The 114,371-nt window shown below is 72.2% G+C and carries 101 protein-coding genes (1 of these 101 running past the window's edge); 61 read left to right on the top strand and 40 right to left on the bottom strand.

The features are described 5' to 3' along the window. The 8 genes from NP777_RS32620 to NP777_RS32585 all read left to right on the top strand — a co-directional run. Positions 1-606: the 3' portion of a 2Fe-2S iron-sulfur cluster-binding protein gene (locus NP777_RS32620; RefSeq protein ID WP_256653772.1), read on the top strand. Its footprint begins 267 nt before the window's first position; 606 of the gene's 873 nt are visible here — the last part of the coding sequence; its start codon lies off the left edge, out of view; its stop codon occupies positions 604-606. Positions 607-611: 5 nt separating this feature from the next. Then, a complete protein-coding gene (gene fdhD, locus NP777_RS32615; RefSeq protein WP_256653771.1) occupies positions 612-1,502 on the top strand; it encodes a formate dehydrogenase accessory sulfurtransferase FdhD in 891 nt (296 codons plus the stop codon). A 226-nt stretch (positions 1,503-1,728) separates the two neighbouring features. Then, positions 1,729-2,313 carry a TetR/AcrR family transcriptional regulator gene (locus tag NP777_RS32610; RefSeq protein WP_256653770.1) on the top strand — a complete coding sequence of 195 codons (585 nt, stop codon included), beginning with the start codon at positions 1,729-1,731 and terminating at the stop codon, positions 2,311-2,313. Between the two features lie 166 nt (positions 2,314-2,479). Next, complete coding sequence (locus NP777_RS32605; RefSeq protein ID WP_256653769.1) at positions 2,480-3,919, top strand: MFS transporter; 1,440 nt, start codon at positions 2,480-2,482, stop codon at positions 3,917-3,919. Further along, on the top strand, positions 3,916-4,674 hold the full coding sequence (locus tag NP777_RS32600) for an SDR family NAD(P)-dependent oxidoreductase (protein WP_256653768.1): 759 nt from the start codon (positions 3,916-3,918) through the stop codon (positions 4,672-4,674). The genes NP777_RS32605 and NP777_RS32600 overlap by 4 nt, the downstream gene beginning before the upstream one ends. Before the next feature lie 300 nt (positions 4,675-4,974). Continuing rightward, positions 4,975-6,303 carry a serine hydrolase domain-containing protein gene (locus NP777_RS32595; protein WP_256653767.1) on the top strand — a complete coding sequence of 443 codons (1,329 nt, stop codon included), beginning with the start codon at positions 4,975-4,977 and terminating at the stop codon, positions 6,301-6,303. A gap of 46 nt (positions 6,304-6,349) precedes the next feature. Continuing rightward, complete coding sequence (locus NP777_RS32590) at positions 6,350-6,712, top strand: MerR family transcriptional regulator (protein ID WP_256653766.1); 363 nt, start codon at positions 6,350-6,352, stop codon at positions 6,710-6,712. A 262-nt stretch (positions 6,713-6,974) separates the two neighbouring features. Beyond that, on the top strand, positions 6,975-8,948 hold the full coding sequence (locus tag NP777_RS32585; protein WP_256653765.1) for a sialidase family protein: 1,974 nt from the start codon (positions 6,975-6,977) through the stop codon (positions 8,946-8,948). Positions 8,949-8,970: 22 nt separating this feature from the next. Here NP777_RS32585 and NP777_RS32580 read toward each other — a convergent pair whose 3' ends face one another. Then, complete coding sequence (locus NP777_RS32580) at positions 8,971-9,429, bottom strand: VOC family protein (RefSeq protein WP_256653764.1); 459 nt, start codon at positions 9,427-9,429, stop codon at positions 8,971-8,973. Between the two features lie 169 nt (positions 9,430-9,598). Here NP777_RS32580 and NP777_RS32575 point away from each other — a divergent pair, with 169 nt between their 5' ends. Then, the gene (locus tag NP777_RS32575) at positions 9,599-10,291 is read left to right on the top strand and encodes a class I SAM-dependent DNA methyltransferase (protein ID WP_256653763.1); all 693 of its coding nucleotides are present in this window, start codon (positions 9,599-9,601) and stop codon (positions 10,289-10,291) included. Positions 10,292-10,383: 92 nt separating this feature from the next. On the opposite strand, the gene NP777_RS32570 is transcribed toward NP777_RS32575, so the two are convergent. Beyond that, positions 10,384-11,520, bottom strand: coding sequence for a bile acid:sodium symporter family protein (locus tag NP777_RS32570; RefSeq protein ID WP_256653762.1), 1,137 nt, complete (start codon positions 11,518-11,520; stop codon positions 10,384-10,386). Positions 11,521-11,655: 135 nt separating this feature from the next. Between NP777_RS32570 and NP777_RS32565 the strand changes: the two genes are divergently transcribed. The 9 genes from NP777_RS32565 to NP777_RS32525 all read left to right on the top strand — a co-directional run bounded on the left by NP777_RS32565 (position 11,656) and on the right by NP777_RS32525 (position 21,548). Then, a complete protein-coding gene (locus NP777_RS32565) occupies positions 11,656-12,549 on the top strand; it encodes a LysR substrate-binding domain-containing protein (RefSeq protein ID WP_256653761.1) in 894 nt (297 codons plus the stop codon). A 186-nt stretch (positions 12,550-12,735) separates the two neighbouring features. Then, positions 12,736-14,562, top strand: a complete 1,827-nt coding sequence (locus tag NP777_RS32560) for an AMP-dependent synthetase/ligase (protein WP_256653791.1) — start codon at positions 12,736-12,738, stop codon at positions 14,560-14,562. 19 nt (positions 14,563-14,581) lie between these two features. Further along, positions 14,582-15,256, top strand: coding sequence for a hypothetical protein (locus NP777_RS32555; protein ID WP_256653760.1), 675 nt, complete (start codon positions 14,582-14,584; stop codon positions 15,254-15,256). Positions 15,257-15,330: 74 nt separating this feature from the next. Beyond that, positions 15,331-16,146, top strand: a complete 816-nt coding sequence (locus tag NP777_RS32550) for an effector-associated domain EAD1-containing protein (protein ID WP_256653759.1) — start codon at positions 15,331-15,333, stop codon at positions 16,144-16,146. Positions 16,147-16,225: 79 nt separating this feature from the next. Further along, positions 16,226-17,056 carry an aldo/keto reductase gene (locus tag NP777_RS32545; protein ID WP_308405283.1) on the top strand — a complete coding sequence of 277 codons (831 nt, stop codon included), beginning with the start codon at positions 16,226-16,228 and terminating at the stop codon, positions 17,054-17,056. 224 nt (positions 17,057-17,280) lie between these two features. After that, positions 17,281-18,456, top strand: a complete 1,176-nt coding sequence (locus tag NP777_RS32540; protein WP_256653758.1) for a S1 family peptidase — start codon at positions 17,281-17,283, stop codon at positions 18,454-18,456. Between the two features lie 240 nt (positions 18,457-18,696). Further along, positions 18,697-19,281 (top strand): sigma-70 family RNA polymerase sigma factor, encoded by a 585-nt coding sequence (locus NP777_RS32535; RefSeq protein WP_044568962.1) that lies wholly within the window; start codon positions 18,697-18,699, stop codon positions 19,279-19,281. Next, positions 19,278-20,054 carry an anti-sigma factor gene (locus NP777_RS32530; protein WP_256653757.1) on the top strand — a complete coding sequence of 259 codons (777 nt, stop codon included), beginning with the start codon at positions 19,278-19,280 and terminating at the stop codon, positions 20,052-20,054. The genes NP777_RS32535 and NP777_RS32530 overlap by 4 nt, the downstream gene beginning before the upstream one ends. A 129-nt stretch (positions 20,055-20,183) precedes the next feature. Next, complete coding sequence (locus NP777_RS32525; RefSeq protein WP_256653756.1) at positions 20,184-21,548, top strand: cryptochrome/photolyase family protein; 1,365 nt, start codon at positions 20,184-20,186, stop codon at positions 21,546-21,548. A 96-nt stretch (positions 21,549-21,644) separates the two neighbouring features. Here the strand turns inward: NP777_RS32525 and NP777_RS32520 are convergent, their stop codons facing one another. Continuing rightward, complete coding sequence (locus NP777_RS32520) at positions 21,645-21,956, bottom strand: 4a-hydroxytetrahydrobiopterin dehydratase (protein ID WP_256653755.1); 312 nt, start codon at positions 21,954-21,956, stop codon at positions 21,645-21,647. Positions 21,957-22,036: 80 nt separating this feature from the next. On the opposite strand from NP777_RS32520, the gene NP777_RS32515 reads away from it, so the two are divergent. Continuing rightward, entirely contained in the window at positions 22,037-22,840 is an 804-nt protein-coding gene (locus NP777_RS32515; RefSeq protein WP_256653754.1) for a helix-turn-helix domain-containing protein, read from the top strand. Between the two features lie 32 nt (positions 22,841-22,872). Here the strand turns inward: NP777_RS32515 and NP777_RS32510 are convergent, their stop codons facing one another. Then, complete coding sequence (locus tag NP777_RS32510) at positions 22,873-23,244, bottom strand: nuclear transport factor 2 family protein (RefSeq protein WP_256653753.1); 372 nt, start codon at positions 23,242-23,244, stop codon at positions 22,873-22,875. 137 nt (positions 23,245-23,381) lie between these two features. Beyond that, entirely contained in the window at positions 23,382-24,845 is a 1,464-nt protein-coding gene (proP, locus tag NP777_RS32505; RefSeq protein ID WP_256653752.1) for a glycine betaine/L-proline transporter ProP, read from the bottom strand. A 252-nt stretch (positions 24,846-25,097) separates the two neighbouring features. Here proP and NP777_RS32500 point away from each other — a divergent pair, with 252 nt between their 5' ends. From NP777_RS32500 to NP777_RS32490, 3 genes are read left to right on the top strand one after another with little or no spacing between them, the layout of a single operon-like run. Then, positions 25,098-25,964, top strand: coding sequence for an isocitrate lyase/PEP mutase family protein (locus tag NP777_RS32500; protein ID WP_256653751.1), 867 nt, complete (start codon positions 25,098-25,100; stop codon positions 25,962-25,964). A 14-nt stretch (positions 25,965-25,978) separates the two neighbouring features. Continuing rightward, entirely contained in the window at positions 25,979-26,413 is a 435-nt protein-coding gene (locus NP777_RS32495) for a hypothetical protein (RefSeq protein WP_256653750.1), read from the top strand. Between the two features lies 1 nt (position 26,414). Beyond that, on the top strand, positions 26,415-27,449 hold the full coding sequence (locus NP777_RS32490) for a bile acid:sodium symporter family protein (protein ID WP_256653749.1): 1,035 nt from the start codon (positions 26,415-26,417) through the stop codon (positions 27,447-27,449). Positions 27,450-27,504: 55 nt separating this feature from the next. On the opposite strand, the gene NP777_RS32485 is transcribed toward NP777_RS32490, so the two are convergent. The 8 genes from NP777_RS32485 to NP777_RS32450 form a co-directional block, all read right to left on the bottom strand. Further along, positions 27,505-28,611 carry a PP2C family protein-serine/threonine phosphatase gene (locus tag NP777_RS32485; protein ID WP_256653748.1) on the bottom strand — a complete coding sequence of 369 codons (1,107 nt, stop codon included), beginning with the start codon at positions 28,609-28,611 and terminating at the stop codon, positions 27,505-27,507. Between the two features lie 35 nt (positions 28,612-28,646). Further along, the gene (locus NP777_RS32480) at positions 28,647-30,104 is read right to left on the bottom strand and encodes an amino acid permease (protein WP_256653747.1); all 1,458 of its coding nucleotides are present in this window, start codon (positions 30,102-30,104) and stop codon (positions 28,647-28,649) included. A gap of 37 nt (positions 30,105-30,141) precedes the next feature. Next, the gene (locus NP777_RS32475; protein ID WP_256653746.1) at positions 30,142-32,454 is read right to left on the bottom strand and encodes a phage holin family protein; all 2,313 of its coding nucleotides are present in this window, start codon (positions 32,452-32,454) and stop codon (positions 30,142-30,144) included. A gap of 323 nt (positions 32,455-32,777) precedes the next feature. Beyond that, positions 32,778-33,854: a hypothetical protein gene (locus tag NP777_RS32470; protein ID WP_256653745.1), complete on the bottom strand. Its 1,077-nt coding sequence runs from the start codon at positions 33,852-33,854 to the stop codon at positions 32,778-32,780. A gap of 282 nt (positions 33,855-34,136) precedes the next feature. After that, positions 34,137-35,348 (bottom strand): sugar ABC transporter permease, encoded by a 1,212-nt coding sequence (locus tag NP777_RS32465; protein WP_391858617.1) that lies wholly within the window; start codon positions 35,346-35,348, stop codon positions 34,137-34,139. After that, positions 35,345-36,127, bottom strand: coding sequence for an ATP-binding cassette domain-containing protein (locus NP777_RS32460; RefSeq protein WP_256653744.1), 783 nt, complete (start codon positions 36,125-36,127; stop codon positions 35,345-35,347). Before NP777_RS32460 ends, NP777_RS32465 begins: the two co-directional genes overlap by 4 nt. 12 nt (positions 36,128-36,139) lie before the next feature. Beyond that, on the bottom strand, positions 36,140-37,222 hold the full coding sequence (locus tag NP777_RS32455; protein ID WP_256653743.1) for a sugar ABC transporter substrate-binding protein: 1,083 nt from the start codon (positions 37,220-37,222) through the stop codon (positions 36,140-36,142). A gap of 179 nt (positions 37,223-37,401) precedes the next feature. Continuing rightward, a complete protein-coding gene (locus NP777_RS32450; protein WP_391858616.1) occupies positions 37,402-39,960 on the bottom strand; it encodes a SpoIIE family protein phosphatase in 2,559 nt (852 codons plus the stop codon). 235 nt (positions 39,961-40,195) lie between these two features. Here NP777_RS32450 and NP777_RS32445 point away from each other — a divergent pair, with 235 nt between their 5' ends. From NP777_RS32445 to NP777_RS32430, 4 genes are all read left to right on the top strand, one after another. Then, positions 40,196-40,690 carry a GNAT family N-acetyltransferase gene (locus NP777_RS32445; RefSeq protein ID WP_256653741.1) on the top strand — a complete coding sequence of 165 codons (495 nt, stop codon included), beginning with the start codon at positions 40,196-40,198 and terminating at the stop codon, positions 40,688-40,690. Between the two features lie 314 nt (positions 40,691-41,004). Next, entirely contained in the window at positions 41,005-41,541 is a 537-nt protein-coding gene (locus tag NP777_RS32440) for a polysaccharide lyase family 7 protein (RefSeq protein ID WP_308405282.1), read from the top strand. Between the two features lie 12 nt (positions 41,542-41,553). Then, positions 41,554-42,162, top strand: a complete 609-nt coding sequence (locus tag NP777_RS32435) for a hypothetical protein (RefSeq protein WP_256653740.1) — start codon at positions 41,554-41,556, stop codon at positions 42,160-42,162. Continuing rightward, entirely contained in the window at positions 42,159-42,917 is a 759-nt protein-coding gene (locus NP777_RS32430; protein ID WP_256653739.1) for a fibronectin type III domain-containing protein, read from the top strand. Before NP777_RS32435 ends, NP777_RS32430 begins: the two co-directional genes overlap by 4 nt. A gap of 11 nt (positions 42,918-42,928) precedes the next feature. Here NP777_RS32430 and NP777_RS32425 read toward each other — a convergent pair whose 3' ends face one another. After that, positions 42,929-43,684: a TetR/AcrR family transcriptional regulator gene (locus tag NP777_RS32425; RefSeq protein ID WP_256653738.1), complete on the bottom strand. Its 756-nt coding sequence runs from the start codon at positions 43,682-43,684 to the stop codon at positions 42,929-42,931. A gap of 135 nt (positions 43,685-43,819) precedes the next feature. Between NP777_RS32425 and NP777_RS32420 the strand changes: the two genes are divergently transcribed. Both NP777_RS32420 and NP777_RS32415 read left to right on the top strand, forming a co-directional pair. Beyond that, positions 43,820-44,992, top strand: coding sequence for an FAD-dependent oxidoreductase (locus NP777_RS32420; protein WP_256653737.1), 1,173 nt, complete (start codon positions 43,820-43,822; stop codon positions 44,990-44,992). Then, a complete protein-coding gene (locus NP777_RS32415; RefSeq protein ID WP_256653736.1) occupies positions 44,989-45,873 on the top strand; it encodes an alpha/beta fold hydrolase in 885 nt (294 codons plus the stop codon). Before NP777_RS32420 ends, NP777_RS32415 begins: the two co-directional genes overlap by 4 nt. Positions 45,874-45,883: 10 nt before the next feature. Here the strand turns inward: NP777_RS32415 and NP777_RS32410 are convergent, their stop codons facing one another. From NP777_RS32410 to NP777_RS32400, 3 genes are all read right to left on the bottom strand, one after another. Continuing rightward, positions 45,884-46,909 (bottom strand): dipeptidase, encoded by a 1,026-nt coding sequence (locus tag NP777_RS32410; RefSeq protein ID WP_256653735.1) that lies wholly within the window; start codon positions 46,907-46,909, stop codon positions 45,884-45,886. A gap of 375 nt (positions 46,910-47,284) precedes the next feature. After that, positions 47,285-48,190, bottom strand: a complete 906-nt coding sequence (locus NP777_RS32405) for an EamA family transporter (RefSeq protein ID WP_256653787.1) — start codon at positions 48,188-48,190, stop codon at positions 47,285-47,287. Continuing rightward, positions 48,183-48,746 carry a MarR family winged helix-turn-helix transcriptional regulator gene (locus NP777_RS32400; protein ID WP_256653734.1) on the bottom strand — a complete coding sequence of 188 codons (564 nt, stop codon included), beginning with the start codon at positions 48,744-48,746 and terminating at the stop codon, positions 48,183-48,185. Before NP777_RS32400 ends, NP777_RS32405 begins: the two co-directional genes overlap by 8 nt. Before the next feature lie 90 nt (positions 48,747-48,836). Here NP777_RS32400 and NP777_RS32395 point away from each other — a divergent pair, with 90 nt between their 5' ends. Together NP777_RS32395 and NP777_RS32390 are read left to right on the top strand one after the other, a co-directional pair. Continuing rightward, on the top strand, positions 48,837-49,619 hold the full coding sequence (locus NP777_RS32395; RefSeq protein ID WP_256653733.1) for an MBL fold metallo-hydrolase: 783 nt from the start codon (positions 48,837-48,839) through the stop codon (positions 49,617-49,619). Further along, a complete protein-coding gene (locus NP777_RS32390) occupies positions 49,619-50,272 on the top strand; it encodes a DedA family protein (protein ID WP_391858618.1) in 654 nt (217 codons plus the stop codon). Before NP777_RS32395 ends, NP777_RS32390 begins: the two co-directional genes overlap by 1 nt. A gap of 409 nt (positions 50,273-50,681) precedes the next feature. Here NP777_RS32390 and NP777_RS32385 read toward each other — a convergent pair whose 3' ends face one another. Then, positions 50,682-52,325, bottom strand: a complete 1,644-nt coding sequence (locus NP777_RS32385; RefSeq protein WP_256653731.1) for an FAD-dependent oxidoreductase — start codon at positions 52,323-52,325, stop codon at positions 50,682-50,684. Between the two features lie 165 nt (positions 52,326-52,490). Between NP777_RS32385 and NP777_RS32380 the strand changes: the two genes are divergently transcribed. The 9 genes from NP777_RS32380 (at position 52,491) to NP777_RS32340 (ending at position 59,531) form a co-directional block, all read left to right on the top strand. After that, positions 52,491-53,669, top strand: coding sequence for a SchA/CurD-like domain-containing protein (locus NP777_RS32380; RefSeq protein ID WP_256653730.1), 1,179 nt, complete (start codon positions 52,491-52,493; stop codon positions 53,667-53,669). A 71-nt stretch (positions 53,670-53,740) separates the two neighbouring features. Then, entirely contained in the window at positions 53,741-54,148 is a 408-nt protein-coding gene (locus NP777_RS32375) for a cupin domain-containing protein (protein WP_256653729.1), read from the top strand. Continuing rightward, entirely contained in the window at positions 54,145-55,413 is a 1,269-nt protein-coding gene (locus NP777_RS32370) for a beta-ketoacyl-[acyl-carrier-protein] synthase family protein (protein WP_256653728.1), read from the top strand. The genes NP777_RS32375 and NP777_RS32370 overlap by 4 nt, the downstream gene beginning before the upstream one ends. Beyond that, complete coding sequence (locus tag NP777_RS32365) at positions 55,410-56,660, top strand: ketosynthase chain-length factor (protein WP_256653727.1); 1,251 nt, start codon at positions 55,410-55,412, stop codon at positions 56,658-56,660. The genes NP777_RS32370 and NP777_RS32365 overlap by 4 nt, the downstream gene beginning before the upstream one ends. Further along, entirely contained in the window at positions 56,660-56,917 is a 258-nt protein-coding gene (locus NP777_RS32360; RefSeq protein ID WP_256653726.1) for an acyl carrier protein, read from the top strand. Before NP777_RS32365 ends, NP777_RS32360 begins: the two co-directional genes overlap by 1 nt. 2 nt (positions 56,918-56,919) lie before the next feature. Continuing rightward, positions 56,920-57,384, top strand: a complete 465-nt coding sequence (locus NP777_RS32355; protein WP_256653725.1) for an SRPBCC family protein — start codon at positions 56,920-56,922, stop codon at positions 57,382-57,384. A gap of 2 nt (positions 57,385-57,386) precedes the next feature. Then, positions 57,387-57,716 carry a TcmI family type II polyketide cyclase gene (locus tag NP777_RS32350; protein ID WP_256653786.1) on the top strand — a complete coding sequence of 110 codons (330 nt, stop codon included), beginning with the start codon at positions 57,387-57,389 and terminating at the stop codon, positions 57,714-57,716. A gap of 335 nt (positions 57,717-58,051) precedes the next feature. After that, on the top strand, positions 58,052-58,654 hold the full coding sequence (locus tag NP777_RS32345; RefSeq protein ID WP_256653724.1) for a hypothetical protein: 603 nt from the start codon (positions 58,052-58,054) through the stop codon (positions 58,652-58,654). A 154-nt stretch (positions 58,655-58,808) separates the two neighbouring features. Next, positions 58,809-59,531: a class F sortase gene (locus NP777_RS32340; protein WP_256653723.1), complete on the top strand. Its 723-nt coding sequence runs from the start codon at positions 58,809-58,811 to the stop codon at positions 59,529-59,531. A gap of 96 nt (positions 59,532-59,627) precedes the next feature. Here the strand turns inward: NP777_RS32340 and NP777_RS32335 are convergent, their stop codons facing one another. The 4 genes from NP777_RS32335 to NP777_RS32320 all read right to left on the bottom strand — a co-directional run bounded on the left by NP777_RS32335 (position 59,628) and on the right by NP777_RS32320 (position 65,208). Next, positions 59,628-60,695: a methyltransferase gene (locus NP777_RS32335; RefSeq protein ID WP_256653722.1), complete on the bottom strand. Its 1,068-nt coding sequence runs from the start codon at positions 60,693-60,695 to the stop codon at positions 59,628-59,630. Between the two features lie 11 nt (positions 60,696-60,706). After that, positions 60,707-61,783 carry a right-handed parallel beta-helix repeat-containing protein gene (locus NP777_RS32330; RefSeq protein ID WP_256653721.1) on the bottom strand — a complete coding sequence of 359 codons (1,077 nt, stop codon included), beginning with the start codon at positions 61,781-61,783 and terminating at the stop codon, positions 60,707-60,709. Between the two features lie 838 nt (positions 61,784-62,621). After that, positions 62,622-63,893: an MBL fold metallo-hydrolase gene (locus tag NP777_RS32325; RefSeq protein WP_256653720.1), complete on the bottom strand. Its 1,272-nt coding sequence runs from the start codon at positions 63,891-63,893 to the stop codon at positions 62,622-62,624. Between the two features lie 91 nt (positions 63,894-63,984). Further along, positions 63,985-65,208 carry an aminotransferase class I/II-fold pyridoxal phosphate-dependent enzyme gene (locus NP777_RS32320; protein WP_256653785.1) on the bottom strand — a complete coding sequence of 408 codons (1,224 nt, stop codon included), beginning with the start codon at positions 65,206-65,208 and terminating at the stop codon, positions 63,985-63,987. 127 nt (positions 65,209-65,335) lie between these two features. Between NP777_RS32320 and NP777_RS32315 the strand changes: the two genes are divergently transcribed. Continuing rightward, a complete protein-coding gene (locus NP777_RS32315; protein ID WP_256653718.1) occupies positions 65,336-65,878 on the top strand; it encodes a hemerythrin domain-containing protein in 543 nt (180 codons plus the stop codon). Here the strand turns inward: NP777_RS32315 and NP777_RS32310 are convergent. Further along, positions 65,802-66,590, bottom strand: coding sequence for an ANTAR domain-containing response regulator (locus NP777_RS32310; protein WP_256653717.1), 789 nt, complete (start codon positions 66,588-66,590; stop codon positions 65,802-65,804). The genes NP777_RS32315 and NP777_RS32310 overlap by 77 nt on opposite strands. Positions 66,591-66,730: 140 nt before the next feature. Between NP777_RS32310 and NP777_RS32305 the strand changes: the two genes are divergently transcribed. Then, entirely contained in the window at positions 66,731-67,927 is a 1,197-nt protein-coding gene (locus NP777_RS32305) for a PAS domain-containing protein (RefSeq protein WP_256653716.1), read from the top strand. Positions 67,928-68,026: 99 nt separating this feature from the next. Here the strand turns inward: NP777_RS32305 and NP777_RS32300 are convergent, their stop codons facing one another. Then, complete coding sequence (locus NP777_RS32300; protein ID WP_256653715.1) at positions 68,027-68,644, bottom strand: sigma-70 family RNA polymerase sigma factor; 618 nt, start codon at positions 68,642-68,644, stop codon at positions 68,027-68,029. 226 nt (positions 68,645-68,870) lie between these two features. Here NP777_RS32300 and NP777_RS32295 point away from each other — a divergent pair, with 226 nt between their 5' ends. The 4 genes from NP777_RS32295 (at position 68,871) to NP777_RS32280 (ending at position 74,504) form a co-directional block, all read left to right on the top strand. After that, complete coding sequence (locus NP777_RS32295; RefSeq protein WP_256653714.1) at positions 68,871-69,836, top strand: TIGR03557 family F420-dependent LLM class oxidoreductase; 966 nt, start codon at positions 68,871-68,873, stop codon at positions 69,834-69,836. An 81-nt stretch (positions 69,837-69,917) separates the two neighbouring features. Next, entirely contained in the window at positions 69,918-71,723 is a 1,806-nt protein-coding gene (locus NP777_RS32290) for a thiamine pyrophosphate-requiring protein (RefSeq protein ID WP_256653713.1), read from the top strand. Between the two features lie 130 nt (positions 71,724-71,853). After that, the gene (locus NP777_RS32285; protein ID WP_256653712.1) at positions 71,854-72,408 is read left to right on the top strand and encodes a type 1 glutamine amidotransferase domain-containing protein; all 555 of its coding nucleotides are present in this window, start codon (positions 71,854-71,856) and stop codon (positions 72,406-72,408) included. Continuing rightward, complete coding sequence (locus NP777_RS32280) at positions 72,405-74,504, top strand: catalase (protein WP_256653711.1); 2,100 nt, start codon at positions 72,405-72,407, stop codon at positions 74,502-74,504. Before NP777_RS32285 ends, NP777_RS32280 begins: the two co-directional genes overlap by 4 nt. Before the next feature lie 167 nt (positions 74,505-74,671). On the opposite strand, the gene NP777_RS32275 is transcribed toward NP777_RS32280, so the two are convergent. Next, positions 74,672-75,247 (bottom strand): TIGR03086 family metal-binding protein, encoded by a 576-nt coding sequence (locus tag NP777_RS32275; RefSeq protein ID WP_256653710.1) that lies wholly within the window; start codon positions 75,245-75,247, stop codon positions 74,672-74,674. Between the two features lie 6 nt (positions 75,248-75,253). Further along, a complete protein-coding gene (locus tag NP777_RS32270) occupies positions 75,254-75,760 on the bottom strand; it encodes a phage holin family protein (protein ID WP_256653709.1) in 507 nt (168 codons plus the stop codon). 301 nt (positions 75,761-76,061) lie between these two features. Here NP777_RS32270 and NP777_RS32265 point away from each other — a divergent pair, with 301 nt between their 5' ends. The 5 genes from NP777_RS32265 to NP777_RS32245 all read left to right on the top strand — a co-directional run bounded on the left by NP777_RS32265 (position 76,062) and on the right by NP777_RS32245 (position 79,665). Further along, the gene (locus NP777_RS32265) at positions 76,062-77,231 is read left to right on the top strand and encodes a baeRF2 domain-containing protein (RefSeq protein ID WP_256653705.1); all 1,170 of its coding nucleotides are present in this window, start codon (positions 76,062-76,064) and stop codon (positions 77,229-77,231) included. A 59-nt stretch (positions 77,232-77,290) separates the two neighbouring features. Then, on the top strand, positions 77,291-77,674 hold the full coding sequence (locus NP777_RS32260) for a DUF2795 domain-containing protein (RefSeq protein ID WP_256653704.1): 384 nt from the start codon (positions 77,291-77,293) through the stop codon (positions 77,672-77,674). A 181-nt stretch (positions 77,675-77,855) separates the two neighbouring features. After that, the gene (locus tag NP777_RS32255) at positions 77,856-78,203 is read left to right on the top strand and encodes a CBS domain-containing protein (RefSeq protein ID WP_256653784.1); all 348 of its coding nucleotides are present in this window, start codon (positions 77,856-77,858) and stop codon (positions 78,201-78,203) included. 278 nt (positions 78,204-78,481) lie between these two features. Continuing rightward, a complete protein-coding gene (locus NP777_RS32250) occupies positions 78,482-79,291 on the top strand; it encodes a class I SAM-dependent methyltransferase (protein ID WP_256653703.1) in 810 nt (269 codons plus the stop codon). Positions 79,292-79,314: 23 nt separating this feature from the next. Continuing rightward, positions 79,315-79,665 (top strand): VOC family protein, encoded by a 351-nt coding sequence (locus NP777_RS32245; protein ID WP_256653702.1) that lies wholly within the window; start codon positions 79,315-79,317, stop codon positions 79,663-79,665. Positions 79,666-79,697: 32 nt separating this feature from the next. Here the strand turns inward: NP777_RS32245 and NP777_RS32240 are convergent, their stop codons facing one another. The 12 genes from NP777_RS32240 to NP777_RS32185 all read right to left on the bottom strand — a co-directional run bounded on the left by NP777_RS32240 (position 79,698) and on the right by NP777_RS32185 (position 95,529). Continuing rightward, positions 79,698-80,141, bottom strand: coding sequence for a hypothetical protein (locus NP777_RS32240; RefSeq protein ID WP_256653701.1), 444 nt, complete (start codon positions 80,139-80,141; stop codon positions 79,698-79,700). 229 nt (positions 80,142-80,370) lie between these two features. After that, complete coding sequence (locus NP777_RS32235) at positions 80,371-82,539, bottom strand: DUF5107 domain-containing protein (RefSeq protein ID WP_256653700.1); 2,169 nt, start codon at positions 82,537-82,539, stop codon at positions 80,371-80,373. 304 nt (positions 82,540-82,843) lie between these two features. Further along, positions 82,844-83,401, bottom strand: coding sequence for a GNAT family N-acetyltransferase (locus tag NP777_RS32230; RefSeq protein ID WP_256653699.1), 558 nt, complete (start codon positions 83,399-83,401; stop codon positions 82,844-82,846). Continuing rightward, a complete protein-coding gene (locus NP777_RS32225; RefSeq protein ID WP_256653698.1) occupies positions 83,394-84,137 on the bottom strand; it encodes a 4'-phosphopantetheinyl transferase family protein in 744 nt (247 codons plus the stop codon). Before NP777_RS32225 ends, NP777_RS32230 begins: the two co-directional genes overlap by 8 nt. After that, the gene (locus tag NP777_RS32220; RefSeq protein WP_256653697.1) at positions 84,134-86,200 is read right to left on the bottom strand and encodes a S9 family peptidase; all 2,067 of its coding nucleotides are present in this window, start codon (positions 86,198-86,200) and stop codon (positions 84,134-84,136) included. The genes NP777_RS32225 and NP777_RS32220 overlap by 4 nt, the downstream gene beginning before the upstream one ends. 8 nt (positions 86,201-86,208) lie before the next feature. Then, positions 86,209-87,549 carry a M20/M25/M40 family metallo-hydrolase gene (locus NP777_RS32215; protein WP_256653696.1) on the bottom strand — a complete coding sequence of 447 codons (1,341 nt, stop codon included), beginning with the start codon at positions 87,547-87,549 and terminating at the stop codon, positions 86,209-86,211. Then, a complete protein-coding gene (locus tag NP777_RS32210; RefSeq protein WP_256653695.1) occupies positions 87,542-88,375 on the bottom strand; it encodes a M55 family metallopeptidase in 834 nt (277 codons plus the stop codon). Before NP777_RS32210 ends, NP777_RS32215 begins: the two co-directional genes overlap by 8 nt. A 107-nt stretch (positions 88,376-88,482) precedes the next feature. Beyond that, complete coding sequence (locus tag NP777_RS32205; RefSeq protein ID WP_256653694.1) at positions 88,483-89,202, bottom strand: class I SAM-dependent methyltransferase; 720 nt, start codon at positions 89,200-89,202, stop codon at positions 88,483-88,485. Continuing rightward, a complete protein-coding gene (locus NP777_RS32200; protein WP_256653693.1) occupies positions 89,199-91,757 on the bottom strand; it encodes a SpoIIE family protein phosphatase in 2,559 nt (852 codons plus the stop codon). The genes NP777_RS32205 and NP777_RS32200 overlap by 4 nt, the downstream gene beginning before the upstream one ends. A gap of 94 nt (positions 91,758-91,851) precedes the next feature. Beyond that, positions 91,852-92,172 carry a hypothetical protein gene (locus NP777_RS32195; RefSeq protein WP_256653692.1) on the bottom strand — a complete coding sequence of 107 codons (321 nt, stop codon included), beginning with the start codon at positions 92,170-92,172 and terminating at the stop codon, positions 91,852-91,854. A 99-nt stretch (positions 92,173-92,271) separates the two neighbouring features. After that, positions 92,272-94,833, bottom strand: a complete 2,562-nt coding sequence (locus NP777_RS32190) for an MFS transporter (RefSeq protein WP_256653691.1) — start codon at positions 94,831-94,833, stop codon at positions 92,272-92,274. Positions 94,834-95,085: 252 nt separating this feature from the next. Continuing rightward, positions 95,086-95,529, bottom strand: coding sequence for an SRPBCC family protein (locus NP777_RS32185; RefSeq protein WP_137980052.1), 444 nt, complete (start codon positions 95,527-95,529; stop codon positions 95,086-95,088). 160 nt (positions 95,530-95,689) lie between these two features. Here NP777_RS32185 and NP777_RS32180 point away from each other — a divergent pair, with 160 nt between their 5' ends. Then, the gene (locus tag NP777_RS32180; protein ID WP_256653690.1) at positions 95,690-96,757 is read left to right on the top strand and encodes an Rv2578c family radical SAM protein; all 1,068 of its coding nucleotides are present in this window, start codon (positions 95,690-95,692) and stop codon (positions 96,755-96,757) included. A 39-nt stretch (positions 96,758-96,796) separates the two neighbouring features. Here NP777_RS32180 and NP777_RS32175 read toward each other — a convergent pair whose 3' ends face one another. Beyond that, on the bottom strand, positions 96,797-97,477 hold the full coding sequence (locus NP777_RS32175; protein WP_256653689.1) for a HEAT repeat domain-containing protein: 681 nt from the start codon (positions 97,475-97,477) through the stop codon (positions 96,797-96,799). Between the two features lie 394 nt (positions 97,478-97,871). On the opposite strand from NP777_RS32175, the gene NP777_RS32170 reads away from it, so the two are divergent. Then, positions 97,872-99,710, top strand: a complete 1,839-nt coding sequence (locus NP777_RS32170) for a 3-hydroxyacyl-CoA dehydrogenase family protein (protein WP_256653688.1) — start codon at positions 97,872-97,874, stop codon at positions 99,708-99,710. A 115-nt stretch (positions 99,711-99,825) separates the two neighbouring features. Then, positions 99,826-100,650: a TetR family transcriptional regulator gene (locus NP777_RS32165; protein ID WP_256653687.1), complete on the top strand. Its 825-nt coding sequence runs from the start codon at positions 99,826-99,828 to the stop codon at positions 100,648-100,650. Positions 100,651-100,954: 304 nt separating this feature from the next. Here NP777_RS32165 and NP777_RS32160 read toward each other — a convergent pair whose 3' ends face one another. Continuing rightward, a complete protein-coding gene (locus NP777_RS32160) occupies positions 100,955-102,802 on the bottom strand; it encodes a glycoside hydrolase family 97 protein (RefSeq protein WP_256653686.1) in 1,848 nt (615 codons plus the stop codon). Positions 102,803-102,951: 149 nt separating this feature from the next. Here NP777_RS32160 and NP777_RS32155 point away from each other — a divergent pair, with 149 nt between their 5' ends. The 8 genes from NP777_RS32155 to pssA all read left to right on the top strand — a co-directional run bounded on the left by NP777_RS32155 (position 102,952) and on the right by pssA (position 114,047). Further along, positions 102,952-105,819 (top strand): glycosyl hydrolase family 95 catalytic domain-containing protein, encoded by a 2,868-nt coding sequence (locus tag NP777_RS32155; protein ID WP_256653685.1) that lies wholly within the window; start codon positions 102,952-102,954, stop codon positions 105,817-105,819. Positions 105,820-106,185: 366 nt separating this feature from the next. Next, the gene (gene ccrA, locus NP777_RS32150) at positions 106,186-107,667 is read left to right on the top strand and encodes a crotonyl-CoA carboxylase/reductase (RefSeq protein ID WP_256653684.1); all 1,482 of its coding nucleotides are present in this window, start codon (positions 106,186-106,188) and stop codon (positions 107,665-107,667) included. Then, a complete protein-coding gene (locus NP777_RS32145) occupies positions 107,667-109,685 on the top strand; it encodes a protein meaA (protein WP_256653683.1) in 2,019 nt (672 codons plus the stop codon). The genes ccrA and NP777_RS32145 overlap by 1 nt, the downstream gene beginning before the upstream one ends. Beyond that, the gene (locus tag NP777_RS32140; protein WP_256653682.1) at positions 109,682-110,653 is read left to right on the top strand and encodes an HpcH/HpaI aldolase/citrate lyase family protein; all 972 of its coding nucleotides are present in this window, start codon (positions 109,682-109,684) and stop codon (positions 110,651-110,653) included. Before NP777_RS32145 ends, NP777_RS32140 begins: the two co-directional genes overlap by 4 nt. A gap of 3 nt (positions 110,654-110,656) precedes the next feature. Beyond that, positions 110,657-111,163, top strand: coding sequence for a MaoC family dehydratase (locus NP777_RS32135; protein ID WP_046089195.1), 507 nt, complete (start codon positions 110,657-110,659; stop codon positions 111,161-111,163). A 1-nt stretch (position 111,164) separates the two neighbouring features. Further along, positions 111,165-112,367, top strand: a complete 1,203-nt coding sequence (locus NP777_RS32130) for an acyl-CoA dehydrogenase family protein (RefSeq protein ID WP_256653681.1) — start codon at positions 111,165-111,167, stop codon at positions 112,365-112,367. Positions 112,368-112,546: 179 nt separating this feature from the next. Beyond that, positions 112,547-113,194, top strand: coding sequence for a phosphatidylserine decarboxylase (locus NP777_RS32125; protein ID WP_256653680.1), 648 nt, complete (start codon positions 112,547-112,549; stop codon positions 113,192-113,194). Continuing rightward, positions 113,181-114,047, top strand: a complete 867-nt coding sequence (pssA, locus tag NP777_RS32120; protein ID WP_037958797.1) for a CDP-diacylglycerol--serine O-phosphatidyltransferase — start codon at positions 113,181-113,183, stop codon at positions 114,045-114,047. The genes NP777_RS32125 and pssA overlap by 14 nt, the downstream gene beginning before the upstream one ends. Positions 114,048-114,371 lie beyond the last annotated feature (324 nt).

Below are 114,371 nucleotides of genomic sequence, written 5' to 3'. Positions count from 1 at the left end.
GCCCGGCACAGCCGTAAGGTCGTCCTGGAGCTGCTGGCCTCCTCCACCGATCTGTCGACGACCCCGCGCGCCGCCGGGTGGATCGAGGAGTACGGGGCCGAGCCGGACCGTTTCGGCGCGGACGCCGCCCGGGTGGACGAGGAGCCGAAGGTCGACAATGACCTGTACGTCCGCGACTACGACAAATGCATCCTCTGCTACAAGTGCGTGGACGCCTGTGGTGAGCAGTGGCAGAATACCTTCGCGATCGCGGTCGCGGGCCGCGGCTTCGACGCCAGGATCTCCACCGAGCACGACGCGCCCCTCACCGACTCCGCGTGTGTCTACTGCGGCAACTGCATCGAGGTGTGCCCGACCGGCGCGCTGAGCTTCAAGACGGAGTTCGACATGCGGACGGCCGGGACGTGGAACGAGGCGGCCCAGACGGAGACGACCACGGTGTGCGCCTACTGTGGTGTGGGCTGCAATCTCACCCTCCATGTGCAGGAGAATGAGATCGTGAAGGTCACCTCGCCGCACGACAATCCCGTCACGCACGGGAACCTGTGCATCAAGGGCCGCTTCGGCTACCAGCACGTACAGAACCACGCACAGAACCGGGACTGATCGACATGGGACGGGTCACCGAGCGACGCCGCGTCATCCGCATCCGGGACGGGGCGGTCAGCGCCCGGCCGGACACCCTCGTGGCGGAGGAGCCGCTGGAGATCCGGCTGAACGGGAAACCGCTGGCCATCACCATGCGCACGCCGGGCGACGACTTCGCCCTCGCCGCCGGATTCCTGGTGAGCGAGGGGGTCCTCGGGCGCGCGGACGAGCTGGCGAACATCGTCTACTGCGCGGGCGCCACCCCGGGGGCACCCCCAGCGGTAGCTGGGGGAGGGTCCAACACCTACAACGTGGTGGATGTGACCCTGGCCCCGGGCGTGCCGGTCCCGGACATCACCCTCGAGCGCAATGTCTACACGACCTCGTCCTGCGGTCTATGCGGCAAGGCCAGCCTGGACGCGGTGCGGACGACCGCGCGCTGGCCGCTGGCGGACGGTCTCGGAGACGCCGGGGGCTCCGCCGTCCGGATCGAGCCGGAGACGCTCGCCGTGCTCCCGGACCGGCTCCGCGCGGCACAGCGCGTCTTCGACCGGACCGGCGGTCTGCACGCGGCGGCGCTGTTCAGCCCGGACGGTGAGCTGCTGGACCTGCGGGAGGACGTGGGGCGGCACAACGCGGTGGACAAGCTGGTGGGGCGGGCGCTCCAGCAGGGCCTGCTGCCGCTGTCGGGGTCGGTGCTGATGGTCTCGGGGCGCGCCTCCTTCGAGCTGGCGCAGAAGGCCGTGATGGCGGGGATCCCGGTGCTGGCGGCGGTGTCGGCGCCCTCCTCGCTGGCGGTGGATCTGGCGGCGGAGACGGGGCTGACCCTGGTCGGCTTCCTGCGCGGCACCTCGATGAACGTGTACGCGGGCGAGCAGCGGCTCGCCCTGCGGACAGCGGTTGGCGGGGCCTGACGAGCGGCCCGCCCGCTGCACGGGTTGGCGGGCCGGCCGACGGGGAGCGCCCCCTGCGTCGGCCGGCCCCTACCGGGCCCGGCAACCCCGGCGACCCCGGCGACCCCGGCGACCCCGGCGACCCCGGCGACCCGCGACTCGTACATACGTTCCGCCGTTCCGTGTCCGGGCCTTCACTCGAAAGTGTTCTTGACCGCTCGTTCTGGTTAGGTGCTACGGTTGGGTCATGGCCAGAACGAAGGAATTCGATCCAGAGGCCGCCCTGCAGTCGGCTCTCGAGCTGTTCTGGCAGCGCGGCTATGAAGCGACCTCGATGGCGGACCTCGTCGACTATCTCGGCATCGGCCGCGCCAGTATCTACGCGACCTTCGGCAGCAAGCACGAGCTGTATCTGAAGGCCATGGACCGCTATGCGGAGACGCGCGATCCGCCCCTGCTGGCCGAGCTGTCCCAGCCCGGTCCGGCGCTGCCCGCGGTGCGGTCGGTGGTGCGCCGGTTCGCCGAGGAGGCAGCCTCTCCGGAGATGCGGCTGGCCGGCTGCCTGGTGACCAACACGGCGGCCGAGTTGGCGCCGCACGACCCGGCGGCGGCCCGCCGGGTGGAGCTCAGCTGGGACCGCGTGGAGACCCCGCTGTGCTCCGCGCTGATACGGGCCCAGGCCCAGGGGGAGCTCCCCGAGGACCGCGACCCCCGCGCGCTGGCGCGGATGCTGTTCGTGCTGCTGCAGGGGCTGCGGGTGGTGGGCAAGGCGTCGGACGACCCGGCCCGGGTGCGGGACGCGGCGGAGCAGGCGCTGACACTGCTGGACTGATCTCCCTGGCCTGACCTTCCGAGCCCACCTCTCACCTGCCACCTCTCACCTCCCGCCCCTCCATGACCCACCGGCCGGAGCCGCACCACACCACGATCACGGGAGTCACACAGAGCCCATTCTCACGCCCGCATATTAAAACGATCGGTCAAATATTGGGGGAGAGATGACCGTCACCGACACCCCGTGCGACACCGACAGCGACACGAACACAGACACAGACACCGCCACCGCCACCGCCACGACCCACCGTCGCCGGGCCTTCGCGCTGCTCGGCTCCGTCCAGATCACCCTGATCTTCACGCTCGCGGCGATCGCCGTGCCGCTGCCCGAGATCGGCCGGGCCTTCGGCCTGGAGCGGGCCGATCTGATTCTGCTCAGCGCCGCCTATGGGCTGACCTTCGCCGGGCTGCTGCTCTTCGGCGGGCGCCTCTCCGACCGCTACGGCGGGCGGCGGGCCCTCACCGCCGGGCTCATCGTCTTCGCCGCCGCCTCGGCCGCCGCACCGTTCTCCTCCGGCATCGGGACCCTGCTCGTGGCCCGGTTCGCCCAGGGCGCGGGGGCGGCCCTGATAGCGCCCGCCGCCATGGGCGTGCTGCGCGCCGTCTTCCCGGCTCCCGCGGCCTACGGCAAGGCGATGGCGACCTGGGGCGGGCTCTCGGTGCTCGGCGCGACCGCGGGCAATCTGCTCTCCGGGGTAATAGCCGAGCTGCTGTCCTGGCGCTGGAGCTTCGCCGTACCGCTGGCGGTGGCCGTGGCCGCCCTCGTCCTCGCGCCCCGGCTGCTGCCGAACACCCCGCCGAGCCGGGGCCGGGCGCTCGATCTGCCGGGCGCGCTGCTGGCCACGGCCGGGATCACGCTCGTCAGTTACGGGCTCGTGGTCACCGACGCGCTGCCCTGGTCGTCGGCCGGGGTGCTGGCGCCCCTGCTCATCGGGGCAGCGCTGCTCATCGCGTTCTGGTACGCCGAGCGCCGGGCGGGCGATCCGCTGCTGCCGCCCCGCTTCCTGCTGGACCGGCGGCGGGCGCTGGCCCTGGCGGCGATCGCGTTCAGTGCCTGCGCGACCGCCATGACCTTTGTGACCCTCTCGCTCCATCTCCAGCAGGACCGTGACTGGTCGCCGCTGCGGACCTCGGCCGCCTTCGTGCCGTTCGCCATCGCCCTGCTCACCTCGGGCCGGGCGGCCGGGCCGCTGATAGCCCGCTTCGGCCCCCGCGTCGTCACCGCCGCCGGGCTGGCCACGGCCGGGGCCGGGCTGGTGCTGCTCGCCCTCACCGGGCTCGACCCGCACACCCCGTACGCCTCCGCGCTGCTGCCGGGGCTGGTGCTGCTCCCGGCCGGGGCCGCCGCCTCCTTCGCCGGGGCCGCCGTGCTCACCACCCATGGGGTGCCGCATGAGCGGACCGGGCTCGCGGGCGGGGTGCTGAACACCGCGATGGAGCTCGGCCCGACCGTGGTCTTCGCCATCGTGCTCACCTTCGGCAGCGATGCCGTCTCCCTCGCCGCGACGGGGGCCGCGCTCGCCCTCGTCGCCGCCCTGAACCTCCGCGCCCAGCGGAGCCGCCCGTCCCGTCCCTCCTCTCTTCCTCAAGGAGCCACGCAGTGAACCGCTTCACCGGAAAGACCGCCCTCGTCACCGGAGCCGGCACCGGTCTCGGCCGTGCCATCGCGCTCGCCTTCGCCGCCGAAGGCGCCTCCGTGGTGGCCGCGGGCCGCACCGAATCCACCCTGGCCGAGACGGTCCGCCTCATCGAGGCCGCCGATGGCCGGGCCGCCGCCGTGACCGCCGATGTGACCGACTCCGGGCAGCTGCGGGCGCTGGTGCACAGCGCCGTCACCCGTTTCGGCGGACTGGACATCGCCGTCAACAACGCCGGGATACTGCGCGGCAAGGGGCCCGTCGGCGAGGTCAGCGAGGAGGACTGGGAGGCGGTGCTGCGCACCAATGTCACCGGGGTCTGGCTGGCCATGAAGCACCAGATCGCGCATATGAAGGAGCACGGCGGCGGGGCGATCGTCAATGTCTCCTCCAACCTCGGCGCCCATCTGCGGGTTTCGGGCCTCGGCGCCTACAGCACCTCCAAGGCGGCGGTCGCCACGCTGACCCGGATCGCCGCGCTCGACCACATCCACCAGGGCGTCCGGATCAACGCGGTCAGCCCCGGCGCCTCCGACGGCCCCATGTCGCTGCTGCCGGGTGAGACCGAGGCCGATCGCGCCGAGCGGGCGAAGAGCGAGACTCCGCTGGGCCGGGTGGCGGAGGCGGACGAGATCGCGGCGGCCGTGCTCTACCTCGCCTCACCGGCGGCGGGCGCCGTGGTCGGCACGGATCTCGTGGTGGACAGCGGCTCATCGGCCTGACCGGCCTCGAGCGCCCGGCCGAGGCCGGTCAGGGTTCGACGGAAGCGCGTCAGGGTTCGGCGGAAGCCCGGCCGAAGGCTGACCGAAACGGGCCGGAGCCCGACCGGAGCCCAGCCTGAGCCCGGCTGAAGCCGGACGAAGCCCGGCCGGAGCCCGACCGAAGCCCGGTCAGAGCCCGGCTGAAGCCGGCCGGAGCCCGGCCGGAGCCTGGTCAGAGCCCGGCCATGGGGCTGTCTTCACCCGAACCCCGGGGGCTTGCCGCATGGCCGGGGCACCACCGCCCCCGGAAGCTGGTGAGACATGAACACACCCACGAAGCGCCCTCGTTTACGCCTCGTCACGGCCGCCGCCGTCACCGCCGCCCTCCTCGGCGGTGCGGCCGCGGTTCCGGCGGCCGCCACCACGGCGCCGAAGGCCGGCCCCGCCTCGTCCGACACCTCCGTCACCTCGTCCGCCACCTCCGCCGCCGCCACCTCCGCCACCTCCGCCACCTCCGCCACCTCCGGTCAGCGGCTCAGCGAGGCCGAGTTGCGGCGCGCGGTGGCCCGGACGCTGGAGGACGCCGGTTACATCGGCATCACCGTGGAGGTGCGCGACGGCCACCGCCGGATCCACGCCCGCGCGGGCGAGGCGGAGCGCGGCACCGGCCGCCCCATGCCGTACGGGGCGCACTACCGGGCCGCGAGCGTCACCAAGTCCTTCGTGGCCACGGTCGTCCTCCAACTCGTCGCCGAGGGGCGGCTCTCGCTGAGCGACCCGGTGGACAAGTGGCTGCCGGGCGTGGTGAGCGGCAACGGCAACGACGGCCGCCGGATCACCGTCAGGAATCTGCTCCAGCACACCAGCGGCATCCACAACTACGACTACAGCGAGGACACCGGCGACACGGCGGCGGACTTCGAGCGGACCCGGTTCGACCATGTCTCCCCCGAGCAAGTGGTCGCCGGGGCGATGAAGCACCGGCCCGATTTCCCGCCCGCACCGGCCGATGACCCGAAGCCCGACTGGAACTACTCCAACCCCGGCTATGTCCTCGCCGGAATGATCATCCAGAAGGTCACCGGACGGGCATGGCCGGAGGAGGTCCGCGACCGCGTCATCCGCCCGCTGGGTCTGACCGGCACCTCCGAGCCCGGGGACGATCCGCGGATCAAGGCCCCGTACGCTCATACGTATCAGCGCTTCCCCGGCTCCGACGGCTGGACGGACACCACCCTGCGGAATGTCTCCTCGGGCGGTGCGGCCGGTTCCATCATCACCACCGACCGCGATCTGGACCGGTTCTACACCGCCCTGCTGAACGGCCGTCTGCTGCCCCCGGCGCAGCTGGCCGAGATGCGCCGGACGGTCCCCGTCGGACCGGACTTCGAGGTGGCCTTCCCGCATGCGCAATACGGGCTCGGGATGATACGCCAGCCGCTCAGCTGCGGCGGCTACCGCTGGGGCCACGGCGGCGACCTCGAAGGGGCCACGGTGCGCACCGGCTTCACCGAGGGCGGGCGGCGTTCGGTGACCATCAGCTCCAGCGGCAAGACCGCCGATGACGAGGAGATACTCCACGCCGAGAGCGTCCTGCAAGGCCTTATCGACCGCGTTCTGTGCGAGGGGATCGGAGGCCGTAAACTCTGACACCCATTGGAGGGTTCGGAGAGTTACCGCCGCGAGGAGGAGGCCCATGCGGATCGGCGAGCTGTCCCGCCGCACCGGGGTGAGCGAACGGCTGCTGCGCTACTACGAACAGCAGGGCCTCCTCCGGCCCGAGCGGCTGCCCAGCGGCTATCGCGCCTACCGCGCGTCCGATGTGGCGGTGGTGCGGCGCGTCCGCGCGCTGCTGGCGGCCGGGCTGTCGACGGCGACCATCTGCCAGGTCCTGCCCTGCCTCCGCGACGACGGTGAGCACCTCGTGCCCACCTGCCCGGACCTGCTGGGCGAACTGCGCGCCGAGCGGGATCGGATGACCTCGGCCATCGAGGAGCTCGAGGTGTCCCGGTCGCTGCTGGACCGGGTCATCACGGCGGGTCAGACGGCCATGGGCTGACCGAGGCGGGGCGCGTCCGGGGGCGGGCGCCGTCCCCCTCGCGCCCCGCCCTCACCTCAACTGGCGGAGTGTCACGAGGATATGACGCACGGTCCTTGTCCCGGGCGACCGCAGGACGAGACACTTTCAGCCGCAGTCATGTGTGAGACATGGGATGTCTTGATGTCCTGACGGCATGATGCCTCATGGCGTGATGCCCAGAGGGCCTCGACGTCCAGATGCCGATGCCTCGACGAGGCAGTCTGAAGGGCAGGCCGTGACCATGGCGTCAGTTCTCCGCACACGTCCCCGCACCAGACCACCCCGCTCCCGTACCAGACCGTGGCGGCGCCGCGCCTCCGTGCTCCTCACCGCCGCGGCGCTGGCCCTGGTCCCGCTTCCGGTTCGGGCCGCGGACACGGATTCCTCCGTGCCCGCGGCCCGCGCCGACTCCGGCTTCGAACAACAGGTCCTCTTCAAGTCCGCCCAGGAACAGGGCTACTCCTGCTTTCGGATCCCGGCGATCGTCAAGGCCGAGGACGGCGCCCTGCTGGCCTTCGCCGAGGGCCGGGTCGACAACTGCGGTGACGCCGGGGACATCGATCTGGTCCTCAAGCGCTCCACCGACGGCGGCCGCACCTGGGGCCCGCTCCAGGTGGTCAACCAGGGCGACGGCGACACCCACGGCAACCCCGCGCCCATCGTGGACCAGCGCACCGGCCGCATCGTGCTCGCCAGCACCTACAACACCGGCCGCGACGACTCCCAGAGCTGCGACGTCCCCTGTGACCGCTCCCCGCATCTGCAGTACAGCGACGACAACGGCGCCACCTGGTCGGCCCCGCGCGATCTGAGCTCCTCGCTGATGCCGGCCCAGTGGAACTCCTGGTACGCCACCGGCCCCGTCCACGGCATCCAGCTCCAGCGCGGCCGCCACAAGGGCCGGCTGGTCTTCACCCTCAACACCGAGAGCTTCGGCGGCGGCCGCATCACCGACAACCACGCCGCGCTCGCCTACAGCGACGACGGCGGCGACCGCTGGCGCATCGGCGCGGTGGACAGCTACCCGCTCGCCGAGGACGGCACCTTCCGCCAGAAGCCGTCCGAGATGACGCTGGTGGAGCGCGCCGACGGCTCGATCTACGTCAGCGGCCGGGAGCAGGACGGCACCGATCTCGGCCACCGCGACTACGCCATCAGCCGGGACGGCGGCCAGAGCTTCACCGCGCCCTTCCGCGCCATTCCCGATCTGCCCACCCCCCAGGTGCAGGGCTCGATCCTGCGGCTGCGCGACCCGGCCCGCGACGGCTACAGCCGACTGCTCTTCTCCGCCCCCGCCGACCCCGACCGCCGCCGCACCATGATGGTCCGCTCCTCCTGGGACGAGGCCCGCACCTGGGACGGTGTGGACCGCGGCAAGGTCGTCACCACCGACTGGTCCGGCTACTCCGACATGGTCGCGATCTCCCGTGACACGGTGGGGCTGCTGTACGAGGGCGGTGCGGTGGACGCCCGTGACGAGATCCGCTTCGCCCGCTTCACCGAGGACTGGCTGGGCTCCCGCCAGCCGCCCTCCCCCACCACCGACGACCGCGCGCCCGGCGCCCGGTCCGCGACCGTGCTCGGTGGCGCGGCCACGCGCGACGACGGCCGTTTCGGCGGCGCGCTGTCCTTCGACGGGACGGACGACGCCGTACGGGTCCCGTACCGGAACGCGCTGCCGCTGGGCACCCGCGACTTCACCGTGAGCCTGTGGTTCCGCTACTCGGCCGCCTCCGGGCAGCATCCGTTCCTGTGGATGGGCGGCATCGGCAACAAACAGCCGCAGGTCTGGCTGCGGGGTGAGCCGGGGAGCAACCGGATCCGGGCGCTGATGACCACGGTCAACGGCTTCGCCACCTTCACCAGCGCCTCGGTGTCCACCGACGCCGCGTACAACGACGGGCAGTGGCACCACATCGCCCTGGTCCGCAGCGGTGGACGGCTCTCCCTGACCGTGGACGGCGGCACCGCGGTCACCGCCCCCGACGCCCCGGGCACCGTGAGCCGCACCGCGCCCTTCGGCCTCCACCTCGGCCAGGCCGTGGACAGCCGCTCCCACATGACAGGCGATCTCGATGAGTTCCGCCTGTACGGCCGCGCCCTGTCCGACACCGAACTGCGCCGTGTCCGCGAGTTCAACGCCCCGCTCGACGACCCCCGCTCCGGCGCCCTCGTCCACCTCCCCCTCGACCGCGTGCGGTCATCCCACAACTAGTCGCCACAACTGGTCACCACAACTAGACGACACAGAACTCATTGCCCTCCGGGTCCTGGAGCACCACCGCGTAGTACTCCATCCCCGGCTCGTCCATGATCCGCAGGACCGTGGCTCCGGCTTCCTTCAGCCGGTCCACGGTCGCGGTGACGCGCTCGGTGCGGACCGCGACGGGCACATCCCGCCCACCGCCCACCTTCAGATCGAGATGCAGCCGGTTCTTGGTGGCCTTCGCCTCCGGAACCTGCTGGAACCACACCCGCGGACCCTGCCCCTCCGGATCCACGATGGACTCCGGGGTCTCCCCGACCCCGGGGAGCAGTTCCTCGGCGGGCACCCCCATGTCCGCCCAGTACTCCCGCCAGGTGGCGTGGCCGCCCGGCGGGGGCTCCGGCACATAGCCCAGGGCCTCGGACCAGAAGGCCACCATCCGGCGTGGCTCGGCACAGTCGATGGTCAGCTGCAGCGTGAGCGTCGTCATGCCCGAAGCCTCCCAGAGGGGTACGACAACGGACCCCGGAATCCAGAGGCGAAACCCCTCCCACGCGGCAGCCGCGCCCAGGGGCGGAGCCCTTGGCAGTGGGAAGGGGCGAGGAGGGAAGGGGCGAGGAGGGAAGGACCCGCGGTGTGTCCCGCTAGGGTGTGCGGCCGTGACCGAAGCCGACTTCTTGAACTCCACGCGGGCGTCCTACGACGCCATGGCCATCGACTACGACGAGCGATTCCGCGATGAACTGGCGGCCCAGACCCTGGAACGGGCGGTGTTCGCCGGGTTCGCCGAGCTGGTACGGAACGCCGGGGGCGGACCGGTGGCCGATGTGGGCAGCGGACCGGGCCGGGTGACCGCGCATCTCCACGGTCTGGGGCTGTCCGTGTACGGGATCGACCTGTCGCCGCGGATGGTGGAGCTGGCCCGGCGGGAGCATCCCGGGCTGCGGTTCGAGGAGGGGTCGATGCTGGCCCTGGACATCCCGGACGGCACCCTCGCCGCCGTGGTGGCGTGGTACTCCACGATCCACGTTCCGCAGGAGCGGCTGCCGGATGTGTTCGCCGAGTTCCACCGGGTGCTGGCGCCCGGTGGATACGCGCTGGTGGGCTTCCAGGTGGGCGATGAGCAGCGGGTCTATGCGGAGGCGTTCGGCCATGAGGTGTCGCTGACCTTCCGCCGCTGGCAGCCGGACCGGATCGCCGAGTTGCTGGCCGGGGCCGGACTGCCCGTCCACGCCCGGACCATCCGTGAACCGGAACGCTGGGAGCCCACCCCGCAGGCGTTCCTCATCGCCCGCAAGCCGCTGCCGCCTGCCGACGACCAGGCAGCCGGAGACGAGACCGCCGGTAACTAGGCAGCCGCAACCCCGGCCGCCGGTGACCAGGCAGCCGCGACCCCGGCCGCCGGTGACCAGGCCGCCGCAGCCCCGGCCGCCGGAAGCTGACGTCAGACGCGGGTCAGCGTGGCGCTGTCCGCGCTGTCCGCGCTGTCCGCGCTGTCCGCGCTGTCCGCGCTGTCCGCGCTGTCCGCGCTGTCCGCGGGAGCGTGAGGCCGCGACCGCGCTTCAGCCTCCGTCACCGCCGCTTCCGGCGCCCGCGCCGCGAAGCGGCGGGCCAGCACCGCGCAGACCATCAGCTGCATCTGGTGGAAGAGCATCAGCGGCAGCACCGCCAGACTCGCCTGGGCGCCGAAGAGCACACTCGCCATCGGCAGCCCGGCGGCCAGGCTCTTCTTCGACCCCGCGAACACGATCGTGATCCGGTCCTCACGGACGAAGCCCAGCTTCCGCGAGCCGTACGAGGTGAGGGTGAGCATCACCGTGAGCAGGACCGCCTCGACGCCGAGCAGGATCGCCAGCCGCGCCGGGGTCACCTGGTGCCAGATGCCCCGGACCATGCCCTCGCTGAACGCCGCGTAGACCACGAGCAGCACCGAGCCCCGGTCCACCAGCCGCAGCACCACCCGGTGGCGCGAGATGAAGCCGCCGATCCAGCGGCGCAGCAGTTGCCCGGCGAGGAAGGGGGCCAGCAGCTGAAGCCCGATCTTGATCATCGAGTCGGCCGAGAAGCCGCCTCCGCCGCCGCCCAGCAACAGCGCGACCAGCACCGGGGTGACCACCACGCCGAGCAGGCTGGAGAACGAGCCCGCGCAGATCGCGGCGGCCACATTGCCCCGGGCGATCGAGGTGAAGGCGATGGAGGACTGCACCGTGGAGGGCACCAGGCACAGGAAGAGCAGCCCGGTGTAGAGGGGATGCGTCAGCACGTACGGCACCAGACCGCGCGCGGCCAGGCCGAGGGCCGGGAAGACGACGAAGGTGCACACCAGCACGGTCAGATGGAGCCGCCAGTGGCGCACCCCGTCCAGCGCCTCCCGGGTGGAGAGCCGGGCGCCGTAGAGGAAGAAGAGGAAGGCGACCGCGACCGTGGTGGCCCCGTCGGTGGCGGTGGCGGCCCGGCCGCTGACCGGGAGCAGCGCGGCGAGCGCCACGGTGCCGATGAGTCCGAGGATGAAGCCGTCCAGGGGGAGCCAGGAGGGAAGGGCGGGAAGGGCGATCTTGCGGAAGTGCGGGCGGTGCGGCATTCGTTCTCTTTCTCGCCTGGCATGGACACGGACGGGGCCCGTTCCATGGTGCTCCCGATCAAGGTCATCGGGAATCCCGTATACCGCTCTGACTGTCATCGCCTTCCGTGATGGCCTCGGCGTACAGTGGCCGCCATGTACGACCCCGCCCAGCTCCGGACGTTTCTCGCGGTGTCCCAGACCCTCAGCTTCACCCAGGCCGCCGACCGCCTCGGGGTGCGCCAGTCCACCGTGAGCCAGCAGGTCCGCAAGCTGGAGACGGCCGTCGGGCGGCAGCTCTTCGCCCGCGACACCCATGGGGTGGAACTGACCGAGGACGGCGAGGCGATGCTGGGGTTCGCCCGCTCCATCCTGGAGGCGAACGAGCGGGCGGCGAGCTGGTTCCGGGGCACCCGGCTGCGCGGCCGGCTGCGCTTCGGCGCCTCGGAGGACTTCGTGGTGACCCGGCTGCCGGAGATCCTGGAGGGGTTCCGCCGCGACCACCCCGAGGTGGACCTGGAGCTCACCGTCGAGCTGTCGGGCACGCTGCACGAGCGGCTGGAGGCGGGCAAGCTGGATCTGGTGCTGGCCAAGCGGTCCGAGGACCGGCCGGGCGGGCAGCTGGTGTGGCGGGACCGGCTGGTGTGGATCGGCGCCGAGCGGCTACGGCTGGATCCGGACCGCCCGCTCCCCCTGATCGTCTTCCCGCCCCCCGGGCTCACCCGGGCCCGCGCGCTGGATGTGCTGGAGCGGCACGGCAGGTCATGGCGGATCGTATGCACCAGTGGCAGTCTCAACGGGTTGGTCGCGGCGGCCCGCGCCGGGCTCGGGGTGATGGCCCACACCCATGGCCTGATCCCGCCCGGCCTGGCGCCGGTCCCCGAACGGGCCGCGCTGCCGGACCTCGGCCCGGTGGATTTCGTACTGTTGTACGGAAAGCATCGGCAGGAGGGCGCCCCGCACGCCGCCGCGGAGCGGCTCGCCGCCGCGATCCTGGCGGGGCCTGTGCCACGATCGGAGAGATTTCGTGCAGAAGGCCGTTACATATGAGCCACACACGCGGCGCATAGGACCAGACTCCACGCAATCCGCCCTCGTCGACGCCTGATTGATACCCTTTCACCTCACTGTCCGCCCGGCATTCCGTACGTTCCGGGCACAAAACACCTCTCCCGCATCGGGGGCCGGATCGGGTACGGTCGCGGCGCTGTGCCCAGCGGCTTCAAGGAGCAGGTATTGCGCGAGTTCACCGTCCCCCCGTTGGCGACGCCGTCTCAGGCCGGAGGACTGGCGGACGCCGTCTTCGACCATGCGGACTCCGACCCCCTCCGGGTTGCACTGGCGCGCAAAACGGCGGACGGCGGCTGGCAGAACGTGACCGCGGGCCAGTTCCGGGACGAGGTGACGGCGCTCGCCAAGGGCCTGCTGGCCCGTGGTGTCCGATTCGGCGACCGCGTCGCCATCATGTGCCCCACCCGCTATGAGTGGACGCTCTTCGACTTCGCCCTGTGGACCATCGGCGCCCAGAGCGTCCCGCTGTACCCCACCTCCTCCGCCGAGCAGGTCTGCTGGATGCTGCATGACGCGGGGGTCTCCGCATGCGTCGTGGAGCATGAGGACCATGCGATGACGGTCGGCTCGGTGGTCGGCCGGCTGCCGCATCTGAGGCAGCTGTGGCAGCTGGACGCGGGGGCGCTGGGGGAGCTGATGGCGGCCGGGGAGTCGGTCGAGGACGATGTGGTGGAACAGCACCGGCTGGCCGTGACCCCCGAGCAGCCCGCGACCATCATCTACACCTCGGGCACCACCGGCCGCCCCAAGGGCTGTGTGATCTCGCACGCCAATCTGATGGCGGAGTGCGACAACATCGTCGAGCGGTACGAGGAGGCCTTCCACTCCAAGCGGGGTGACGAGGCCGCCACCCTGCTCTTCCTCCCGCTCGCCCATGTCTTCGGCCGGATGGTGGAGGTCGCCGCCATCCGCGGCAAGGTCAAGCTCGGGCACCAGCCCAGGCTCTCGGCCGCCGCGCTGCTGCCCGATCTGAAGACCTTCCGGCCGACCTTCATCCTCGCGGTGCCGTACATCTTCGAGAAGGTGTTCGCGGCGGCGCGCCGCAAGGCCGAGGCGGAGGGCAAGCTGGGAGTGTTCGAGAAGGCCGTGGACGTGGCGGTGCGGTACGCGGAGGCGCAGGAGGCCAAGGCGTTCGGCACCGGGCCGGGACCGGGCGCCGCGCTGCGGGTGCAGCACCAGTTCTTCGAGAAGGCCGTCTACGGCAAGGTACGCGCCGCGATGGGCGGCCGGGTGCGGCACGCGATGTCGGGCGGTTCGGGCATGGAGCGGCGGCTCGGCCTGTTCTTCGCGGGTGCGGGCGTCATCATCTACGAGGGCTACGGCCTCACCGAGTCCACCGCCGCCGCCACCGCCAACCCGCCCGAGCAGACCCGCTTCGGCACGGTCGGGGTGCCGATCCCCGGCACCACGGTGCACCTCGCCGACGACGGCGAGGTGTGGGTGCGCGGCGGCCAGGTCTTCGAGGGCTACCTCGGCGATCCCAAGGCGACCGACGCGGTGCTGCGCGACGGCTGGCTCGCCACCGGCGACCTGGGCACGCTGGACGACGACGGCTATCTCACCATCACCGGGCGGAAGAAGGAGATCCTGGTGACCTCCAGCGGCAAGTCGGTCTCCCCGGCGGGCCTGGAGGAGCGGGTGCGGGCGCATCCGCTGGTGGCCCAGTGCATCGTGGTGGGCAACGACCGCCCGTATGTCGCGGCGCTGGTCACCCTGGACTCGGAGGCCGTCGCGCACTGGCTGACCATGCGCGGCAAACCGGAGCTGCCGCCGGGCGATCTGGTCCGGGACCCCGATCTGGAGACCGAGATCCGGCGGGCGGTGGTCGCGGCGAACACCACCGTTTCCCAGGCGGAGTCGATTCGTACGTTCCGGATACTTGCCGCGCAGTTTTCCGAGGAGCATGGTCTGCTGACGCCTTCGCTGAAATTGAAGCGGAAGGCCATCGAACAGGCGTACGCCGTCGAGGTCGAGGCGCTGTACAACACCTGAGCCGCGAAGGGGGCACGAAATGATCGATGTCATTCTCCCCGAACTTCCCGAACGCGAACTGGCCCTGCTGTCCGAGGAGACACCCCAGCCCAGCGGCCCGAGGCTGGCCGGGCGGGTGGTCCTGGGCGGGCCGGTGGCCTTACCGGTCACGGCCGACCTCGTCGGGCCGGATCCGGAGCTGCTGGACTTCCTTCGTACCGAGGCGGACAACGCCGTCTATCACCTGGTGCATCTGTCGGTGACCTGCGCCCGGGACGCGCCGGACCCCGCCCTGCACTCGGTCAATCTCGATATCGGCCTCACGGCGGAACCGGCGCGGCGGGGCACCGCGGTCTTCCAGCCGGTGGCCTGGTCCATGACCCCGCGCCGGCTCACCGCCGTGGTGGCGGCATCGGCGCCGGCCGCCCACCTCGGCCCGCGGCTCGGTTTCCAGGACGGTGGCGACACGGCGTACGGCGAGCGGGTCTGTCTGGAGGCCCGGCGGGAGCTGCGCTCCGACCCGGGCTGGGAGATCCGGCATACCTCCGCGGTGCGCATCGGCGGGACGTACCGGCTGGCCATGGTGGTGCGGGCACCGCGCGGGGCGGTGAGCCGGGCGGCGGTCGCGGTGGGCGCCACGGTGCGCGAGGGGCACACCCTGCACCGCTTCCGGGAGGAGCTCGAGGAACCGCTGCGCCTGGCCGCGCTGCAGTAGGGACGGGACGTCGGCGGGGACGGAACCGGGGGGCACAGAACGGTACGAGCACAGGCGAGGAGCGGCGGAACACGGTGGACGGCCAGGACGGGGACGGACATCCGGCGCTGACGACCGCGGAGATCGGGGAGTTGACGCAAGTCTTCCCGCCCGGCCCGTCCGCCGTGGCGCTGCTGCGCAGAGCGGGCTTCCCCGCCGAGCACATACCCGCGGCCGCCGCGACCGCCGGGGAGTTCTGGTCCGCGGTGGCCGGGGCGGTCGCCGCGGGCCGGGTCGCGGACGGCAGGCTGCGCGTCCTGGCCGCCGCCCGCGTCTCCTATCCGCACAACGAGGTGTTCCGGGCCGCCTTACGGGAGCGGCCGGGCGGGGGCGGGGTCCGGCGGGTGCTGGTGACCGGCGCCGCCCCGGGCGGTCAGGGGTTAGCCGCGGTCCAGCGGGCGGCCCGGGGCGTCCTGACGGTGGACCGGTGCCCCGCCGCGGCCGCCACCGATCTGCGGTGGATCCTCACCGTACGCCCGGATGTGCTGCATCTGGTCTGCCGTCGCGAGGGGCGCACGCTGGTCTTCGAGGACGGCGGCGGGCGGGCCCACCACACACCGGCCGCACGGCTGGCCGAGCTGCTGGCCGTCTACCGCCGGCTGACCGGCGCCCCGCTGCCCGGTGTGGTGCTCGACTGCCCCGAGGGAGCGCCGCTGGCCGGGCTGTTCGCCGGGGCGGCCGAGGTGGTCGTCGCCCACCGCGGACCGCTGGACGGCGCGGCGTCGGCGGCCTTCGCGGGCGGGCTCTACGGCCTGCTGGGCGAGGCTCCCACACTGGAGCGGGCGGCGCGGCGGGCGGCGGACCGCCTCGGGCGGGACGGGGTGGTCATCCTGCGCGGGAGCCCCTGGTGAACGGGAATGACGGCAGACCGTTGATCGTTGCAGGCGTTGGAAGCACGTAATCCACATCCGACGTAAGGATCGACTGCTCGTGAGCAAGATCCCCTTCATCACGCTCAACAACGGCATACGGATGCCGCAGCTCGGCTTCGGCGTCTGGCAGATCCCGGACGACGAGGCGCAGATCGCGGTGCGCAACGCGCTGGACGCCGGGTACCGCAGCATCGACACCGCCGCGATCTACGGGAACGAGGAGGGCACGGGGAAGGGACTCGCCGCGTCGGGCATCGCGCGCGACGAGCTGTTCGTCACCACCAAGCTCTGGAACGGCGAGCAGGGGTACGACTCGACGCTGCGCGCCTTCGACACCTCGCTGACCAAGTTGGGCCTGGAGTATGTGGATCTCTACCTGATCCACTGGCCGATGCCCGGGGTCGACAAGTACGTGGACACCTGGAAGGCGTTCGAGAAGATCTACTCCGAGGGCCGCGCCAAGGCCATCGGCGTGTCCAACTTCCACCCCGCCCACCTCCAGCGGCTGCTCTCCGAGACCTCGATCGTCCCGGTGATCGACCAGATCGAGCTGCACCCGCGGCTGCCGCAGGCGGAGTTGCGCGCCTTCAACGCCCGCCACGACATCGCCACCGAGGCGTGGTCCCCGCTCGGCCAGGGCAAGGGCCTGCTGGAGGACCCCAAGCTGGCGGCGATCGCCGAGAAGCACGGGAAGACCCCGGCCCAGGTGGTGCTGCGCTGGCACCTGGACCTCGGCAATGTGGTGATTCCCAAGTCCGTGACCCCGTCGCGGATCAAGGAGAACATCGACGTCTTCGACTTCCAGCTGGACTCCGAGGACCTGGCGGCGATCGACTCCCTCGAGACCGGCGTCCGTCTGGGCCTGGACCCCGAGACCTTCAACGGCTGAGTCCAAGACCTTCGACAGCCGAGACCTTCCGCCCCGTCGCGTCCCCCGCGGCGGGGCGGACCCGTATCCACCGCCGCCGTCGCTCACCGTCCTGACATATCCCGGACGCATGACCCCCGTGCGGGACCGATGCGGCCCACCGAGCGAGGCACATCCCCGGCAATTACGCTTGGCGCCCAGAAGGACACACAGCGTGACCATATTCCTAGCCGAGGAGACCGAAGATGTCCCGCAGACGCCGTCACGGCCTTGAGCTGGCCGCCGGTTGCACCGTCGCGATAGCCGCCCTCTTCCTGGGGAGCGGCATACCCGCGGTGGCCGACCCCGGTGAACCCTCCCCCCGCCCCCGGAGGGAGGTGCCCCCCGAGATGCTGGCCTCGATGCAGCGCGATCTGGGCCTGACGGCCGATGAGGCGCGGGCACGGATATCCAATGAGTACCGGGCCGGAGAGGCCGAACCGGGGCTGCGCCAGAGCCTGGGCAGCTCCTACGGCGGCGCATGGGTGTCCGGCAACACCGCCGAACTCACCGTGGCCACCACCGACAAGGAGCAGAGCGCCACCATCACGGCCCGCGGCGCCAAGGCCGCCGTCGTCAAGCACAGCCTCAAGGCCCTCGTCGACGCCAAGCAGGCCCTGGACCGCACCGCCGCCGAGCGCCCCCCGGCCGCCGATGTCGCCTCCGCCTGGTACGTGGACGTGAAGACCAACAGCGTCGTGGTGCAGTCGGCCGAGCCCACCGAGGCGGCCGCCTTCGTCGCCGCGAGCGGCGCGGACCGCGAGGTGGTACGGATCGTGGAGTCGGCCGAGCGGCCGAGCCCGCTGTACGACCTGCGCGGCGGCGAGGCGTTCTACATCAACGACGCCGCCCGCTGCTCGATCGGCTTCTCGGTGACCAAGGCCGAGCAGAACGGCTTCGTCACCGCCGGCCACTGCGGCGGCCAGGGCGACACCACCGCCGGCTTCAACCGGGTGGCCCAGGGCACCTTCCAGGGCTCCAGCTTCCCCGGCAACGACTACGCGTGGGTGGCCACGAACGCCGACTGGGCCCCGCAGCCGTGGGTGATCGGCCCCCAGGGCACCAACGTCACCGTCACCGGCTCCCAGGAAGCGCCGGTGGGGTCGTCCGTCTGCCGCTCCGGCTCCACGACCGGCTGGCACTGCGGCACCATCCAGCAGCACGACACCAGCGTGCAGTACCCCCAGGGCACGGTCAGCGGGGTCACCCGCACCAACGTCTGCGCCGAGCCGGGCGACTCCGGCGGCTCGTTCATCTCGGGCAGCGAGGCGCAGGGCGTCACCTCCGGCGGCTCCGGCAACTGCACCGCCGGCGGCACGACGTACTACCAGCCGGTGAACCCGATCCTGACGACCTACGGGCTCACCCTCACCACCGGCTGACGCCGGGCGCCGGGGCCGCCGCGGTCGATCGGACCGCGGCGGCCTCACGCGTGCGAACGGCGCACCTCGACGATCACCGGGGCTCGACGTGTGCCGGGCACCTTGATGTGTTCGGAGCACCTTGATGTGTTCGGAGCACCTTGATGTGTTCGGAGCACCTTGACCAATCCGCACCCGTCCGGGCGACGAATGAGGTACGACACCTCCGTGTGCGCCGCATCGTTCCCGGAAGGACGGCCCGTGAGAGAACCCGTGTACATCGGCGGACCCGCCGCGCGCGGACCGGACCTCGAAGAGTTGCTCCAGATGGTGGCCCGGGGGGACCAGAACGCGTTCGGCGCCCTCTACGACGCCGTCAGCGGGCCGGTCCTGGGGCTGACGCGCAGTCTGCTGCGCGACCCGGCCCAGGCCGAGGAGGTCACCCAGGAGGTCCTGGTCGAGGTGTGGCGGTCCGCGGCACGGTTCGAACCGGGCCGGGGCAGCGCCATGTCCTGGATCATGACGGTGGCGCACCGGCGCGCCGTGGACCGGGTGCGCTCGGCGCAGGCCGCCTCCGACCGCGAGGAGCGTGCCGCGCTGCTGTCCCGTACCCCGGCGTTCGACGAGGTGACCGAGCAGGTGGAGGCCAGGCTCGAGCGCGAGCAGGTGCGCCGGTGCATGCGGACGCTGACCGAGCTGCAGCGGCAGTCGGTGACGCTCGCCTACTACCGGGGCCGCTCCTACCGCGAGGTGGCTGAGCTGCTGTCGCTGCCGCTCGGGACCGTAAAGACCAGACTCCGGGACGGGCTCATCCGGCTCCGGGACTGCATGGGGGTCGGCGCATGACCAGAGCGGATCTGCACACCTTGACCGGGGCGTACGCGGTGAACGCCCTGTCCGGGCGGGAGTTGGGCGAGTTCGAGCGGCATCTGGCGGTCTGTGACGCCTGCCGTCAGGAGGTACGGGAGCTGCGGGAGACCGCCGCCAAGCTGGCGGTGGCCACGTCCCTGACCCCGCCCCCGACGATGAAGGACGATGTGCTGCGGCGGATCGCCACGGTCCGCCAGGAGCCGCCCCGGGTGGCGGTGCGGGAGGCCCGGGAGTCCCACGCGGGCCCCCGGCGGCGCGCCGGGCGGCGGGCGATGAACTTCGCGCTGGCGGCCTGTGTGGCCGCGGCCGCCGTGTGCGGCGGGGTGGCGGTGTGGCAGTACCGGCAGGCGTCCGACGCCCGCGACACCGCCCGCCGCTCCGAACAGCGGGTGGCCCGTACGGAGGAGCTGACCCAGGTGCTGGCCGCGCCCGACGCGCACAGCCGCAGCGGCCGGATGGCGGACGGCTCGACCGGCACCGTGGTGGTCTCGCGCGGGCTGAACAAGGCGGTGTTCCTCGCCTCCGGGCTGCCCGAGCCGCCCGCCGGGCGGATCTACCAGCTGTGGTTCAGCGACGGCGGCACGATGCGCCCGGCCGGTCTGATGGACTCCTCCGGGCGGAGCACGGCGGCGGTCATGAGCGGCGCGGTCGGGAAGGCGTCGGCCATGGGGGTGACGGTCGAGCCCGCCGGAGGGTCGAAGGCCCCGACGAGCGATCCGCTGGTCCTGTTGACGTTCCCCTCGGCGTGAGCGGGCCACATCGAGTGCCGTCGGGCGTCATCGAGTGCTGTCGGGCGTCATCGAGTGCCGTCGGGCGTCATCGGGTGACACGGGGCGCGAAGCCGCCGATCCGCGGGCCGGGTGGGGTAAGGGAGAGGGATGAGCACGTCCCTCTCCGTCTTCACCTCCGATCTGCGGCTGTCCGACAACCCCGTGCTGCGCGGCGCGCTGCGCTCCGCCGAGCGGGTCGTGCCGCTGTTCGTCGTGGACCGTGGCCTGGCCGGGACGGGGTTCGCGGTCCCCAACCGGGTGGCGTTCCTCGCCGACGCCCTGGCCGATCTCGACGCGGGGCTGCGCAAGCGCGGCGGGCGGCTGGTGGTCCGCCGGGGGGAGGCGGTGGCGGAGATCCTGCGGGCGGCGCGGCAGGCGGACGCGGACGAGGTGCATATCGCGGGCGGGGTGAGCGGCTACGCCGCCCGCCGCGAGCGGCGGCTGCGTGAGGCGCTGGCGGCGGACGGACGGCGGCTGCGGGTGCACGGCGCGGTGGTGACGGCGGTGGAGCCGGGCGAGGTGACCCCGGCGGGCAAGGACCACTTCGCGGTCTTCACCCCGTACTTCCGCGCCTGGCAGCGGGCCGGGCAGCGGGCGCCGCTCGCCGCGCCGCGCACGGTGAGCGTGGCGTCCGGGCCGCGCTCGGAGCCGGTGGCGGCGGTGGCCTCGCTCGCCCCCGGCAGCCCCTCCCCCGGGCTGCCCGAGGGCGGGGAGACGGCGGGCCGCCGCCGCATGCGCTCCTGGTGGCGGTCGGGCTTGAGGAGCTACGCCGACCGGCAGGACGATCTGGCGGGCGACGCCACCTCCCGGCTCTCCCCGTATCTGCACTTCGGCTGTCTGTCCCCGGTGGAGCTGGTGCACCGGGCGCGGCAGGCGGGCGGTGCGGGCGCCGACGCCTTCGTACGGCAGCTGGCCTGGCGGGACTTCCACCACCAGGTGCTGGCCGCCCGGCCGGACGCCTCGTACGCCGACTACCGCACGCGGGGCGACCGGTGGCGCGAGGACGCGGCGGAGGTCGCGGCCTGGAAGGCGGGGCGCACCGGCTATCCGCTGGTCGACGCCGGGATGCGGCAGCTGCGCCACGAGGGCTGGATGCACAACCGGGCGCGGCTGCTGGTGGCGAGCTTCCTCACCAAGACGCTCTACCAGGACTGGCGGATCGGCGCCCGGCACTTCCAGGAGCTGCTGGTGGACGGGGATGTGGCCAACAACCAGCTGAACTGGCAGTGGGCGGCGGGCACCGGCACCGACACCCGCCCGAACCGGGTCCTCAATCCGCTGACGCAGGCCCGGCGGTTCGACCCGGACGGCGCGTATGTGCGGCGCTGGGTGCCGGAGCTGGCCGGGGTGACCGGCCCCGGCGTCCATACGCCTTGGCGGCTGCCGGAGGCCGAACGGGACCGGCTGGACTACCCGGACCCGATCGTGGACCTCCAGGAGGGGCTGGCCCGCTTCCGGCACGCGCGGGGATGACCCCGGCGCCCGGAGGGGGCGACCCCGCACGTCCGGGGATGACCCCCGGCGCCCGGGGGCGACCCCGCACGGCTGATCAGCCGGCGCGGGCGCCGTTCAGTCGGCGCGGGCGCCGTGCTGCGGGGCGATCTCCTCGATCCGCCCGGCGAGCTCGAAGTCGAGCGCGGTCACCTTGCCGCCGACGCTGTGGGTGTTCACCGTGACGCCCACCTTGTTGTAGCCGAGGGTGAGGTCGGAGTGGTGGTCGAGCTCCTCCTGGATGGTGGCGATCTCCGCCACCAGCCCGGCCGCCTGCGGATGGCCCTTGAAGACGTACGTCCGGAAAAGCCGGTCGTCCGCGAACGACCAGCCGGGGAGCTGCTCCAGACGTCGCTGGATCTCCTGGTCGGTGAGCGGCTCGACTGCCATGACACATCCCTTCGTCGCGGGTGACCGGTGGCCCCTCCACCCTGCCATGGCCCCCGCCCGGGGTCGGCTACCTTCAGGTCATGACGACTGCCGCGCCGCCCCGGGTGGGCACACTGCTGCGCGAGTGGCGGGACCGCCGCCGGATCAGCCAGCTGGAGCTCGCGCTGCGCGCCGACTCCTCGGCCCGCCACATCAGCTTCATCGAGACCGGCCGGTCGCGGCCCAGCCAGGAGATGGTGCTCCGGCTCGCCGACCACCTCGACGTGCCCGTCCGCGAGCGCAACGCCCTGCTGATCGCCGCCGGTTACGCCCCGCACTATCCGGAGCGGTCGGTGGACGACCCGTCGATGAGCGCCCTGCGCGACTCGCTGGAGCGGCTGCTGACCGGCTACGAACCGTATCCGGCGCTGGTGGTGGACGGCACCTATGAGGTGCTGGCGGCCAACCGGGGGATCGCCGCGCTCCTGGAGGGGGTGGCGGAGCATCTGCTGAGGCCCCCGCTGAACGCGATGCGCCTCACCCTCCACCCCGAGGGCCTCGCCCCGCGCATCCGCAACCTCCGCGAGTGGCGCGGCCATCTGCTGGACCAGATGGACCGGCAACTGGCGCTGATGCGCTCCTCGCCGCTGCGTGCGCTGTACGACGAGGTGGCGGCCTATCCGCTGCCCGAGAGCGGCGGCCGGGAGACGGCGGCCGCCGGGGACACCCCGCCCTTCGCGCTGCCGATGATGATCGAGCACGGCGGCCGGGTGCTGTCGTTCATCTCGACGATCGCGACCTTCAACACCCCCATGGACGTCACGGTCTCCGAGCTGGCCATCGAGACCTTCCTCCCGGCCGACCCGGAGACCGCCGCCGCCCTGGGCCGGTTCAGCCGACCGTAGGGACGCGCTTCCAGCCGCTCGCGGGGACGCGGTCAGCCGCCCGTGGGCACGCGGTCCAGGAAGCCGAGGACGGAGCGGATCCGGCCGTCCTCGGCCAGGGTGATCACATCGGTCGCGGCGACCGGGGCGGAACCGTCGGCCGTGGAGACCAGCTCCCAGGTGAAGCGGGCCATGTCGTGATGGCCGTCCACGGCGCCGGTGAGCCGGAACTCATGGCCGGGGAACTGCTCCTGGGCCCCGGCGATGACGGCGGCGAGCTGCTCATGGCCGCGCGCCTCCGCCAGCGGGTCGGTGTAGCCGCCGTCCTCGGTCCAGGCGGCGGCCACGGCCTTGGCGCGGGCCTCGGGGCCGGTGGCGTTCCATGCCTCGAAGTAGCGGGCGACGGCGGTGTCGTACTGCGTCATCTGGTCACTCCTCCATGAAATCCCCTGGTGGGAACGGATCCCGGACCGGAGGGCGCCGGCCCGGAACCCGATGCCTCAACCCTGCCGCCGCCGTGCGCGGGGGTCGATTACCGCCGAGGTAATGGAGGCGGGGTGACTCAGGACCGCTGGGACTCCACGAGCGCGATGGCCTCTTCCTTGGTGGCCACGGCGGGCGGCGAGCCCTCCAGCGGCTTACGGGCCGTCTCCTTCATCACGGCGGCGGCGATGATGCCGACGACCGCCGCGAGCATCGTGTAGTAGGCGGGCATCAGATCGTCCCCGGTGCTGCTGATCAGGCCCTCGGTCACCAGCGGCGTGGTGCCGCCGAAGAGCGAGACCGAGATGTTGAAGGCGATGGAGAGCGAGCCGTAGCGCACATTCGTCGGGAAGAGCGCGGGCAGCGAGGCGGACATCACGCTCACATACGGCAGCAGACACAGCCCCAGGAGCAGCAGCCCGGCGAAGACCGGGACGATCCCGCCCTGTTTGATGAGCAGGAAGCAGGGCACGGCGAGCACCAGGAAGCCGACGGAGCCGGCCATCAGCACGGGCTTGCGGCCGACGCGGTCGGAGAACCGGCCGACGAAGGTGATGACCGCCATCAGCACCAGCATCACGATGATGATCGAGACCAGCGCGCTGGTGCTGCTGTAGTGGAGGGTGTCCGACAGATACGTCGGCATGTAGGACAGCAGCATGTAGTCGGTGATGTTGTACGCGGCGACCAGCGCGATGCACAGCGCCATCGCACGCCACTGGGTGCGGAACACCTGCCAGAACGGCAGGCTTTCGCGGTCGGCCGCGTTGGTGGCGCCCTCGTCCTCGAGCTTCTGGAACGCGGGGGTGTCATCCAGCTTCAGCCGCAGATACAGACCGACAAGACCGATCGGCGCGGCGGCCAGGAACGGAATGCGCCAGCCCCAGGAGTCCATCGAGGAGTCGGCGAGCGTCACGGTCAGGATGGTCACCAGCCCGGCCGCCGAGGTGTAGCCGATCAGCGTGCCGAACTCCAGAAAGCTGCCGAAGTAGCCACGGCGCTTGTCGGGCGCGTATTCGGCGATGAAGGTCGAAGCGCCGCCGTATTCCCCGCCGGTGGAGAAACCCTGGAGCATACGGAACAGGATGAGCAGCGCGGGCGACCAGAAGCCGATGGCGGCATAGCCGGGGATGAGGCCGATGGCGAGTGTGCTGGACGCCATCATGATCATGGTGAAGGACAGGACCTTCTTACGGCCGATCCGGTCGCCCAGCGGCCCGAAGAACAAACCTCCCAGCGGACGGACCAGAAAGGCCACCGCGAAAGTCGCCAGGGAGGAGAGCACCTGGGCCGTGTCATTGCCGGACGGGAAGAACACTTTGCCGATGGTGACCGCGAGATAGCTGTAGATCCCGAAGTCGAACCATTCCATGGCGTTTCCCAGCGCGGCCGCCTTCACCGCTTTCCGGACGGTCCTCTCCTCGGTGACCGTGATGTCGCTCCGACGCAGTGGAGGGTTCTTGCGTCGCTGGACGGCGCGCCAGAGCAGGCGGTGCCGGGAGGGCGCGGACGCGGAGGCTTCGACATCGGTTTGGACAGGCACAAGCAACTCTTTTCAGTGGACAGGCTTGTTGCGCATACCCGGCGATCGCCACGGCATGCCCGGCGGGTCGCAGACCACCCACGGCGAGGGCCGCGGCGCTCAAGGCGCGTTCGACCCCGACCCGAGCCGGGGCAGGCATCTTCAGGGAAACCCGGCGGTTGCTTTACCGATTCTTGGCCTTCGCCAGACCTATCCACGCAATCGCACAACCCGTCACACAGCGCCGAAAGGCACCGAACTCAAGGGGACATCATGCTCTACGGCAGTGCCCTCCGAAAGTCCGTCAGCTCGCCTCCCACCACGCCTCTCATCGGCATCTACGACATGTACTCGGCGTCCATCGCCGCACAGCACTACAACGGCTTCTTCGTATCCGGATTCGGGTTCGCCGCATCGCATTACGGGCTTCCCGATATCGGCTTCATCGCCTGGCCCGACATGCTGGCCTTCGTGGAGCGGCTGCGGCTGGCCTTCCCCGGCCACCATCTGCTCGTGGACATCGACGACGGCTATGTGGACCCCGAGGTCGCCTGCCATGTGGTGCAGCGGCTGGAGCGCACCGGGGCCTCCGGGGTGATCCTGGAGGACCAGCGGCGCCCGCGCCGCTGCGGCCACGCCGACGGCAAGCTGATCCTGCCGCTCGAGGAGTACCTCGAGAAGCTCCAACTGGTGCTGAGCAGCAGGACGGACCTGGTGGTGGTGGCGCGTACGGACGCCACCGAGGAGTCCGAGATCCTGCGGCGGGCGGCCGCGCTGGCCGAGACCGACGCGGATGTCGTCCTCGTCGACGGGGTGCGCAGCGTGGAGTGGATCCGCAAGGTCCGTAAGGTCATCGGCGACAAGCCGCTGCTGTTCAATCAGATCGCGGGCGGGAAGTCGCCGAGGCTCTCCCTGTCCGAGCTGTCCGAACTCGGGGTGGACGTCGCCATCTACAGCACTCCGTGCCTGTTCGCCGCCCATGGCGCGATCGACGGGGCGCTGAGCGATCTCAAGACGGCGGACGGGCGGCTGCCGGACACCCGGGAGACCGGGGCCATCGGGGTCAAGGGCGCCACGGAGCTGCTGGAGAAGAACATCAGCAGGCACCACGGGGACCGTCAGCCCGCCCGGGTCGGATGACGAGGGTCGCGCGCATGTCCTCGACCTTCCTCGGGTCCGGCCCCGGCCGGCGCCGTAAGCCCCGCAGGGACATCCTCACGATCCGTCCGTCCGCGGCGGGGCTCCTCCTCGCGGCCACCGCGACCGTGCTGTGCTCGGGCCCCGCGGCCCCCGCCACGGCGGCCCCGCCGCCCGCGGGCGCCCCGCATGACGAGGACCGCGAACCGGAGGAGGCCGCACCGGCCTCCGACCAGCACAACGGCCTCGTGGTCATCGACAACTCCGCCGCCGACTCCTGGCTGGAGGTCGACCGCACCCTCAACACCCTGCTGCTGAGCCGTGGCACGGCGGGCAGCGACCACGACGGGGGCGGCGGCGCCATCGATGTCGTGGCAGGCGACATCCCCGGTGCGGATCGGATGCTGCCGCAGATCGGCCACCCGCCGTGGCAGACCGGAGGCGGTGATTGATATGAGATGGAGGTCCTGGCCGTCGTGGCCGGGCCGACTCGGGAGGGCGGTGGACCCCTATGTCGCCGCCCTCCTCGGGACGGTCGCGCTGGCGGCGCTGCTGCCCGCGAGCGGGGCGGCGGCCACGGCCGTCGGCGGTGCCGCGGACATCGCGATCGGGCTGCTCTTCTTTCTCTACGGTTCGCGGCTGTCCACCCGTGAGGCGCTGAACGGGCTGCGGCAGTGGCGGCTGCACCTGGTGGTGGGCTCGAGCACCTTCGCGCTCTTCCCGCTGCTGGGGCTGGCCGCGGGCGGCCTCGCCCCGTTCCTCCTCACCGACCAGCTCTACACCGGTCTGCTCTTCCTGTGTGTGGTGCCCTCGACCGTCCAGTCGTCGGTCGCCCTCACCTCCACCGCCCGGGGCAATGTCCCGGCCGCGATCTGCGCGGGGACGTACTCCAGCCTGCTGGGCATGATCGTCACCCCGCTGCTCGCGGCATGGCTGATCGGCTCGGACGTCCGCTTCTCGGCGAACGGGCTGCTGGCCATCGCCACCCAGTTGCTGCTCCCCTTCCTCGCCGGGCAGGCGCTGCGCCGCTGGACCGCGCCGTTCATCGGCCGTCACAAGAAGGTGCTCGCCCTGCTGGACCGGGGCTCGATCCTGCTCGTGGTCTACACGGCGTTCAGCCGGGGGATGACGGAGGGCATCTGGAACCAGATCACCCCGGCCCGGCTGCTGGCGCTGCTGGGGCTGGCCGCGGCCGTGCTGGGGCTGGCCCTCACCACGACGTCGTTCACCGCGCGGCGGCTGGGCTTCCGCCGGGAGGACCGCGTCACCATCGTCTTCTGCGGCTCCAACAAGTCCCTTGCCACGGGGCTGCCCATGGCCGCGGTGCTGTTCGGGGACGCGGCCGGGCCGGTGATCCTGCCGCTGATGCTCTTCCACCAGCTACAGCTGATGGTGTGCGCGATCATCGCGGGCCGCTGGTCGCGGCGGGCCCCGGAGGCCGCCTCCGCGCAGGGGGAGCGCGTCCGGATCACGGGGGTGAGGGGGTAGGAGAACGGAGCCAACGGGAGCCAACGGGAGAGGGCGGCGGCTCAGGCGCGGCGGCTCAGGCGCAACGGGCGATCACCACGATGGCCGCGTCGTCGTTGACGACCCCGCCGGTGTGCCGGAGCAGATCGGCGTGGAGAAAGTCCACCAGCGACTGCGGGCTGCCGCCCTTCCACCCCGCGAGCCGTTCGGGCAGCGGATAGAAGGCGCCGCTCTCGTCCCGGGCCTCGATGACCCCGTCGGTGTGCAGCACCAGAAGGTCGCCGTACTCGAAGCGGAACATCTCGACCTGGTAGTCCCGCTCCTTCGGCACCTCCAGCCCCAGCGGCACCGCGGGCTCGCCCACGTCCAGCGTCGAGATCTCGCCCCTGTGGAGCAGCAGTGGTGGGGGGTGGCCGCAGTTCACCATCCCGGCCACCGGGCCGTCGTCGTAGACGTCCAGCACCACGGCGGTCACGAAGGACTCCAGGACGTTCCCCTCCTCACCGGCGATGTGCTGCCAGTTCCAGCACATCGCGCTGCCCATATGGGTGGCGATGCCCGGCAGGGAGAGATTGCGGTAGGCGGACCCCCGGAAGGCCCCGATCAGCACGGCGGCGTCGCCGATCGCGGCCAGCCCTTTTCCCCGTACGTCCCCGATGACGAGCCGGATCGCCCCCTCGGCGCGGACGGCGGCGTACAGATCGCCGCCTATCTGCGCCTCCTCATCGGCCGCGAGATACAGCGAGGCGATCCGCAGTTCCCCGATCCGTTCGGGCAGCGGCCGCAGCAGGACCTCCTGCGCCGCCACGGCCACTGAGCGCACCTGGCCCAGCCTGCGCCGATGCCGGTCGGTGACGTAACGGAAGCTCGTCACCAGCCCAGAGATCACGATCAGGGCGACGAGCTGCGCCTGGTGGTTGGCGGTCATCGGACCGCCGTGGAGCTCACCGATGATGATCTGAGCCCCCACGGCGAGGGCTCCGATCACGGCGGTCCCGCCCGCGCCCGCGAAGGACGCGGTGATCGCGGGTGCCGCGATCAGAAAGGGACTGAGATGGACGGTGGGCGGCGTAGTGAGATCGGTCAGCGTGACCGCCAGGATGATCGCGAGCGGGACGGCGAACAGCGCCCTGCCCGACCGCGTTTCTCCACCGATGCGGATGAGGTCGGGCGAAACGCGCATACATCCTGCTTACACCCGATACGGGCGCGGTGCGTTCAGACCGTGGTGTCGACGGTGACCGCGAGGCCCGCCGCCGTGACCGCCGAAGTGATCTCCGGGCCCGCCGCCCTGACCGCCGGGGTGGTCCCCGGATCCGCCGCCGTGACGTCGGCGGCCTCCGTCGCCTCCGGGCCCTCCGCCCGGCTCGCGCGCCGCGCCGCCATCCACACATAGACCAGCACACCGGCGAACAGGAACAGCACGCCCTGGTACACCGCCGCGTATCCGGCGCCCGCGACCAGCCAGAACGAGAAGCCGAAGCCCGCCAGCGCGAGCACCACGTCCCGGACGAAGCGCCCCGTCCGCACCTCCTCGCGGCGCCCGGACAGCAGGAAGTACAGCTGCGCGCCCGACGCCAGCAGATACGGGACCGTCGCCGAGAAGGTGGTGATCAGCACGAGGATCTCGAAGAGCCCGCTCGAACCCGAGGTGTAGTTGACCACGGTGAGCAGGGACGCCAGGAGCACGCCGACGATGACGCCGAAGGTCGGCACCCCGCGCCGCTTGGTGGCGAACGCGGCCGGGAAGAGCCCGTCCCGCGCGGCCGCGTAGGGGGCCTGGGCACTCATCAACGTCCAGCCGTTGAGCGCGCCGACGATCGAGACCACGGCGGCCAGCGCGATCAGCGTGCCGCCCCAGCGCCCGCCGAACATCGCGTCGACCGCGTCCGAGAAGGGGGCGGTGGAGTTCACCAGGTCCTGGTGGGCCACGGTGCCGAAGACCGACACCGTGCCGAGCAGATAGACCACGGCCGCGCCGACCGTGCCCAGCACGCTCGCCCGCCCCACGTTGCGCTCCGGGTCCCGCACCTCGCCCGCGCTCATCGAGGCCGACTCCACGCCCACATAGCTGTAGAGCAGGATCGCGGCCGCCGCCGAGAGGCCGCCGAGCGCGCTGCCGCCGCCCTCGTTGAACGAGCCGAGGTTGTGCGGGTCGAAGAAGAAGAGGCCGACGACGGCGACGAAGAGCAGCGGGATGAACTTCAGCACCGTGGAGACCAGCTGCACCGCGCCCACCCAGCGCGTCCCCGCGAGGTTGGCGAGCGCGGGGAGCCAGAGTGCCAGCAGTGCCACGGCCAGGTTCGCGCCCTTCGAGTCATGGCCGGGGACCAGGACATGCACATAGCCGACCGCCGCCACCGCGAGCGCCGCGTTGCTGACCCAGGTCATCGTCCAGTACGACCAGGCCGACAGGAACCCGGCGAAGTCGCCGAACGCCGCGCGGGCGTGTACGTACGGCCCGCCCGTGCTCGGGTCGCGCTCGGCGAGCCGCCCGAAGACCAGCGCGAGCGCGATGGCGCCCAGCGTCAGGACGCCGAAGGCGAGCAGGCTGAGGGTGCCGAACGGGGCGACGGAGGCGGGCAGCAGAAAGATGCCGCCGCCGATGATGTTTCCCATGACGAGCGCGGTCGCCGTGGGCAGGCCGAAGCGGCGGGGGTGGGGCTGGTCGTGCATATGAACATGGTCACAGAAGGTGTAGGGGGCACCCAAATCACCGGGTTTTGTTCGGCACGACCCGGCTGACCACGGTAAATGGTGCGGCGGGGGCGCCGTCCCACCGGGGATCCTGCACCGTGCGAGCGGCGTCGGACGCCTTCGTCTGCCGTGGCTCGGCGGGCACCCCGGCCTCCGCCGGGGCCTCCGGGACGGCCGGGGCCGCTGCCGCCGCGACCTCCACAGGGGCGGTCGCCGCCTCCTCCTCCGGCACCTGGGGCCCGTCCGCCTCCTCCAGCCAGCGCCGCAGTACCTGGTGCACCCGCTCGGCCCCGACCAGCTCCTCCCCCGCCGCCACCGGCGGGGTCAGCTCGGCCGGCCACAGCAGAAAGGGGTGCCCCTGCTCGCCGCCGAGCCCGCCGTGCGAGCCGATCTGCTCCTCGAAGGCGTGCACTGTGCCGGACGCCGGGTCATAGGCGGAGTTGACCATGATGTCGGGGGTGTTCCGGAAGTGCGCGGTGCGCCGTACGGCGCTCTCCGCGCCGGGCCCGAAGACCGTGAGCGGGCTCGCCCCGAGGACCTCCCCGGTGTCCAGCCGGTGCTCGGCCCCGTGCGCGCCCAGCACCACCGCGCCGTGCGCCTCGGACCGTACGAGCACGAAGCCCACGCCGGGGTGGTCGGCGAGGGTGCGCAGCAGCGCGGGGTGGCGGGCGTCGAGCTGCTCGCGGCTCATCCGCCCCGGTACGTCGGGGAAGGAGATCAGGCCGAGATTCCCGGAGGCGAGCACGATGGGATCGGAAACGGCGGTGTCGACGGCGCCGACGGGGCTGACGGCATCGGCGGGGGCCTCCCGCCCCCCGCACCACCCGTCCCCGTCCACTCCGGGCTTCTCCGGACGGTGCAGCGCCGCCCGCCCCGCCTCGCGCGCCTCCGCCCCGCTCGGGGTCCGCCCGGCCCGCCGCGACACGGGCAGCCCGCAGCCGGCCCGCACCAGGTCCTCAAGCCGCAGCCCGTACGCCCCCGCGAAGGTCTCGCCGGGACTCTGCCCGTGGTCGGACAGCAGCACGATGCGGTAGTCGCGCGGGGCGTGCTCGGCGACCTTGGCGATCAGCGCGATGGACCGGTCGAGCCGGGCCAGCACCTGCCGGGCGTCCCGGCTGCGCGGCCCCGAGTGGTGGGCCACCTCGTCGTACGCCACCAGGTCGGCGTAGATCGCGGTACGGCCGGAGAGGATGTCCCCCATCACCGCCGTCACCACGACGTCCCGCTCCACGACGGTGGCGAACGCCCGGATGAACGGATACAGCCCGCCCCGCTTCACCCGGGGCGTCTCGCGGCGCAGCTTGGCGCGGGTGGACTGGCAGATCTCCCGGACCACCTCGGCGAGGAACGACACGGCGGTGCGGGTGGCGTTGGCGGGGTCGGCGAAGTACGCGAAGTAGCCGGAGCGGGAGCGGTTGTGCTTACCGCGCCGCGCCGCGACCGAGAGGACCAGCGCGAGTTGGTCGGCGCCGCCGGTGAAGAGGTTGCCCCGGCTGGCCCCGTCCACCGTGAGGAGTCCGTCGTGTCTCGCCCGGACGGCGGCGCGGCGCTGGAGCACCGCCGCGCTGGTCGGCCGGTTGCTCACCATCACCTCCCCGGTCTTCTTCTCGTACCAGCGGAAGGCGGGCACGTCCTCGTTGGAGCCGTGCAGGATGCCGAGTTGGCTGGCGCCGGTCTGGCTGGACCAGTCGGTGCGCCAGGGCGTGACCTTGTGGGTGCTCTGGAGCCAGCCCGCGACGGTGGGCATCACCGGGGGCCGGTTCTCGCGCTCCCGCAGCGCCTCCCGGAGCACCGCGTGCCCCACCCCGTCGAGCTGCAGGAACACCGTCCCCGGGGACTCGTCGCTCCCCCCGTCCTCACCGAGCCGCCGCCTGCGCCGCACGGCCAGCCGCGCCAGCCGCCGCCGGTAGGCGCCGTCGTCCCGCACGGTCAGGAAGGTGCTCGTGGCCGACGACGCGGCGGACATCACGGCCGCCACCACGACGGCGGTCTCCGGCTCGGCGGCACCGCGCCCGTCCGGGATCAGGCTGAGGGCGATCAGCAGCATCGAGCCGTTGAGCACGAACACCAGGAGTCCCAGCACCAACGCGGGCATCAGCAGCAACGCCCGTACGAGCAGCGGCCACACCAGCGCGCTGAGCACCCCGAAGGCCCCCGCGCCGCTGGCCGCCGTGATGGCGATCTGCGTCGCGCTGTCACCGTCACCTGACTTCAGGCGAAAGTCGGGGAGGATCCCGGCGAGCGCCAGCATCGTGAGCGTGGACACCGCCCACACCGCCGTCACCCGCAGCAGGGTTCCTCCCACGGTCTTCCATCGGGGCTTCTGCACGCCGCGCCCTCACTTCGCATCACCGGCCCGCACCATGCGCGCGAACCGGCTTCAAGCGTGGCACAGCGCCCCCGCGACCCGGCGGACAGTGGGTTACCGGGATGGATCGATTCCGCTTACGGCAGCCCATCAGTTCGCCAGGAGCGCGACGCGATGCGCGCGGCGCCACGGGGACCGGGACTTGGCCGGACACTACGGCGCCCAGGAATCGGCCGGGTCGTCCAGCCACACCCGCTGACCGGCGGGGCCCGGCCCGACCGCCCGGCGCCCCCGGGTGTTCCCGGGGGCGCCGGGGCCGGCCGGATCGGCCCCGCGTCAGCGGTTCAGGGTCGGCTCAGCAGGTTCAGCGTGTTGGTCGCGTCGTCGACGAAGTAGACCCGGTCGGGGTCCGTGGCGATCGCGAGGCCGAACAGCGCGCCCGCTCCCGGCGGGGTGCCGCTGGTGTCGAGCGTGCGCACGGCCACCTGGTCGCCGCGTGGGGTGGTCTCCACGATGTTGCCGTCGCCGCCGTTGACGGTGAGGATGTCGCCCTTCGGGGTGATCGCCATCCCGAGCGGGCCGTTGAGGTGCTGGTCGGTGCTGACCACACGGCCGATGCCGGCGCTGGTACGCCGGGTCAGCGCGTCCGGGATCGCGGTGATGCGGTTGTCGACGGTGTCCGCCACGTAGAGCGTCCCGTCCCGCAGGCCGACCCCCGTCGGTCCGATCACGAGAGCCGCCGGGTCGGTCTTCTCGGCGAAGCCCGAACCGATCACGGTCGTGGCGACCCGGGTCGGCGGCCGGTCTTCGTGGGTGCGCAGGGTGATCCTCAGCACGGTGCCCTGCCGCACGACATCGCCGCCGGCTGCGACCGTGCCGTTGAGCACGTTGGTGACGAACAGATCGGTTTCATCGCCGCTGCTTTTCGCGGTCATGTCCCAGGGACCGTTGATCCCCTGGCCGCTGAAGGTCTCCCGGACCTTTCCATGGCTGTCCAGCACGAGCAGACACCCGGCCTGCGCCGTGGCGGACGTGCCGTCGGCCGTGGGCAGACTGCCCACCACCACCCAGCCGCCCGGCAGGATGGACAGCGCGGTGGTCAGGCCCACGCCTCCCGGGCACGGTCCCGGCAGGTTCTCCGGGTCGATCTGGGCGAACAGCGTGGTCCTGCCCTGGGGACTGATCTGTACCAGAGTGGTCCCCCTGCCCTGCTCGTTCGCGGCGTTGTTGAAATTGCTGACCAGCACATTGCCGCGCCGTAGGTCACCGACGCTCTTCTTGACCAGGGCGGTGCCGTACGGGTTCAGGTCACCGTTGTCCGGAACCGTCGACGCGATGGTCGAGACGGTGTGCAGCGGCCCGAGGAACGGTTTCCCGTCCCCATCCGCCGGTACGGCGGATGCCGTCTGACTCACCGTCATGATCGCTGTCACCGCGGCCACAGCGGCCACCGCGAGACGCGAAGCGGAAACAAGCCTCATCGGGGTCATACCTCCTCAGCGCCGTGCGGCCATCCCGCGGCCCGACGGCGATCACAGAGAGTTGCCACCTATCACATAATCGGACCCAAAGGCGCGGCGCACGTCAGACAAGGCCAGATGCGCGACTCGGCCCGTCCCCGCGCCGGTCATTTCGGGCCCGGACCGTCAGCCGCCACCGCCTGGGCGGACTTCCCGGCCTTCGCCACCCGCTGAGCCGGGCCGCTAAACCCGGCCGTGCGCCCGCTGGGCTCGGCGCGACAGGGTGTCGATCACGACGGCCAGCAGCAGCACACCGCCGGTGATCATGAATTGCACGGCGGTCTGGATGTCCAGGAGGGCCACGCCCGAGGCGATCGACTGGATGACCAGCACGCCCAGCAGCGCGGACCACGTGCTGCCACGGCCGCCGAAGAGGCTCGTGCCGCCGATGACGGCCGCGGCGATGGCGTTCATCAGCAGGTCGGTGGAGACCGAGGTCTGGCTGACCGAGTTGATCCGGGAGGCCAGGAAGAGGCCGCCGATGGCGGCCATCGTGCTCGACATCATGAACGCGGAGGTGCGCACCCAGGCCACATTGATCCCGGCGCGGCGGGCCGCCTCGACACCGCCGCCCAGGGCGAAGATCATCCGGCCGTAGGCCGTGCGGCGCAGGACGTAGTCGAGGATGACGAGGACGATCACGAAGACCAGGAGGGCGAGCGGCAGGCCCTGGAACTGGTTGAGCACATACGCGGCGGCGAAGGCGAGCACCGCGAGCAGGCCCGTGCGGACGGCGATCGAGACCGGCGGGCGGGTGGGCACACCGGCCGCGCGGCGGCGCTTGACGTCGCGCCAGGCGATGAGGAAGTACCCGGCGGTGCCGACCGCCGCCAGGGCGTAGGCGGCGGCCACGTCGGAGAAGTAGTAGTTGGTCAACTGGGCGACCAGGCCCTGATCGTCGAGGTTGATGGTGCCGTACGCGCCCAAGATGGAGAGCATCAGGCCGTACCAGCCCAGCAGTCCGGCGAGGGTGACCACGAACGCGGGGACGCCGACCACGGCCGTGAAGAAGCCGTGGACGAAGCCGACCGCCGTACCGCAGAGGACGCCCAGGATGATGGCGGGTGGTTCGGGCATGCCGAAGTTGACGTTCAGCACGGCGTACAGGGCGGAGGCCAGACCGCTCACCGAGCCGACCGAGAGGTCGATCTCGCCGATCAGCAGCACGAAGATCACGCCGATCGCGATCATGCCGGTGCCGACGATGTCCACGCCGAGGTTGGAGAGGTTGCGCGGGGAGAGGAAGTGCGGGTTGAGGATCTGAAAGGTGATCCAGATCGCGAGCAGCCCGAGCACGACCGGGACGGCGCCGAACGTACCGCCGCCCACTCGGCGCCCGAACACGTCGGTGAAGCGTTCGGCGCCGTGGGCGCTGGATCCGCCGGGGATGCTCACAGCTCCCCCTCCCGCGCCGCGCGCCGCGTGACCGCGTTGTCGGACGCGCCGGTGATGGAGGAGACGATCTGCTCCTGGGAGGTGGTGGTGACGTCGAAGAACCCGTTGTTGCGGCCGAGGCGCAGCACCGCGACCCAGTCCGCGACGGCCTTGACGTCGCCCAGGTTGTGGCTGATCAGCAGCACTCCGAGCCCGCGGTCGCGGAGCCGTTCCACCAGGTCCAGGACCTGGGCGGTCTGCTCGATGCCGAGGGCGGCGGTGGGCTCGTCGAGCATCACCAGGCTCGGTTCGCCGAGCAGCGCCCGGGAGATGGCGACGGTCTGCCGCTGGCCCCCGGAGAGGGACGCGACGGGCCTGCGGACGTCGGGGATGCGGATGGAGAGGGTGGCCAGCAGATCGCGGGTGCGGCGCTCCATCTCCACCTCGTCCAGGACGCCGATCCGGGTGATCTCGCGGCCGAGGAAGAGATTGCCGACGACGTCGAGGTTGTCGCAGAGCGCGAGGTCCTGGTAGACGGTGGCGATCCCCAGGTGCTGGGCGTCGTGCGGGCGGCCGACATGGATGGGGCGGCCCCGCCATTCGAGGGTGCCGGTGTCGGCCGGTTCGACGCCCGCGATCACCTTGACCAGGGTGGACTTGCCCGCGCCGTTGTCGCCCACCAGGGCGATGACCTCACCGGCGTGGATCTCCAGCTCGACGTCCGTGAGCGCCTGGACCGCGCCGAAGCGCTTGAAGACGCCACTCAGCGCCAGCAGGGGCGCGGCCGACGGTCGGACCATCCGCTCCTCCCTTCATTCCGCGTCGTGCGGTGAGCCGCCCCGGTCGATGAGCCCGGCCTTGCGGCAGTCATCCGCGTACTCCTTGGTGCATATCTGATCGACGCGATACAGACCGTCCTTGATGACGGTGCTCTTGATGTTGCGCGCGGTCACGGCCACCGGCTCGAGCAGCACCGCGGGGATGCCACGGGTGGTGGAGTTGTTGACCCGCTGCTTGGTGATCTTGCTGAGCGAGTGGCCGCGGCCCAGCGCGACGGCCATCTCCGCGGCGGTGTACGCCTCGGGCTTGAACGGCTTGTAGACGGTCATGTACTGCTCGCCCGCGAGGATCCGCTGAAGGCCCGCGACCTCGGCGTCCTGGCCGGTGACCGGCGGTATCGGATGGATCCGGGCCGCCTTGAGGGCGGTGATGACGCCCGAGGCCAGGCCGTCGTTGGCGGCGAGGACGCCGTCGATGCCGTCGGGGCCCAGGGCGGCGATGGCGGCGGCCATGTTGCGGTTGGCGTTCTCCGGGCGCCAGCCGGCGGTCTCATAGGACTTGGCGATCTTGACCTTGCCCCGGAGGACGGACCGCGCTCCCCGTTCGAACCAGCCCGCGTTCGGGTCGGTCGACGAACCGTTCATCATGACGATCTGGCTGCTCCTGGCCTTCGGGCCCAGCGCCCTCAGCAGCGCCTCGCCCTGGAGCTTGCCGACCCTTCCGCCGTCGAAGGAGACATAGCCGGAGATGGGCCCCTCGGCGAGACGGTCGTAGGCGACGACCGGGACACCGGCGCGGCGGGCCTGGACCACGGAGTGGCGGACGGCCTTGGCGTCCACCGCGTCCAGGATGAGGACATCGACCCCGTTGGTGATCATGGCGTCGATCTGGTTGCGCTGGGAGGTCGGATCGTGCTGGGCGCTGGAGTAGCTCACCGTGCAGCTCCGGCAGAGCTGCTTGACCCGCTGCTGGATCAGGGGCGCGTCGAAGCGCTCGAAACGGACGATCTCGTTCTCCGGGAGCAACAGGCCGATCCGCAGCGGCCCGCGGTGGGTTCCGGCCGCGCCGACCGTCTCGCCGATCTGGGCCGCCTTGCCGCAGGCGGCGAGGGTCACGGCCAGGACGAGGCCCGCCGCGACGGCGACGGCCGCGCGGAGGCGGTCGCGCCGACGGGAACGCGCACGGGGACGCGCACGGGAACGCGTCGGGGGGTGAACCCGGGAACGCGTACGGGAACGGGTCATCGCCGAGCGCGTACGGGAACGGATCATCGCCGAGCGCGTATGGGAACGGCTCATCGCCTCGCCCTCCTCCTTCTCGGCCTCCTCCTCCCCGTGGCCCCCTCGTCCCCCGCCCTCCGCTTTTCGGCTCCCGCGTCGGCCGGGCCTTCCGGGGCTTCCTCCGGAGGCTGTTCCGGGGGCTGTTCCGGGGCCCCGCCCCGGGGCTCCGGATGCGGGGACGACAAGCTGATCTCGCCCCAGACCTGCTTGCCCCCGCTCAGCGGCACCGAGCCCCAGGTCTGCGACATCGCCTCGATGAGCAGCAGCCCCCGCCCGCCGGTGGCCTCCCAGTCCACGGTCGTCGGTTTGACGGGGGTACGCGGCGAGAGGTCGCTCACCGCGATCCGCAGCCGGTCCGCGGTCAGCGTCAGATTCAGCCGCACCTCGCCGCGGGTGTGCACCAGGGCGTTGGTGACCAGCTCGGAGGTGACCAGCAGGGCCACGTCCAGCTCGTCCTCCACCCCCCAGTTGCGCAGGGTGCGCGCGGTGAAGCGGCGGGCGTGCATCACCGCGTCGGGCAGCCGCCACACCGTCCAGCTCGCCCGGGTGGGCCGCACCCGCATCCCGTCGTAGCGCAGCAACAGCAGTGCCACGTCGTCGTCCCGGCGGCTGTCCCCGCCGAGCAGCGCGTCCGCGACCCCGCCGGGGTCGGACGGGTCGGCGCGGGCGAGGGCCTGGCAGGCCCGGCGCACCCCGTCGTCCAGGTCGAGCCGGGCGGACTCGACCAGGCCGTCGGTGAGCAGGGCGAGCAGGGTGCCGGCGGACAGCCCGGCCGCGGTCATCGGGAACTCGGCGTCCGCGACCACGCCCAGCGGCGGGCCGCCCTCGACGTCGAGCTCCGCGGTGGTGCCGTCCGGTTGGCGCAGCAGCGGCTGGATGTGCCCGGCCCGGACGAACCACGCCTCGCCCTCCTCCATGTCGAGGTCGGCGTAGCAGCAGGTCGCGAAGAGATCGGTCTCCATGCCGACGAGGAGGCGGTTGGCGTGCGCCACGACCACATCGGGCGGGTGGCCCTCCACCGCGTAGGCCCGGATGGCGGTGCGCATCTGGCCCATGATCGTGGCGGCCGCGGCGCTGTGGCCCTGCACATCGCCGATGACCAGCGCCACATGGCCGTCCGGCAGCGGGATGACGTCGTACCAGTCGCCGCCCACCTCCAGGCCCATCGTCGCGGGCAGATAGCGGGTGACGGCCACTCCGCCGGGCAGCTCCGGCAGCTTCCGGGGCAGCAGGCTGCGCTGGAGCATGGTGGCCAGCTCGTGCTCGGCGTCCAGGGCGTGGGCGCGTACGAGGGCCTGGCCCACCAGACCGGCGGTCGCGGTCAGCAGCGAGCGCTCCTCCGGGCCGAACTCATGCCGCTCCTCCCAGCCGATCAGGCATACGCCGACGATCCGGCCGTCCGCCGGGAGCGGGAGGACGGCGAGGCCGCCGGGGCCGATACCGGCGAGCCCGGGTTCCAGATCGGCGCCCTCGGGCCAGATGCTGACCTGTCCCTCCCGCAGCGCCTCCGCCAGCGTGGGCAGGGCGTGGCTGGGCGGCTCGGGCCATTCGGAGCGCCAGGCGGCCCGCCACACCTCGGGCCAGGCGGCGGGTTCGGCGGGGGCGAGGACGCCGACCACCAGTTGATCGGCCTGCAGCTCGGCGACCGCGAGCCGGCCCGCCCCGAGCGGATCGCGCAGCGCGCCGACCACGGCCCGGCCGACGTCGCGGACGGTGGTGGCTCCGGCCAGGGCGGCGGACAGCCGCTGCACCAGGGAGACCTCGTCGGCGCGCGGCCGCAGGTAGGAGGTCTCCGCGAGCACGCCGAGCATGCGCCAGGGCGTGCCGTCCGCCGCCGTCTCGACCCGGGCGCGCAGGCCCAGCCAGCGCAGCTCGCCGTTGGGCCGGCGGATCCGGAACTCCAGCTGTGCGGTGCCGGAGGTCAGCAGATCGGGTTCCAGGACCGACATCAGGGCGGGGATGTCGTCCGGGACGGCGACCGCCAGCAGGGTTTCCACCCGTCCGTCGAAGTCCTCCCCGGGGATGCCGAAGAGGTCCAGCACCTGGGTGTCGGCGGTCATCCGCCCGCTGTCGAGGTGCAGCACGAACGAGCCGACCCGCAGCCGGTCCAGGGTGAGGCCGGGCAGTTCGGCTCCCCGCTGGGTGAGCGCCTGCGGTCCAGCCGCCTCGACCCCGGCGGCCACATGGTGGGCGTAGAGCTCGATGAACCCGCGGCGGTCGGCGTCGATCCCGCCGGGCGCCTCGTCCACCACCACCAGACAGCCCAGCCCCTTGCCGTCCCCGCCGAGCGGCAGCGCGCCCAGCCAAACGCCGGGCGTGGTGCGGGATTCGGGTGTGGTGGGCCCGATGGGGCCGTAGGCGGCGAGTTCGGTGGGGGTCAGCCACAGGGGGCGCCCGGCGCGGAAGGCGTCGGCGACGGGCGAGCGCCCGGACAGGGGGTAACGGGCCGGCAGCGCGTACGACCGTCCGGCACCGCTCACCGTCTCGGCCAGCCGCAGCTCGGCACCCTCCGCGTCCAGCACATAGACAGCCACCAACGCGGTCCCCGTGAACGTCAGCACATGCCCGGTCACAGCGCGCCTGCACCGCCTCCGTGCGTGGACCGCCGGTCTCGTGGGCGTACCCGGGCCCTTGATCGGCCTCCGCGCGGCGGCCGGTCACGACCACCGACGGGGCCTTCGCTGCCGTGCCCCCTCGAAAGGGATGGCGCCTCTCCTCAAAGCATGGCACAGCGGGGTGAACACGACTATATCCCCTCGGAGGTGACGGCGCTCGGCCACGATCCGGCGGCGCGGGAGACTGAGCGGCATGGTGCGACTGCGAGTGGTCACGACGGACGACTGGCCGATGTGGCGGGACGCCCGCCTGGCCGCGCTGGCCGACGCGCCGCACGCCTTCAAGTCCCGGCTCGCCGACTGGCACCGCGGCGGCGAGGAGCGGTGGCGCGCCCGGCTGGCGATGCCGGACGCCTACCACGTCGTGGCCCTGCTGGCCGGCCGGCCGGTCGGGATGGCGGGCGGCATGCCCGGGGGCGGGGACGGGCGGCCGCCGGAGCTGAGGTCGGTCTGGGTCAGCCCCGAGGCGCGCGGCCACGGCGTCGGCGGCCGGCTGATCGCCGCGGTCGAGACCTGGGCCCTGCGGACGGGCGCCACCGCGCTGCGGCTGGCGGTGATCCCGGGCAACGCACCCGCGATCGCCCTCTACGAGCGGCACGGCTTCGCCGCCACCCAGGAGCCGGGAGATCCGCCGGCCGACGGCGTGACCAGGGAGCTGGTCATGGTGAAGGCGCTGCGGCGGAGTTGACCCGGCCCACCCCGCCCGCCACCACAGTCATGAATTCCGTTCATTGATATGGACACGCCATCAACTCTGCCCTACCTTGACTCTTGGTCTAGACCATGATCCAGCACGGGAACGGAACAGACCGGAGGTGGGCCCATATGCCCGCATTACACACCAGACACACCAGACGCTCCCCCCGCTTCAGGGCGGCCCTGGCGTTCGCAGCGCTCCTCGGGGCCCTGTCGGCGGGGGTCGCGTCCGGGGGGACGGCCACGGCGAAGGAGGCCGCGGCGTCGCCGACGGATGGATGGACGCAGACGTCGTTCACATACTCGATGCACAAGCCGTGGAATCTCGACCTGAGCGAGCGCTACAGCTACAACTCGGGCACGAAGACCCACACCATGTGGGTGAACTCCACCGATGAGCCGCTCGAAGAAGGCAGCGACACCGATCCGCGCACCGAAATGCGGTGGAAGCAGGAGTACTCCTCGGGGAAGCACATGTGGGACGCCGATGTGTATGTGCCTTCGGGTACGAACGGCGCGGACATCATGCAGATCCTGCGGGGCAAGCACCCCAGCGGAACACCGGCCACCGACATCATGCTGCGGGCGTCCAGCGCGAACGGCGGGACGCTCAAGCGCTATACGGACGCCGTCATCAAGACCGGCATCTACAACACCTGGTGGAACCTGAAGGTGGCCCATGACGCGGACACCGGAAAGATCCAGGTCTACGTCGACGACAAGCTGGTGCTGACGGTCGACGACCGGGGACCGGCGACGCGCTACTTCAAGAACGGCGTCTATCACCACGGCAGTGGCCGGGCCGAGGCCCGGTTCCGCGACATCCGCTATTGGGTCAAGTAGAGGAGTGGGACCGTGTCCAGGAAACACCGTGTGATCGCCGGCCTGTCCGCCGCCTGCGGACTGCTGCTCGCGGCGTCGGGCGTCGCGCACGCCGAGGTCGAACCGGGCGGCTGGTCGTCCGAGTCCCCGAGGTTCAAGGTGCAGGAGCGGGGGTGCGGGGAGGTCGACGACCTCACCTTCAAGCTCACCTGCTCCACCGCGAGCGGGGACCAGCGGGCCGAACGGCGCTATGACACCTACACCGGCGGGACCCATCAGTTCGAGGGCTACTTCCGGGTCACCAGCATGGGCGGCACCCGGATCAGCCTGAAGCAGACGTTCAACGACACCGACGGCGACGCCGGTCCGTACTTCATGCTCGCGGTCGAGCGCGGCGGGCGGCTGTACGCCGTGCACGGCGGGGACACCCTGTCCAACGCGGGGACGGTCGGGGCCACGGTGCGCGTCAACACGGTGCACCAGGTGGGCAAGGAGCACCGTACGTACATCAACGGCTCGCTCAAGCACACCGTGGACAGCCCCGGCGGCAGCTTCTACGACAAGTTCGGGGCGTACCGCACCGGCAGCGGCAACGGCCCGGCCACCGTGGTGTGGAACAACGTGAAGTTCTGGCGCAAGTGAGCGGCTCGGTACGCGCCCTGGCGGCGGCGGTTCTCGTCGCCGCCGGGCTTTCCGGAATCAGTGGGTGTGCGGCCTCCACGGAAGCACCGGAAGCCCCCGGGAAGGCCCCGGCCGGGACCGTGCTCACCGTCACCCGGGTCTCCCCCGTCGACGCCGAGCTGCGCTGGCGCGGGAAGGCGCCGGGCGCCGCGGGGCGGATCGTGGAGTTCGCGACCGAGCCCCGGGGCCCCTGGACGATCCTCACCTACGCCCCGCCCGGACAGACCACCTACCGGCACCCGGATCTGATCCCGAAGACCCACTTCTCCTACCGGGTGCGGCCGTACTACGGACCCGCGTCCCGGCCGGTGGACGTCACCCTGCCCAGGGGCGCGTTCACCAAGGCGGAGCAGCGCCAGGAGCACACCTGGGCGCCGCCGCGCACCATCCGGCGGGCGGGGGTGCGCACCAGCCCCGTCCGGCGGCCGTCGGCGACCCCGACCGATCTGCGCGCGACCGTCATGCACGCCAACGGCATCCGGTTCACCTGGACCGACCACGCCGAGGGCGAGCGGGGCTATCTGCTGGAGGACCGGCCCCGGGGCGGCGACTCCTTCCGCCCCGTCGCCCTGCTCGACCCGAATATCAACTCCTTCGGGCTGATCACCCTGCCGAACGAGAAGCGGGCCTCCTACCGGGTCCGGCCGTTCGTCTACGGCGAGCGGTCCAACATCGCCCGGATCACCACCGGCGAGCGGCCCGCCGGGCGCGGCTGAGCGCCACCGCCTCAGTCCCCGGTACTCCCGGTGCTCCCGGTGCCCCGGGTGTCCACCGGGGACGGGGCGAGCACCTCCGGCAGCGGGGCGTGCCGCGCCCCGGCGATGAGGACGTCGAAGCCCCAGGCCAGCCGGTCCTGGGGGGATCCGGAGAGCAGCCGCGTGCCGAGCGCGGCGATATGCGGATGGGTCCGCGGTGAGACGTCCCGCACCACCGTGGCGAGCGCCTGCCAGTCCGCCTCGCTCTGGGCGGTGTCGCCGGGGGCCCGGTGGGCGTGCTCGGCCGCGGTCGCGGTGGCGAACTGCAGCAGCAGATCGACCAGCCACGCGGCCCGGTCGGGCTCGAGGCCGCCCTCGTCCAGCAGCGCCAGCAGCGCCTCCACCAGCTTCAGATAGTGCTTGCCGAAGGGGCGGGCCACCAGGGCGGACTGAGCGAGGCCGGGGTACTCGAACAGCACCGAGGTGTACGAGGTGAGGATCCGCACCAGCCGGTCGCGCCACTCGCCGTCCGCCGTCGCCGGGCTCAGGTCGACCGCGCCGAGGAGTTCGTCCAGGACGGCCGCGTGCAACTCGGCCATGTTGCGGACGTAGACGTAGAGCGAGGCCGGCCCGGTGTCGAGCTCCTTGGCCAGGCGGCGCATCGTCACCCGCTCCAGGCCCTCGGCACGCATGAGGTCGACCGTAGTGGCGATGATGCCTTCCCGGGTCAGGGCCGGTTTCGCCGGACGTTCCCGGCGGCTCCGCGGGGCGGTGGGGTGCGCTGTCATGGCGCTATCGTACCTGTGGACGAACGCGTTCGTCACGAACACGTTTGCAACGAACGCGTTCGCCGTCCTACGCTCCTCCCATCCGCGGCGCACCCTCGCGCCGAACCGGGGAGGCCCAGGGAGGCATCCATCGTCATGTCCACACAACGCCGTCAACGCCGTATCGCCATCGTCGGAGCGGGGCCGGGAGGGCTGACGCTGGCGCGCGTCCTGCACGTCCACGGCATCCCCTCGACCGTCTACGAGCTGGACGCGTCGGCGACCGCACGCGACCAGGGCGGCACGCTGGACCTGGACGAGGAGTCCGGCCAGCGGGCGCTGTCGCACGCCGGGCTGCTCGAGGAGTTCCGGCCGCTGAGCCGCCCGGAGGGCGGGGAGCTGCGTCTGCTCGGCAAGCACGCCGACGTCGCTTTCCACGTCCCGCCGCCGCGGGACGGTGCCCGCAACGAGCGTCCCGAGATCGACCGCAGGGTGCTCAAGGAGCTGCTGCTGGGGTCGCTGCCGGAGGGCACGGTCCGCTGGGGCAGCAAGGTCAAGGCGGTCACCCCCGGCACGGCGGGGCGGCCCGCGCTCAGCCTGGCCGACGGCACGACCGTCACGGCGGATGTGCTGGTCGGCGCGGACGGGGCGTGGTCCCGGGTCCGGCCCCTGCTGTCCGACGCGGATCCGGTCCACACCGGGGTGTCGTTCGTCGACGGCCTCCTGAGCGACGTGGACACCCGGCACCCGGCGGTCGCCGAACTCGTGGGCCGGGGCTCGATGTTCGCCCTCGCGGACGAGAAGGGGCTGTTCGCCCAGCGCAACGGCGGCGGCCGGATCCGCGTCTACATCGCGATCAAGGCGCCGGAGGAGCGGAGCCTTTCCGACCTCATCGACCCGGCGGACCCGGCGGCGGCCAGGAAGCGGCTGCTGGACCTCTTCCCCGACTGGGACGAGGGGCTGCGTGCGCTGATCGCCGACGGCGACGGCCCGCTCGTCCCCCGGCCCATCCACGCCCTGCCCATCGGCCACCGCTGGGACCGGGTGCCCGGCGTCACGCTCCTGGGCGACGCCGCCCATCTGATGTCCCCCTTCGCCGGGGCGGGCGCCAACCTCGCCATGCTCGACGGCGCGGAACTCGCCCTCGCCCTGGCCGCCCACGACGACCTGGAGACGGCCCTGAACGCCTACGAGACAGCCATGTTCCCGCGCGCCGAGGAGGCGGCCAGGCAATCGGCCGGCCACCTCGTCGACTTCTTCCAGCCGGACGCCCTGCGGATCCTGCGGGACGCCTTCGCCACGCTGACCGCCGGAGGTGCGGACCGATGACCACGCCCGACTCCACTGAACTCACCGGGTTCACCGTCGAGCCCTACCCCGGTCTGCCCCTGACGGTGCGGGACGTGGGCGCGGGCCGCCCCGTGCTCGTCCTGCACGGCGGCGGCGGACCCGCCAGCGTGAGCGGCGTGGTGGACCACTTCGCCGCCACCTCCCGGGTGCTGGCGCCGACCCATCCGGGCTGGGAGGACACCCCGCGGCCCGAGTGGTTCGCGAGCGTGGGAGACCTCGTCGAGACGTATCTGGATCTGCTGGACGACCGCGATCTGCGCGATGTCCTGGTCCTCGGCAGCTCCTTCGGCGGCTGGATCGCCGCGGAGATGGCCGTACGCGACCGGGGCCGCCGCATCGGCGGGCTGATCGTCATGGGCGCGTTCGGGCCGCGGATCGAGGGGCACGAGGTGCGATTCCCCACGGGCCCGCCCGGCCCGCCGCCCGGTGCGGGGTCCGGTGCGGGGTCCGGGCCTGGTGAAGGGTCCGGCCCCGGGGATGGCTCCGGCCCCGGCCAGGGTCCCGGCCCCGGCCAGGGTCCCGGGCCCGGCCAGGGTCCCGGCCCCGGGGAGGGCTCGGGCGCACCCGCGCCGCGCCGGGGGCCCTCGCCCGCGGCGCTCCAGGCGCTGGCGGCCTACGCCGGGCCGACGAAGTCCGACCCGAAGCTGCTGCACCGGCTCGCCCGGGTGACCGTGCCCGCCCTCGCGGTGTGGGGCGGGAACGACACCGTCGTCCCGCCCGACTACGGCCGCGCGTACGCCGCCGCCATCCCCGGGGCGCGCTTCGCGCTGATCCCGGGCGCGGGCCACCTCCCCACCCGGGAGGACCCGGAGGCGACGTTCGCCGCGATCGACGCGTTCCTGGCCGCCGCCGGGCGGTAGCCGCCGAACCTCAGCCGCGGCGCCCCAGCTCCTTGCGGAACAGCTCCAGCACATTGCCGCCGAGGATCTTCTCGATGTCCCCCTCCGGAAGGCCCCTTCGGACCAGCGCCTCGGTCACCAGAGGCAGTCCGCGGGGGCCTTCGAGGCCGGGGACCACCAGCCGGGCGTACTCGACGTCCTCGCAGCAGGGCGGGGTGGTGTCCGCGCTGACCTCCTTGATGAAGTCCGGCCCCAGGCCCACCCGGTCCACGCCGATCACCTCGGCGATATGGACGATGTGATCGGCCAGCCGGTCCACCGTGCGGTCGGCCGGATCGGTGGCCAGGAACTCGCCGAGGAAGTTGACGCACACCGTGCCGCCGGTGGCCGCGATCCCGCGCAGCTGCTCGTCGGTGAGGTTGCGATGGTGGTCCAGCAGGGCGCGGGCGGAGGAGTGGGTGGCCATCACGGGGCGGGTGGCCAGCTCCAGCACATGCGCCACGCCGGAGGCGCCGAGATGGGAGACGTCGAAGAGGATGCCCAGGCGCTCCATCTCCTTCAGCGCCCGGACCCCGGCCTCGGTGAGCCGGCTTCCGGTGGCGTCCTCACCGCTGCCGTCGGCCAGTGCGGTACGGCCCCAGTGGGCGAGCGAGGCGACGCGCACCCCGAGGCGGTGGAGGGTCGGGAGCAGCTCGACGTTGGCGTCCAGCCCGGGGGCGCTCTCCAGCGCCAGCACCAGGGCGATCCGGCCGTCGGCGAGCGCGGCGTCGATGTCGTCGCCGTCCAGGCACAGCCGTACCTCGTCGGCGTTGCCCTCGGCGAGGGTGTGGGCGCACTCGATCATCCGGAGCGTCTCGCGCAGCGCGCCTTCGGGGCGGAACTGGTCGTCGATGAAGACCGGGAGCACCTGCAGATCCACCCCGCCCTCGCGCAACTGCGGCAGCCAGCGCTCCCGGAAGTAGCCCGCCCAGCGGTGCGGCGGACGGGCGGTGACGGCGATCAGCAGGTCGTTGTGGGCATCGGCGACGACGGCGCGCTGGTGGAGTGCACGGCTCATACGGACAGCGGTGGCCTTTCGTGAGACCGGGAACCCCGGGGCCGGGGTTGGCGGCGGTCATCGTGGCGTACGGACCGCACGCCGGTCCACGGATTTTCGTCTGGCGGACGGGGATCGGCCCCGCGTGGACGCCGCGCGATGCTTTCCCCTCCCCGCCCCTTCCCGATACTGGGGCTCCGCCCCAGACCCCGGGGCCAGGGGTGGAGCCCCACCTTCCGGCCCCTCCAGGGGGCACCTCCCAGCGGTGGCTGGGGGAGTTTGAGGAGCGGGGGCCGGGGCGGAGCCTCCGGTTTCGGGAAGGAGCGGGGAGGGGAACAGCCCGCCGCAGGCGGCACGATCCACCGGGCATCCCCTGAGACCGCGTGCGGTACGCCGTCAGTTGAGGGCGATCAGCCCGATGGCCAGCGCCGCGCCGAGCAGGCCGACGGTCTGGGGCCGGGTGATCCGCTCCCGCAGGAACGTCAGCGCGAGCAGCACCGGCACCGCCGGATAGAGCGCGGACAGCACCACGGCGACGGACAGCAACTCCTGCCGGGTGGCGAGCAGATAGAGGATGGTGGCCAGGGTGCCGAGCGCGCCCGCCACCGCCGCCACGGCGGCCGCCCGGCGGGGCAGCCGCAAGGAGGCGCCGGTCGCGGGGAACAGCGCCAGGATGACGGCCACCGACACGGCCCGGCTGACCACCACCGGCCACCATCCGGCCGCGGCCGGTATCCGGGCGAGCGCGAAGAAGTGCAGCGCCAGGCCCACTCCGGCGACCAGCGCCAGGACGACGGCCGGGCGCGGCCGGTCGGCGCCCTGACCGTGCCCCGGCCGCGCCCCGTGTGCCTTACGCGGCCCGCTCGGCTCATGCGACTCGCTCGACTCGCTCGACTCCCCGCGCGAGACCAGCCAGAGCGCGGGCAGCCCGAGCGCGATCCCGGTGAGCGCCGGGGGCGAGGGCCGGTCGCCGAGGAGGGCGATCCCCGCCAGCACCGGCAGGCCCACCGCGGTGACATCGCTGACCGGCACCACGACGCTCATCGGCCCCTGGTTCATCGACCAGTAGAGGCACGCCACGCCCACACCGGTGCCGAGCCCCGAGAGCGCGCCCCAGCCCAGGGCCGCGGGCGGGGCGTTGGCGCCCTGGGTGAGCAGCACCGGGACCAGGCTGACCACCGTGCCGCCCGCCTGGGCACAGGCCGCGACCGTCACCCCGTGCCGGTGGCGGGAGACCAGGCCGCTCAGGAAGTGGGTGGTGCCGAAGCAGAGCGCCGAGGCGACGGCCAGCAGCTCACCCATGGTCCGCACGGGCCCCGTCCTCGGCCGCGGACCGGGCGGCGGCCCGGTCCGCGGCCCCGACCGGGCACTCCACGCCGTCCGGGGTACAGGCGGTCCGGTCGCACAGCCGGCACATCCGGTCGGCCGAGCCACTGCCCTGGTAGAGCCCGTCGAGCAGCGTGGCCAGCAGTGCGCCGAGGTCGCGGACCTGCGTCTCGCCGAGGCCGTCCAGCACCCCGGTGAGCCGGGAGGTCCGCGAGGTCAGCAACTGGCCCGCGGTCCGCCGGCCCTTGGCGGTGGGGTGGACCCCGGTCCAGTTGCCGATTCCGCGCCGCCGCTCGACCAGGGCGTCCCGCTCCAGCCCGTCCACCATCCGCACGGCCGCGGACTGGGTCAGCCCCACCCGGCGGCCGAGCTCGGTCACGCTCACCCCGGGGTCGGCGCGGAGCACGATCAGCGCGGCGGCCGCGCTCATGCTCAGTCGGGACGCGGCGGCCGGGGCGCTGAGCAGATCGTCCGTGATCGCCAGCGCCGTGGCCCCCAGCAGATTCGCTACCCGTTCCCTCTCGTCATGCATGAGTCATGCATACCCGGCGGGGCTGATTCCATGCGCCACCCGGCGGGGTGAGAGGATCGGAGCGAGACGGCCCGAAGGAGGAGGCGGGAGATGTCGGTGGAGATCACCTGGTGGGGGCATGCCACCGCGACCGTGCGGGACTCCGGTGTGCGGGTGCTGACCGACCCCCTCTTCGTACGGCGGCTGGCCCATCTGCGGCGCCGCCGGGGAGCCGTACCACCGGCCGCCGCGGCGGTGGCGGACGTGGCGCTGGTCTCGCATCTGCACGCCGACCATCTGCACCTCGGCTCGCTGGCCAAGCTGCTGCCCGGCACCCGGCTGGTGGTGCCGCGCGGGGCCGGGCGGGCGGTACCCGGGCTGCGGCGGGTGGCCGCGGCGCGGGGGCTGCGGGTGACCGAGATGGCGCCGGGGGACGTGTACACGGTCGGCGAGGTGCGGATCCGGGCGGTACCGGCCGCGCACGACGGGCGGCGGCTGCCGTACGGGCCGAGCCGGGTGCCCGCGCTGGGATATGTGCTGAGCGGCGAGTCGACCACGTACTTCGCGGGCGACACCGGGCTGTTCGACGACATGGCGGAGGCGGTGGGCGCCTGCGATGTGGCGCTGCTTCCGGTGGGCGGCTGGGGGCCGTACCTCGGTCCCGGCCATCTCGACGCGGGCCGCGCGGCCCAGGCGCTGGCGCGGCTGGGGGCGCGCTGCGCGGTGCCGGTGCACTACGGGACGTACTGGCCGATCGGGATGGACGCGATCCGTCCGCATGAATTCCACGCCCCGGGCGACGACTTCGTGCGCCACGCCGGGCGGCTGGCCCCCGACGCGGTGGTGCACCGGCTGGTGCACGGCGAGTGCGTGCGGCTGGAGCCCGCCAGGTGATAGGCGATCTGGCGGATCTGGCGCGGAGCGTGCCGTCCGAGTCGACGCAGCAGGCGGTGGGGTACCCCTCGCTGTACCTGCTGGTGGTGTTCGGGTCGCTGGTGCCGGTGGTGCCCACCGGGGCGGTGGTCTCCTCGGCGGCGGTGGTGGCCATCCACCAGACCGCTCCCCCGCTGTCGCTGCTGGTGGTCTTCGGAGTGGCCTCGCTGGCGGCCTTCTCCGGCGATGTGATGCTGTACTGGCTCGGGCGGCGCGGGGTGCGCTCGAAGAACGGCTCGCGGTGGCTGGAGCGGATCCACGACCACGCGGCGCCGGAGCGGCTGGACCAGGCGCGGGCGCGGCTGGACGAGCACGGGGTGGCGGTTCTGGTGCTGTCCCGGCTGGTCCCGGCGGGGCGGATCCCGGTGATGCTGGCCTGCCTGCTGGCACGCTGGCCGCTGCGGAGGTTCGCCCGGGGCGCCGGACCCGCGGCGCTGGCCTGGGCGGTGACGTATCAGCTGATCGGGATCCTGGGCGGCTCGCTCTTCCCCGAGCCCTGGGAGGGCGTGGCGGCGGCCGTGGTCCTGACGGTCGTGCTCGGCACGGCCCCCACGCTGTGGCGCCGCCTGCGCCGCCGTACCGCCCGCGACGCCCGGAGCGAAGCGGCGGGCTGACGCCCCCGCGCCGCCCTGGGCCGGGCCCGAACAGCCCGGCTCGCTCCGGCGGCGCCCCTGCCGCTCCGGCCCGCCCGGCGGGTCTTTCCCCTCCCCGCCCCTTCCCGATACCAAGGGCTCCGCCCCTGGACCCCGGCACCCGGGGCGGAGCCGCATACCGATGCCGCGGGAACGGCGGAGCCCCGACCCGGTGTCTGGTGCGGAGCCCAGTCCGGGGCCTGGGGCGGAGCTCGGTCCGGGGTCTGAGGCAGAGCCCGGTGCGGGGCCCGGGGCGGAGCCTAAGTTTCGGGAAGGGGCGGGGAGGGGAACCAGCCCGCCGCAGGCGGCACGGTCCGTCGAGCGTCGCCTGGGCCCGGCGCCCGGTGTGGCGAGCCGCCGCCGCGGGCCGGGGGCGGCCGGTGCGGGGGCGTCAGGCGTCCAGCCGCAGAACCTCTCGCAGCGCACGCGTCACCGCTGCCTCCGGGTCGGGCACCGAGCGCTCCGCACGCCAGGCGACGAAGCCGTCGGGGCGGACCAGGACCGCTCCGTCGGGGGCGGTGCCGTGGAGTTCGGCCCAGTCCTTGCCCGGTTCGGGGGCGAGTTCATGGTCCGGGCCCTCGCCCACCCGGTAGCAGTCCAGCGGTACGCCGAGGGCGTCGGCGGCGCGGCGGCCCGCCTCGTGCCAGGCGGCGCCGCCCGGCCCGGTGAGCAGCACGCACGTGCGCTCGTACAGATCGAGGGTGGACAGCCGCACCCCGCAGCGGTGCACCCACATATGGGGTGCGCGGCTGCCGGGCTCGGCCGAGACCGCGAAGTGGTCGGGCACCGCGGGCGCGGAGGGGTCGGCGCCCGCGACCGCGCCGCGCACATAGCGGTAGCCCATGGCGACGGCCATGACATTGGACTGCGGGCCCCGGCCCTCGGTGGCCGGTGCCGAGTAGCCGGGGTGGCTGTGCTCGGCCGAACGGGCGGCGGCGCGGGCGCTGGTGGCCTGGGCGACCGGCCGCCGCTCCATGCCGTAGGTCTCCAGCAGCGCGGGACCCGCCCAGCCGCCCAGGACGGCGGCGAGCTTCCACGCCAGGTTATGGGCGTCCTGGATACCGGTGTTGGAGCCGAAGGCGCCGGTGGGCGACATCTCGTGCGCGGAATCCCCGGCGAGGAAGACCCGGCCGTCGGAGTAGTGGTCCGCCACCCGCTCGGCCGCGTGCCAGGGCGCCTTTCCGGTGACCTCGACCTCCAGGTCGGGCATGCCGACGGCGGTGCGGATGTGCTGGGCGCAGCGCTCGTCGTCGAACGCCTCCAGCGGTTCGCCGCGCTCGGGGTGCCAGGGGGCGTGGAAGACCCAACTCTCCTGGTTGTCGACGGGCAGCAGCGCCCCGTCGGCCTCGGGGTTGGTGAGGTAGCAGGCGATGAAGTGGCGGTCCCCGACCGCGTCCGCGAGCCGCTTGGCGCGGAAGGTGATGGACACGTTGTGGAACAGCTCACCGCGTCCGCTCTGCCCGATGCCGAGGGCCTCGCGGACCGGGCTGCGGGGGCCGTCGGCGGCGATGAGGTAGTCCGCGCGAACCGTGGAGCGCCGCTCGGACCTGCGGTCCAGGAGGGTGACGGTGACCCCGTCCGCGTCCTGCTCGAAGGAGAGCAACTCGGTGGAGAACCGCAGGTCGCCACCGAGCCCCTGGGCCGCGCTCAACAGCACCGGCTCCAGGTCGTTCTGGCTGCACAGGCACCATCCGGCAGGGCTGATCCGGGCGGCCTTGCCACCCGGGTCCAGCTCCCGGAAGAGCCAGTTGCCCTCCGTACCGGTGAGGGACGGAGTCTGCAGGATTCCGTGGTTGTCGGCCAGCACGGACGCGGCCTCGCGGATCGCGGACTCCACCCCGGCGGTGCGGAACAGTTCCATCGTCCGGATGTTGTTCCCCCGTCCGCGCGGGTGGTGCGAGGTGCGCGGGTGTTTTTCGACCAGCAGATGACCGATCCCCAGTCGGCCCAGGAACAGTGAGGCGGACAGGCCCACCAGGGAGCCGCCCGCGATGAGGACGGGCACACGCTCAGCATTGTCGGCAAGACGGTTCATTTTGCAGCTATGCCCGGTGTTTCCGGGCCGCTCCGGGGCGCTGACCAGGCGTTCGCTCGGATGGCTCACATATCTCGCGCCATTGGTGGGAGCACTTCACGATCGTCTAACGGGCGGGTGTCCTCGATGCCCGGAAGGACGCGTCCGCGAAATAAGGAGTGAAATATGAGCACCCTGTCCGACATTCCGGAGACCACGGTGGACCAGTCGCCGACGACCGTGGAATCCGCGCTCACCGACACCAGATTGCGCGTCGTGTTGCTGGTGCAGGTCAACAGCGGTGCCGAGCAGCGCTTTCTGCGCGCCTACGATCAGCTGTCCCAGCAGGTGGCCGCGGTACCCGGGCACATCAGCGACCAACTGTGCCAGTCGATCGAGAACCCCTCGCAGTGGCTGATCACCAGCGAATGGGAAAGCGCCCCTCCGTTCCTCGCCTGGGTGGACTCCCCCGCGCACCAGGAGATGGTCAAGCCCTTCCACGGCTGTGTGGAGGACACCCGCTCACTGCGGTTCAGCATCCTGCGGGAGACCCTCACCGCCGGGTCCGCGCCGGTCGATGTCACCACCCGGGGCGTCGACGCCGCGCTGCGGATGGGTGACGGACTGGTCCGGCAGGCGCTCACCTTCACCGTGAAGCCCGGCAGCGAGGACTCCGTCGCCAAGATCCTCGCCGATTACGCCTCGCCCCAGGCCCGGGTCGACGAGACCACCCGGCTCTCCCGCACTTCGGTGTTCATGAGCGGCAACCGGGTGGTGCGGGCCGTGGAGGTCAAGGGCGACCTGACCGCGGCGCTGCGCTTCGTGGCCCGGCAGCCGGAGATCAGGGCCGCCGAGGAGGCCCTCAATCCGTATCTGGAGGAGGACCGGAACCTCGACGACCCCAGCTCGGCACGGGAGTTCTTCGCCCGCGCCTCGCTGCCGGTGGTCCACCACATGACGGCCGGCGGGCCGCGCCCCGCCGAGGGCGTCCACCGGCATGCCCTGCTCTACCCGGTCAAGGCCGGCTGCGGCCCGGCGGTGGCGAGTCTGCTGGCCCGGCAGGACGAGCTGGCGGTGAACAAGGAGATGGCCGGGGACCAGACCGCCAAGACCCTGCTGAGCAGCACCATCTTCCAGCGTGACGACATCGTGGTGCGGCTGGTGGACCTGGCCGTGCCGATGGACCGGAACCCCGCCATGACGGCCGGTGTGAGCGGCCGGCGGGCCGCCGCCGTGCTGGGCCGCCTGCTGGACCTCGGGGCGGACGGTGCGGTGATCGACCTGTCCACGGACGACGGGCAGCGCCGCTTCCTCGCCGACTGCGACATGACCCCGGTCACCGATCGCCAGTCGGCGGACCACTGACGACGTCTCTCCCCTCGCCCCTTTCCACCCCCGTGGCGCGGACCGCGCAACGCTACCTGGAGGAACTCATCATGACCACGCAGTCCCCTCTCGTCGTCGACCTCGCCGCGGTCGCCCCCAACCGCCGGCGCGGTGGCGATGTGCGCGCCATGCTCACACCGCCTCTGGTGGGCGCCACGAGCGGCTTCATGGGGATGGCCATCGTGGGGCCCGGTGAACGGGTCGCCGAGCACTACCACCCGTACTCCGAGGAGTTCGTGTACGTCGTCAGCGGCGACCTGGAGGTGGACCTGGACGGCGAGGCGCATCCGCTCCACCCCGACCAGGCCATCCTGATCCCCATCAACATGCGGCACCGGTTCCGCAACGTGGGGAGCACCGAGGCCCGGATGGTCTTCCACCTCGGGCCCCTGGCGCCGCGCCCCGAGCTCGGTCACGTGGACACGGAGGCCGCCGAACCCGCCGAGGCGACGTCGTGACCCGACGGGTGGTGGTCACCGGGCTCGGTGTCGTCGCCCCCGGGGGTGTGGGCGTCCCGGCGTTCTGGGACATGCTCACCGCGGGCCGTACGGCCACCCGCAACATCACGCTCTTCGACGCGGAGCGGTTCCGCTCCCGGATCGCCGCCGAATGCGACTTCGACCCGCTGGCCCACGGTCTGAGCTTCGAGCAGATCGAACGCTCCGACCGCTATGTGCAGTTCGCGCTGGTGGCGGCCCAGGAGGCGGTACGGGACTCCGGTCTCGACCTCCAGGCGCTCAACCCCTGGCGGATAGGGGTTTCGCTGGGCAGCGCCGTCGCCGCGTCCACCCGTCTTGAGCAGGACTACGTCAAGGTGAGCGACGCCGGTGAGCACTGGGATGTGGACCACCGCAAGGCGGGTCCGCACCTTCAGCACGCGTTCTCGCCGAGCGCGCTGTCCTCCGGGGTGGCGGAGCTGACCGGGGCGCAGGGCCCGGTGCAGTCCGTCTCCACCGGCTGCACCTCCGGTCTGGACGCGATCGGATACGCCTTCCAGGCGATCGAGGAGCGCCGGGCCGATGTGTGCATCGCCGGGGCCGCGGACTCGCCGATCACCCCGCTGACCGTGGCCTGCTTCGACTCGATCAAGGCCACCTCGGCCAACAACGACAACGCGGCCACCGCGTCCCGGCCGTTCGACGCGCACCGGGACGGCTTCGTCCTCGGCGAGGGCTCCGCCGTGCTGGTCCTGGAGGAGCTGGAGCACGCCCGAGCCCGGGGGGCGCGGGTCTACTGCGAGTTCCGGGGGTTCGCCACCTACGGCAACGCCTACCACATGACCGGTCTGACCCGTGAGGGCCTGGAGATGTCCGAGGCGATCGACCACGCGCTCGGCCACGCCCGCGTCAACAGCTCGGACGTCGACTACGTCAACGCGCACGGCTCGGGCACCAAGCAGAACGACCGGCATGAGACGGCGGCCGTGAAGCGGTCCCTGGGCGAGCACGCCTACAAGACCCCCATGAGCTCGATCAAATCCATGGTGGGCCATTCCCTGGGGGCGATCGGCGCCATCGAGGTGGTCGCCTGCGCCAAGGCCCTCGCCCATGGCGTGGTGCCGCCGACGGCCAACTACGAGACCCCCGACCCCGAATGCGACCTCGACTATGTCCCGCGCACCGCCCGCGCCCTCCCGCTGCGTCATGTGCTGTCGGTCGGCAGCGGGTTCGGCGGCTTCCAGTCCGCGGTGGTGCTGAGCCGGGCGGACGGGAGTGCGGCATGACATCGGCGAAGACCACCCGGAACCGGGGCGCGGCCGTCACCGGCCTCGGTGTGATCGCCCCCAGTGGAGTGGGCACCGACGCCTTCTGGAAGGCCACCCGGGAGGGGATCACCTTTCTGGACCGGATCTCCCGGGAGGGCAGTGAGCACTTCCCGGTGCGGATCGGCGGGCAGGTCCGCGGCTTCGATCCGGGTTCGATGATCGAGGAGCGGTTCCTCGTCCAGACCGACCGCTTCACCCACTTCGCGATGGCCTCGGCCGATCTCGCGCTGGACGACGCCAAGCTGCCGGTGGACGACATGTCGCCGTTCGCCGTGGGCGTGGTGACCGCCGCCGGTTCCGGGGGCGGTGAGTTCGGCCAGCGCGAGCTGCAGCAGCTGTACAGCAAGGGGCCGCGCTATGTGGGCCCGTACCAGTCCATCGCGTGGTTCTACGCGGCCAGCACCGGCCAGGTCTCCATCCGGAACGGGTTCAAGGGCCCCTGCGGAGTGGTGGCGAACGACGAGTCCGGCGGCCTGGACGCGCTGGCGCACGCCCGCCGGTCCATCCGGCGGGGGGCGGACGCGGTGGTGGCGGGGGCCTCCGAGGCGTCGCTTGCGCCGTACTCCATCGTCTGCATGCTCGGCTGGGACGAGCTCAGCCGGGCCCGGGACGCGGGCCGGGCCTATCTGCCGTTCACCGAGGACGCCTGCGGATTCGCGCCCGGGGAGGGCGGCGCGATGCTGGTCGTGGAGGAGGAGGGGGCCGCCCGGCGGCGCGGGGTGCGGATCCGGGGCTTCATCGCCGGCTACGGCTCGACCTTCACCGGGCCGTCCCGGTGGGAGCGGTCCCGGGAGGGGCTCGCCCAGGCCATCCGGGTGGCCCTGGAGGACGCGGAGTGCGCGGCGGAGGAGATCGACGTGGTCTTCGCCGACGCGCTCGGGGTGCCCGAGGCGGACCGCGCCGAGGCGCTGGCGATCGCCGACGCCCTCGGGGCGCACGGCACCCGGGTCCCGGTGACCGCGCCGAAGACCGGCTTCGGCCGGGTGCACTGCGCGGCTCCCACGCTGGACGTGGCGGCCGCGCTGCTCGCCATGGAGCACCGGATGGTGCCCCCGACCCCGTACGTCACCGACGTCTGCCATGACCTCGACCTCGTCACCCGCAGCTCCCGCCCCGCCGAGCCGCGGACGGCGCTGGTGCTCAGCAGAGGACTCATGGGTTGCAACGCGGCGCTCGTGCTCCGCGGACCGGAAGGAGATTACTGATGACCAGTCAACTGTCCTACGGGGAACTGGCCACGCTGATGAAGCGGTGCGCCGGGCTCACCGTCGACCCGGACCTGATGCGGACCCGGCCGGACTCCACCTTCGAGGAGTACGGCCTGGACTCGCTCGGTCTGCTCGCCATCGTGGGCGAGCTGGAGAACCGGTACGGCACCCCGATCGAACCGGGGGCCGAGAGCTGCAAGACCCCCGGTGACTTCCTCGATGTCATCAACACCTCACTTACCCCAGGAGCATGAAGATGGCAGGCCACACCGACAACGAGGTCATGATCAAGGCGCCGTTCGACCTCGTCTGGAACATGACCAACGACCTGGAGAACTGGCCGCAGCTGTTCAGCGAGTACGCCTCGGTCGAGGTGCTCCAGCGGACCGGGGACACCACCACCTTCCGCCTGACCATGCACCCCGACGAGGACGGCAAGGTCTGGAGCTGGGTCTCCGAGCGGGAGACGGCCCGCGATGTGCGCACGGTCTGGGCGCGCCGTGTGGAGCCCGGCCCCTTCGCCTACATGAACATCCGCTGGGAGTACGAGGAGGAGTCCGAGGGCACCCGCATGCGCTGGACCCAGGACTTCGAGATGCGGCCCGACGCGCCGGTCGACGACCCCACGATGACGGAGCACATCAACCGCAACTCCCGTATCCAGATGGATCTGATCCGGGACAAGATCGAGCAGCGGGCCCGGGAGACGGTGGGGGCATGACCATGTACCGCACCATGATCGTCGCCAAGATGCAGCGGGACGCGGCACCGCAGGTCGCCAAGATCTTCGCGGAGTCCGACCGCGGCGAACTGCCCAAGCTGATCGGCGTCACCGGCCGCAGCCTCTTCCAGTTCGGCGATGTGTATCTGCATCTGATCGAGGCGGAGCGGCCGCCGTCCACGGAGGTCACCAAGTACTCCAAGCACCCGGAGTTCCGCGACGTCAGCGCCCGTCTCCAGCCGTATATGCAGGCGTACGACCCGGAGACCTGGCGCGAGCCCAAGGACGCCATGGCCCACGAGTTCTACCGCTGGGACCGCGACCACGGCTAGCGGGTCGCGCCGCACGGGGCCGCCGACGGAGTTCATCTCCCGGCGGCCCTTTTCGTATGGCGTCGCGAGCCGGTTATGCACCGGGCCCGAAAATCTCACACTACTGGGCTCATCGGAATGATGTCTGCCGAAAAGGTGAAAGGGCGTCAGTCCATTCGCGCGGCAAATGAGTGATCATTGCGCTTATCTCCACCCAGAGGGCTTACAACCGAGCAGATAGCGGGCCGCGCCGAGTGGCAGGGGGAGCCCTCTTCGCTGACGGTGGACAAGACGCCGATGCGATCCCTTTATCTGGCAAATAGTCAGTATCGCGACGGCGCCGGAAGGAATGGCTCATGCGATCTACTCGCGCACTCTTCACCGGGGCGGCGATTGCCGCCACCCTGACCCTGGGCGCCCCTGCCGCCGCGTTCGCCGCCGACGTCTCGGACCCGGGCGGTCACGGTGGGTACTCGAGCAGCCAGGAGTCCTCCGAGGACGGCTACGGCCAGGGCGGCAGCTCCTGGAAGGACAAGGAAGACCACGGCCGCGAGGAAGGCCGGGAAGAGCACGGCAAGGAAGAAGAGCACGGCAAGGAAGGCAAGGAAGAGGAGCACGGCAAGGAGGAGATGAAGGGCAAGGACGAGGGCGGCGAGCGCGACTGGTCCTCCTCCCACGGCAAGGAAGAGGGCAAGGAGGAGGGCAAGGAAGAGGGCCGGGAGCACGACTTCGGCCGGGAGCACGAGTGGCCCGGTAAGAAGGAGGACCACGACTGGTCCGGTGGCTCCTGGAAGGAGCACGAGAAGGGCGAGAAGCCGCGCGGTGGCGTCCACACCGGTGGTGGCGGCATGGCCACCACGGGCAGTGGCATGGCCGCCGGTTCGGTCCTGCTCCTCGGCGGCCTCGGCGCCGGCGCCTACGCCCTGCGTCGCCGCAAGCCGACCGGCACCGCGATCTGAGTCTGACTCTTCGTATTCCGTGCTGCCGTGGCACCTCCGCCCAGCGGTGGTGCCACGGCAGTTCCACGAGATCTGTGAGAAAAGCGGCCGTGAGAAAGGCGCCTCGAGCTGAGGCGCCCTGAGACAAGGCGCTGTAAGAAAGGCGAACACCCCCATGGGAAAGCCGGCCAAGCAGGGCGCTGCCGATGGCAACACCCGCATTCTCCGCTGGGCCGCCGCGTCGGCCCTCATCGGCGTATTCCTCATCTACAACTCCGTCGACGCCGCCTCTCAGAACACCCCGGCGGCCCGGCCCGCGGTCAGCGCCCCCGCGTCCATCTCCGAACCGGAGAGCGACACCTCCAACGAGGACGCGTACGCGGATTCCCCGGAGTCGACGACCGCCCCCGAGTCCCGTCCGGGGCCCGCGCTGCCGCGCTCTCCCGCCTCCCATCTGGACATCCCCTCGATCGGCGTGAGCGCGCCCTTCACCCCGCTGTCGCTGGACGCCACGGGCGTGCTGGTGCCGCCCCCGGACACCGACCAGAACCTGGTGGGCTGGTACGAGGGCGGCCCCTCGCCCGGTGAGCGCGGCAACGCCATCGTGGCCGGGCATGTGGACACCAAGATCGGCCCGGCGGTGTTCTACGCCCTCGGCCAGCTCAAGCCGAAGAGCAAGGTGGCCATCACCCGTGAGGACGGGATCGTGGCGACCTTCGTGGTCGACAAGGTCAAGACGTTCAAAAAGAACGCCTTCCCGGACGAGCAGGTGTACGGGGACACCCCCAACGCCCAGTTGCGGGTGATCACCTGCGGCGGGGCCTATGACCACACGGCCAAGGACTACACGGCCAATGTGGTGGTGTTCGCACACCTCTCGTCGTACCGGTACAGCTGACGGAGCTTCCCCTCACCAGGGAAGGGGCTCCGCCCCTGGACCCCGGGGGTCCAGGGGCGGAGCCCCTTGCCACGCGGCGGAGCCGCCTGTCTCCGCCTATCGATGCTGGTGGCGGGCCTTGGGCGGGACCGTGGAGTCGAAGGCGTGCAGAGCGCCGTTGACCGGCCGGATGTCGGTCACGTTCAGACCGGCCTCGGTCATCCGCGCCACCATGCTCTCCTCGGTGTGCTTCCGGCCGCCCACATTGAGCAGCAGGAACAGGTCCATCGCCGTGGTGAAGGAGGACAGGCTGTTGTCGACGAGGTTCTCGATGACGACCACCCTGGCGCCGGGGCGCGCCGCCGCGACCACGTTGGCGAGCGTCCGGCGGGTGCTCTCGTCGTTCCATTCCAGGATGTTCTTGATGATGTAGAGGTCGGCCTCGACGGGGACCTCGCGGCGGCAGTCGCCGGGCACGAGCGTGGCCCGCGAGGCCAGCGCCCCGCCGTCCCGCAGCCGCGGATCGGCGTGCGCCACCACCTGCGGCAGGTCCAGCAGCGCGCCGTGCAGCGCCGGGTGCTTCTCCAGCAGGCTGGCCAGCACATGTCCCTGGCCGCCGCCGATGTCCACCACCTCCTTGACCCCGTCGAGGTCGAGGAAGTCGGCGACGTCGGTGGCGGACTGCCGGCTGGAGGTGGTCATCGCGGCGTCGAACACCCGGGCCGACTCGGGCGCGTCCTCATGGAGATAGGCGAAGAAGTCCTTGCCGTAGATCTCGTTGACGACACAGCCGCCGGTGCGCACCGCCCGGTCCAGCAGCGGCCACGCCTCCCAGGTCCATGGCTCGGTGCACCACAGGGCGATGTTCCGCAGGCTGCCCGGGGTGTCCTCGCGCAGCAGCCGGGACATCTCGGTGTGCCGGAAGCGGCCGTCCTCGGTCTCGGCGAAGACCTGACAACAGGCCAGGGAGCGCAGCAGCCGGCGCAGCGGATCGGGCTCGACGTCCACGGCGGCGGCCAGTTCGCCGATGGAGGCGGGCCGGTCGCCCAGCGCGTCGGCGATCCGCAGCCGGACCGCGGCGCGCACCGAGGCCGCCCGTGCGGCGCCGAAGACGATCTCGCGCAGCCGCATGGGCGGCGGGAGCGCGGCCGGTGGGGGCTGTCTGATGGGTTCCACGGTGGTCATGTCGCCGCCTCTCAGCACCGGCCCGTGGGCGCGGACAGCTCACAGACGTTGTCGGTGAAGGTGTTGTCGGGGCCGTTGTCCCGGTCGGCGAGGTCGGCGGGCTTGTTGCCGCTCATCACGTTCCGGCTGATGGCGTTCTTGGCGTTGGGGGCGCCGACGACGCTGGTGTAGAGCACGATCCCGCCGGACATGGGCGAGGTGCCCACGTTGTCGTTCACCTGGTTGCCCGTCACCCGGGTGCCCTCGGTGCCGGTGAGGACGATGCCTGCGCCCTGGATGAAGGGGAGCCGGTCGGTGGCCTCGCAGTAGGCGTTGTTCTCGTAGACGGAGTTGTTGCGGACGCTCAGGTCCCCGGCGCGCGGAGTCGACTCGTCGCCGACGATGAACACCCCGGCGCAGTTGGCGGTGATGGTGTTCCCCTCGACCGAGAGGTCGCGCAGCCTGCGGACCACGACACCGGTCCGGTTGCCGCTGAGCTGGTTTCCGGCCACCAGGGTGCCCTGGGCGTCGGTGGCGCCGCCCTCGGCGTCGATGGTGTTGGCCAGGAAGACGCCGGACTGCTTGTTGCCGCGGGAGACGTTGTCGACGAAGGTGCCGCGGGTGGACATCTCCTGGCCCATGCCCTGCTGGCCGTTGTCCTCGGTGGTGGTGTTCCGCACGGTCATCCGGTCGGTGTTGGAGCCCCAGATGCCGTTCTTGGCGAAGCCGGTGACCTTCAGTGAGCCGATCCGTACATCCGAGACCGGGTCTTCGGCCGTCCCGGTGACGCAGATGCCGTGGCCGGCCTCGCCGCAGGCGTTGGCCGACGGCTCCTCGGCCGGGGAGAGCACGGTGGACTCTCCCGCGCCGACCAGGGTCAGCCGGTCGGTGGAGATCTGGAGGTTCTCCCGGTAGGTGCCGGGCCGGATCTCGATGGTGTCGCCGGGCTCGGCGGCGTCCACGGCGGCCTGGATGGACTCGCCGGGCTGGACCACATGGCGGGTCGCGGCCTCGTCGACGGGGGCGGCGTGGGCTCCGGGGAGCTGGGCGAGTTCGATGACGAGGACGGCCGTGAGGCCGGCGAGGTGGCGAAGTTTAGGTGTGCGCATGAAAAGGAAGTTAGGTGCGCTCTGCACCACTCGCCACTTATGTTCCACTCGTCACTTATGCCCTGAATTACCCCACTTGGCCGCCTTATGGCCCGGCCGCAGGCCGGGGGCCGCGCTCGCGGCGGTGGCCGGGGGCCGCGCTCGCGGCGGAGGCCGGGGGCCGCGCTCGCGGCGGAGGCCGGGGGCCGCGCTCGCGGCGGAGGCCGGGGGCCGCGCTCGCGGCGGAGGCCGGGGGCCGCGCTCGCGGCGGAGGCGGGCCGTCCGGCTCGCGGCGGAGGCCGAGGGTCCGGCTCGCGGCGCCGGGGTCCGGCTCGCGGCGGAGGCCGGGGGCCGGGCTCGCGGCGGAGGCGGGCGGTCAGGACGGCGGCGGTGGCGGGGGGCCGGGCTCGCGGCGCCGGGGGTCCGGGCTCGCGGCGGAGGCCGGGGTCCGGGCTCGCGGCGGAGGCGCGGGGGCCGCGCTCGCGGCGGAGGCGCGGGGGCCGCGCTCGCGGCGGAGGCCGAGGGTCCGGCTCGCAGCGGTGGCGGGCGGTCAGGACGGCGGCGGTGGCGAGGGTCCGGCTCGCGGCGGAGGCCGAGGGTCCGGCTCGCGGCGGAGGCCGGGGGCCGCGCTCGCGGCGGAGGCGGGCGGTCAGGACGGCGGCGGTGGCGAGGGTCCGGCTCGCGGCGGAGGCCGGGGGCCGCGCTCGCGGCGGAGGCGGGCGGTCAGGACGGCGGCGGTGGCGGGGGGCCGCGCTCGCGGCGGAGGCGCGGGTCCGGCTCGCGGCGGAGGCGGGCCGTCCGGCTCGCGGCGGGCGGAGCCGATCGGACCCCGCGCGCTCCCCCACGACCGCGACGCGGCCTATTCGAGCACGCGGGATGCCCCGACCGGCAGATCCCACAGCTCCTCGCGCGGACGCCCGGTGGCCTCCCAGGCCGCGCGGATCCGGCGCAGCGGCTCCAGGGGCGGTTCGGCCGCGAGCAGGAAGGTGGACCAGTGCATGGGCGCCAGCACCCGCGCCCCCAGGTCCAGATGCGCCCGTACGGCCTCCTCCGGATCGGTGTGCACCCCGGTCAGCATCCAGCGCGGCTCGTACGCGCCGATGGGCAGCAGCGCGATATCGATGCCCGGGTAGCGGCGGCCGATCTGCTGGAACCAGTGGCCGTAGCCGGTGTCCCCGGCGAAGTACACCCGCTGTCCGCCGGGCGCGGTGATGACCCATCCGCCCCACAGCGAGCGGCAGGTGTCGGTGAGGGTGCGCTTGCTCCAGTGGTGGGACGGGACGAAGTCGAAGCGGACCGGGCCGTCCTCGCCGGGCAGTTCGGCCGCCTCCCACCAGTCCAGCTCGGTCACCCGGGTGAATCCGCGCACCCGGAACCAGCGGGCGAGCCCGGCGGGCACGAAGACCGGAGTCTCCTTGGGCAGCCGTTTGACCGTGGGCGCGTCCAGGTGGTCGTAGTGGTTGTGGCTGATGACGACCGCGTCCACGGGCGGCAGGTCCTCCCAGCGGACCCCCACCGGAGTGACCCGGGCCGGGGTGCCGAGGATCTTGCGGGCCCAGACCGGGTCGGTGAGCACGGTGAGCCCGCCGATCCGCACCACCCAACTGGCGTGCCCGGCCCAGGTGAGCGCGGTCCGGCCGGGGCCGGTGAGCGGCAGCGGCCCCGGTTCGAAGGGCAGCTCGGGGATGTCGCGGAGCGATTCCACGGGCGGTCTGAGCCGTCCCTCCCGGGCCAGCCGGGCCAGCGCCCGCACCCCCGGCAGCGGGGAGGTGAGCCGGTCGGCGAACGACGGCGGCCAACTGCGGATCTCGCCGGGCGGACGCGGGGCGCCCGGCTCGGTGACGGTGGGTTCGGCGGTCGGGTCGGGGGCGGTCAGGCCGGGGGCGCCCGGACGGGGGCCGGTCGACGCGGGGACGCACGGCTGGGCACCGGTCGGGTCGGGGCCGCCCGGACGGGGGCCGGTCAGCTCGGGGGCGGCTTGCTCGCCGGCGCCCGGCTCAGGGGCGGCCGGGGCCAGCCGGGGCCGGGCGGCGGCGCCGGGCCGGGCGCGGCGGCGCCGCCCGGCCGGTTCCGCGGGCTCCGCCGGTTCCGCCGGTTCCGCCGGTTCCGCCTGCTCGGCGTGGTCCGTCATGGCCTGGCTCCCTTCCGTGTCTGGGCCGTGTCCGGGCCGGCCCTTCGGTGTCGGCGCGCCATCGAGGTCCGGGGCTGGGGTCCGGGGCCGCTCAGGTCACCGGACTGCTTTCGATCAGGTCGCGGAAGGCCGCCTCGAAGGCGCCCAACGCCGTGGCCACATGGGGCAGTTCCAGCGGGTCCGGCGTCCGGAGCGCCCGGAGCCGCGACTCCTCCGCCGCGCCGAGCAGCGGCAGGGTCGCCAGCCGGAGCCGCAGGGTGTGCGGAGGGTCGCCGAAGCGATGGCCCCCGGCCACGCTCCGGCCGATCCGCCGCACCAGCTCGCGCTCCAGCTCCACCGAGTCGGTGATGCCACGGGCCGCGAGCACGCCGCGCAGCTCGTCGAGATCGGCGTAGAGGTGCCGGCCGGTCTGCGGCGGGCGGGCCAGCGCCCCGACGGCGGTCAGCGCGCGGTAGGCGGCCGCGGCCACGGCCCCATGCGCCCGGGCGGCGGCCGCCATCCGGTCCCGGACCGGCTCGGGCTCGTCGAGGGCGTACGCGGCGGCCGCCGCGACGGGCGCGGGCAGCCCGGAGCGTACGGCGGTGAGCAGCGACAGCACCCGGCCGCGCAGCTCCGCCCCGCGCTCGGTGGCCGGGAACCGGGCGATCGCGGCGGGCCAGCCCGCCGGAGCGAAGGCGCCCGCCAGATCGGAGAGCACGATCGCGTTCTCGGGGGACATCTCGGCCGGGCTGAGCAGCACCGTCCCTGGCGGATGGTGGACGGTGTCCCGCCAGGTCTCGTCGCTGACGATCAGCAGCCCCTCGGCCACGGCCACCTCGCACACCTCGTGCAGCAGCTCGGGCGGGGCCACGGTGCCGGTCGGGTCGTCGGCCACCGACAGCAGCAGGACCCGGGGCACCCCGCCCTCGGCGCGGATCCTGCGCACGGTCTCCAGCAGCGCGAACGGGTCGGGCAGCCCACCGCATTCGGCCGGGACTGGCGCGTGGTGGGCGCGCCGGTCCACCAGCCGCACCAGCGGCGCGTACCAGGCGGCGCAGGGGCGGGGCAGCAGCACATCGCCGCCGGGGGCCGAGGCGAGCAGGGCCAGCAGCAGCGGCTCGGCGCCGGGGGCGACCACGACGTGCTCGGGGTCGGTCCACAGCCCGCGCCGCGACCAGTAGCCGCAGGCCGCCGAGCGCAGCCCGGCCGAGCCGCCGACCGGCTCCGGCGCGGTGCGGCCGGCCGCCGCGACGAAGCTGTCGAGCAGCTCCGGGAGGACCGGCAGTCCGCCGTCGTCCCGGTCCGCCGGTGCCGGGGCGGTCCACTGCCGCTGCATTCCGTCCACACCTCCGCCCGTGTCCGGCGGGTCACCGCTCACGTGTGTCCGCTCACCGCCCACGTATGTCCACCTTCGCAGATCCCCGGCGCCGTTTCGCGGAAGGGGCCCGGGGGACCCGGGCGCCATGACAGCGACGCCGGAACAACACGATGTGGTGGCCCTGCTCACCGCGGACCACCGCGCGGTGCGCGACCTCTTCGAGGGGTATCGCGCCGCCACCGACCCCGAGCGGCGACGGCAGCTGGTCGACCGGATGACGGTGGCGGTGGTACGGCACTCCGTGACCGAGGAGGCTCATCTGTACCCCACGGTCCGCAAGGCGCTGCCGAACGGCGACCGGATCGCCGACGAGGAGATCGAGGAGCTGACCGAGGCCGAGCGGATCCTGTCCGACCTGGACGCCGTGGACCCCCGGGACCGGCGGTTCGACCCGCTGGTCCGGGAGCTGATGGACGTGGTGTCCATGCATATCCGCGGCGAGGAGGACCTGGTCTTCCCCGAGCTGCGTGAGCGGCTCACCCCCGAGGAGCGGATGGCGCTGGGTCTGCGGGTCGGCGAGGCGGCGGCCGCGGTGCAAGGGGTGCCCCCGGTCAGCCCGGAAGGTCCCGGTCCCGGCCGGACTCTGGCCGATCGGGTCCGGGAGCTGCTGACCGGCCGAACGCGATGAGGTTCCGCTCCAGGCCGCGGCCTCGGGTGCGCACCACGGTCTCGGCCAGCTCCGCCAGCTTGCGGTTGGTCCGCTGGGAGAGCCGGCGCAGCAGGTCGAACGCCTGGTCCGGGTCGCAGCCCAGGACGTACATGACGATTCCGCAGGCCTGGTCCACCACCGGCCGGCTGCGCAGCGCCGTGTCCAGCTGGTCGACCTGGACCAGGGCGGCGCGGTAGAGCCGGTCCCGGGCCAGGCTCTCGGTGGCCAGGTCGCCGAGCAGCCCGGTGGCGCCCTGGGCGGCCTTCCTCAGCGGCCCCGGGCGCAGCCCGTAGACCGAGATGGTCACGGTGAGCCCGTCGCAGGCGAAGGGGAGGGTGGCGGAGGACCGTACGCCCGCGTCCAGCGCCCGCGCCCGGTAACGCGGCCAGCGGTCGTCGTGGAGCAGATCGTCGGCGCCCGCCGGGCGGCCGGTGTCCAGCGCCGCGAGGATCGGGCCCTCCCCCGCCCGCATCTGGACCGACACCAGCGCGGACAGATCGGGGTGGGTGGCCGCCGTGGTCCGGTCGGCGTCCACGGCGCCGCGGGGCTCCTCGGCGAGCACGGCGGTGGCGGTGGCCCCGCAGCTCTCGGGCGTGCCCGCGGCGGCCTGTTCCGCCAGTTCGGCCAGACCGCGCCCGAGGGAGGGCGCGTCGGTCGGGAAGGCCGCGCGAATGTGCGTACGGTCGGGCATCACCGGTCCTCTCCTTCGCTCCGGTCCGATGTGCTGTCCGGCCCCGCCCTTCCGGGGCCCATTTTTTCGGGTGTCCACGTCCTTGAGTGGAAAACATCACCCATGCGGCCCCACGAGTCCGGGCAGGCTACGGTGTGGCCATGCCAGACGCACAGGAGTTTGGGGCGGAGCTCTCGGACTTCCGCAGACGGGTTGACGAATTGCGGACCGCGCGGGCGCTGCCCTCGCAGGAGCGGCCTTCCCTTTTGGACGCCGCTCTCTTCGAACTCCAGCATGTGGTGGATGTGCTGTGGCCGCGGTACGAGGAGCTGACGGCCGGCTCGTCCCGGGGCCCCGGCGGTGGCCGGGGCGACCCGCAGGAGCAGCAGCTGCTGCGGGCGCTGTTCCAGCGGCTGCCGATCGCCACGGTGCTGCTGGACCGCGACGCCGTGGTGCGGCGCATGAACTTCACCGCCACCCAGTTGTTCCACACCCGGGCCGGATACGCCACCGGCCGCCCGCTCACCGCCACGCTGCGGCGCGACGGGCAGGCGGCGCTGCGCTCGCAGGTCGCCGCGGTCGCGCGCGGTGAGGGCGACCGCAGTCTGACGGTGTGGCTGTCGCAGCCGCCCGTCCACGGTGAGGTGCGGGTGACCCTGGCCGCGCTGCGGCCGCCGGGCGAACCCCATCCGGCGGTGCTGGCGGCGTTCCAGCCCGGGGTGGCCGGCCCGGCGGCGGACGAGCCGGCGGCCGGGGTGCGGGCCCAGGAGTCCCGGCCGGACCTGGGCGAGGTGTCCCGCCATGCCGCGCTGCTGGACCTGGTGGACGACACGGCGGCGGCGCTGCTGAGGGTGGCACCGGCCGGGGGCGGCCCGGAAGCGGTACTGGCCGCGGTCGCGGAGGTGCTGCACGGCCGGTTCGCGGACTGGGTGATCGCCGACCTGCCCTCGAAGGAGGGTCCGGGCAACCCGCGCCGGGTGGTGGCGCTCGGCCCGCGGGACGCGGTGGGCGACCGTATGGCGTCGCCCCTGGCCAAGCAGGATCCGGCCGACTGCCCCCTGGTGGTGGACGCGCTGTACGAGGGGGCCTCCGCGCTTCGGGTGAGCCCGGTCGACGCCGACGCCTTCGGCCTGGACGCGACGGGCGCTCCGGTGCTGGTGCGGGAGGAGGTCACCTCGCTGCTGTGCATACCCCTGCGCACCGACGCGGGCCCGGTCCTGGGGGCGCTCACGCTCTTCCGTACGGGCGGGCGCGGTGCCTTCGAGATGGCGGAGGCGGGCGTGGCGGACCGGATCTCCCGCCATGTCGCCCTGGCCATGACGCACACGGCCGAACGCGCCGCGGCCCCCGGGGCGTGAACCACCCACGGCCCGCGCCCGGACGGCACCGGAACCCGCCCGCGCCCGGACGGCACCGGAACCCGCCCGCGCTCAGAGGGCACCGGAGCCCGCCCGCGCTCAGGTGGCACCGGAGCCCGCCTGCCTGCTCAGCCGGGCGCAGGTTTCGCTGAGCAGGCGGGAGACCTGCATCTGGGAGATGCCGAGCCGGCCGGCGATCCGGCTCCGCGTCTCGTCACAGAAGAACCGCAGGTAGAGGATCTTCCGCTCGCGCTCGGAGAGCCTGCGCAGACATGGCACGTCCGGGGTGGGCGCGTCCGGTGCGCGGGTCAGCTCCTGGACGGCCGCACGGACCTGGATGCGCGGCTCCTGGGCCCGGCGCGGGACGTGCAGGCTCCACATGTGGTCGCGGAAGTGCCGCTTGACCTCCCCGACCACGGTCGGGACGGCGTAGCTCTCGAAGGCCGAGCCGCGGTTCGGGTCATAGCGCCTGACGGCCTTGACCAGGCCGACCATGGCGACCTGCCGCAGATCCTCGGTGGCCTCGCCGCGGTTGCGGAACTGGCCGGCGAGCCGCTCGGCCATGGGCATCCAGGCGCGGACGACGTCCTGGCGCAGGGCCTCCTTCGACGGCCCGTCCGGCAGGGCGGCGATCCGGCGGAACGCGACGGAGGTGTCCGGGGCGTCGTCGTGCGGATGCCTGGGGTGTGCTCGGGGATGTGCTCGTACGGACGTCATACGCCGTACCTCCCTTGAGCTGTCGTCGGTCTCACCACGGAGGCAAAACCGGACGAAAGGGCGATCCGGTGGTCACGCCCCTGGCGGCCGGGCCGCTCCCGTGGCGTGCCTCCGGTCCGAAGCGCACAGGGCGCGTGCCCGTCCCGGGCCGGATCAAACGAGGTTTCCTTCCCCTGGCCCCGGTTACCCGTCGCATCCGCCGGTATCCGCGCTCGAGGAGGGCCCCATGACCGAGTACGGCTACTTCCTGGCCGCCGAAGAACACGGGCCCGCGGACCTTGTCGAGCAGGCCCGGATGGCGGAGCAGGCCGGTTTCAGCCATCTGTGGATCTCGGACCACTACCACCCGTGGAACGACGCCCAGGGCCAGAGTTCCTTCGTCTGGTCGGTGATCGGCGCCCTCGCGCAGGCCACCAGCCTGCCCGTGCAGACCGCGGTGACCTGCCCCACCATCCGTATCCACCCCGCCATCGTGGCCCAGGCCGCGGCGACCAGCGCGGTGCTGCTGGAGGGCCGCTTCCGGCTGGGCGTGGGCAGCGGCGAGGCGCTGAACGAGCATGTGCTGGGCGACCGCTGGCCGCCCGCGCCGATCCGGCTGGAGATGCTGGAGGAGGCCGTGATGGTGATGCGCCAACTGTTCGCGGGGCGCCGCGTCACCCATCATGGCAAGCACTACACGGTGGAGAACGCGCGGCTGTACACGGTGCCCGAGGAGCCGGTGCCCATCGACATCGCGGCCTTCGGATCGGCCGCCGCCGCGCTGGCCGGCCGGGTCGGCGACGGCTTCATCACCATGGTCCCGGACGCGGAGCTGGTGGCGCGGTTCCGGCGCGGCAGCGGCGCCGGGGGCAACAGCAAACCGGCCAGCGGCGGCCTGAAGGTGGCTTACGGCCCGGACCCCGACGAGGCCCTGCGCACCGCCCACCGGCTGTGGCCGACCGAGGGGCTGCCCGGTGAGGTGCTGTCGACACTGACCACCCCGGGCCAGTTCGAACAGGCCGCCCGGCTCGTCACCCCCGAGCGGGTGGCCGGGGAAGTGGTCTGCGGGGATGACGCGGAGGCGCACGTGGCCGCGCTGAACGCGTACGCGGAGGCCGGGTTCGACACCGTCTACGTCAATCAGATCGGCCCCGACCAGCGCGGTTTCTTCGACTTCTACCGCACCAAGGTGCTGCCGCAGGTGGCCGGTTGACCGCGATCGCCGGGACGAGCGATCGCCAGGACGAGCGATCGCCGGGAAGAACGCGATCGCCGAGAGGAGCGATGACCCACCATGACCATGAAAGTGGCCGACTACATCCTCGCCCGACTATCGGAGTGGGGTGTCGAGCATGTGTTCGGCTACCCGGGAGACGGAATCAACGGCCTGCTCGCCGCGTGGGGGCGGGCCGAGAACGAGCCCCGGTTCATCCAGGCCCGGCACGAGGAGATGGCCGCGTTCCAGGCCGTCGGCTACGCCAAGTTCAGCGGCCGCCTCGGCGTCTGCGCGGCCACCTCGGGACCCGGCGCGATCCACCTGCTGAACGGGTTGTACGACGCCAAGCTGGACCACGTCCCGGTGGTGGCGCTGGTCGGCCAGACCCACCGCAGCGCGATGGGCGGCTCGTACCAGCAGGAGGTGGATCTGCACAGCCTCTTCAAGGACGTTGCCTCCGACTTCCTGGAGACGGTCACCGTCCCCGAGCAGCTGCCCAACGTCCTGGACCGGGCCATCCGCACCGCCTACGCCCGCCGCGCCCCCACCGCCGTGATCATCCCGGCGGATGTGCAGGACCTCGACTACTCCGCGCCCACCCATGAGTTCAAGATGGTGCCCTCCAGCCTGGACCGCAGCGGCTGGTCCGCGGTGCCCTCCAACAGCGCGGTGGAGCGGGCCGCGGAGGTGCTGAACGCGGGCGAGCGGGTGGCGATCCTGGTCGGCCAGGGCGCGGCCGGGGCGCGCAAGGAGGTCCAGCGGGCCGCCGAGACCCTCGGCGCCGGGGTCGCCAAGGCGCTGCTCGGCCTGGATGTGCTCAGCGATGAACTGCCCTATGTCACCGGGTCCACCGGACTGCTGGGCACCCGGCCCTCGTACGAGCTGATGCGGGACTGCGACACCCTGCTCACCATCGGCTCCAGCTTTCCGTACAGCCAGTTCCTGCCGGAGTTCGGCAAGGCGCGCGGGGTCCAGATCGATCTCGATCCGCACATGATCGGGATGCGCTATCCGTACGAGGTCAATCTGGTCGGCGACGCGCGCGAGACCCTGCTGCGGCTGCTGCCGCGGCTGGAGCGCAAGGAGGCGCGGGACTGGCAGGAGGAGATCGTCGCGGGCGTACGGCGCTGGCGCGAGGTGATGGGCGCCCGCGCGGAGGTGTCCGCCGACCCGGTCAACCCCGAGTACGTGGCCCACTGCCTGGACCCGCTGCTGCCCTCCGACACCATCGTCACCTGCGACTCCGGCTCCGTCGCCAACTGGTACGCCCGCCACTTGCGGATGCGCGGCGAGATGCGCGGCTCGCTGTCGGGCACGCTGGCCACGATGGGCTGCGGGGTGCCGTACGCCATCGGCGCCAAGTTCGCCCGTCCGGACCGGCCGGCGGTGGCGCTGGTCGGGGACGGCGCGATGCAGATGAACGGCCTGGCGGAGCTGATCACCGTGGCCAAGTACCGCCAGTTGTGGGAGGACCCCCGGCTGGTGATCGCCGTCTGGAACAACCAGGACCTCAACCAGGTCACCTGGGAGATGCGGGCGATGGGCGGGGCGCCGCAGTTCCTGCCCTCACAGACGATCCCCGATGTCTCCTACGCGCGGTTCGCCGAATCGCTCGGTATGACCGGCATCCGGGTGGAGAAGCCCGAGCAGGTCGAGGGGGCGTGGCGGGAGGCGCTGAGCGCGGACGGCCCGGCGGTCGTGGAGTTCCTCACCGACCCGGACGTCCCCCCGATCCCGCCGCACGCCACCTGGGAGCAGATGGAGGCCACGGCCGAGTCGATCATCAAGGGCGACCCGGACCGGGCGGGCATGGTCCGCCAGGGCCTGAAGGCGAAGGTGCAGGAGTTCCTGCCGCACCGGAAGAGGACGTCGGACGAGGACTGAACCGGAAGAGGACGTCGGACGAGGTCTGACGCACCTGATGTTCCCGTTTCGACCCCGTCCGCGCTGGCTACCCGCCGCACCGGACGGATGCGAACCCGGACCGGAAGAGACCGGAAGGACGTGAGCAGCAATGAAGGTCGCCTTTCTCGTCGCCCCGGAAGGCGTGGAACAGGTCGAGCTGACCGACCCCTGGCAGGCGGTCCGGGACGCCGGGGGCACGCCCCGTCTGGTGTCCACCAAACCCGGCCGCATCCAGGCGTTCGACCATCTCGACAAGGCGGACACCTTCGAGGTCGACCAGGTCGTGAAGGACGCGACGGTCGAGGAGTACGACGCCCTGGTGCTGCCCGGCGGGGTGGCCAACCCCGACTTCCTGCGCCTGGACGGCAAGGCCGTCGCCTTCGCCAAGGGCTTCTTCGACGCGGGCAAGCCGGTGGCCGCGATCTGCCACGCCCCCTGGACGCTGGTGGAGGCCGATGTCGTACGCGGCCGCACCCTGACCTCCTGGCCGAGTCTGCGCACCGACATCACCAACGCCGGCGGAACCTGGGTGGACGAGCAGGTCAAGGTCTGCACCGGCGGGCCCAACGCCCTGATCACCAGCCGTAAGCCGGATGATCTCAAGGCGTTCCGCGAGGCGTTCCTGGAGGAGTTCGCGAAGACGACGAAGGGATCGGCACGATGACGGAGGACCGCAAGGAGCGGCAGCGCGACATGTACCGCGCGCCCGACCCCGCCGAGGGGCCGCTGACCACCGACCAGGGCGTGGCCGTCGACCACACCGATGACTCCCTCACCGTGGGCGAACGCGGCCCCACCCTGATGGAGGACTTCCACTTCCGCGAAAAGCTGACCCATTTCGACCATGAGCGCATCCCGGAGCGGGTGGTGCACGCGCGGGGCGCGGGCGCGTACGGCTACTTCGAGCCGTACGAGTCCTGCGCGGAGTTCACCCGCGCCGCCTTCCTCCAGGATCCGTCCGTGCGCACCCCGGTCTTCGTGCGGTTCTCCACCGTGCAGGGGCCCCGGGGCTCGGCGGACACGGTGCGGGACGTACGGGGCTTCGCGACGAAGTTCTACACCTCGGAGGGCAACTACGACCTGGTCGGCAACAACATGCCGGTCTTCTTCATCCAGGACGGGATCAAGTTCCCCGACTTCGTGCACGCGCTCAAGCCGGAGCCGCAGAACGACATCCCGACCGGCGCCTCCGCCCATGACACCCTGTGGGACTTCGTCTCCCTCCAGCCCGAGACCATGCACATGATGATGTGGCTGATGTCGGACCGGGCGATTCCGCGCAGCTACCGGATGATGCAGGGCTTCGGGGTGCACACCTTCCGCTTCGTGGACGCCCAGGGCCACGGCACCTTTGTGAAGTTCCACTGGAAGCCGAAGCTGGGCGTGCACTCGCTGGTGTGGGACGAGGCACAGGAGTGCCAGGGCCGCGATCCGGACTTCAACCGGCGCGATCTGTGGGAGGCGATCGAGGCGGGTCAGTACCCCGAGTACGAGCTGGGGGTGCAGCTGATCCCGGAGGAGGACGAGTTCAACTTCGACGTCGATCTGCTCGACCCCACGAAGATCATTCCGGAGGAGCAGGTGCCGGTGCGGCCGATCGGCCGCATGGTCCTGAACCGCAACCCGGACAACTTCTTCGCGGAGACCGAGCAGGTGGCCTTCCACACCGCGAACGTGGTCCCCGGCATCGACTTCACCAACGACCCGCTGCTGCAGGCCCGCAACTTCTCGTATCTGGACACCCAGCTCATCCGGCTGGGCGGGCCCAACTTCGCGCAGATCCCGGTCAACCAGCCGGTCACCCCGGCCCGTACCAACCAGCGGGACGGCTACCACCAGACCACGCTCCACCGGGGGACGAACTACTCCCCCAACTCGCTCGGCGGCGGCTGCCCGGCGCTCGCGGGGGCGGACGGCTATGCCTTCTCCCACTACGCGGAGCGGGTCGAGGGCCATAAGATCCGCAAGCGGAGCGAGTCCTTCAAGGACTTCTACAGCCAGGCCGCGCTGTTCTGGAACAGCATGAGCGACTGGGAGCGGCGCCATATCGTGGACGCCTTCCGCTTCGAGCTGGGCAAGGTCGGCGCGGTGCAGGTGCGGGAGCGCACGGTCGAACAGCTGGCCCGGGTCGACTACGACCTGGCCTCGCAGGTGGCCCAGGGCATCGGCGTGGCGCTGCCGGAGCCCGGCGCCAACAACCACAAGCCGCAGGCCTCGCCCGCGCTGAGCATCGACAACCTCCAGGGCGACGGCTCGATCCGCACCCGCCAGATCGCGGTACTGGTCATGGACGGCGTGGACACCGGTCAGCTCACCCAGGCCCAGGAGGCGCTCACCGCCCAGGGCGCCATCGTCGAGGCCCTCGCCCCGCACGACGGCAAGGTGCTCGGCGCCGACGGCAACGGCTACGCGGTGGACCGCGCCCTTCCCACGGTCGCCTCCGTCCTCTACGACGCCGTCCTCCTCCCCGGCGGCCCCACCGGCACCCCCGGCCTGGCCTCCGACAGCGAGGCCATGCGCTTCGTCCGCGACGCCTACCGTCACGGCAAGCCCATCGGCGCCCTGGGCTCCGGCGTCGGCATCCTCTCCTCCCTCGACCCGGAGGGCCTCCACATCGCCTCCGGCCACGGCCACGTCTGCACCGACCGCGGCGTCGTCACGGACACCACGACGGGCACGGCCAGCCAGGAATTCACCCAAGCCTTCACCGAAGCCCTGGCCGCCCACCGCCACTGGGACCGGCCCCGGGTCCGCTGCTGAATTCCGCGGGGCGCGGTGGGCCGATATGCGGATGGGGGTGTTGAGCGGACTTTGCCTCCGCTCAACACCCCCACCGCCAATTCAGCCCCTCCGGCGTTTGCGGAGCCAGGCGTTTGCGGAGCCCCCGCTTTCGGGGCTTTCGGGAAGGGGCGGGGTGGGGAATCCGCCTACGCCTCGCGGCCCAGAAGGGCCAGGAGCCGAGCCTGCGCATCCGCCCCCGCCGGAGGCTCAACCGGCGCCGCGAACAGCCCGCTCTCCTCCAAATCCGCCGCGTACGGCGCGACCTCCCGCACCGAGAAGTCCACCAGCGGCTTGGGAATGCGCTCATCCGCCCCGATCGCCCGCGCCAAATCCCACGCATGCACCACCGCGTCAGCCGTCATCTGCGCGCAGTAATGCGTCGCCGGACTCTCCCCGTACGAGAGGCCGACCACCCGGTCGAGCGCCCCCGGCTCGCGGAAGGCGTCCCGCGCCGCGGTCGCCACCACGTCCCACGTGGCGACGGGGTCGTCGCCGAGGAGATCGCCCTCCAGCGCATCGCTCTGGTCGCCGACGCTCGCCCCCTCCCGGACCAGCGGCGGCACCCACATCTGCTCGACCGCGAGATGGTTCACCAGGTCGCGTACGGTCCACTCGGTGCAGGGCGTCGGGTCGTCCCACTGATCGGGCCGGATCGCGTGCACCCGTTCGGTGAAGAGGTCCAGCGCCTCACCGTGCCTGGTCAGCAGCGGATTCTCCGCCATGAGCGATCACCCCGGGTGAGGAGGATGAGGAGGCTGAGGAGGCGCCCCCGGCCCCGGCGTGCCCGGAGGCGTCGGAGGCGCGGCAGGACCACCGGCGGGACCACCGGCAGGACCAGGAGGACCGGCGGGACCACCGGCGGGACCGGCGGGCTCCGAAGGGGCAGCGGGCGCGGAAGGCGTCGAGGGCGCCGACGGCGCGCCGGGCCGTCGCCCCGCCCCCTGCCCCGCCTCGTTCTTCAGCCACCCCGCCACCACCAGCAACAGCGCGAAGACGACCAGCGCCGCCGCCCACCCCGGAAGCGCCAACGCGAACAGCAACACCAGGCACGCCGTCAGCGCACCCCCCGCGTAGAGCGCGGCCGCCGCCGCGCCACCGTAGAGGCGGACCGCGCGCCGCCCGGACTGCTCCCGCAGCTCCCGGCGGACCTCTTCGCGGACGGCTCGTGCGACCGGCTCCGCCAGCTCTCCGGCCGAGGGTATGCCCGCCTTCGGATAGGCCGATTTATCAGTCATGCGCCGCCGGGTACCCGTGCCCCATCCGCGCTAACAGTCCTCGTAAACGACGAGCGGACCACGGGTACGCGGGCACTTCCGCAGGGCGTTTGGACAGAGCACGGCGCCGGACCCGGCCCCTGATGTCCCGCGTCCGGCGCCGCTCCCCACTCCCTACGGGCCGCTCGGCCGATCGACGGGTCCCCCTCCCCCACGAGCCTCAAACCCCGGCTTCGAACCTCACCCCCAATCGTCCCGACGACCTCGTGTCGATGGCGTCGTCATGGGTACGCGTGGGGGACGCGAAATCTGGAGGGAGTACATGCGACTCGGACATCTCCAACCGCTCTACGACCGCCCCGGCCCCTGGGCCAGCGTCTACTTCGACACCTCCCACCCCGACGAGTCCGCGGCCGAGGAGCAGGAACGCGCCGCCCGCGAGGCGAGCCGCCGGCTGGAAGGGCAGGGTGCCGACCAGGCCACCTGCCGTGCGGTGTACGAGAGGCTGGCCGAGCTGCCGCCCGGTGCCGGACCGGCCGGGTGGGCCGTCTTCGCCACGGCCGGTGAGGTGGTGCTCGACACTCCGCTGCCGGCCCCGCCGCCGGTGAGCGAGCCCCCGTGCTGGTCGGCGCTTCCGCATGTGGGACCGCTGCTGGAGCTGACCGGCGAGGACCCGTCCTGCCTGGTGGCGTACATCGACCGCACCGGCGCGGACGTCGAGCTGCGCGACGCGCACGGCGGCGACCGGGTCGGCTCGGTGGAGGGCCGGCAGTGGCCGGTGCACCGGACCGCCACCGCCGACTGGTCGGAGCGCCACTTCCAGCTCAAGACGGAGAACACCTGGGAGCGGAACGCGGCCCTGATCGCCGATGAGCTGGGCGCCTGCCGGCAGGAGACCGGCGCGGATCTGGTGGTGCTGGCCGGGGACCCGCGCGAGCGGCGCGCGGTCCACGAGCGGCTGTCCAAGGAGCTGCGCTCGGCGACGGTGGAGACCTCGCGCGGGGGCCGCGCCCCCGGTTCCGCCCCGCCCGGCAGCCGCGCCGCCCGGCTGCTGGACCAGGAGGTGGACGACGCACGGGCCAGGTACGCCCATGAGCGCGGCGAGGAGGCGCTGGAGCGGTTCCGGGCCGGCCGGATGCCCTCCGGTGGGCGCGTGGAGGCGGCCGAGGGGGTCCCGGCGCTGGTCGACGCGGCGCGTGAGCACCGCATAGGCTCGTTGCTGATACGCCCCGACGGGCCCGATCTGTACCGCGAGGTATGGGTGGGCACCGAACCCGACCAGCTGGCCCTGCGCCGCACCGATGTCCAGTACCTGGGCGACACCCGGCCGTCCCCGGCCCGCGCCGACGACGCGCTGATCCGCTCGGTCGTGGCCACCGGCGCCGAAGCGCTGACGGTGGCACCGGCGGAGGCGGAGCCGAACGGCGACGACATCCCGGTGGGCGGCCTCGGCGCACTGCTGCGCTGGCCGTACGAGGGCGACACGAATTGAACATCCCGGGACATGACCGACCCGGGAGACACACGGACCCGCTGAGGAAGGGGACCGACATGCAGCGAGGCAGCGACCGGCTGAGCGTCCACAAGGACGACGAGATGAAGCACGAGCTCCAGGGGCTGATCCGCTCCGGGCACCCGACCCGTGCCGAGGAGTGGCACGACCCGGAGCCGGCCGCCGACGACGACCCGGAGGTCGCCCTGGGGCCGATCCCGGCGCGGGGGACGACCGGTGAGGCCGAGGCGGTGCGGTTCGAGTTCGCCCGCCGGCTGGGACGTACGTCGTTCCCGGCGGATCGTGAGGGGCTGCTGAGCGTCCTGGAGGACCGGCACGCGCCGGACGGGCTGATCGCGCTGGCCGAGGAACTGCCGACGGACCGGACGTTCCACACCGTGCAGGAGGTGGTCTCGGCGCTGGGGCTGCACCCGAGCACGTAGCCGAGGCCGCACCCGGGCACGTACACGTAGGGGATCGCTCATGGATTGCGGACGGCGGGTATCCGTCGCGCATACCCCCCGCCCCGGCTGGGTACTGCGGGCAGCACATCACCCAGGAAGGGGAGGTGGACAGGTGTCCCAGGACCCACCGCGCGATCCGACGCGCCCCGTGCGGGAGGTCATGACGCGGCCCGCGATCTGGGTGCGGCCCGACGCCTCGCTGGTGGAAGCGGCTCAGCTGATGCGCGCACAGGACATCGGCGATGTGCTGGTCGCCAGCGAAGGGGAGGTGCTCGGCGTCCTCACCGACCGCGACATCACCCTCCGCGCGGTCGCCGAGGGCGTCGACCCTCTCGCCGTCACCTGCCACGCCGTATGCACTCCGGATCCGGTGACGATCGGGCCGGACGAGGAGGTGGCCGAGGCCGCCGCGCTGATGCGACGGCATGCGGTGGGGCGGCTCCCGGTGGTCGAGGCGGGGCGGGCGCTGGGCGTGATCAGCAGGGGCGATGTGACGGGGCCGCCTTGAACTGCCGCGTTTCCCGCATCACATCGCGCCGAAGGGGCGGTGGGGCTCGTTCCCCCACCGCCCCTTCGGCGTCCCGCCCTGTCAGCGTCTCGCACCTTCGCCGCCTCGCCCTCTCGCACCTTCGCCGCCTCGCACCTTCGCCGCCTCGCACCTTCGCCGCCTCGCCCTTTCGCCGCCTCGCCGATTTGCTCGCATGATGAGACGGTTCTTCTCGTGATACGAGATGCCTTCTACGGTGGAGCCACCCGTTCACCGGTCCCGAAGGGGGAAGTTCCGCCATGCCGAAGGACGCCGCCGTCTACACCCACGGCCACCATGAGTCGGTGCTGCGCTCGCACACCTGGCGCACGGCCGCCAACTCCGCCGCGTATCTCACCGGCCATCTGCGGCCCCATATGCGGATCCTCGACATCGGCTGCGGCCCCGGCACCATCACCGCGGACCTGGCGGAACTGGTCCCCCAGGGGCAGGTCACGGGCGTCGACGCGGAGGGCGCCATCCTGGAGCGGGCCCGCGCGGTGGCCGACGAGCGCGGGCTGACCAACGTCTCCTTCGCGGTCGCCGACGTCCACGCGCTGGACCACCCCGACGACTCCTTCTGCGTGGTCCACGCCCACCAGGTGCTCCAGCACGTCGGCGACCCGGTGGGGGCGCTGCGCGAGATGCGCCGGGTGTGCGCGCCGGGCGGCATCGTGGCGGTGCGCGACTCCGACTACGCCGCCATGACCTGGTACCCGTCCGTCCCCGGGCTGGACGGCTGGCTGGACCTCTACCGCCGGGTCGCGCGGGCCAACGGCGGTGAGCCGGACGCCGGACGCCGGCTGCGGTCCTGGGCCCTGGAGGCGGGGTTCACCGACATCACCTCGACCGCCACCGCGTGGTGCTACGCCACCGAGGAGGAGCGGGCGTGGTGGAGCGGTCTGTGGGCGGACCGCACGGTCGCCTCCTCCTACGCCCGGCTCGCGGTGGACGGCGGCCATGCCACGGAGGAGGAGCTGCGGTCGATCGCGGAGGCGTGGCGGACGTGGGGCGAGGCTCCGGACGGTTGGTTCGCCGTCCTGCACGGTGAGATCCTCTGCCGCGTCTGAGCAGTTCAACTAGGCTCGCCCGCATGGATATTCTGGGGACTTCACTCCGCGTGTGCGTCGACGACCTGGACTCGGCGATCACCGTCTACGAAAAGCTGACGGGATCCGAGGCGGTGCGCTTCCAGCGCGGTCCCGTCGCGGTCGCGGCGGTCGGCTGCTTCTTCCTGATGAGCGGACCGGAGTCGGAGATGTCGATTCTCCGCAAGATCACGGCGACGATCGCGGTGCAGGACGTGGACGAGGCGATCGCCGATCTCACGGCGGTCGGCGGGCAGATCGTCGCCGGTCCGCTGCCCGCCCCCGTGGGCCGCACCCTGGTGGCCCGCCACCCCGACGGCTCGATCTTCGAGTACGTCGACCGGAACCCGGCGTGACCCGCCCGTGAACACGCCGTCCGGCAGACCCGTCAGGAGGGCGGTCCCGGATCCGCGACGACCTCCTCGTCGGCGACCTCCTCGTAGAGATCGTCCACGTCCCGGAGCGCATCGCTCTTGATCCGGACCGCCTCCTCCTCGGCGGACAGTCCGCTGGTCGAGCCCTCCTGGGAGTAGACGTCCTGCTCCCGCGGGAGGTCGGGATCCGGTTCGTCGTACAGCAGCCCCGCCGGTTCCGCCACGCCGCCGACCGGCTCCCCCGTCTCCGGCTCCTCGTCGGTCAACCGCTCGTCGAGCGATTCCCGCTCCCGCGTCTCCGCACTCGTGGTGTCCCGGTACATGGCGATCGTCGGCTCGTCCCCGGCCACGGGCAACTGCTCGGGATCCTCGGCCCACTGCTGCTCGGGCGTTCCGTCCTGCAGATCGGGAATCCCCTCGTCCTCCGGGTCCGCCCCGGGATCATGCGGTGTCCTCACGGTACGCGGCTCCTTTCCGCAGATGCGCCATGCCGATGTCCATGCCCGGGTGCCCGTCATGGCGCATCGCCATGCGGTATCCATGCGGATCCGGACCCGCCCTGGCCCCCTGCCCCTGGCCCCCTGGCCCCCGATGGCCCGCCCTGGCCCGCGAGGCGGGCGCACGCCGGTCGGGCCGCTCGCCAAGGTGGGCGCAACCCCGGTATGCCGCCCGCGGGCCGTAGATCCGCTAGGCGGGGCGCATGCGGAATTCGTAGGCGACGGGGAGGGGGTGCTCGGCGTGGGTCCGGGCGCGGTCCTCTTCGGTGAGTGGGTCCTCGGTGCCGGTCGCCAGCCGTTCCACGATCGCGTACCAGGTGTCGCTCAACGCCTCGTCGCCCTCGCGCAGATCGCAGACCTCGAAGCCCTCGTCGAAGACGGCACGGGCGGCCAGGGCGTCGCCCTGGGCCAGCAGGACCTGGGCGCGCAGCAGCCGGAAGCGGCCGCGTGCGCGGATGGCCGGGCGCAGTCCGTCGAGGACCGCTCGTGCGTCGTCGGCGCGGTCGGCCGCGAGCAGCGCCACGATCGCCTCCCGGCCCAGCGCCGCCTCGGCCGTCTCCAGGGCGAGCGGGTCGGCGGCGATGGGCGGTGTGGCCACTGAGACGGCCCCCGCCTCCCGCTGCGCCCCGCCCTGCCCCGTTCCCGCCGTTTCGAGGACCGGGGGCGCCTCGGGCTCCGGGGACGTTTCGGGCTCCGGGCCGGCGGCCGAGGCGAGGAGGAGCCGTACGGCGCGCAGCAGCCGTTCCGCCGCGCGGGCCGGGTGGCCGGCGGCGGTGTCGGCGACGGCCAGGCAGCGCAGCGTCCAGGGCGTCTCCGCGCACCGCAGCGACCGCTCCCAGCTGCGCTCGGCCTGGGCACGGTCGCCCGCGTGCCACTGGGCGACGCCGAGGTGGTACTCGGCGGCGGCGGTCGAGGGCGCCGCTTCGAGGAGGTCGCGCCAGGCTGGCGCGACCACGGATGCGCCGGGGTCGGCCCGGGAGGGGCCCGGCTCCCAGTCGGGCAGGGCGCCGGTGCGCAGCAACCGGCGCCACGGCTCCTGCTCCTCCCCCAGCGTGTCCGGGTCGAACGGCGTTCCGGGCAGCTGGAATCCGCCGCGCTCGATCTCGAGGGCACCCCAGCCGGAGCCGGTCGCGAGGCGTTCCGCCGGTTCCGCGTCGGCGTACGGGCGCCAGGCGGCGTAGGCCGCGTCGACGGCGGCGCGCGGCAGCGCCGCCTCCAGCCGGGTCTCGGTCTCGTGGCGGGCGGCCGCCCAGTCCGCGCCGTGGACGGCCGCCGGGTCGGCGGTCAGCGGACCGTACGCCTCCAGCCAGGCGAACTCCTCCCCCGCCTCCAGCGGGATGTGCTCCAGCTGGGTGCGGGCGAGCCCGGCCTGGATCTCGGCGTAGCCGCCGGTGCCGGGCTCGGTCAGCCACTGCTGCCAGCGCCGTCCGCCGGGGCCCGCGCCCCAGACGAAGAGCTTGCGGCCGCGCAGCAGATCGGTCGAGGTCTGGACGAGTCCGCCGCCGTCGGCGTCGAGCGAGGCGATCCAGCGGCGGGCTCCGTCGGGCACCTCGTAGAAGTAGTCGGCGGGGTAGGCGCCGCGCAGCGGATAGGTGCGGTCGGCGCCGTCCCACTCCGGGACCGGCACCTTGCCGAGGGTGCGGGTGTAGCCGAAGTGCCAGGCGTCGTCGGCGGGGGCGAGGACGCGGGTGTGCTCGTCCTCGGGGACGGCGATGTTGGACCACCAGTAGACGGGGGCCGGGAGGTGGTGGGGGTTGCGGATCCTGACGCCCACGTAGAGGAACGCGGAGTCGGCGGGCAGCCACAGATCCACCTGGAAGGGCAGATCGCGCAGCCGCTCCCACTCCCACAGCCGCACCATCGCGCCCCCGTCGGCGGCGTCGGGGGCAGGGACGCGGGCGGCGTGCAGGGGCGCGCAGGACAGGGTGGTGTGGCCGGTGGCGCCGATGTTCCACTCGATCCCGCCGGAGAACCAGGCGCCGTTGAGGGCGAAGTCGGCGGGCTGGAGCACCGGGTTCCGGTATAGCAGCTCACGTCCGGTCGGCTTGTGGACCAGTGAGTGGACCCGGCCGCCGAGGCCGGGCAGCACGGTGACGCGCAGCTGGTCGTTCTCCAGGACGATGGCGTCGAGCGCGGCGGGGGCGCGGTCGCGGCCGTAGCCGTCGCGCAGCCGCACCGGCAGCACCGACCGCAGCGGCGCGTAGGCGACCTGACGGGCCATGTCGGTGGGGAGGGTGGCCCGGGTGCGGTCGTCCACGCGGTGCACCTCGTCGAGGGGGCGCAGCGCGGGCAGCGGGTTGTCGGGCCCCACGGGGGCGGTGGGAAGGGTCAGGGTGGTACGTCGCACGCTCGTGGCCACGGGCTGCCTCGTTCCGACTGCCTTGGGTCACCTCGGTGCGGCGACCGTCCGGTGACCATGGAACAACGCCGACGGGCCCGCTGAACAGAGCGGCTTCGGGCCGATCATGGTGACCCGTCAGCCGTAACGTGGCCCGGTACCCGGCAGCGTCGTCCGGCCCCCGGCACGGTCCGCCGACACCCCACGCCGTCGTCCGGCCTCCACGCCGCCGTCCGGCCCCACGCCGCTGTCCGGCCCCACGCCGTCGTCCGGCCTCCACGCCGCCGTCCGGCTCCCGCACCCTCGGCCCCGGCGCCCCGCGCCGTCAGGCAGGGTCGTCGGTCCGCTGGTTCAGCATGTCGCTGGTCAAGGCCCAGCGCTCGTGGTCGCGCCAGGCGCCCTCGATGTAGAGGAAGTCGGGGGAGAATCCCTCCAGCCGGAAGCCATGGCGCTTCACAAGACCGATCGACGCCTTGTTGCCCGGCTGGATGTTGACCTCGACGCGGTGCAGCCCCAGCGGCCCGAAGGCATGGCGCAGTACGAGCCCGAGCCCCTCGGACATATAGCCCCGCCCGGCGGCGGGCGGAAAGGCGCCGTAGCCGATCGAGCCGCACTGGAAGGCGCCGCGCACGATGTTGTTGATGTTGATGAACCCGGCCATGTCACCGGTCTCCCGGGCATGGACCAGGAAGCCCTCGCGGTCCTCGCGCTCCAGCTGGGCGATGTAGTACTGAAAGGCCGACTCGGAGGTGGGGAGGGTGAGCCAGGGGCGGTGGAACGGCCTGCTCTCCCGGGCACGCCTGGTGAACTCCGCGGCGTCCTCGCGGCGGGTGTGGCTGATGGCGGCCCGGGTTCCCTCGGCGACATACCGGACGTCAGGCATGCGGCAATGATGTCAGCAGAGCCATGGCCGCCGCATAGCCGGAGGTCCCGGATATGGCCCCGTCCACGGGGATGTCGGTCATCGCCCACGGGCCGACCGGCACGGCGGAGAGCCCGGTGCCGACATAGTTGACCGCCGGGTCCCGGGACAGCCCGGTGCCCAGGCCCTTGAGATAGGCCTCCTTGCGGGTCCAGCAGCGGGCGAAGGCGGCGGGCCGGTCGCCCGGTACCAGCGCGTCCAGTTCGGCGCGCTCCTTGGGGTGCAGGCTCTCGGCGACCCCCTCGACCACCGAGGCGGGCTGGAGCTTCTCCACATCCACGCCGACCGGGGAGCCCGCGAAGGCGAAGAGCACCAGATCACCGGCGTGCGACATATTGAAGTGCAGCGGGGTGCCGGACACCGCGGGGCGGCCGTGCGGCCCGCCGCAGCCGGGGCATGCCTCGCGGGTGAACGGCACCTCGGCCGGGGCCATCCCCAGATAGGCGCCGAGCAGTTCCCGCAGCCCCAGATGGGCCGCCGTATAGCGCTCGCGGTCCTCCGCCCGGAGGAACTTCGAGGCCCGCTCCCGCTCCTCGGCGTCCAGGATCGTGCCGGGCGCGCCCGCGTCCATGGCCGCGGTGTACCGCGAGACGCTGAGCAGCCAGGTCTCCGGCTCGCCGCCCTGCGGCCAGCCATCGGCGACGGCGGTGGGCAGCGGATCACGGCCGACGATGCGCGGGGCCGATGGGGGTGTCAACTCGCTCCTCCAGTGGAGTTCGGAACCACTGACTTCAGCAGCTCCAGGGTAGGCACATCGGATCTGATCAGCCCGAAGGTCTGGATGTACAGCGACAATTCGGCCTCCAGGGCGCGGATCATCGTATCGGCGCGGCGGAAGCCATGGCCCTCGCCCTCGAAGGTGAGATACGCGTGCGGGACGCCGCGCCCGGCGACCGCCTCCAGGAAGCGCTCGCACTGCTCGGGCGGGCAGATGGTGTCGTCCAGCCCCTGGAGCAGTACGAAGGGCGAGCCGACGCGGTCGGCCCGGTGCAGCGGGGAGCGCTCGCGGTAGCGGTCGGCCACCTCATCGAGCCGGCCCACCAGCGATTCGGTGTAGCGCGACTCGAAGTCATGGGTGCCGCCGGTGGCCCAGGAGACCAGGTCGAGAATGGGGTAGCTGACGGTGGCGCAGGCGTAGAGATCCGTGGCGGTGAGGGAGGCCGCCGCCGTCCAGCCACCCGCGCTGCCGCCGCGGATCGCGAGCCGGGCGCGGTCGGCGACGCCCTCGTCGGCGAGCGCCCCGGCGACGGCGGCGCAGTCCTGGACGTCGACCACGCCCCACTGCTCGCGCAGCCGCTCGCGGTAGGCGCGGCCGTAGCCGGTGGAGCCCCCGTAGTTGACCTCGGCGACGCCGATGCCACGCGAGGTGAAGTAGGCGATCTCCAGGTCGAGCACGAGCGGGGCACGCCCGGTGGGCCCGCCGTGGGCCCAGATGACATACGGCGGAAGCTCACCATCCGGTGCGGTGTGGCCGGGATGGTGCGGTGGGTAGAGCTGGGCGTGGATCTCCCGGCCGTCCGGTCCGGTGAAGGTGCGGGCCTCGGGCCGGGGGTAGTACGCCGGGTCCACGGGATCGCTGTGGGCGCTGCCGATGACCCGGGAGCGCCCGGTGCACACATCCAGCTCCACCACCTCATGGCCGCTGTGCGGGCTCGCGGCGACGCCGACCACGCGGGTGCCGTTGACGGCCAGCGTCGGTTCCCATTCGGTCCAGGGGCCCGGCACATCGGCCAGCTCGCCGGTCCGTGGATCGAGGATGCCGAGGGCCGCCGCGCCCCGGCCGTGCAGCACCGCGATCAGACCGCCGGTCAGCGGGGCGAACCAGCGGTGGCCCAGCTTCCACAGCGGCCCGCCGAACTCCTCCTCGCGGGGGCAGAGCTCCACCGGCCGCCCGGCCGGGGCCCGTTCCGGCGCTCCGGCCGTCTCCTCCGGCGGCCGGAGCCGGTGCAGATTCCACCAGCCGGTGCGGTCGGTGGCCGCGAGCAGTGCGCCGTCCTCGGCCCACTCGATCTGGGCGACCGACTCCTCCGGCCCGCCCAGCACCGGCCGGGCGCCGGTGAAGGAGCCGTCCTCCGCGACATCGGCCAGCATCACCTCCGTACCGTCCCAGGGCATCCGGGGGTGGTCCCAGACGATCCAGGCGGCCCGCCGGCCGTCGGGCGAGAGCCGGGGCCCGGTGAGGAAGCGATGGCGGTCGTCGGTCAGCTCGCGCACCGCCGCGCGGTCCTCGGCGGCCGAACCGTCCAGCGGTACGGCGGCGATGACCCGCCGCACCTCCGTCGGACCCGCGCCGGTGAACTCCTCCAGCACACACCACACCTCGCCGCGCTCCGGGCGGAGCACCGGGTCGGCCCAGCGCAGCCCCTCCCCGACCGCCGACAGCGGGGTCAGCGGGCGCGGCGCGGCCCCGGCCGGGGCGTCCGGCTCATGGACGTACAACCGCTGGTCGGCGAAGTGGACGAAGACCACAAGCGGGCCGCCGCTCGCACGGTCCACCGCGGCCCAGGGCATTCCGCCGTACCCCATCACCTTGCCGCGCACGTTCCACGGCGGGGCCAGCACCGGGACCTCGGCGCCGTCGGTACGCCGCCGGATCAGGGCCCGGCGGCCGCCCTCGCCGGGGCGCGGCGCGGTCCACCACACCTCCTCGCCGACCGTGCCGACATACTCCGGATGGCCGTCGTGGGAGGCGACGAGCGCGGCGTCGACCGGGGAGGGCCAGTCGCCGTACGGGGCCGTGACGGCCGTCTGCTGCCGCACCGTGTTTCTCACGCCCTCTGCAGGAAGTGGTCGAGCACGCGGACACCGAAGTGCAGGGCCTCCACCGGCACCCGCTCGTCCACGGCGTGGTAGAGCGCCTGATAGTCGAAGCCCTCGGGCAGGCGCAGCGGCGAGAAGCCGTATCCGGCGATGCCGAGCCGGGAGAACTGCTTGGCGTCGGTGCCGCCCGACATGCAGTACGGCACGGCGCGGGCACCCGGGTCGAAGTGCTCGACGGCGGCGCGCATCGCCCGGTAGGTGGGAGTGTCGATCGGCGCCTCCAGCGGGCGCTCCCGGTGGTGGAACTCCCACTCCACATCCGGTCCGGTGAGCCGGTCGAGGGTGTCGTGGAACTCCTCCTCGCCGCCGGGCAGCATCCGCCCGTCCACATAGGCGGTCGCGCTGCCCGGAATCACATTGACCTTGTAACCGGCCTCGAGCACCGTGGGGTTGGCGCTGTTGCGCACGGTGGGCTCGACCAGGGCGGCGGCGGGGCCCAGCTTGGCCAGCAGGGCGTCGACGTCGAAGTCCGGGGCGTCCACCTCGGCCGGGACGCCCTGGAGCTCGGCCAGTTCGGTGAGCGCGGACTTCACCGTGGGCGTCAGCCGGACCGGCCAGCTGTGCTCACCGATGCGGGCGACGGCGGCGGCCAGCCGGCTGACCGCGTTGTCCCGGTTGACCTTGGAGCCGTGTCCGGCGCGGCCGTGCGCGGTGAGCTTCAGCCAGGCCGTGCCGCGCTCCCCCGCCGCGATGGGGTAGATCCGCAGCCCGGAACCGGCGTGGAAGGTGAAGGCTCCGGACTCGCTGATGCCCTCGGTGCAGCCCTCGAAGAGCCCGGGGTGACGGTCGGCGAGGAAGCCCGCGCCCCAGGCCGCGCTGTCCTCCTCGTCGGCGGTGAAGGCCAGCACGATGTCCCGGCGCGGCCGCACGCCCGTCCGCGCCCAGGCCCGGACGACGGCGAGCACCATCGCGTCCATGTCCTTCATGTCGATGGCGCCCCGGCCCCAGACGACCCCGTCGCGCACCTCCCCGGAGAAGGGGTGCACGGTCCAGTCGGCGGGCTCGGCGGGCACCACGTCCAGATGGCCGTGGACCAGCAGCGCGGGCGCGGAGCGATCGGCGCCCTCGATCCGGGCGACGACATTGGTGCGCCCCGGCGACCGCTCCAGCAGGGTGGGCTCGATCTCCACATCGCCGAGCATCTCCGCCACATACTCGGCGGCCGGGCGCTCCGAACAGTCACCGCCGCCGCGGTTGGTGGTGTCGATCCTGATCAGATCGGAGGTGAACCGCACCACCTCCTCCAGCGCCTGGGCGTCGATCGCCTCGGCGCGGTCCACGTCAGCCATATTGCTCCTCCACCGCGGCCGAGACGACCGTCGTGACGGCCTTGAAGCAGCGGATCCCCTCGTACATGGTCGGTGAGGTGTACGCGACGCGACGCTCGCCGCTGCGCTCCACGCCCGGCACGACGCTCGCCGCCCCCACCAGATGCTCGGCGTCGAATTCCAGCTCCAGCGTGAACGGCCCGCCGCTGACGGGCTCGTGGCGCACCGCCAGCACCGCCGCCTCCCGTGCCGCCTCCCGGATGTCCGCGGCCGTGCGGGCGGGGGTGCGGCACACCGCCGCGTAGCGCGAGACATAGTCCTTGACCGCGACGCACCGGGCCTCGGGCACATAGTCCTTGGCGTCCTCGCAGGTCTTGTCGTCCCCGGTGATCAGCACCACCGGCACCCCGTACTCGGCGACCACCAGCGCGTTGAGCCGGCCCTCGCTCGCCCGCGCGCCGTTCACCCATACCCCGGTGATGGAGTTGGCCAGGTAGGTGTGGGCGAGGACGCCCTCGGTGCCCGCGCCGGTGTGATAGCCGACGAACGCCACCCCGTCCACATCACCGTGCTGCACGCCCTCGACCATGCTCAGGGCCTTGTGCCGCCCGGTGAGCATCTGCGCGCGGTCGTCCAGCTCCTCCAGCAGCAGATTGCGCATGCTCCAATGCGCCTCGTTGATGAGCACCTCGTCCGCACCCCCGTCGAGGAACCCGGCGACGGCCGCGCTCACATCGGAGGTGAACATACGGCGGCAGCGCTCCCACTGCGGGGTGCCGGGCAGCACATCAGCCGGCCAGGTCACACCGGTGGCGCCCTCCATGTCGGCGCTGATGAGGATCTTCATGCCTCGAAACGTTACGCGCCGCGCCCGACCCGAACCACCCCTGTGGATAACTGGTCCAGTCCACCGTCCCCGCCTGCGGCTCGCGTTGTGCGCCCGCCGTGCCTGGACTACGCACGCGAGACCACGAACCAGCGGGCCGGCAACTCGACCCTTGACCCGTCCGGCCACTGCTCCGTTTGAGCCAGCGCCGTCGGGCCGTCGGCCAGTATCTCCAGTCCGGCCTCCGCCAGCGCCTCCGGAACCTCCTTGTCCGCCGCGTCGGCCGGCCGCAGCCCGTGGTCGAGGACCCGGCGCAGCTTCGGCGGCGGACCGCCCGGACCCGCCGCCAGTTTCCCCAGCACGGCCTTGGAGCGGCCCGTCAGCTCCACGACGAACCCCCGCCCGCGTCGCCCCAGCAGCGTGGCCACCGCCTCCGCGACCGGACGCCGGTCGGCGGCATCGCTCTGGTGGATGACGGCCCGCATATACACATTGGCGTCGCCGAGCCGCCGGGCCAGGTCCGCCACCGGGGCCGCGTCCGTCAGGCTCAGCCGCCGGTACTCCGCCGCGCCCGCCGGGTCGGCGCGCCGCGCGTGCTCCACCGCGGCCTGGGACAGATCCACGCCCAGCGCCCGCCCGAAGCGGGCGGCCAGATAGCGGGTCTGGGTGCCGTTGCCGCAGCCCAGGTCGACGATCGGCAGCGAGGTGTCGGCGTGCGGGGCGAGCAGGTCCAGATGCGGGGCGGCGCTCAGCGAGGGGTCCGCGTCCCAGATGGCGTCCCCCGGGGCGTCCGAGGTCTCCCGCCAGTAGCTCTCCCACGCCTGCCGGTAGCGCTCCGAGACGCTCATCGCCGCTCCCCTGGGTGTGCCGACGCCTGATCGGCCGGATGTGCCGACGGCTGCTCGGCCGGATGCGTCGACGCCCGATCGGCCCGATGTGCCAGCGTCTGCTCGAACCACACCGTCTTACCGCGCCCCGTGCGGCTCGTCCCCCACTCGCGCGCCAGTTTGCTGATCACCCTCAGCCCGCGCCCGCTCTCGTCGTCGCGGTCCGCGCTCAGCAGCGCCGGCAGTTCGTGGTCGTCGTCGGTGACCTCGCACAGCAGGGCGTCGGTGCGCACCAGGCGCAGCCGCACATGGTGGGTGTGAGCGTGCCGTATCGCGTTGGTCACCGCCTCGCTCACCAGGAGCTCGGCGGTCTCCACGGCCTCCGGCAGCCCCCACCGCAGCAGCCGCTCGCGGACGAGCCGGCGCGCCCGGCCGACCTCGCTGGGGTCCAGCGCGAGCCGCCACTGGGCGACATCGTCGACCGGTATGCCGTTCAGCCGGGCCATCAGCAGCGCCACGTCGTCCTTACGGCCGCCACGGCCGTCCGAGTCCCGGGAGGCGGCGGCCAGCGCCCGGATGATGGTGTCGCACGCGGCGTCCATGGACGCCGCCGGATGCGCCGCGGACTCGCACAGCGCGGCGATCCCGGCGCCGATGTCCTGGCCCCGCACCTCGACCAGGCCGTCCGTGCAGAGCACCAGCCGGTCGCCGGGCGACACCCGCACCGTCACCGTCTCGAAGGGCACCCCGCCCACCCCGATCGGCGCCCCGGTCGGCAGGTCCAGCAGCTCGCTGCGGCCGTCCCGGGCCCGCACCAGCACGGGCGGGATATGGCCCGCGTTGGAGACCACCAGCTCGGAGCCGACGGGGTCGTAGACGGCGTAGAGACAGGTGGCCAGATAGTGCTCGCCGAGCCGCTGGGCCAGATCGTCGAGGTTGCGCAGCAGCTGGGCGGGCGGCAGATCGAGCGCGGCCATGGTCTGCACGGCGGTGCGCAACTGCCCCATCATCGCCGCCGAGGTGAGCCCGTGCCCCATGACGTCGCCGACCACCAGCGCGGTGCGCGACCCGGACAGCTTGATGGTGTCGAACCAATCCCCGCCGACCCGGCCGAGCCGGGTCCCGGGCAGATAGCGGGTGGCGGTGTCGCAGCCCGCCATGCGCGGCGTCACCTGGGGCAGCATGCTGTCCTGGAGCGTCTCGGCGACGTTCTCCTGATAGGTGTACATCCGGGCGTTGTCGAGCACGAGCCCGGCGCGGGCGGCCAGTTCGGCGCCGGTCGTACGGTCCATGTCGTCGAACGGCTCCCGCCCCGGGCGCCGCAGCAGCACCATGAAGCCCAGCACCACATCGCGCGCCTTGAGCGGCACGATCAGGATCGACCGGCCGTTGATCAGGGGTCTGAGGTCGCGCTTCTCGAACTGCCCGGCGATCCGGTCGCCCACCTCGTCGCTGATGTGCGGGATCAGCACCGGCTCGCCGGTGACCATGCACCGGAAGAACGGGGTGTGCTCGGGGAACGCGATGCTCTCCCCGACCGGCACCGTGTCGTCCCAGCGGCCCGGTTCGTCGTTGTGCTCGACCCAGACGCGGTGCCAGACGGTGGTGACGTCGGGCGGACCGTCGGGGAACCCCTCGCCCGCCAGGACCTGGGCGCGCAGATGGGTCCCGGCGAAGTCCGCGAAGCGCGGGACGGCGGCGCTGGTCACCTCGCGGATGGTGCGGGCGAGATCCAGGGAGGTGCCGATGCGGCCGCTGACCTCGTTGAGGAACTCCAGCCGCTCACGGACCGCCGCGTACTCCAGGTCCACCTCGTCGGGGTCCGGCGAGCGCTCGGGGGCGTGCGCCCGATCCGGTGCGCCGTCCGCCGCGATCGCGCTCCGGCGTACGGCCTCCTGGCGCGCCCGGCGCTCGCGGTAGCGGGGCATCCCCCAGTCCGGCGTCACCGGGACGCGCTCGTGGTGGCTGATCTCCAGGACCGGATAACCCAGTTCCAGCACCTGGGCGACGATCCGGCCGGCCGTGGCCGGGCCCATGTTGGGCAGGATGTCCGGCAGCCGGCCGGCCAGCCGCTCGGCGCCGGGGAACTCGGTGTGCAGCGCGAATCCGGGCCCGATCCGCTCGTCGCGCCCCAGCGCGTCCCCGCCCGCCCCCTTGGTGTCCGCCGCCAGCACCAGCAGCCGCTCCGGCCCGGGGCCCACCAGCGGATACGCCCACCACAGGACGTCCACCCGGCCATGGCCCGGCTCCGCCATACGGGCCCGCCCCGAGGTGGGGTAGTACACGGTGCCGAGCCGCGAGTCGTCGAGCTCCGGACCGCCCGTCACATCGGTGCGCACCTCGGCGCCGCGTAACGCCCCCGAGACCGGCATCAGGTCGACGGCGGGACGGCCGACGGCCTGTTGGCGCGTGGGTCCGAAGAGCCTGCGCGCCCCCGAACTCCAGTGTGTGACCCGCCCCTCGGCATCGATGACGACGACCGCGAGCGGCATCCTCCCGTGGACACCCCTGCGCTGCTCCGGCACCACGGGCGGCTCGCCCGGACCGTCGTCGCAGCGCGACGTGCCGTACTCCATAGGCGGAAGACTCCTTCGCACGCAAGATCTGCGACAGCGCTACCCACGGTACGGCTGTTGCGGGCAGCCGCGGGAGGCAATACCCGAATAGGTGTCATGTGCGGGTACGTGCGAGGGAGTCGCCGCGACGCGCCTCCCGGCGGGGCCTTCCCCTCCCCGCCCCTTCCCGCGACCAGGGGCTCCGCCCCTGCACCCCGGCGGCCCACGAGCCGACCGCCACCACGATCAACTCACCGGCCCGGACGCCCGCACGCATCCGGGCCGCCCGGCCGGAGTCCGGGGCGGAGCCCTGGTGCCGCTCCGCCCCTGGACCCCGGGGGTCGGCGAGCCGACCATCGCCGCCGCGCATACACACCGGCGGGCCGATCGCGGGCGGCACGCCGACGCGGCGGATGGCCGCGCGCACCCGGGTCATCCGGCCGGGGTACTGGGCGGAGCCCCGGTCGGGGGGAAGGGGCGGGGAGGGGAACGGCCCGCCGCAGGCGTTACGGTCCGCCGGACGACCCGCTAGTCCTCAGTCCTCGTAACCCAGTTGGAGATCGCGCTCCGTACGGCCGCCGCCCGCGATCTGGAGGACCGTCGCCACCGGCGGGTAGCCGGCCGCGATGACCGTGTACTCGCCCGCCGACAGGTCGATGAAGCGGAACGCGCCCTCGGGGCCCGTGGTCGCCGTGTCGACCACGTTGCCCGCCGCGTCCAGCAGCGTGACCCTGGCGTCCTCCACCACCCGGCCGCCGGTGGCCCGGACGACCCCGCGCAGGACCGCGCCACCGGCCAGTTCGATGTCCTGCCGGGTCTCGCGGGCGGCCTGGACGGTAATGGGGAGGGCGGCGGGGCGGAACGCGGGGGCGCTGGCGGCGAGGGTGTACTCGCCCGCCACCAACTCGTCCATCACATAGCCCCCTTCGCGGCCGCTGCGGGTGGCCGCGACGACCTCGCCACGCACATCGGTCAGCGTGACCGTCGCCTCCCTTACGGGCGTGCCGTCCGCCGTAAGGACGGCACCGGCGAGCCGGCCCGCGCCGCCGAGCACCACGTCCAGTTCGACCGGCCGGTCCCCGACGGTGACGCTGACCGCCCGCGGCTGGTGGCCGCCGGCCGCCGCGATCAGGACGTACGCCCCGGCGCCGGGCGTGCTCAGCGCGTACCGCCCGTCCTCCCCGGTGGCACCGCGCCCGATCTGACGTCCGCCGACGTCGATGAGGGTCAGGGCCGCCCGTGGGACCGAAGTGCCGTCGTGGTGCTGGACCGTGCCGCAGACCGGGACGCCCGCGGTGGGCGGCGGCGCGGTGGGCGAGGCGGCCGCGGCGTGCCGGGGCCGGGCGCCCGTGCGCGCGGCCGGTACCACGGGGTCGTGCAGATCTTGCGGGTCTTGCTGGACGGCATAGTCGGTGTGGGACACCAGAGGTTTCTCCTTCAGGAGGAAGGCGAGCAGGAAGCCCAGGACGAGCACCGGCACGAGATAGAGGAAGATCCGCGGTATGGCGTGGGCGTACGCCGCGATGTAGCCGTCACGCAGGGCGCCCGGCATGGCGTGCACCATCTGCGGGGTGACCGAGTCGGGGTCGGGCAGACCGGTTCCGTCGCCGCCGCTCCCGTACACCGCCCCGGAGGGCAGGTCGACCTGGAGGCGGTCGGTGAGCCGGTTGGCGAAGAGCGTGCCGAAGACGGCCGCGCCGACGCTGCCGCCGATCTGCCGGAAGTAGTTGTTGGCGCTGGTGGCCGAGCCGAGGTCGGCCACGGGCACGGAGTTCTGCACGGCGAGGACGAGCACCGGCAGGACGAGCCCGATGCCGAACCCGAGGACGCCCATCCACAGGCTGTAGTCCTGGCGGGTGGTGTCCTCCTCCAGCCGGGAGAGCAGCCACATGCCGGCGATGGAGATCAGCCCGCCGACCACGGGGAAGACCTTGTAGCGGCCGGTGGCGCTGATGAGGTGGCCGGAGAGGATGGAGGCCAGCACCATGCCGCCCATCATGGGCACCATCAGCAGCCCCGACTCGGTGGCCGAGACGCCGTCGACCATCTGGAGGAAGGTCGGCAGATAGCTGGCGGCGCCGAAGAGGGCGACGCCGATGACGGCGCCGATCAGCCCGCTGACGCAGAAGACCGAGTCGCGGAACAGCCGCATGGGGATGATCGGTTCGGGGACCACGCACTCCACGACGACGAAGAGGATCGCCGAACCCGCTGCCCCCAGGGCGAGCCCGAGGATGACGCGGGAGCCCCACGCGTACTCCGTGCCGCCCCAACTCGTCAGCAGCACCGCGCAGGTGGAGAACAGGGACAGGAACAGCGCGCCCAGATAGTCGAAGCGGGCCCGCCGCGGCGGTTCCGGCACCTTGAGGACGGCGGCCACGACGGCGAGGGTGAGCAGCCCGAAGGGGACGTTGACGTAGAAGCACCAGCGCCAGGAGGCATGGTCGGTGAAGAACCCGCCGAGCAGCGGCCCGGCCACCGAGGCGAGACCGAACGCGGCACCGATGAGCCCCATATAGCGGCCACGTTCCCGCGGGGGAACAATATCGGCCATGATCGCCTGGACGCCGATCATCAAACCGCCGGCGCCCACGCCCTGTACCGCCCGGAAGGCGATCAGCTCCTCCATCGTGCGTGACCAGCCCGCGAGCGCGGATCCGGCGATGAAGACGACGATCGCGAAGACGAAGACGCTCTTACGGCCGATGAGATCGCCCAGCTTGCCGTAGAGCGGCAGGACGACGGTGACCGCGAGGAGGTAGGAGGTGACGGTCCAGGACATCTTGCCCAGGCCGTGGAGTTCGCCGACCACCTCGGGGAGGGCGGTGGCGACGATGGTCTGGTCGAGCGCCGCGAGCAGCAGCGCGAGCATCAGCCCGAAGAAGACCATCCGCACCCGGGCCGGGCTGAGCGGGACGGGCGCCGGGGCGGCGCCGTCCGCCGGGGGCGGCGCCGCACCCGCCCCGGCGCCGCCGGTTCCGTCGGCCCCGTCGTCGGTGGTGTGGGCGGGAGGGCCCGCCGGTTCGTACCCGCCGTGCTCATGGCTCTCTCGCCGCTTGGGCACGGTGGCGCCGGTGGTCCCGGTGGTGCCGCCCACGTCCTTCTCCCCTCGTCACATCTGCGCCGCCCATTTCTCGCATCACGCGCAACGGGGGGCAAACAGCGACGAATCGCCGACGAGGAGCCGCTGACGGCATTCGCGCCGGTGAGAGTGTGTACGGGGGTATGCGGGACCGCGGAGAAAACCACCCGAACCGGTGAGCGCTACGTTCGGTCCGGGCGACGGGGCCGGGGTCAGGGACGGGGCCGGGGACGGGCCGGGATCAGGGCGCCATGGGCGCCATGGGCGCTATTCGGCCGTCTCGGCGGCGAGCTTGGCCAGCAGTTCGTCGTAGATCCGGGCGAGCCCCTTGGGAGCGAAGGTCCGCTCGAAGAAGCCGCCGATGCCGGTCGCGCCGGTCCAGGTCGAGGTGACCACGACCCGCGACTTCCCCTCACCGGCCGGGGTGACGGTCCAGGTGGTGACCATCGAGGAGTTGCGGTCCTTCTCGATCAACTGGCCGTCGGACGGCTCGGAGACCTCCAGCAGGCAGTCGCGCACCCGCTTGCTGGTGGCCTGGAGCTTCCAGTGCACGACGGTGCCCTCGCCGTCGCCGCCCTCGCGCACCTCGTACTCGCTGAACTGCTGCGGAAGGAGCCGGGGGCGGGTGTCGCGGTAGTCGGCGAGTGCGTCGAACACATCCTCGGGCTTACCCGTGACGATCCGCTCCGTGGTGGCCTCGACCTGCCCCATCGCATTTTCCTTCCGCCCTCGACGTGGCGCCTCCAGCCCATGACGCCCTGACAAGCGCAAGCCAACCACCTCGGGGTCACCGGCCCAAATCCGGGGTTGACGAAAATCAATCAAACATGTGTTCTATTGTGGTAACGAGCGAGACCCGGAGGTGCCTGCGATGCGCTGGGACAACCTGACCCGAGACGACACGGCGGCCACCCCGGCCCTCTTCGCCGCCGACGCGGTGACCACCCGCACCTTCGACACCCCGGAGTTCCGCGGGATCACCTTCCACGAGATCCGGGCGCGCTCGATCATCAACCGGGTGCCCGGGGCCTCCCGGATGCCGTTCGAGTGGACGGTGAATCCGTACCGCGGCTGCAGCCACGCATGCGTCTACTGCTTCGCGCGCAAGACCCACAGCTATCTCGACCTGGACACCGGGATCGGCTTCGACTCCCAGATCGTGGTGAAGACCAACGCCCCGGAGCTGCTCCGCCGCGAGCTGGCCTCCCGCCGCTGGACCGGCGAGCACATCGCCATGGGCACCAACGTCGACTGCTACCAGCGCGCCGAGGGCCGGTACCAGCTCATGCCCGGCATCCTTACGGCGCTCACGGAGCGCGCCAACCCCTTCTCGATCCTCACCAAGGGCACCCTGATCCTGCGCGACCTGGAGCTGCTGCGGCGGGCGTCGCGCGTCACCGACATCGGGGTCTCGGTCTCGGTCGGCTTCACCGACGGCGAGCTGTGGCGCACCGTCGAACCGGGCACGCCCTCGCCCGAGCGGCGCCTGGACGCCATAAGGACGCTGTCCTCCCACGGGATCCCGTGCGGTGTGCTGATGGCCCCGGTGGTCCCCTTCCTCAGTGACTCCCCCGAGCGGCTGCGGGCCACCGTAAGGGCGATCGCGGAGGCGGGGGCCAGCTCCGTGACCCCGCTGGTGCTCCATCTGCGCCCGGGAGCGCGCGAGTGGTTCACCGCCTGGCTCACCCACCACCACCCCCGGCTGCCGCGGCGGTACGACGCGCTCTACGAGGGCGGGTCCTACGCCCCGAAGTGGTACCAGCGGCGGATCACCGGGATGGTGCACGACTTCGCCGCCGAGTACGGCATCGGCCCGTACGCGTCGGGCACCCACCGCAATGTGCCCGACAAAAATGTGCCCGACAAACCGGACGCCCGGACCGAGGAGGAGCCGGACGTCCGGGCCGACCCGCCGCCGGCCCAGCTGTCACTGCTCTGACCGCCACTACCCGGAAAACCGGCCGCCCCCGCTCCCCCCTCACGGCACCCGTGCCTCACCCATCCTCTCCGCCGCGCCGCCCTTGCCCGCCGGCTCCGGCGCGCCCCCGCCCGTGACGGCGCCCTCGCCGGTGATCCGGGCCAGCGCGGCGGCGGCCGCCGCGCTGAGGCGTATGTGCTGGGCGGCGGCGGTAAGGGCGGGGATGGCGCGCTCGTCGCCGATCGCGCCCAGGCCCTCCACGCAAGCGCGGGCGATCGCCCAGTGCCGGTCGCGGGCCGCCAACTGCCGCTCCAGGGCGGCCACCAGGGCCGGTACGGACTCGGGGGCCCGCAGCTCCACCAGCAGCCGGATGGGGTGCAGGGAGTAGGCGGTGCGCAAGGGGTTCGTGGCCAGGGCGGCGGCGGCCCGCGCGGTGCGCGGATCGCCGAGCCGGGCCAGCACCCGGGCGGCGGTCGCACAGCGGGCCGGCTCGCGGTAGTTGAGCAGGAGGACAAGGGTTTCGAAGGCCCGGCGGTCCTTGGCGCTGCCGAGCACGAAGGCGGCCGTCTCGCGGGCCCACAGCGGCTGCTCCGGCGCGACGAGGATGCGGGCCAGCTGTTCACGCGCGGCGGGGGTGCCCTGGCGCACGAGCGCGAGCAGCGAGGCATGGGCCGCGGTTTCCTGGGGGGTTGAGAGCGAGGCCCGTACCCGCTCCGTCAGCGTCCGGAATTCATCGTCCATACGAGGTCTCCCCTCCCCGGTGGGCCGCGTTCCGGCGCGGCCGCACTTTGAGCTCTGGCATCTTGGTTACCCACGAGTTAAGATGGCGACACGAGCAGCACCCCTGCTCCGGCGGCCTGGTGACGCAGCCGCCTTGTGTGACGTCGGTTCGGCGGTTCCAGAACAGCAGTTGAGGCATGGCCCCGGGACAGGGCCTGCCGCGTGTCTCCCACGGGCAGTTTCCTCCGTGCGGCGCCGTCCGTAAGGGAGCGTGCAAGCCCTTCCATCGGGGATTTGTGTCAGCCGCGTCAGCCCCCCGCGCGTGCGTGGCGTGAACGGCAGCAGCGGCATGACACGAACTCCCCTCAGTCGTCACTTCATCCCCACATCCGGGGAACACCCTCTGGAGTCCGCGATGGACCGTCTCCCACACACCGGCGTCAGCACTACGTCCCCCTCTGATCTCTCCCCCTCCCGGGCCCCGCTCACTACTGTCGCCGTCGTCGGGCTCGGCACGATGGGCACCGGCATCGCCGAGATCCTGGCCCGGGCGGGCCGCGAGGTGATCGGCATCGACATCGACGAAGGCGCCTGCCGCCGAGCCGTCACCGCGCTCGAGGTCGCCACCGCCCGCGCCGTGCAGCGCGAGCGGATCAGCGAGCGGGAGCGGACCGGGATCCTCGACCGCTTCCGCGTCTCCACCGATCTGCGCGCCGCCGCCGACGCGGCGCTGGTGATCGAGGTGGTGCCGGAGGACTACGACACCAAGCACCAGGTCTTCGCCGAGCTGGACACCGTGGTCAGCCCCGCCACGGTCCTCGCGACCGGCACCAACGCGCTGTCGGTGACCCGGCTGGCCGCCGAATCCGCCCATCCGGAGCGGGTCCTGGGCCTCCACTTCTTCAACCCGGCGCCCGCGATGAAGCTCGTCGAGATCGTCTCCAGCGTGCTGACCGCCCCCGCGGCCGTCGAGGCGGTCACCGCGCTCGCCCACGACCTGGGCAAGGAGCCGGTGGCGCTCGGCGACCGGCCCGGGTTCGTCGCCGACGGGCTGCTGTTCGGCTATCTCAACCAGGCCGCCGCGATGTACGAGGCCAAGTACGCGGCGCGGGAGGACATCGACGCCGCGATGAAGCTGGGCTGCGGGCTGCCGATGGGCCCGCTGGCCCTGCTCGACCTGATCGGCGTCGACACCGCCCGCACCGTCCTGGAGGCCATGTACGCCGCCTCCGGCGACCGGCTGCACGCGCCCGCGCCCATCCTGGGGCAGCTCGCCCAGGCCGGGCTCACCGGCCGTAAGGCGGGGCGCGGCTTCTACACGTACGAGGCGCCGGGCAGCGCCACCATCGTCCCGGACGCCGCGACGGCCGAGGTGGGGCACTCCACGGAGGGAGCGCGGCCCGTGCGCGCCGTCGGCATCGCCGGCTCGGGCACGATGGCCTCCGGGATCGCCGAGGTCTTCGCCAAGGCGGGCCTGGAGGTGGTGCTGGCCGGCCGGACCCTGGAGAAGGCCACGGCGGCGAAGGCCCGCATAGGGAAATCCCTGAAAAAGTCGGTGTCCAAGGGGCGGATGACCGAGCAGGCCCGGGAGCAGACGCTGGCCCGGATCACCCCGGCCGACGCGCTCGACGCGTTCGCCGACGTGGACCTGGCCGTGGAGGCGGTGGCCGAGGACCTGGTGGTCAAGCAGGAGCTGTTCCGGGTGCTGGACAAGGTCTGCAAACCGGGCGCGGTGCTGGCCACGACCACCTCCTCGCTGCCGGTCGTCGCCTGCGCACGGGTGACCTCGCGGCCGCAGGACGTGGTGGGCCTGCACTTCTTCAACCCGGCGCCCGCGATGAAGCTGGTCGAGGTGGTGCACACCGTGCTGACCGCGGACGATGTGCGCGCGACCGCGCACGCGGTGTGCGCGGCGGTGCGCAAACACCCGGTGGACTGCGGCGACCGGGCGGGCTTCATCGTGAACGCCCTGCTGTTCCCGTACCTCAACAACGCCGTGAAGATGGTCCAGGAGCACTACGCCACCCCGGACGCCATCGACGCCGCGATGAAGCTGGGCGGCGGCTATCCGATGGGCCCCTTCGAGCTGCTCGACGTCGTGGGGCTCGATGTGTCGCTGGCCATCGAGCAGGTGCTGCACCGGGAGTTCCGCGAGCCGGGCCTGGCACCGGCGCCGCTGCTGGAGCATCTGGTGGCCGCCGGTTGCCTCGGGCGCAAGACCGGGCGCGGCTTCCGCGAGTATGCCAAAGCCTGAGTACGCCTCCGGGTGGGGCGGACCGTCTGACTCCGGTACCCGGTGGGGCGGGCTGCTGGAGCCATCAGTCGGTCTGCCCCCGCACCGGCACTCACAAGCGTGTTACGTTCCCCACATGTCCCAGCCCGTGAAGGCCACGCGTACGGAGCGTACGAAGCGAACCCCCTCATCCGGTGGCGGTGAGAGCGCGGGAAGCCGCCGCGCCGCGGCCCAGCGTCTGTCCATGCGCCGCAAACTCGCGGCCGCGGCGATGGAGTTGTTCGCGACGCAGGGGTACGAGGCGACGACTGTCGACGAGATCGCGGCCACGGCGGGGGTCGCCCGGCGCACCTTCTTCCGGCACTTCCGCTCCAAGGAAGAGGCGATCTTCCCGGACCACGACGACACGCTGGTGCGGGCGGCGGCGGTGCTGGACGCGGCGCCTCCGCATGAGAACCCCCTGGACACCGTGTGCCGCGGGATCAAGGAGGTCATGCGGATGTACGCGGCCTCGCCCGCCGTCTCCGTGGAGCGCTACCGGCTGACCCGTGAGGTACCGGCCCTGCGGGAGCGGGAGATCGCCTCGGTGGCCCGCTACGAGCGGCTGTTCACCCGCTATCTGCTGGGCCACTTCGACGAGGGCGCCCACCACGACGGCGACGACGATCCGCTGCTGGCCGAGGTCGCCGCGTCGGCCGTGGTCACGGCCCACAACCATGTGCTGCGGCGCTGGCTGCGGGCGGGCGGCCGGGGCGATGTGGAGTCCCAGCTGGACCACGCCTTCGCGATCGTCCGCGAAACGTTCGGGAGCGGCATCGGGGGGCGCCCCGTCGTGGCCGGCGGGCGCCCCGCGGCGACGGTCTCGGCGTCGGAGGAGGACGAGGTGGTGGTGATGGTGGCGCGGACGGACGCGCCGCTGACGGAGGTCATGCGGACGATCAAGGAAGCGCTGCAGCGGTAGCGCTGCGCTTGGGGGTTCGCCGGGTTCGGTGGTTCTGGGCTCGCCCCTCTGGGCTTGGTGACCCCTCGGCTTGGGCTGAGGTCGCCCGCCCACGCGGATGGTTCGGCACCGCCGAGCCGCGCCGTCGGACGTCCCGCCGTCGCGGCGGGGACGAGGGGCGGCACCCGCCCCCGCAAGGCAGGTCCGAGGGGCGGACCCCGCCCCCACAGGCAAGCCCGAGGGGCGGGGTCCGCCCCCCACAGGTGGGCCCCGCCCCGGCCGCGTCTGTGGCGCCCCGCTGCGGGGCGGCACAGACGCGGGCGGCTCAGCCGGTCTTCGTCAGCTTCGCCGCGAAGCCGCCGTTCTTCGGGATGGCCACCTTGAACCGGGAGGCCGCCGTGACCTCCTGGGTCTCGGTGACGACCTTGCCGTCGGGGCCGTCCTTCCAGACCTCGATCCGCCAGCCGCCCCTGCCGAGGAAGCTCAGCGGCTCGTCCAGCGTGCGGGCCTCTCCCGAGGTGATCGCGCCCAGGTACCAGGTGTCGCCCGAGCGGCGGGCCAGGACGGCGCGGTCGCCGGGGTCGCCGTCGACCAGCTTTGTCTCGTCCCACACCGTGGGCACCTGGTTCAGGAACTTCAGCTCCAGCGGCCTGCTCTCGTACGACTCCACGCTGTCGGCGAAGTGCTGCACCCCGGACTCGTAGACGACCGACAGCGCGAGTTCGGCCGCGTCGCTCGTGGGCCGCACCCCCGTGAGGGTCACCGGCGTGAAGTCCATGGGCCCGATGAGGTTCCGGGTGAAGGGCAGGGTCGTGTAGTGCGCCGCCGGGAAGGGCTGGCGGCCCGGCTTGGGGCGGGTGCCCTCGGCGCCCTTGACCGCCTCGGTGCTCATCAGTTGCGGCCAGGTCCGCTCCTGGCCGCGCGGGATCGTGGCGCCGTGGAAGTTCAGCATCAGCTTGTGCCGGGCGCTGTCCTTGAAGACCGCGTCGTACCAGCGCATCCGGTCCTGGCCGTCCGACTCCAGGAAGTCGATCTTCAGCCCGGCGATCCCCCAGGACTTCCACAGCGGGAACAGCCGGTCCCGCTCGCTCTGCGCGTCGATGGTCTGCCAGCGGGCCCACAGCCAGACGCCGACGCCCTTCTCCTTGGCGTACGCGGTCAGCTCGGGCATCCAGGAGTCGCTCCAGCCGGAGTCCACCAGGATGTACTCCCAGCCCTCGCGCGCCGCGAAGTCCACGAACTTCTTCTGGGCGTCCAGGCTGGTCGGGCTCTGCCCGTCCGACCACCAGGACCAGGCCGCCCGGCCCGGTTTGATCCATGAGGTGTCGGCGACCTCGGAGGGAGCGGCCAGATCGGTCGGCAGATCGCTCTCGGTGACGGTGGCGAGGTCACCGATGACCATGGTCCGCCAGGGCGTGGTCAGCCCGGGGCCGCTGACCTCGGCGGGGTCGGGGAGGGTGAGCTTGAAGCGGTCGGTGGCGGAGTCGAGGGTGAGCCGGGAGCCGCCGTAGGAGCTGTTGAGGTCCGCCTCCTCGATCAGCATCCAGCTTGAGCCGATGTGGAAGAGCGACGGATAGCCGTAGTCGCCCGCCTCGGCGTCGGCGACCGTGCCGTGGTCATGGGCGGACTCGTAGTCCTGGCGGCCGTTGTCGTACGGCAGGAGGAAGGAGTCGGCGGACGGCGGGACGGCGTACTCGGTGCTCTCGCCGAGCACCGTGACCGTCCCCTTGTCCGGCAGCACATAGCGGTAGGCCAGCCCGTCGGCGGAGACCCGGACGACCACCTTCAGCGTCCGCCCGTCCTTGCGGAAGGTGAAGGTGGACTCGGAGGCGTCGGAGGTGTGGTGGGTGCGGCGGCCGGTGGTGGTCGTGTAGCTCTCGTGGACCTTGCGGTCGCTGCGCCCCGCGAACCGCAAGCCCTTGCTGAAATCGGTCTCGGCGGTACGGATTCCCAGGCCCGAAGGCCGCAGCACGGTGGTGGCGCCATGGCGTGCGGTCAGCGTCAGCGCGCCCTCGTTGTTCAGCCTCAGCTCCCCGCTGACCTGCCCCTTTCCGGTCAGCCGCCAGTCCTGCGCACGACCGTCCGATGCCGCCGCCCGGAGCGGCACCAGCACGGCGGCCGCGCAGGCGAGGGCGGCCACGGCTCTGGTGACCTTTGATCGTGCCGTATGCATCGTTCCTCCTCGTTCACCGCATCCTCGACACGGCGCTCGATACATCAGAGCAATCGGGTGCCTTGACGCATCATCAGCCCGTTTCTACGCTCCCGTCTAGCCAAATCATCGGAGCAATCTGATCGCTTCGGGGACGGGAGAAGATCGGGATGCCAGTCAGCAGACGCGGGTTCCTGGGCCGGGTGGCGGCGGGTGCGGCCGCGAGCACGGCCGTCGGCACGGTCCTCCCCGAGCAGGAGGCGGCGGCCCAGCCACAGCAGTCGGTGGCCCTCGGCGGCATGCGCACCGACCAGGAGTGGGAGAGCTTCCTCAGCGGCCAGGATCTGCTCTGGAAGCGCTTGCCGAGAACGTGGTACGAGGGGCCCTTCCTCGGCAATGGCCTGCTCGGCTCGATGATCTACCAGGAGCCCGGGGAGAACGCGCTGCGGTTCACGATCCACCACAGCGAGGTGCAGGACCACCGGCCCACCGAGGGCGGCAGCGACTGGGGGGTGGCACGGCTCCCGGTCGGCAATCTGCTGTTGCGCCCGGTCGGCGCCATCACCGGCGTCGATCTGCGGCTGGACCTGTGGAACGCCGAGCTGCGCGGCACGGTCACCACGGACAAGGGGAAGCTGAAGCTCCGCGCGCTGGTGCACAACGACCGCACCATGCTGCTGGCCACCGTCGAGGCGAGCGCGGGCGAGGAGGGGTTCCGCTGGGAGTTCAGGCCCTCACCGGCGGTCAGCCCGCGCATCGTCCGCGAGGATCCGCCGAAGGGCTTCGAGCCCAACCCGGCCCCGGTCAGCCGCACCGAGGACGGGCTCGGCGTCACCGTCCAGTCGCTGGTGGCCGGCGGGCAGACGGTGAGCGCGTACAAGCAGCGCGGCAGCGGCCGGGAGCGCACGTACTACCTGGCCGTGGCGCACTCCTTTCCGGGTACGGACGCGGAGGGCCGGGCGCGGACCACCGTGCGCAAGGCGTCCGCGCTGCCGGTATCCAGCCTGCGGCGCACCCACTACGAGTGGTGGCACCGCTTCTACCGCAAGAGCTTCATCTCGGTGCCCGACGGGATGCTCCAGAGCTTCTACTGGATCCAGCTCTACAAGCTCGCCTGCGCCGCCCGTGAGCACGCCCCGGTCATGGCCACCACCGGCCCGTGGGTGGAGCCGACCCCGTGGCCCGGGGTGTGGTGGAACCTCAACGTCCAGCTGGAGTACTGGCCGGTGCACGGCTCCAACCACCTGGAGCTTGACGCGATTCCGCGCACCCTCGCCGAGAACACCGATGTGCTCATCGGCGGCCTCAAGCCCGAGTACCGCGCCGACTCGGCCGGGCTGCGCCGCTCCACGGACGCGCAGTGCGAGGACAACGGCACGGTGCCGGTGCCGGGCGTCGGGGACTCCCCCGAGGTCGGCGATCTGCCCTGGGCGCTGCACAACGTCTGGCTGTCCTACCGCCACACCATGGACCGGGGTCTGCTGGAGGATGTGCTCTATCCGCTGCTGCGCCGCTCCACCAACTACTATCTGCACTTCCTCACCGAGCAGTCGGACGGCAGGCTGCACCTGCCGAAGACCTTCTCGCCCGAGTACGGCGCGGCCCCGGACTGCAACTACGACCTGGCGCTGCTGCGCTGGTCCTGTCAGACCCTGCTGACCACGGTCGAGTTGCTGGACAAGGACGATCCGCTGGTGCCCAAGTGGCGCGAGGTGCTGGAGAAGCTGGTCGACTATCCGGTGGACGAGAACGGCTTCATGGTCGGCACCGGCGTCCCCTTCGCCAAGTCCCACCGCCACTACTCCCATATGCTCTCGGTCTACCCGCTCTACCTGGTCAACTGGGACCAGAAGGAGCACCGGGACCTGATCGCCCGCTCACTGGAGCACTGGATCAGCTTCGAGGGCGCGCTGCGCGGCTACAGCTTCTCGGGCGCGGCCTCGATCTCGACGCAGATGGGGCGCGGCGATGACGCGCTGAAGTATCTGCGGGAGCTGGTGGCGCGGTTCATCCAGCCCAATACCCACTACTACGAGGCGGGTCCGGTGATCGAGACCCCGCTGTCGGGCGCGCAGGCGATCCACGACATGCTCTGCCAGAGCTGGGGCGGGACCATCCGGTTCTTCCCCGGGGTGCCGGGCGAGTGGCGGGACGTCACGCTGCACGACTTCCGTACCCAGGGCGCGTTCCTGGTCAGCGGGGTGCGTACGGGCGGGAGGACGCGCTGGGTGCGGGTGCGCAGCCTGGCCGGGGAGCCCTGCCGGGTCCGCCACTCGATCGGCGGCCGGGTCGCGGTCTCCGGGGTCGGCGGCCCCGCGCCGAAGTGGCGTGACCTGGGGAACGGCGAGGTCGAGCTGGAGCTGGGCCGGGAGGACGAGGCGGTGATCTACCCGGCGGGCACCCGGCCGGACTTCCGGATCGCCCCGGTGAAGGTCACCACCCCGGCCGACCCCTGGGGCCTGCCGGAGCTGCCGCAGGCGGGCGCGGTCACCCAGGTCGATCTGACCGGGCACTTCGACAACGACGCCATCACCACCGAGATGTACTACGGAGACGGCGACTTCGACGGTACGGGCCGCACCTATCCGATGGCGCAACTGCCGCAGACCGGGCAGACCGAGGACGACGGGATCACCTTCGCGTTCACCAACGGCAGCGAGGGCTCCAACAACAATGTCATCGCCGCGGGTCAGAAGGTCGCGGTCACGGCGGGTGGCTACACCAGGCTGCATGTGCTGGGCGCGGGCGACACCGGCAATGTGTCCGTCCCCGCCGAGGCCGCGTACGCCGACGGCTCCACGGGCAAGTTGACCATCCGGCTGACGGGCTGGATGTCGGGTCCGGCGTACGGGGAGACGGAGGCGGTGCGGACGAGTCAGATCCACACCCGCACCGGCCCGTTGGGCACCAAGGCAGCCATCTTCCACCAGGTGGTGGAGCTGGACCCGGCCAAGGAGCTGTCGGCGATCACCCTGGGCGCCCCCTCGGGCACCGCACGGGCGCATATCTTCGCGCTCTCGCTGGAGAAGGACGACTGACAGCACTCGCACCACCAATACGCATCGCGACGGCCGCCCCGCTTGGGGTGGCCGTCGTTGCTCATGTGTGCACCGGAGATGACAACTGAGGGAAATTGTTGGCACCCAGTGTCTTGCGGGGTGGCACAGCGTGCCATACGGTGATGGTGTCCGGGCGGCCGGCGCACTGCCAACCATCGTGCGTCGGCTGTCCCCGCAAGCCGCTTTGCGCGCCCGGACAACGCCTGCGTCACCAGGCACCCGGCGCCACCCGCGCCGTATGGAGCACCACCTCCGCCGAACCGACGGCACCGCATCAGCATCACCCGTCACGAGCCCAGCGTTCCCTCAAGGCGTCCCCTCATGGACGCTTCGCCGGAGGCACCGATGAACGAGATACTTGACGCGATCCTGGCGTCGGACACCGCACCCGAGGAGTTCGCGGCACTGCGCGTCCCCGAGTCGTATCGCGCGGTGACCGTGCGCAAGGACGAGGCCGAGATGTTCTCCGGCCTCACCACCCGGGAGAAGGACCCCCGCAAGTCATTGCACGTGGACGAGGTGCCGGTGCCCGAGCTGGGTCCCGGAGAGGCGCTCGTCGCCGTGATGGCCAGCTCGGTCAACTACAACTCCGTGTGGACCTCGATCTTCGAGCCGCTGCCGACCTTCGGCTTCCTGGAGCGGTACGGCAAGCTCTCCCCCCTGGCCAAGCGGCACGACCTGCCGTACCACATCATCGGCTCCGACCTCGCGGGCGTCGTGCTGCGCACCGGCCCCGGCGTGCACTCCTGGAAGCCGGGCGCCGAGGTCGTCGCGCACTGCCTGTCGGTCGAGCTGGAGAGCGCCGACGGCCACAACGACACCATGCTCGACCCCGAGCAGCGCATCTGGGGCTTCGAGACCAACTTCGGCGGGCTCGCCGAGATCGCGCTGGTCAAGTCCAACCAGCTGATGCCGAAGCCAACCCATTTGAGCTGGGAGGAGGCGGCCGCCCCGGGCCTGGTCAACTCCACCGCCTACCGGCAACTGGTCTCCCGCAACGGCGCCGGGATGAAGCAGGGCGACAACGTCCTGATCTGGGGCGCGAGCGGCGGGCTCGGCTCGTACGCCACGCAGTTCGCGCTGGTCGGCGGGGCCAACCCGGTCTGTGTGGTCTCCTCGCCGCGGAAGGCCGAGATCTGCCGCCGGATGGGCGCCGAGGCGATCATCGACCGCACCGCCGAGGACTACAAGTTCTGGAAGGACGACGGCACCCAGGACCCGCGCGAGTGGAAGCGGTTCGGCAAGAAGATCCGCGAGCTGACCGGCGGCGAAGACGTGGACATCGTCTTCGAGCACCCGGGCCGGGAGACCTTCGGCGCGTCCGTCTATGTCACCCGTAAGGGCGGCACGATCGTCACCTGCGCCTCGACCTCCGGCTACACCCACGAGTACGACAACCGCTACCTGTGGATGTCGCTGAAGCGGATCGTCGGCTCCCATTTCGCCAACTACCGCGAGGCGTGGGAGGCCAACCGCCTGATCGCCAAGGGCAGGATCCACCCGACGCTGTCCAAGACGTACCGGCTGGAGGACACCGGCCAGGCCACGTACGACGTCCACCACAACCTCCACCAGGGCAAGGTCGGCGTGTTGTGCCTGGCCCCCGAGGAGGGCATGGGCGTGCGCGACCAGGCGAAGCGCGAGCAGCACATCGACGCCATCAATCTGTTCCGTGACGACTCGTCGGAGCGGACCGACAAGCACAGCCGTGACGACTCGTCGGAGCGGACCGACAAGCACAGCCGTGACGACTCGTCGGAGCGGACCGACAAGCACAGCCGTGACGACTCGTCGGAGCGGACCGACAAGCACAGCCGGGGCGCCTGATGAGTGGCACACCCCGCCCCAAGGACCGGCCCTGGCTGATGCGCACCTACGCCGGGCACTCCACCGCCGAGGCGTCCAACGAGCTGTACCGGCGCAACCTGGCCAAGGGCCAGACCGGGCTCTCGGTCGCCTTCGACCTGCCCACCCAGACCGGCTACGACCCGGACCACATCCTCGCCCGCGGGGAGGTGGGCCGGGTCGGGGTCCCGGTCTCGCACCTGGGCGACATGCGGCGGCTGTTCCAGGAGATCCCCCTGGAGCGGATGAACACCTCCATGACGATCAACGCGACGGCGATGTGGCTGCTGGCGCTGTACCAGGTCGTCGCGGAGGAGCACGGCGCCGATATCACCAAGCTCCAGGGGACGACGCAGAACGACATCGTCAAGGAGTACCTGTCGCGGGGGACGCATGTCTTCCCGCCGGGCCCGAGCCTGCGGCTGACCACCGACATGATCGCGTACACGGTCAACCACATCCCCAAGTGGAACCCGATCAACATCTGCAGCTACCACCTGCAGGAGGCCGGGGCCACTCCGGTGCAGGAGATCGCCTTCGCGATGTCCACGGCGGTCGCCGTACTGGACGCGGTGTTCGCCTCCGGCCAGGTTCCCGAGGACCGTAAGGGCGACGTGGTGGCCCGGATCTCCTTCTTCGTGAACGCGGGCGTCCGCTTCATCGAGGAGATGTGCAAGATGCGCGCCTTCGGCCGCATCTGGGACCGGATCACCCGCGAGCGGTACGGCATCGAGAACCCCAAGCACCGCCGGTTCCGCTACGGCGTCCAGGTGAACTCGCTCGGCCTGACCGAGGCCCAGCCGGAGAACAACATCCAGCGCATCGTCCTGGAGATGCTGGCCGTCACCCTCTCCAAGGACGCCCGCGCCCGCGCCGTCCAGCTCCCGGCCTGGAACGAGGCGCTGGGCCTGCCCCGACCCTGGGACCAGCAGTGGTCGCTGCGCATCCAGCAGGTCCTGGCCCATGAGAGCGATCTGCTGGAGTACGACGACATCTTCGAGGGCTCCCATGTGATCGAGGCCAAGGTCGCCACGCTGGTCGAGGAGGCCGAGGCCGAGATCGAGCGGATCCAGGAGATGGGCGGGGCGATGGCCGCCGTCGAGTCCGGCTATCTCAAGGCGCGGCTGGTGGCCTCCCACTCCGAGCGCCGGGCGCGGATCGAGGCGGGCGAGGAGAAGATCGTCGGCGTCAACTGCTACGAGTCCACCGAGTCCAATCCGCTCACCGCCGACCTCGACACCGCGATCATGACGGTGGACCCGGAGAACGAGGCGCGGGTGGTCTCGGCCCTGCACACCTGGCGCGAGCAGCGCGACGAGGGACCCGCCCAGGAGGCCCTCGGTGCCCTCCGTAAGGCCGCCGTGGGGACCGACAACCTGATGGAGGCCACCCTGCGCTGTGCCCGCGCGGGCGTGACCACCGGGGAGTGGGCCTGGGCGCTGCGCGATGTCTTCGGCGAGTACCGCGCCCCCACCGGGGTCGGCGGCGCGCCCCTGGCCGTCGCCACGGAGGCGGGCTCCCTGCTGGCCTCGGTCCGCGAGAAGGTCGGGAAGACCGCGGCCGACCTCGGCGGCGGCAGGCTGCGGCTGCTGGTCGGCAAGCCCGGTCTGGACGGGCACAGCAACGGCGCCGAGCAGATCGCCGTACGGGCCAGGGACGCCGGTTTCGAGGTGGTCTACCAGGGGATCCGGCTCACTCCCGAGCAGATCGTCTCGGCGGCCGTGGCCGAGGACGTGCACTGCGTGGGGCTGTCCATCCTGTCCGGGTCGCATGCCGAGCTGGTGCCCGACGTCCTGGAGCGGATGCGCACCGCGGGCGCCCAGGACATCCCGGTCATCGTCGGCGGGATCATCCCGTCCTCGGACGCGGCCGCCCTGCGCGCGGCGGGCGTCGCCGCCGTTTTCACCCCCAAGGACTTCGGTATCACGGAGATCATCGGCCGTATCGTCGATGAGATCCGCGCCGCGAACACGCTTCCCCCTCTGGAGGTTCTCGTATGACCGCCCCCGACGCCGCCGGCCGCCTGCGTCCGCGCCGCTCGTGCCTCGCCGTCCCCGGTTCCAATCCGCGCTTCCTGGAGAAGGCCCAGGGGCTCCCGGCCGACCAGGTCTTCCTGGATCTGGAGGACGCCTGCGCCCCGCTGGCCAAGGAGGACGCCCGGCACACCATCGTCAAGGCGCTGAACGAGGGCGACTGGACCGGTAAGACCCGGGTGGTGCGGGTGAACGACTGGACCACCCACTGGACGTACCGGGACGTCATCACGGTGGTCGAGGGCGCGGGCCCGAACCTGGACTGCATCATGCTGCCGAAGGTGCAGGACGCCCAGCAGATCGTCGCGCTGGACCTGCTGCTCACCCAGATCGAGAAGACGATGGGCTTCGAGATCGGGCGGATCGGCATCGAGGCGCAGATCGAGAACGCCAAGGGCCTGGTCAACGTGGACGAGATCGCCGGCGCCTCGCCGCGTCTGGAGACCATCGTCTTCGGCCCGGCCGACTTCATGGCGTCCATCAACATGAAGTCGCTGGTCGTGGGCGAGCAGCCGCCCGGCTATCCGGCGGACGCCTACCACTACATCCTGATGCGGATCCTGATGGCGGCCCGGATGCATGACCTCCAGGCGATCGACGGCCCGTACCTGCAGATCCGGAACGTGGACGGCTTCCGCGAGGTGGCCGGGCGCGCGGCCGCCCTCGGCTACGACGGCAAGTGGGTGCTGCACCCCGGCCAGGTGGAGGCGGCCAATGAGGTCTTCTCGCCGTCGCAGGAGGACTACGACCACGCCGAGCTGATCCTGGACGCCTATGACTACTGCACCTCGGTGGAGGGCGGTATGAAGGGCTCGGCGATGCTCGGCGACGAGATGATCGACGAGGCCAGCCGCAAGATGGCCCTGGTTGTCGCGGGCAAGGGCCGCGCCGCCGGGATGAGCCGCACGTCCACCTTCCAGCCCCCGGAGGCGTGAGCCATGCAGTTCGGCCGTACCTATGAGGAGTTCACGGTGGGCGACGTCTACCGGCACTGGCCGGGGAAGACGGTCACCGAGTACGACGACCACCTCTTCTGTCTGCTCACCATGAACCATCACCCGCTGCACATGGACAGCAACTACGCCGAGAAGACGACCGATTTCGGCAAGAACGTGGTGGTCGGCAACTACATCTACTCCCTGCTGCTGGGCATGTCCGTCCCCGATGTCTCCGGAAAGGCCATCGCCAATCTGGAGGTCGAGTCACTGCGGCATGTGGCGCCCACCTTCCACGGCGACACCATCTACGGCGAGACCACGGTCCTGGACAAGACGCCGTCGAAGTCCAAAACCGACCGGGGCATCGTGCATGTGGAGACCAAGGGCTACAAGCAGGACGGCACCCTGGTCTGTGTCTTCCGGCGCAAGGTGATGGTGCCGACCGCCACCTACATCAAGGAGCGGGGCGGAGAACAACCGGGCCGCCCGGAGCTGGGAGGGCAGTGATATGAGCCGCCTCGCACAGACGGAGGGGCTGACCGACATCCAGCGGGAGATTCTCGCCACGGTCAGGGATTTTGTCGACAAGGAGATCCTGCCGGTCGCGACCGAACTGGAACATCGCGATGAATATCCGACGGCGATCGTCGAGGGGCTGAAGGAACTCGGCGTCTTCGGGCTGATGATCCCGGAGGAATACGGCGGCCTGGGTGAGTCGCTGCTCACCTACGCGCTGTGCGTGGAGGAGATCGCCCGCGGCTGGATGAGCGTCTCGGGCATCATCAACACCCACTTCATCGTGGCCTACATGCTCAAGCAGCACGGCACCCAGGAGCAGAAGGAGTATTTCCTTCCCAAGATGGCGCTGGGCGAGATCCGGGGTGCCTTCTCGATGTCGGAGCCGGGGCTGGGCTCGGATGTGTCGGCCATCACCAGCAAGGCCGCGCGGGACGGCGACGAGTACGTCCTGAACGGGCAGAAGATGTGGCTGACCAACGGCGGCAGCTCCACCCTGGTGGCGGTGCTGTGCCGGACCGGCGAGGCCCAGGAGGGGGTCGCGCCGCACAAGGCGATGACCACCTTCCTGGTCGAGAAGGAGCCCGGCTTCGGCGAGGTCCGGCCCGGTCTGACCATCCCCGGCAAGATCGAGAAGATGGGCTACAAGGGGGTCGACACCACCGAGCTCATCATGGACGGACTGCGCATTCCGGCCGATCGGGTGCTCGGCGGGACGCCGAACCGAGGTTTTTACCAAATGATGGACGGAGTCGAGGTCGGCCGGGTGAATGTCGCCGCCCGCGGCTGCGGTGTCGCCCGGCGCGCTTTCGAGCTGGGCGTTGCATACGCACAGCAGCGGCACACCTTCGGTAAGCCGATCGCCCAGCACCAGGCCATCCAGTTCAAACTGGCCGAAATGGGAACAAAGGTCGAGGCGGCGCATGCGATGATGGTCAATGCGGCCCGTAAGAAGGATTCGGGCGCACGCAACGACCTCGAGGCGGGAATGGCGAAGTACCTGGCGTCGGAGTACTGCAAAGAGGTCGTGGAGGACGCCTTCCGCATCCACGGCGGGTACGGCTTCTCCAAGGAATACGAGATCGAGCGGCTCTATCGAGAGGCGCCGATGCTTCTCATCGGCGAAGGAACCGCTGAGATTCAGAAAATGATTATTGGACGGAGGCTCCTGGAGGAATACCGAACCCAAGACTGAACGTCCCTTTTGGGGTGGTATCCGAGAGAAGAAGGTCACACCGCGCCGAGGTCTTCGGTCACTGACAAGCCACCGACGGGCCCTGGCGCTTGCCCAGTTACCGCTCGCAACCGATACCATCCCGTAAAGCCGCCGTCCCCAGTCTTGCGTCGCGGCATCCTCCGCTACGAAGGTCATCCATGCCCCACAGCCAATCCTCTGCACAACGCGGCCGCGTCCGCCTCGCGCGCGGAGCGTCGCCGTGGCTCCTCCCGACCGTCGCCACGGCGGCGGTCAGTCTCGCTCGGTCCCGCCGCTCCGGACGCTGGGCGGCGGTCGCCGTGCCCGCCACCGCGCTCGCGGCGGGCATGCTGTGGTTCTTCCGCGACCCCGAGAGAGAGATCACGCAGGGCCGCGTGATCTCCCCGGCCGACGGTGTGGTGCAGAGCATCATGCCGTGGAAGGACGGGCGCACCCGCGTCGCCATCTTCATGAGCCCGCTCAACGTCCACGTCAACCGCGCTCCGCTGGCCGGTACGGTGACCTCCGTGGAGCACATCCCCGGTGGCTTCGTTCCCGCGTTCAACAAGGAGAGCGAGAACAACGAGCGGGTCGTCTGGCACTTCGACACCGAACTCGGCGACATCGAGATGGTCCAGATCGCCGGTGCCGTCGCCCGGCGTATCGTGCCTTATGTGCCACAGGGCACCAAGGTCGAACAGGGTGAGCGGATCGGTCTCATCCGCTTCGGCTCGCGCGTCGACGTGTACCTCCCCGAGGGTGTCGACATCGCGGTCGAGGTCGGCCAGGCCACCACCGCGGGGGTGACTCGCCTTGACCGTGATTGATCCCGATACGCAGGCCGCCTGGGTCCCCGAAGCCGAGGTGGACGCGGCCGACGTCGACGAGACGGACGACATGCCGCTGTCGACACGACTGTCGATAGCCGACACGCTGACCCTGGGCAACGCCACCTGTGGCTTCCTGGCGGTCTACTTCACCACCACCGGCGTCCTCATCCCGCACCTCACGGGCAGCGAGGACGGCGGGATGACCCGGCACAGCGCCGCCTCCGCGGTGATGCTGATGCTGCTCGCCTCTGTCTTCGACCTCTTCGACGGGCTCGTCGCGCGGAAGCTGCGCAGCTCGGCGATGGGCGCGGAGCTGGACAACCTCTCCGACCTGATCAGCTTCGGGCTGGCCCCCGCGTACTTCGTCCTCGTCTGGGGGATGGTGTCCGACGACGCCTACCAGCGGGTCTCGGTGGTGGGCGCGATCGTGGTGCTGCTGGCGGTGGTGCTGCGGCTTGCCAGATTCTCCTGTGTCACGCTGCGTGACGGCGTCTTCCAGGGCATGCCGAGTCCCTTCGGCGCCCTGACCGTCGTCTCGGTGGTCCTGCTGGGCCTGCCGTTCGTGCCGACGCTGCTCGCGATCGTGGGCGTCGCCTGGCTGATGGTGAGCCGGGTGGAGTACCCCAAGCCGCGCGGCCGCCTCGCCGTGGCCATGCTCGGCTGGATCGTCACCAGCATGGCCCTGCTGGCCGCCTGGGCCTTCGAGGCCCCCGGCGGCGAACTCCTCCTCCAGTCGGCCTGCGCCCTGCAGGTCGTCATGGGCGCGGTGATCCCCCTCTTCGCCACGGCCCGCCGGGTGAACGCGTTCCGCGACAACCGCCGCGAAGCGAGGGCAGCGCAGCTGCCGTAGCGGCCTTCGGCCGCATTTGCCGAATGGGGTGGGCCCGAGCGTTGTGCTCGGGCCCACCCCATTCGGCGTTCCGGGACCGCCCCGGGCACGGGCCCTCCGGCCGGCCCGGGTGGCCCGGGTGGCCCGGGTGACCCGGGTGGGGCCTGCCGGGGGCTTGTTCCCCACCCCGCCCCTTCCCGAATCCGGGGGCAAGCCCCCGGCCCCCCACCGGGGCTCCGCCCCAGACCCCGCAGAGCTGCGCCCCGCCTGCCCTCGCCCCGGCGGGGCGCACCCCCGCCGAGGATCCGGAGCACAGCCCCGGTGGGGGCCGGGGTGCAGCCCCGC

Origin of the sequence: Streptomyces rugosispiralis (genome assembly GCF_024505145.1) — a bacterium.
GTDB lineage: Bacteria > Actinomycetota > Actinomycetes > Streptomycetales > Streptomycetaceae > Streptomyces > Streptomyces rugosispiralis.
The sequence above is the reverse complement of the archived record's forward strand: the minus strand, read 5'-3'. Positions and strand labels throughout refer to the sequence as shown.

What these genes read in the sequence shown, in the direction of transcription:
- NP777_RS32285 (WP_256653712.1), top strand. Translation starts at nt 71,854, where the DNA reads ATGAAGGTCGCCTTTCTCGTCGCCCCGGAAGGCGTGGAACAGGTCGAG.
- NP777_RS32275 (WP_256653710.1), bottom strand. Translation starts at nt 75,247, where the DNA reads ATGGCGGAGAATCCGCTGCTGACCAGGCACGGTGAGGCGCTGGACCTC.
- NP777_RS32280 (WP_256653711.1), top strand. Translation starts at nt 72,405, where the DNA reads ATGACGGAGGACCGCAAGGAGCGGCAGCGCGACATGTACCGCGCGCCC.
- NP777_RS32385 (WP_256653731.1), bottom strand. Translation starts at nt 52,325, where the DNA reads ATGAACCGTCTTGCCGACAATGCTGAGCGTGTGCCCGTCCTCATCGCG.
- fdhD (WP_256653771.1), top strand. Translation starts at nt 612, where the DNA reads ATGGGACGGGTCACCGAGCGACGCCGCGTCATCCGCATCCGGGACGGG.
- NP777_RS32320 (WP_256653785.1), bottom strand. Translation starts at nt 65,208, where the DNA reads ATGCAGCGGCAGTGGACCGCCCCGGCACCGGCGGACCGGGACGACGGC.
- NP777_RS32335 (WP_256653722.1), bottom strand. Translation starts at nt 60,695, where the DNA reads ATGACCACCGTGGAACCCATCAGACAGCCCCCACCGGCCGCGCTCCCG.
- NP777_RS32130 (WP_256653681.1), top strand. Translation starts at nt 111,165, where the DNA reads ATGAGCCGCCTCGCACAGACGGAGGGGCTGACCGACATCCAGCGGGAG.
- NP777_RS32185 (WP_137980052.1), bottom strand. Translation starts at nt 95,529, where the DNA reads ATGGGGCAGGTCGAGGCCACCACGGAGCGGATCGTCACGGGTAAGCCC.
- NP777_RS32570 (WP_256653762.1), bottom strand. Translation starts at nt 11,520, where the DNA reads ATGCCGCACCGCCCGCACTTCCGCAAGATCGCCCTTCCCGCCCTTCCC.
- NP777_RS32485 (WP_256653748.1), bottom strand. Translation starts at nt 28,611, where the DNA reads ATGCGCGTTTCGCCCGACCTCATCCGCATCGGTGGAGAAACGCGGTCG.
- NP777_RS32605 (WP_256653769.1), top strand. Translation starts at nt 2,480, where the DNA reads ATGACCGTCACCGACACCCCGTGCGACACCGACAGCGACACGAACACA.
- NP777_RS32325 (WP_256653720.1), bottom strand. Translation starts at nt 63,893, where the DNA reads ATGACGGACCACGCCGAGCAGGCGGAACCGGCGGAACCGGCGGAACCG.
- NP777_RS32495 (WP_256653750.1), top strand. Translation starts at nt 25,979, where the DNA reads ATGTCCTCGACCTTCCTCGGGTCCGGCCCCGGCCGGCGCCGTAAGCCC.
- NP777_RS32555 (WP_256653760.1), top strand. Translation starts at nt 14,582, where the DNA reads ATGATCGATGTCATTCTCCCCGAACTTCCCGAACGCGAACTGGCCCTG.
- NP777_RS32515 (WP_256653754.1), top strand. Translation starts at nt 22,037, where the DNA reads ATGACGACTGCCGCGCCGCCCCGGGTGGGCACACTGCTGCGCGAGTGG.
- NP777_RS32520 (WP_256653755.1), bottom strand. Translation starts at nt 21,956, where the DNA reads ATGGCAGTCGAGCCGCTCACCGACCAGGAGATCCAGCGACGTCTGGAG.
- NP777_RS32315 (WP_256653718.1), top strand. Translation starts at nt 65,336, where the DNA reads ATGACAGCGACGCCGGAACAACACGATGTGGTGGCCCTGCTCACCGCG.
- NP777_RS32490 (WP_256653749.1), top strand. Translation starts at nt 26,415, where the DNA reads ATGAGATGGAGGTCCTGGCCGTCGTGGCCGGGCCGACTCGGGAGGGCG.
- NP777_RS32290 (WP_256653713.1), top strand. Translation starts at nt 69,918, where the DNA reads ATGACCATGAAAGTGGCCGACTACATCCTCGCCCGACTATCGGAGTGG.
- NP777_RS32405 (WP_256653787.1), bottom strand. Translation starts at nt 48,190, where the DNA reads ATGGGTGAGCTGCTGGCCGTCGCCTCGGCGCTCTGCTTCGGCACCACC.
- NP777_RS32525 (WP_256653756.1), top strand. Translation starts at nt 20,184, where the DNA reads ATGAGCACGTCCCTCTCCGTCTTCACCTCCGATCTGCGGCTGTCCGAC.
- NP777_RS32160 (WP_256653686.1), bottom strand. Translation starts at nt 102,802, where the DNA reads ATGCATACGGCACGATCAAAGGTCACCAGAGCCGTGGCCGCCCTCGCC.
- NP777_RS32590 (WP_256653766.1), top strand. Translation starts at nt 6,350, where the DNA reads ATGCGGATCGGCGAGCTGTCCCGCCGCACCGGGGTGAGCGAACGGCTG.
- NP777_RS32460 (WP_256653744.1), bottom strand. Translation starts at nt 36,127, where the DNA reads ATGGTCCGACCGTCGGCCGCGCCCCTGCTGGCGCTGAGTGGCGTCTTC.
- NP777_RS32470 (WP_256653745.1), bottom strand. Translation starts at nt 33,854, where the DNA reads ATGACGGTGAGTCAGACGGCATCCGCCGTACCGGCGGATGGGGACGGG.
- NP777_RS32595 (WP_256653767.1), top strand. Translation starts at nt 4,975, where the DNA reads ATGAACACACCCACGAAGCGCCCTCGTTTACGCCTCGTCACGGCCGCC.
- NP777_RS32145 (WP_256653683.1), top strand. Translation starts at nt 107,667, where the DNA reads ATGAGTGGCACACCCCGCCCCAAGGACCGGCCCTGGCTGATGCGCACC.
- NP777_RS32445 (WP_256653741.1), top strand. Translation starts at nt 40,196, where the DNA reads ATGGTGCGACTGCGAGTGGTCACGACGGACGACTGGCCGATGTGGCGG.
- NP777_RS32245 (WP_256653702.1), top strand. Translation starts at nt 79,315, where the DNA reads ATGGATATTCTGGGGACTTCACTCCGCGTGTGCGTCGACGACCTGGAC.
- NP777_RS32165 (WP_256653687.1), top strand. Translation starts at nt 99,826, where the DNA reads ATGTCCCAGCCCGTGAAGGCCACGCGTACGGAGCGTACGAAGCGAACC.
- NP777_RS32205 (WP_256653694.1), bottom strand. Translation starts at nt 89,202, where the DNA reads ATGAGCGTCTCGGAGCGCTACCGGCAGGCGTGGGAGAGCTACTGGCGG.
- NP777_RS32365 (WP_256653727.1), top strand. Translation starts at nt 55,410, where the DNA reads ATGACATCGGCGAAGACCACCCGGAACCGGGGCGCGGCCGTCACCGGC.
- NP777_RS32350 (WP_256653786.1), top strand. Translation starts at nt 57,387, where the DNA reads ATGTACCGCACCATGATCGTCGCCAAGATGCAGCGGGACGCGGCACCG.
- NP777_RS32300 (WP_256653715.1), bottom strand. Translation starts at nt 68,644, where the DNA reads ATGACGTCCGTACGAGCACATCCCCGAGCACACCCCAGGCATCCGCAC.
- NP777_RS32610 (WP_256653770.1), top strand. Translation starts at nt 1,729, where the DNA reads ATGGCCAGAACGAAGGAATTCGATCCAGAGGCCGCCCTGCAGTCGGCT.
- NP777_RS32395 (WP_256653733.1), top strand. Translation starts at nt 48,837, where the DNA reads ATGTCGGTGGAGATCACCTGGTGGGGGCATGCCACCGCGACCGTGCGG.
- NP777_RS32195 (WP_256653692.1), bottom strand. Translation starts at nt 92,172, where the DNA reads ATGACCCGGGTGCGCGCGGCCATCCGCCGCGTCGGCGTGCCGCCCGCG.
- NP777_RS32230 (WP_256653699.1), bottom strand. Translation starts at nt 83,401, where the DNA reads ATGCCTGACGTCCGGTATGTCGCCGAGGGAACCCGGGCCGCCATCAGC.
- NP777_RS32330 (WP_256653721.1), bottom strand. Translation starts at nt 61,783, where the DNA reads ATGCGCACACCTAAACTTCGCCACCTCGCCGGCCTCACGGCCGTCCTC.
- NP777_RS32440 (WP_308405282.1), top strand. Translation starts at nt 41,005, where the DNA reads ATGCACAAGCCGTGGAATCTCGACCTGAGCGAGCGCTACAGCTACAAC.
- NP777_RS32420 (WP_256653737.1), top strand. Translation starts at nt 43,820, where the DNA reads ATGTCCACACAACGCCGTCAACGCCGTATCGCCATCGTCGGAGCGGGG.
- NP777_RS32170 (WP_256653688.1), top strand. Translation starts at nt 97,872, where the DNA reads ATGGACCGTCTCCCACACACCGGCGTCAGCACTACGTCCCCCTCTGAT.
- NP777_RS32265 (WP_256653705.1), top strand. Translation starts at nt 76,062, where the DNA reads ATGCGACTCGGACATCTCCAACCGCTCTACGACCGCCCCGGCCCCTGG.
- NP777_RS32565 (WP_256653761.1), top strand. Translation starts at nt 11,656, where the DNA reads ATGTACGACCCCGCCCAGCTCCGGACGTTTCTCGCGGTGTCCCAGACC.
- NP777_RS32180 (WP_256653690.1), top strand. Translation starts at nt 95,690, where the DNA reads ATGCGCTGGGACAACCTGACCCGAGACGACACGGCGGCCACCCCGGCC.
- NP777_RS32255 (WP_256653784.1), top strand. Translation starts at nt 77,856, where the DNA reads ATGACGCGGCCCGCGATCTGGGTGCGGCCCGACGCCTCGCTGGTGGAA.
- NP777_RS32375 (WP_256653729.1), top strand. Translation starts at nt 53,741, where the DNA reads ATGACCACGCAGTCCCCTCTCGTCGTCGACCTCGCCGCGGTCGCCCCC.
- NP777_RS32340 (WP_256653723.1), top strand. Translation starts at nt 58,809, where the DNA reads ATGGGAAAGCCGGCCAAGCAGGGCGCTGCCGATGGCAACACCCGCATT.
- NP777_RS32210 (WP_256653695.1), bottom strand. Translation starts at nt 88,375, where the DNA reads ATGAAGATCCTCATCAGCGCCGACATGGAGGGCGCCACCGGTGTGACC.
- NP777_RS32500 (WP_256653751.1), top strand. Translation starts at nt 25,098, where the DNA reads ATGCTCTACGGCAGTGCCCTCCGAAAGTCCGTCAGCTCGCCTCCCACC.
- NP777_RS32585 (WP_256653765.1), top strand. Translation starts at nt 6,975, where the DNA reads ATGGCGTCAGTTCTCCGCACACGTCCCCGCACCAGACCACCCCGCTCC.
- NP777_RS32305 (WP_256653716.1), top strand. Translation starts at nt 66,731, where the DNA reads ATGCCAGACGCACAGGAGTTTGGGGCGGAGCTCTCGGACTTCCGCAGA.
- NP777_RS32425 (WP_256653738.1), bottom strand. Translation starts at nt 43,684, where the DNA reads ATGACAGCGCACCCCACCGCCCCGCGGAGCCGCCGGGAACGTCCGGCG.
- NP777_RS32360 (WP_256653726.1), top strand. Translation starts at nt 56,660, where the DNA reads ATGACCAGTCAACTGTCCTACGGGGAACTGGCCACGCTGATGAAGCGG.
- NP777_RS32270 (WP_256653709.1), bottom strand. Translation starts at nt 75,760, where the DNA reads ATGACTGATAAATCGGCCTATCCGAAGGCGGGCATACCCTCGGCCGGA.
- NP777_RS32415 (WP_256653736.1), top strand. Translation starts at nt 44,989, where the DNA reads ATGACCACGCCCGACTCCACTGAACTCACCGGGTTCACCGTCGAGCCC.
- NP777_RS32530 (WP_256653757.1), top strand. Translation starts at nt 19,278, where the DNA reads ATGACCAGAGCGGATCTGCACACCTTGACCGGGGCGTACGCGGTGAAC.
- NP777_RS32200 (WP_256653693.1), bottom strand. Translation starts at nt 91,757, where the DNA reads ATGGAGTACGGCACGTCGCGCTGCGACGACGGTCCGGGCGAGCCGCCC.
- NP777_RS32510 (WP_256653753.1), bottom strand. Translation starts at nt 23,244, where the DNA reads ATGACGCAGTACGACACCGCCGTCGCCCGCTACTTCGAGGCATGGAAC.
- ccrA (WP_256653684.1), top strand. Translation starts at nt 106,186, where the DNA reads ATGAACGAGATACTTGACGCGATCCTGGCGTCGGACACCGCACCCGAG.
- NP777_RS32345 (WP_256653724.1), top strand. Translation starts at nt 58,052, where the DNA reads ATGCGATCTACTCGCGCACTCTTCACCGGGGCGGCGATTGCCGCCACC.
- NP777_RS32400 (WP_256653734.1), bottom strand. Translation starts at nt 48,746, where the DNA reads ATGCATGACGAGAGGGAACGGGTAGCGAATCTGCTGGGGGCCACGGCG.
- NP777_RS32295 (WP_256653714.1), top strand. Translation starts at nt 68,871, where the DNA reads ATGACCGAGTACGGCTACTTCCTGGCCGCCGAAGAACACGGGCCCGCG.
- NP777_RS32140 (WP_256653682.1), top strand. Translation starts at nt 109,682, where the DNA reads ATGACCGCCCCCGACGCCGCCGGCCGCCTGCGTCCGCGCCGCTCGTGC.
- NP777_RS32355 (WP_256653725.1), top strand. Translation starts at nt 56,920, where the DNA reads ATGGCAGGCCACACCGACAACGAGGTCATGATCAAGGCGCCGTTCGAC.
- NP777_RS32260 (WP_256653704.1), top strand. Translation starts at nt 77,291, where the DNA reads ATGCAGCGAGGCAGCGACCGGCTGAGCGTCCACAAGGACGACGAGATG.
- NP777_RS32135 (WP_046089195.1), top strand. Translation starts at nt 110,657, where the DNA reads ATGCAGTTCGGCCGTACCTATGAGGAGTTCACGGTGGGCGACGTCTAC.
- NP777_RS32580 (WP_256653764.1), bottom strand. Translation starts at nt 9,429, where the DNA reads ATGACGACGCTCACGCTGCAGCTGACCATCGACTGTGCCGAGCCACGC.
- NP777_RS32540 (WP_256653758.1), top strand. Translation starts at nt 17,281, where the DNA reads ATGTCCCGCAGACGCCGTCACGGCCTTGAGCTGGCCGCCGGTTGCACC.
- NP777_RS32250 (WP_256653703.1), top strand. Translation starts at nt 78,482, where the DNA reads ATGCCGAAGGACGCCGCCGTCTACACCCACGGCCACCATGAGTCGGTG.
- NP777_RS32310 (WP_256653717.1), bottom strand. Translation starts at nt 66,590, where the DNA reads ATGCCCGACCGTACGCACATTCGCGCGGCCTTCCCGACCGACGCGCCC.
- NP777_RS32410 (WP_256653735.1), bottom strand. Translation starts at nt 46,909, where the DNA reads ATGAGCCGTGCACTCCACCAGCGCGCCGTCGTCGCCGATGCCCACAAC.
- NP777_RS32125 (WP_256653680.1), top strand. Translation starts at nt 112,547, where the DNA reads ATGCCCCACAGCCAATCCTCTGCACAACGCGGCCGCGTCCGCCTCGCG.
- NP777_RS32380 (WP_256653730.1), top strand. Translation starts at nt 52,491, where the DNA reads ATGAGCACCCTGTCCGACATTCCGGAGACCACGGTGGACCAGTCGCCG.
- NP777_RS32480 (WP_256653747.1), bottom strand. Translation starts at nt 30,104, where the DNA reads ATGCACGACCAGCCCCACCCCCGCCGCTTCGGCCTGCCCACGGCGACC.
- NP777_RS32155 (WP_256653685.1), top strand. Translation starts at nt 102,952, where the DNA reads ATGCCAGTCAGCAGACGCGGGTTCCTGGGCCGGGTGGCGGCGGGTGCG.
- NP777_RS32175 (WP_256653689.1), bottom strand. Translation starts at nt 97,477, where the DNA reads ATGGACGATGAATTCCGGACGCTGACGGAGCGGGTACGGGCCTCGCTC.
- NP777_RS32215 (WP_256653696.1), bottom strand. Translation starts at nt 87,549, where the DNA reads ATGGCTGACGTGGACCGCGCCGAGGCGATCGACGCCCAGGCGCTGGAG.